Genomic DNA, 104,745 nt, shown 5'->3' on the forward strand with positions numbered 1-104,745 from the left:
CTCGGCATCAATACGGATGCAGTCTGTACCATCATGCGTCCAGACGGAACTATCCTGGGGAGAAAGTTTATTAACTTTCCCAGTGACAAAGACCGGATGTACCGTGTGCTGGGACGGATCCGAAGATTTCAGAGAGAGCATGGATCCCGCCAGGTGCAGGGAAGATGGGCATATGCAAAACGTCTGAATACAGAACTTGGTAAAAAGATTGCCAGGGAAATCGTTTTCTATGCATCAGAAAATAGGGCAGATGTGATTGTTTTCGAATATCTGGAGATGAAAGGAAAACTTTCCGGGAAGAAAAAGCAGAAACTGCAGATGTGGAGAAAACGGGATATCCAGAAACGATGCGGACAGCAGGCACATAGAAAAGGAATACGGATTTCCCGAATCTGTGCATGGAATACGAGCAGGCTTGCGTTTGACGGATCTGGAAAAATTGACCGTGATATACAGGATCACCGTCTGTGTACCTTTCAGAATGGAAAGAGATATAATTGTGATTTATCTGCATCGTACAATATTGGAGCAAGATATTTTATCCGTGAAATTTTAAAACCCTTACCGGCAACGGAAAGGTCTTTGCTGGAGGCAAAAGTTCCTGCAGTAAAGCGTAGAACCTCATGTGTTTATGCGGATTTGAGAGACTTAATTTCAGAAATGGAACTGCGAAAAGCAGCATAAACACAGGCAGATATACCGTGGACTACCTGTTATGTGGAGACCTGCCGTATCCGGCATGGAAGAAGCGCGTATCCGCGCAAGATCTAAGAAACAGGCGTATCCGCCGATATTTTGTCTGCCGCCTAAAGCGGCCGGAAGCACGTGACTTTAGTCATGTGAGGTTCACTAGCGGTAGAGAATTTCTATAAGGGATGTTGTTGCTTTTTCTTTGATTTAAATCGAATGCATAAGAAAAATGTAAGAAAATTTTCACCAAACGTCATAGATTTTCAGAAGAATATATGGTAGTATAGGGCTAACAAAAAAAGTATGTGAAAAAAATAACAAAGCGGAAAGGAGATGCAGGTGTATGAATAAAAAATTAGCAGGTATTTTTGCAATGTGTGCTCTGTTGCTGACTGGATGTCAGGGAGCGAAAGAGAGCAGCAAGGAAATTACGCCGCCGGATACCGGATGGGGAAAAACAGTGGATGAAGTGCTTGCCGACTGGAATTTAGATCGGGATCAGGTGGAAATTTTCTCTGAGACCGAAAGTGCAGCCGCGATCGCAGTAGATACAGAAGCCACTGTTTTCGGCGAGCAAACTTCCAGAGTCATGTTTCAGTTTATCAACCTCGATCAGACCGGAGCGACGGGAAAACCGGTATTGTGCGAAGTAGACATCACCTACCCGGATGATGCCGATATGGATACCGTGAAAAAAGAGATGGAAAAATCCTACGGAAGTTCCAAAGACTCCATTACCCGCTACGAGCTGTACCAGTCGCTGGGCGACGATCAGCTCCCGGAATACACTTACAAAAAAGCAGATCAGCTTTCCGTCTGGTCCGGCGAGAGCCTGAAAGATGCGATTCCTTCCGATAAGAGCACCGAATACGAAACCGCCTGGGAAGCATACCAGCCTGGCCTTACCACCGACAACTGGGAGAACTACACCGAACAAGCAAGCATGGCAACCGCCGTATGCGCATCCGGCGCAGAAGCATTTCCAATGTTTGAAAAAAACGGTGTCAGCCTCGAAGCTTATCCGGGACTGGTATATGAGCAGGTGAAAAAGTAATATGAAATGTAACTATTCAGAGCCATGCGAAATGGAAGAAAATCGTGAATCATGCTTGCATGAATGAACGGTTTTCTGGAATTTCATATGGCGAGAAGCAACATCGAGATGCAGCGCAAGCGGAATCGAGATGGGGTTCTGAATAGTTACTATGAAATAAGAAAGTCATAAACTCCCGGCAGTGCCGGGAGTTTTTCCGTGCATAGGGAGAAGGAAAAGAGTGTGTCCCGGAAAAATTTATGATATACTGAAAAGAGAAAATTCAACTTTTGGAAGGTTCCCGGAATGTCTGTTTTGGAAGAGAGGTGATTCGCCCGTGTATTTTAAACCTGAAAGAGGAGAATCAGGAAAAACTGAAAAGCGGAGAGGCAACACAAAGAAGGGTTGCGATTCCATAGAAAAATAGAGAAAAGCGTGCCTGGAGAACAGACACGCTTTTTAACGTCATGCAGAATGAAAAAGTCTGATGAATATTTGGAAGTACGATTTTAATTTGCACAATTCCGCTCACACAGGAACGCCAGCCCTTTCAGCAGAAGGTTCGGGTCATAGATATGAGGATGTAAAACGAGCGGTTCGACGAAGCGTGCCGCGCCGCCGGTGAGGATGAGGGTGGCGGGGGAGCCGAGTTCGGCTTCGATGCGCTGGACCATTCCGTCGAGCATCGCGGCCATGCCGACGATGGTGCCGGAGAGAATGCATTCTTCGGTGTTTCTGCCAATGATGCGTTTCGGGATCTGGAGGTCGAGCCGCGGGAGCTGGGCGGTCCGCTCGGAGAGGGCGCCAAGTCCCATATCGAGTCCCGGTGCGATGGCGCCGCCGCAGAAGACGCTGTTTTCCCGGATGACATTGAAGGTCGTCGCTGTTCCAAGATCCACGGTGATGACCGGCAGCGGATAATGTGCGGCGGCCCAGGCTGCATCAACGAGGCGGTCGCGGCCTACTTTTTCCGGTTCCGGGATGGAAAATGTCATGCCGAGATCACTTTCGGATGTGACGAGCAGCGGTTCTGTGCCGAACAGATTACGGACACATTCCTGCAGAAGCGTCAGAACCGACGGAACAACGCTGGAAATGATGACGCCCCGAAAGTCGGACGGGGAAAGATTCTTGTCTTCAAAAAGCTGCTCGATCGCAGATTCATACTGGCTGGCAGACCAGGTGTGGTTGATGTCAATCCGGGCTGTGAATTCGAGGGAATACGCTTGCTGCGGTGCGGTCCGGACGCCGCCGAGCGTAACGGTTGTGTTCCCGATATCAATGGCTAAAATCATAAAAATACCTCGCGATTATTTTAAAAGTAGAGCTCTTTTGTCCTTTTATTATAAAGCCTTTTTGCATCAATGGCAAACAGGATTGGTTGTAATCTGTTTTTCTGTCTGCTATACTTAAAACTATCATAGGAAAAAAGTTGCTTCGAGGCAGCAGAACGGAGTTACAATGGAAAATCTTGACGGAAAATGTGTTGTACTTGGTGTGACAGGCGGAATTGCCGCCTATAAAATGGCAAATGTGGCGAGCGGTCTTCGGAAAGCCGGAGCAGACGTGCATGTCATCATGACCGAAAACGCGACGCAGTTCATCACCCCGCTGACGTTCGAGACGCTGACCAACAACCGCTGCGTGGTCGATACGTTTGCGCGTGATTTTAAATATGAGGTGGCGCATATTTCACTGGCAAAAGCAGCAGATCTGATTCTGATTGCTCCGGCTACCGCCAATGTGATTGCAAAAATGGCACACGGCATTGCAGATGATATGCTGACAACGGTGGTGCTCGCAGCGAAGTGCAAAAAGCTGGTCTCTCCGGCGATGAATACGGCAATGCTGGAAAATCCGATTACGCAGGATAATCTGGCGACGCTGAAAAAATACGGTTTCGGCATCATCGAGCCGACCGTGGGAATGCTGGCGTGCAAGGACGTCGGAAAAGGAAAACTGCCGGACCCGGAGGTGCTGCTCGATTATATCGCGATGGAGCTTGCCCGCGAAAAGACGCTCGCTGGTGTGCGTGTCACCGTGACTGCAGGCCCGACGCAGGAATCCCTCGATCCGGTGCGGTATCTGACGAACCACAGCAGCGGCCGCATGGGATACGCGATAGCGCGGGAGGCGATGCTCCGCGGCGCGCAGGTGACGCTGATTTCCGGCCCGGTTTCATTAGCCCCGGTTCCAGGCGTTGCGATGCGACCGGTGACGACGGCGAAGGACATGCTGGAGGCGGTGCGGGAGACATTGCCGGAGACGGATATTCTGATTAAGGCGGCCGCGGTTGCTGATTACCGGCCTGTGACGGTGGCGGATCAGAAGATCAAAAAGCAAGACGGCGACATGAGTATTCCGCTGGAGCGCACCGATGATATTCTGGGATGGGTGGAAAAGAACCGTCATCCGGGTCTGTTTGTGTGCGGATTTTCGATGGAAACGGAGAATATGGTGGAAAACTCGCGCGCGAAGCTGGAGAAGAAGCATCTCGACATGATCGCGGCGAACAATCTGAAGACAGAGGGTGCCGGCTTCGGTGTGGCGACGAATGTGGTGACGCTGATCACAAAGGACGGCATCAGGGAGCTTCCGCTGATGGGGAAAGACGAAGTGGCGGGCTGCCTGTTGGATGAGATTGCGGCGCGGCGGTGATCATGTTGAAGAGTGACTTTTTTTCGTTTCCTGGTTGACGCGGGAAAAATGAATGCGTTATAATAAGCACAGGCGCAGCGGCGCACTTTACTTTTACGAAAACAACGAACGATAGGATGGATAAACGTGGAAACGGAAACAGGGGAAGGCTATGCAGAGCTTTCTTCCGTTTCTGTTTCGTTTTTTTAAGGAGAAATTCGGATATGATATTTGAAACACATGCACATTATGACGATGAGAAATTTGATGAAGACCGCGCAGAGCTGCTTTCCTCGATGCAGGAAAACGGAATCGGGCGTATCATCAATGTCTCGGCAAATCTGGAATCACTGGAAAATACAAGAAAACTGATGGAAGCGTATCCGTTCATCTACGGCGCGTTCGGCCTTCACCCGGATGAGGTGGGCGATCTGAACGAGGACGTGATGGCGCGGATGCGGGAACTCTGCCGCATGGAAAAGGCGGTCGCGGTCGGTGAGATTGGCCTTGACTATTACTGGGACAAGGAGAATCACGAGAAGCAGGAATACTGGTTCCGCCGTCAGATTGCGCTTGCTCGGGAAGAAAAACTTCCGATGATTATTCACAGCAGGGAGGCGGCGGCCGATACGCTCCGCGTCATGAAAGAAGAAAAATCGGAGGAGATCGGCGGCGTCATTCATTGTTTTTCCTACTCTGTGGAGATGGCAGAGGAATACCTGAAAATGGGATTTTATCTTGGCATTGGCGGCGTGGTGACGTTCAAAAATGCAAAGAAGATCAAAGAAGTGGTTCAGATGGCTCCGATGGAGCGCATTCTGCTGGAAACAGACAGTCCGTATCTGGCACCGGTTCCGTACCGGGGAAAACGAAATTCATCTCTGTATCTGCCGTACGTTGTGCAGGAGATCGCAGAACTCAAGGGAATTTCGGAAGAAGAAGTCATTGAGACGACAGAAAAAAATGCGGTCAGACTGTTTCGAGCAGAGGAATAGGAAGCGATACCAGAGGTGTTTCTTCTGTTTTATTTGTTCGGATCAATTCCGTCTGGCCGGACAAATTGAATAGGAGAAAGCGAAAATGGTTGATAAAACAATGATGGGCGACAAATGCGCCGAGCTGGTGCGCGCCGCGATGATCGGTGCGCTCGCAGTGACACTGGGAAACCCGACAGCCGTTTATGCAGCAGAAGAGGAAACGGCCGATCCGGGACAGATTGGAATTGAGATTGCAGGGGAAGCAGCCGTTGGGGCTGCTTCTTTTTGCGTGGAGGAAGATGCGGCGGAGGAGGCACCTGCGGAAGCGGAAGAGGTGACAGAACCGGAAGGTACGCAGAATGATGAGATGGAAGAGGAAAGTGGATCCGAGGGAAAAGAAGATGAGACAGTCCCGGAGGAACCGGAACCGCAGGAGCCTGACGGCGGAGAGAATGCAGGAATGACGGAACCGGGAAAAACGGGCGAGACAGAGCCAGAGGGGCCGGAAAATGCAGAACCGGGAGAGGCAGGCGAGACAGAGCCAGAGGAGCCGGAAAATCCAGAACCGGGAGATCAGGGAGACATGACGGAAACACCGGGAAACAGTGAAATGGATGGATCGTGGCCGGGCGAAGGGGAAGATATTTCCAACGATCCATGGCCGGGGCAGGAAGAAATCGGCGGCGGAGATGGGGAGCAGATGGAACCGCCGGAGGAAGAAAACGGATCTGCAGGAAGTGATGATGCAACTGGTGGGGACAAGACGGCAGAAGTCTCTTCGGATTCTGATTTATCACAGTCTGCGGAACCGCCAGCCGCCGAGGCTGAACCCGTCTTTTCGGCAGAGCAGGAAGCTGAGCGCACGCGGGAAAGCTACAGTGAGTGGCAGGCGGCAGAAGCTGAAAAAGTCACGATTTCCCGTATGCCGTGGCTGTTTCATACGGTTGAAAAAACATATGCTATCGCCGATGTGAATTCCTGGCTTCACGTCCGCGAAGGAAAAGGCACAAATCAGAAAATCGTCGGAATCCTGCCGAAGGGAAGCCTCTGTTATATTTTAGCGGATACGGATTCTGACTGGGTTTATGTGGAATCCGGCGATGTCCGTGGATTTGTCTGCGCGCGGTATCTCCTGCGCGGAGAAGAGGCTGAAAAAGAGGTAAACCGTTGGCAGGAGGAAAGTTTTCCCATGGCGGAAATGTGGGTGAAGCCATGGAATAATAAGGCGTACACCTATACATATGCAACGACGAGAACACTTCTTTCTTCTGACGAAGCGCGCGGCGAGATCCTGCAGTACGCGAAAAAATTCCTGGGAAATCCGTACGTCTGGGGCGGGACGAGTCTTACAAACGGCTGCGACTGTTCCGGCTTTGCCCAGCAGATTTTTGCTAATTTCGGGTATACCCTTCCGAGAACCTCACGCCAGCAGGCGAAAGCTGGAACACGCATTCCGGTGCAGGAGGCAAAGCCTGGTGATCTGCTGTTTTACCAGCGGGAGAGCGGGTTTATTTACCATGTCATGATTTATCTCGGTGATGGAAAAGTAATCCACGCTGGAAGCGAGGCGACGGGGATTCTGATTTCAGATTTTAACTATGAGAAATCGACAGAATTTGCTGTGCGGGTGATTTCGAAGGAAATGCGTGAGAGCAAAATAGAAACGGGAGATGTGGATAATGGGAGAAAAGAAGGAAACTCTGTGGATAACCAGACAACAGAAAACGGGAATGGTGGAAAACAGAAGGCGGGAGCAGAAAATGTGCAGAATACAAGTGCAGAAAACAGTACCGCAGGTGATCGGTTGGAAAGCGCTTCGGGAAAATATCTCGGCAATTTTAAACTGACCGCTTACTGCAACTGCGCCGTCTGCTGTGGCCGCTGGGCGGGCGGCCCGACCGCATCCGGAAAAATGCCGGTGCAGGGCCGGACCATTGCAACCGGCGTTCTGCCGTTTGGAACGAAGCTGAATATCGGCGGAAAAATTTACACGGTCGAGGACCGCGGCACGCCGTACGGCCACATTGATATCTATATGGAACGCCATGCAGACGCAGAGGAGTTCGGCGTGCGCTACGCGGATGTATATCAGTCAGAAGAAATCTGATAAAATTTGCCGATCACGGCGGCATGTGCATCCGTGCCGTGGCCGATATACGGAGTCCTTGCAATCGGGAGATCCGGTCCGGCCGCCTGGCGGACAAGCTGCGGCATATCCGGCGTCAGCTGGTCGCGTTCCATCTGGGAAAATGTTCCGAGGAGAATACCATTGATCTGTTCAAAGGCATGCATCATTTTCAGCTGGGACAGAAACGTAACCATCTGCGGAACGCCGCCGCCCATGGCTTCGAGGAGCAGGATTTTTCCGCGGAAATCCGGCTGAAAATCCGTTCCGGCGAGCTTCAGAAAACAGCGGATATTTCCGCCGATCATCACACCTTCCATGTGATCGCCCTGCAGAAATGTGCAAGGGAGGTCGAAGAGGCTGGGAGACTGCCCGGAAAAAGCGTTTTGGAACAGAGTGATCTGTTCGGCGCTGTGGTCGTACAGCAGATTTCGAACCTGATACAGCATCGACTCATTTCCAGTCGCAGTCGTGACAGCATTGACAATCGTCGTGAGATCACTGTATCCCCAGAAGCGCTTGCTGGAGGCGGCGATGACAGAAAAATCCAGATACGGCAGAACTTCATTCGCCATATCGCCGCCGGAAACATCAAAAATATCCGTGATTTCTGGGTCACAGTAAAGGTTCATAAACGCATCCGCCCGCTCCGCGCCCGTGCCGGAAAAGCCGGAACCGTTGTCGTAGAGGCAGGGGCTTAAAACAGGATCGAAGCCCAGCTCCCGCAGAATCTGACAGAGACGCGCCAGATCGACGGAAAAGGAAGGATGCATGGGGTTGGAGCAGGCGGTAATACCAATTTTATGAGACATAAAGATTCCTTTCTCGGAGTAAAACAAGGCAAAATCTGCATTTTCGTGGCACACCGGTACAGCTTTTTCTTTGAATTTGCAAAGCAGATTTAGAGATCGCCGGTGTTTGCAGAATGCCGTTTTGGACAAAAATTATAAAGCTTTGAGGTCATCAATCAGTGTCTGCACTTCCTCTTCCGTCGTTGCCCAGCTGGTGCAGAACCGCGCAATATTTCCGCCGTCCGCGGATTTCCCCATTGGCTCGAAAATATAGCGTTTTTCCAGAGTTTCCTTCTGCGCATCGGTGAGAATCACAAACTGCTGATTCGTAAAACTCTCCACCCAGAATGGAATCCCCTGCGCCGCAAATGCTTTGCGGAGTTTCATGGCAAGTTCATCGGCGCGGCGTGTCGCAGTAAAATAAAGATCATGCCCCAGCAGGCAGTGGAACTGCAGTCCGAGCAGCCATCCCTTTGCGAGGACAGCGCCGTTCTGTTTCATGTAGGCTTTGAACCGCTTTTTCAGCGAGTCAGCTGTAAGCACAACGGCCTCACCAAACAGCGCACCGCATTTCGTTCCGCCGAAATAGAAAACATCTGTGAGAGCAGCGAGATCCTCGAGAGAAACATCATTCTTCTCTGATCCAAGCCCGTATCCAAGCCGTGCCCCGTCCACAAACAGATACATATCATACTTCCGGCAGACCTCGTGAATCTTCGTCAGCTCCTGCAGCGAATACAGCGTTCCCTGCTCAGTCGGAAATGAAAGATATACCATCTTCGGCTCCGTCAGATACTCCGGCTCACCGCCTTCATAATAAGCCGCCGCACACGCCGCAATCTGTTCCGCCGAAATTTTACCATCCGTATTCGGCAGCTCCAGAATCTTATGCCCGGTATTTTCAATCGAAGCCGCCTCATGGCAGTTAATATGTCCGGTATCCGCCGCAATCACACTCTGCACCGGCGAAAGCGCTGCCGCCGTCACAATAAAATTCGCCTGCGTCGCCCCCGGAAAAAAATGAACCGCCGCATCCGCACAATGAATCTTCTCCCGAATCAGCTCCGCAGCCTTCTCACACCATTCATCCTCCCCATATCCACCATAACTGTTCCCATTAATAGCCCCCAGCGCCTCCAGAATCTCCGGGTGCGCACCGTGATTGTAGTCATTATTAAATCGTATCATCAGTTTATGTTCTCCTTAATTTGAATTTGAAAAATGCTGTTTCCATTATACGGCATCTGAAGGAAAACAGCAATTGGAGAACAAAAAGAGAAAATGCAAAAAAATGCAGAAGGAGGATTATGTCCGATATGGCGAGGACATAACGGCGGCCCCCAGTCTGAGAACTTGGCGAGGTTGATGATAAGTATGTTATCGGAACAGCTGAGATCCTGTCATTTCCTGAAAAAAAGGTATGGAAACCAAAACAAAGAAATGCGTCAGGAATCCAAATGAATGGCAGGAAGTCCGACACAGTCGTAGTATCTGAGAAGTCTGTGAAAGCAGATGGAGAAAAGGACTGTGCACTTTATAGCTTCAAGGACGAAAGAACTATGCAGACGAAAGAGAGCTGATGGACATGGTGAATGAGTTACTTGGAAAACAATATAATATCGCGAAAGCAAACAGAACTGACAGAAAGGTTCAGAATCTTGCAGGGAAGAAGCGCGTATCCGCGCAAGATCTAAGAAACAGGCGTATCCGCTGATATTTTGTCTGCCGCCTAAAGCGGTCTGAAGCACGTGACTTTAGTCATGTGAGGTTCAGTTCGTATAAAAACAGTATCGGAAAATAAGAAAAGAACCGACAGAAAAATCTGAGAACTAAACTAAAGATTTCCCCGCCGGTTCTTTTTCTATGCATCTATTTTCATCCATTATATATTTCGCATTGACTTTTTATATACCGATTGGTATAATGATAACAGAAACACACATAAGAAACCTGCAAAATCCAACAAAATTCGTCAAAATTGCCAAAAACTCACGCAATTCGACCATCACACACAAAAGCAGACTTCTTAAATACAAAATCAACAAAAGCATTTTAAACCAAAACAAATGCCAACTCACACGTAACAAACAACCACCCAAACACACCGCGGCCAGGCGAACTCCAGAGAGCGTCCCTTCCGCAACAAAGAGGATTCAAAATGGACAATCGTCAGCTAATCATGAACTCAGCTCTGACCCTCTTCTACGAAAGCGGGTACGACGCCGTCGGTGTTCAGCAGATCGTAGACTCCGCCGGAGTATCCAAACCAACCCTGTACTATTACTTCGGCAGCAAACAAGGCCTCCTCGAAGCCCTGCTAAACGAGCACTTTCAGCCCATGGAACAAAAACTCATCGAAGCCTCCGAAACCGGGAAAAACATCCCCGAAAAACTGTACCGCATCGCGCGTGCCTTCTTCAACGGAGCCTCCGAAGACCCGAAATTTCATATGCTGATGATGGCACTGTTCTATTCCGGAAGAAAAAGCGAAGGCTTCCGCACCGTATACCCCATGATTGACCGGTTCTATCACCTGTGCGTCGACGTCTTCGACAACGCCAGCGCCGAACTCGGCAACATGAACGGCCGTCAGGAACAATTCGCCGTAGGCTTCTCCGGAATCCTGATGCACTACCTGATGATGACAGCAGGAGATCAATCCGATCTTTCCAACCTCGTCGTCCGGGACGAAGAAGTCTACCGTCTGGTACACCAGTTCATGTATGGAATTTACTCATAACCCAAAAACAAGGAGGACAAACAAAATGGCACCATGGTATGAAGAGGCAGAATTTTATCACATCTATCCGATCGGACTGACCGGTGCGCCGAGGAAAAATGAATCGGAAGAAACCGTACACCGCTTTTCCACACTGGAACAGTGGCTTCCGCACATCGCAGATCTCGGTTGTACCGCAATCTATATCGGCCCCTTGTTTGAATCAACCACACATGGATACGACACAAAAGATTACAAACAGGTAGACCGCCGCTTAGGCGACAACGCGGACTTTGCCGCATACGTAAAAAAAGCCCACGAACTCGGCATCAAAGTCGTCGTAGACGGTGTCTTCAACCACACCGGCCGCGAATTCTTTGCCTTCCGCGACATTCAGGAAAAAAGAGAACAGTCCCCGTACTGCGGATGGTACAAAGGAATCTGGTTCGGCGGAAACACCTGCTATAACGACGGATTCTCCTACGAAGCATGGAGAAACTGCTTCGAACTCGTCAACCTGAATCTCCAGAACCAGCAGGTCCGCGACTATCTCCTTGATGTCATCGACTTCTGGATCGACGAATTCGACATCGACGGCATCCGTCTCGACTGCGCCGACTGCCTGGATTTCGGCTTCATGGAGCAGATGCGCGCACGCACATCCGCCAAAAAACAGGATTTCTGGCTGATGGGCGAAGTCATCCACGGCGACTATGCGCGCTACATCGGAGACGGCCAGCATCTGCTGCACAGTGTCACAAACTACGAGCTTCACAAAGGACTTTATTCGGGACATAACGATCATAACTACTTCGAAATTGCACATACGATCCGCCGCGAATTTGACGAAAACGGCGGCATTTACAAAGGAAAGAAACTGTACAGCTTCGTTGACAACCACGACGTAGACCGTCTGGCCAGCAAGCTGAACGTAAAAGAAAACATGATTCCAATTTATGCGCTGCTGTACTTCCTGCCGGGCATCCCGTCCATCTATTACGGATCGGAATTCGGCATCGAGGGAAGAAAAGAAGGCGGAAACGACGATCCGCTGCGTCCGGCGCTGAATCTGGAAGAACTGGAGAAAAATCCGCCGGCAGAAAAACTTCCGGCATGGATCAAAACATTATCAGACGTCAGAAAAAAACATCCTGCAGCACGAACGGGAAGATACCGCGAACTCATGCTGACCAACCGCCAGTATGCCTTTGCACGCCTGGATGAGACAGACGCTCTGATCACAGCAGTAAATAATGATGAAAACCAGAGTGCGGGAGTCTGGATTCCTGCATCTTGCGACGGAACATGGAAAAACGCGGTAACCGGAGAAGCCATTTCTCCGGAAAATGGAAAACTTTTTGTTGAAGTACCTCCGTGCGGCTGTGTTCTGATTGAAAAAGAATCATAAAGGGGATTTTTTCTATGAAGGAAACTGCAAAAACAACAGCAAAAACCAGAAAAGCGCCAAAAAAACCGGCGGGCTATCAGCCAAGATTTTCTGAACTGGATCAGTATTTGTTTGGTCAGGCAACCCATTACGATATTTTCCGGAAAATGGGTGCGCACCTGGACAAAAAAGACGGCAAAGTAGGAGCCTGGTTCACCGTATGGGCTCCGCATGCGGCGGAAGTATCTGTCATCGGCGAATTCAACGGCTGGGATGCCCATGCCAATGTGATGCGGAAAGTCGGCGAGGACGGCGTTTATGAAGTGTTCATTCCGGGCGTGACCGAGGGAATGATGTATAAATATTACATCCGCACACCGGACGGAAGAGAACTGTACAAAGCAGATCCATACGCATTTGCATCCGAAAAACGGCCGGGTACCGCGTCAAAAGTAGCGGAAATCGAAGGCTACCGCTGGGGTGACAGCGAATGGCTGACGAACCGCAAAAAATTTGACGTTCAGAAATCCGCGCTCTCCATCTACGAAGTGCACCCGGGCTCCTGGATGAAACATCCGTGGTCCGAATCCAACCCGGACGGATTTTACAATTACGTTCAGTTCGCACATTCGCTTGCCGATTACGTAAAAAAAATGGGCTATACCCACGTAGAGCTGATGGGAATTGCAGAGCATCCGTTTGACGGTTCCTGGGGCTATCAGGTAACGGGCTATTACGCACCGACCTCCCGCTACGGAACACCGAAAGAGTTTAAATATCTTGTTGATTATCTGCATAAAAATAAAATCGGTGTTATTCTGGACTGGGTACCGGCACACTTCCCGAAAGATGCGCACGGCCTTGCTGATTTTGATGGCCAGCCGCTGTATGAGTACGCCGACCCGAGAAAGGGCGAGCACCCGGAGTGGGGAACGAAGATCTTTGATTACGGCAAAAATGAAGTGAAAAACTTTATGCTGGCAAATGCGCTTTACTGGGTAGAAGAGTACCACGTAGACGGTCTCCGTGTCGATGCTGTTGCTTCGATGCTGTATCTCGACTACGGAAAAGAGCCGGGCCAGTGGGTGCCGAACAAGAACGGCGGAAATGAAAATCTTGAAGCCGTCGAGTTCTTCAAACACCTGAATACCCTGGTGCGCGGACGAAACAAAGGTGTCATCATGATTGCCGAGGAGTCCACAACGTGGCCGAAGGTAACGGGAAGCGTAGAGGACGGCGGCCTGCATTTCTCCTACAAATGGAACATGGGATGGATGCATGACTTCCTCGATTACATGAAGCTCGATCCATACTTCCGCAAATACAACCATAACAAGATGACCTTCGGCATGACCTATGCATTTTCCGAGAACTACATTCTGGTGCTCTCGCACGATGAGGTTGTCCACTTGAAATGCTCGATGATCAACAAAATGCCGGGCGATCTGAAGGAAAAATTCCAGAACCTGATGGTAGGCTATGCTTTCATGTTCGGGCACCCGGGCAAAAAACTTCTGTTCATGGGACAGGATTTCGGACAGCTCCGCGAGTGGAGCGAGGAACGCGAGATCGACTGGTTCCTGCTGGCAGATGAGGGGCATCAGCATCTGCAGACCTTCTTCAGTGACCTGCTGAAAATGTACCGCAAGTACCCGGCACTCTACGCGAACGACTGCGGCTACGAAGGCTTCCAGTGGATCAATGCCAACGACGGCGACCGCAGCATTTACAGCTTCGTCCGCTGGTCACCGACAGGAAAAAACAACCTGTTGTTCGTCTGCAATTTCACACCGGTCGAGCGTCCGGATTATATGTGTGGCGTACCGCGCAAAAAACAGTACCGCCTGATACTCGACAGCTCCGATATGAAATACGGCGGCCCGACCGAAAAACGCCAGGTAGCCTACCGTGCCAAAGAGGGAGAATGCGATGGCCAGCCATATCGGATTGCATATGCACTTCCGGCGTATGGTGTGGCGGTGTTCAGCTTCTAAAATAAGATAGCTACTAATTTTCATTAATATCATGACCGGCAGAGAACGAAAGAGATTTCTTAAATCTGTCGGTCATTGTGTTTTGTGTTCGAAGGAAAAGAGGTGTTGATTTGATGAAAGAAGAAAGAAAAGAGCCGATACAGATTCCGCACATCCAGACAATCAACGATCACATTTCCTATCTTACACCGACAGAACATCCACTTTCGGCAAATGTTGTGATCATCGAGGGTGATGCATTTTTCTGGGTATATGACGTGGGAAATCATCCTGCGGTTTCAGAAATTCTGCAGGAAAAGTCAGAACAGACAGGAAAAAAAATTCGGGTGATTTTATCCCATTTTCATCCCGACCATATTGGGAATCTGTCGGAGATTTCGTGCGAAGCGGTTTACCAGGGGAAAAATACGTTTCGTTATACAAAAACAGGAACTGTGATAGAAGAAGATACGTGGTTTCAGGACGGTGACGTGCGGTTACATTTATTTCCGATTCCATCGAGTCATGCCAAAGGATCGCTTGCATTGGAAGTGGATGAGACGTGGTGCTTTCTCGGGGATGCGGCATATGCGACGCAGAAAAACGGACAGACCGTTTATAATGCCGAGCGCCTGCTGGCAGAAATCCGAGTTCTGAAAAACGTGCGTGCGCCGTATTTTCTCCTGAGCCACAGCGAACCGTTTCAGCAGAACAAAGAGGATGTGCTGGAATGGATGGAAGCGATTTATGAGAAACGGAAACGAGATGAATCATATATAAAAACACCCCAGCGCGTATGACAGGGAGTCCTTCGAGGCTGAATCAGTTATGCCACTTCGGCAATTCACTTTCTTTCACCGAAACTGATTCAAGATCCATATTCGACCAATATGAGCCGATATCTGAACTTGTGAAGTATTCAAAATTGCCCGTGGAAGATTTCAGCTTTCCATTCTTGACTCCATTGCAGACATAAACCAGTTCGTAGTTTGTCCCATCCGAAAGGTTAAATCGAAAACTGGTCACATCTGCGCCTGTGATTTCCTCGACTTGTTTGTCTGTCAATGATAAGTTTTCAAACATATGATACAAGTCTGTTATATCAGTTTTTGCAACGACCATTTTCTTTTCTGCTGATACCGGTGCTCCCGCATAGTGGTACATTTCGACATTTTCAACATCTCCAACTTCAAAAGGAAAGTCGATATGGACCGTTTCTTTGCTACAGCCGACCAGTACCATCATTAAAATCAGAAAGGATATCAAATTTGTCGCTTTTTTCATATCATTGCACTCCTCGTCATGTTTTTGACAGGTCAAGAGTTCAAAAATCCTCTTGCAAGCGAGCTTGCATTAGCTTTTTGAGCCTGGTATCATGATGATTTGAGTATATCATAGTTTAACCGAATCAAACAAGTCCCCTGCTTCCATTGCGAAAAGTAATAAGCAGTGGGTGGGGACTTGCTTGTATCAGGAGTGGTACAAGCCACTTCTGATAAGCTGCGAAGCAGCTATTCGGTTATGAGCAAGTAGCGAAGCGGATTGCGAATATCCGCTTTGACCCGAATCAAGCAAGTCACCTGCTTCCATTGCGCGAAGCAATAAGCAGGGGGTTGGAACTTACTTGATTCGGTTAAAAAAACAAGGGAGATGAAAAAATGAATGAAATTATAGCTTTACAGAAATATGAAAACGAAGCACAACTTGCAAAAGAGCTGATTCGAGGCTTTTGGCTGGCTCATGGTGATTATGTTATAACCGACGAAGAGGCCGCGGAGAATCTTGCTGCCTGGACAGACAAAGGGCATGTGTTTTATTTTATCTTAAAAGAAGAGATCCCCATTGGATTTGTGCATCTCGGAAGCCGCGGGGCGGAAGTTGACTGGATCGAAGATCTTTTCGTACTTCCGGAATACCAGGGAAACGGATACGGAAGTCATGCGATTGCGCTGGTCGAAGCCGAGATAAAAAAGTATTCTGAATCTGTCTATCTTGAGGTAGCTGCGCGAAATTTTGGAGCGATGAAACTCTATCATAGATTGGGATATCATTGCCTGAACACTGTGACGTTACGCAAAGATTTTCAACCGGAGAATTTTGAAGTGATTCGCAGCGAAGAGCTTTTGGGGTATCCGTTGGAAGTTAAGAAGTATATTAAGTAGAATCTCACGTCGATTTGCGCAGCAAATCCAGACCTCCCCACCGCCCGCCTCAATGTCAGCCCGGAAGTGCGTCTGTGTCGTCTGGGACTGTGCCCCAGGGCACAGTCCCAGGCGGCGCAGGTGCACTTCCGGGTGTCCGTTTTTTAAACAACCGCAACCCCCGCCATCCCCAGTACCGCCGCAATCGCAAACAGCACCAGCAGATGCACCGGATAAAACGCATAAAACGGATACTTCAGATTCAATCCTCGTTTTCCGTTATAAAAATGCACCGGGATCATCGCCAGAAAACAGGTGATTTCATTCAGGCTCAGCAGCGTAAGTACGGCGCAGCCAATTCCAATACAATACATCTTATTGTTACGCAGGTTATACATCAGAACAATCGTCAGAATTCCCATCGCACTGTAATCGGTTTTCAGCAGTGTAGCAACAGTGCATGCCGCTACGATCACCAGCAGTTTTCCAATGGAAACTTTCCAGTTGGCTCCCCGCCAGTTTGTACCGTCCTGATGCGTTTTTTCATCAATCTTCTGCAGGAAAATCATCATCACAAGGCCGATAAACAGAGTGAAAAATACATTCTGATAATTCAGATAAAACGGTTTTCCCGCAAATGCAAGGTCAAACGGAACTTCTGAAACCAGTGCGAAAATACCAAGATTCAGAGCATACTTTTTCACATCATGTGTATGTAGAAATCCCTCAATTAACAGAAAACAGAAAATTGGAAAACTGATTCGTCCGATGGCACGCATAATCATGTCCGCGTAATAAATCACAGCTGTGTTTCCTGTGGAGAGAAATGATGCGCCTCCGTCCGAAGCGTTCACCGCATCCAGAAGACCACGGGAAATCAGGATTCGGTCGAAAAGTACAGCTGCAGTGTGGTCGATCAGCATACAGACCATCGCAATGATTTTCAAGGTACTGCCGGGAATTTTACCGGCGCTTTTTACGGGTTTCGCAGTAGTAGCTGCCATATAAAACATCCTTTCTGGAACGCAAACGAAAGGCAGACTGTGCAAGCCGTCTGCGGATCAGGTTCCTGTAACGACAAACAGCAGAAAATCCTGCTGTTTTGCCAGAGTTGTAATACTATGATTATACGTTCTGAGGAGGTTAATGTCAAAGAAAAAACAGTTTGAAATAACGCAGAGTATGGAAGAATCTGCCAGTCGGGTAAATGAAAATAGAAAGCGTCTCCGGGCTCATCCCAAAACGAACGGGGCAGCGTACCAATTCGTAAACCAGAATTGGTACGCTGCCCCGTATTTTAAAATACATCCAGGTCTTTTCCGTTCACGACATATCCGTCATACCCTGCATCCCGGATTTCATCCAGAATCGCGGCATCGCGCCATGCCATCTCGGCGGCAAGGTTTTTGTGGTTATCCTGTACATTCATATGGTAAATCCGGTGATACGTAACGAGCAGTTTCGGATTTGCCTTTTTTGCAACACCGGCAAGATCCGTGCTTAACGTATGCACTTCCCGGTGGTATTTCTGCCATTTTGGTTCGCGGCAGGAGATTCCGGCGGCGTATTCCACTTCGTGCAGCAGGATATCACAGCCTTTCGATTTTTCTGCCACGAGATCCAGCGGAGCGGTATCGCCGGTGATGACGATTGTGCGGTCCGGTGTGGTGAATTTATAGCCGTAGCATTCCAGTGTTCCGTGGCTGACCGGAAAAGCCTCCACCGTAACCAGGTCATCCCGGTAGACAATGCCGGATTCAATTTCTGTTACCTCAACGCGGTAGCCGGATTCGTTTGCTTTTTCGAAACCGTGAATTCGGAAATCAATGTCGGTTTCATAGGCCTGTAAGATATGATCGGTCATGTGCTGTAAGCCCTTTGGCCCGAAAACTTTCAATGGAACCGGGCGCTCCAGCACCCACGGAGTAAAAATCAGATCCGGGTACCCTGCGGTATGGTCTGTGTGAAGGTGCGTACAGAAGGCAACGGTCAGAAGATCCGGCCGCAGGGCATCCACGCCGTTAAAATAGGCGGCTGAGGCCTGGCGGACAACGCCAGGGCCAAAATCTACCAGATAAGCACGGTCACCGACCACGACAGCGGAGGAAGGTCCGTTGGCATTCGGACACGCATTTGGTGTGCCGGTTCCGAGAAGAACAAGTTTTGTCTGCATTCTTTCTCTTTTCCTTTTCTTTTTTTGTTTCTGTTTCTGTTTATGATTTTCTGTTACGATTTCTGCTTTTGCCTTATTTCTCTTCTTTTGATTCATTGTTTTTGGTTTCCGGAAGATGCTTAATGGAAATTCCGGTAAATCCATAGAAAATACTGAAAACCGGGGTCAGGTAAAGCAGGAATAAGTACGGGAAAAATGCCGACCATGCAACACCAAGTGTGCCGGCCATGTATACGCCGTAGCCATGCCATGGAATCATAGGACCAGCCATAGTTCCGGAGTCTTCGAGGCAGCGGGAAAGAATTTCCGGTGCAACCTTGCGCTCTTGAAAGACAGGTGCCATCAGACGGCCGGTCAGAACGTGTGCCATCGGCTGGGAGCAGCTGATGAGGCTGGTCACGTAACCGACAATCATCGTTGCCAGGATCATACTTCCATCGCTGTTGATTCTCTTTACAATCGCCTGAAGAATGTGATCCAGTACACCGAGTTTTTCCAGCATGCCGCCCATGCCGACAGCAAAGCAGATAATGGCTACGTACTGGAGCATGCTTCCCATGCCGCCGCGGTTTAAGATGGATTGTAATACCGGTTCTTCGATTGTGGTTGTGTAACCGTTGTAAGCTGTGCGGATGATGCCCTGCAGAGTATCGTGCTGCACAAAATAGGAAACAAATCCGGCAGCGAAGCTGGAAAGACCAAGTGCAGAGATTGCATTTACTTTGCAGAGGAGCAATACAATAATCAGGATGGCAGGGATCATGGTAATCCATCCGAGCTGGAATTCACCGTTTAAAGCATCGATGTAAACGGTAATGCTTCCCTCGGTATAGCTTCCGCTGGTCTGCTGGAAACCGAGAATAGTAAAAAGAATTAAGGTAATCACATACGTTGGAAGGGTGGTCCAGAGCATCGAGCGGATATGATCGCCAAGTTTGGCATCTGCAACGGCCGGAGCAAGGTTTGTGGTATCGGAAAGAGGACTTAATTTGTCACCGAACATGGCACCGCAGATGACAGCACCGGCTACCATGCCAGGATGGATACCCATGGCGTTTCCGATCGCCATCATGGCAACACCTGCGCTTCCGGCGGAACCATAGGAAGTACCGGTTACAATACTCAAAATGGAGCAGAACAGCAGCGTCAGAGGCAGCAGCCAGGACGGGTTAATCATTTTTAAGCCCCAGGAAATGATGGTGGCAATGGTGCCACTCTGCAGCCAGGTGCCGATCATGACACCGATGGCCATCAGAAGGCAGAGCGTCGGGACGACCATACGGATGGCATCGTATGCGCCGGCAACAATTTTGGCGTAAGAAATACCGAAAATTTTACAAAACAGATAGATAAAAATCCAGCTTGCAAACAGGCCGATCATAGGACCGCCGGTTTTCAGGCGGATACAGACTGCGACGGATACGATGATCAGCAGCAGCAAAAGCAGTGACTGTGGCAGATTGAGTTTTTTTTCTTTCGTTCCACTCATAAAAAAATCCCCCATTCATAGGTAAAATGATTTGCCCATTCAACGCGTTAAAGTAGAAAAGACATGTAATATATTATAATGGTGAAATGCAGAAAAAGCAAGGGAAATTCTCTTGATTTTTTGTTCTATGGTTGCTATAATAAGCGTGAGTGTGGGGCGGAGGATAAACTTCGGCCCTTTTGCAGATAACTATAAACGGAATCAACAAGATAAAGAGGTTAAATCAATGACAAGAATAGACATTATTTCAGGTTTCCTGGGCGCAGGAAAAACAACCCTGATCAAAAAACTCCTCGGAGACGCACTGAAAGGCCAGCAGGTTGTCCTGATCGAGAACGAATTCGGTGAAATCGGAATCGACGGAGGCTTCTTAAAAGATGCCGGTATCGAAATCCGTGAAATGAACTCCGGCTGCATCTGCTGCTCTCTTGTGGGAGACTTCGGCGCAGCATTAAAAGACGTTATCACCAAATATCACCCGGACCGCATCATCATCGAGCCGTCCGGCGTAGGTAAACTCTCCGACGTCATCAAAGCGGTAGACGGCGTAGAAAAAGAAGCAGGCGTAGCCCTGAATTCCGCAACAACCGTAGTCGACGTTATGAAATGCAAAATGTATCTCAGAAACTTCGGCGAATTCTTCGAGAATCAGGTAAAGAGCGCAGGAACCATCATCCTGAGCCGTACCGATAAAGCCGATACGGAAAAAGTAGAGGCAGCAGTAAAGATGCTCCGCGAACTGAATCTGGAAGCACACATTATTACCACACCGGTTGAAGTACTGGGTGGTAAGAAAGTACTCGATACGATGGAAGGTGCCATCATCAACCTTGCGCAGGTAGAAGAGGAAGAACATCATCACCATCATCATGACCACGACGAGTGCTGTTGCGGCCATGACCACGATGAGGAGCATGAGCACCATCATCACGATCATGATGAGGACGAACATGAACATCATCATCACGACCATGACGGCGAGTGCTGCTGCGGCCACGATCACGACGAGGAGCATGAGCATCATCACCACGACCATGATGACGAGTGCTGCTGCGGCCATGATCACGACCATGAGCATCATCATCACCACGATGACGAGTGCGGATGCGGTCATGATCATCATCACCATCATCACGCAGACGAAGTTTTCACAAGCTGGGGTCAGGAGACTGTGAAGACCTTTACCAAAGAGCAGATCGAAGGCATCTTAAAGAAACTTTCCGAGGATACCGCTTATGGTATGGTTCTTCGTGCCAAAGGTATGGTAGCAGGCGCCGATGGACAGTGGATCTATTTCGATATGGTTCCGGAAGAGTACGAAGTACGTGACGGAGCACCGGAATTCACCGGAAGAATCTGTGTCATCGGTTCCAAATTAGCAGAAGATAAGCTGGCAGAGCTGTTCGGACTGTAAAAATACAAAGTAGCTGCGAAAATTACGGTCCGCAGGGTACCTGTGAACTGTAGTGAAGCTGCCGCATCAGAAACAAAATCCGATGTGGCAGCTTTTTTCTTGATTTAGAGACAAAGCAAAAGGCACGCCCGGAATCTCAGCCGCAAAAGCAAGTGCAGAAAGATTCCGGGAGTACGTCAAAGACAACGGAGGTACAAAATGTACGAAGAAGACGAAGTAGAAATTCCGATTTATCTCATAACAGGATTTCTGGAGAGTGGAAAAACCTCTTTTATCAATTTTACCGTAGCACAGGACTATTTCCAGATCGACGGACCAACCCTTCTGATCACAACCGAAGAAGGTGAAGTAGAGTACGACGAAAAAGAACTGCTCAAACACAACACCGTCCTGGAAATCGTAGAAGGACCAGAGCAGTTTACCCTGGATTACCTGAAAAAACTGAACCGCAAATACCGCCCGGAGCGAATCATTCTCGAATACAACCCGCTCTGGAGCGTAAAAAAACTCGAAGAAATGGAACTGCCGCGCGGTTGGGGCATCGTACAGGAGATCGTGACCGTCGACGCAAGCTGCTTCCAGATCTATATGCAGAACATGAAATCCGTCTTCATGGAGATGGCAAAAAATGCCGATATGGTCATGTTCAACCGCTGCCGTCCGGAAGATCCGCTTCCGGCATTCCGCCGCAGCATCAAAGTAGTCAATCAGGCATGCGACGTTCTGTTTGAGAATGAAGAAGGCGAAATTGACAACATTTTTGAGGATCAGATGCCGTTTGATACCGATGCCGATGTGATCGAGATTGATGACGCCGATTACGGGATCTGGTATGTCGATATGGGCGACAACCCGGAGCGTTACGAGGGCAAGACTGTTCATTTCCGCGGTATGGTATTAAAGAGCAAGGATGTCGGAGCCGATTTCTTTGTTCCGGGTCGTATGGCAATGACCTGCTGTGCAGATGATACTTCTTTTATCGGCTATGTCTGCAAATGCGCAAGCGCCAAATCTCTCGTAATGGGTTCCTGGGTTGACGTGACTGCAACGGTAAAATGGGGCTATATGAAGGTTTACGATGGCGAAGGCCCGGTTCTGTATGCAAAAGAAATCAAACCGGCCAAGAAACCGGAGAGCGAACTGGTATACTTTAACTAAACATTGCCGAAGCATTTCAGCGAATAAAAGAGCAGGAAAAAGGCTGCTCTTTTGTTCGTGTTCTTTCTTTATGACAGATGGAAAAACAATATATCATTTTTCGGTGCGGCGAAGCAGCTATTCGGTTATGCGCAAGTAGCGAAGTGGATGGAGAATATCCGTTTTGACCGTGACGTGAACAAAAACTGCGCCGGAAAATGGTCTGATGACAGGAGAATTTATGTATATTATAGTAGGTCTGGGAAATCCAACGCGCCAGTACGAAGGGACGAAGCACAATGTCGGATTTGATACCATCGATTATCTGATCGATGAATATCAGATCCCTTCCTCCGGTACAGGCCACAAGGCTCTGTTCGGAAAAGGCATGATCGCAGGTCAGAAGGTTATCGTTGCAAAGCCGATGACGTATATGAATCTGAGCGGTGAGTCTGTGCGGGAGCTGGTGAACTATTACAAAGTGGATCCGGAGAGCGAGCTGATCGTGGTTTACGATGATATCAGCCTGGCGCCGGGACAGATCCGTATCCGCAAAAAAGGAAGCGCGGGCGGCCACAATGGCATCAAAAACATCATCGCCAATCTTGGCACCGACCATTTTATGCGTGTGAAGGTCGGCGTCGGTGAGAAACCGAAAAACTGGGATCTGGCGGACTACGTGTTAAGTCCGTTTACGAAAGACGAACGTCCCCTTGTAAATCTGGCGATCGAGCATGCGGCAAAAGCAATCGAGCAGATGCTGAACGGGGATGTGGACGCAGCTATGAATGAGTATAACCGCAAATCTGCAAACCCGGCAGAGTAAGGAAAATGAAAGCGTTATTAGAACCGATCAAAGAAATTGCCCGTTTTGACGAGCTGTTCCGTGATCTGAAAAAAGGAACCGCAGGTGTGACGGTGATCTCGGGCTGTCTGGAAAGCCAGAAAGCCCACATGATTGCAGGTCTCTCCGAGGATGCCCCGGTGCGGCTTCTGATCGCGGAAAATGAATTAAAAGCAAAAGAATTATATGAGGATTACCGGCTGTACGATGCGGAGACGCTGTATTATCCGGCGAAGGACCTGATTTTCTATCAGGCAGACATTCACGGAAATCTGCTGATCCGGCAGCGGCTTCAGGTGATCCAGGCACTTCTTGAGCGGAAGGAAGTTACCATCATCACCAGTGTAGGGGGATGTATGGACTTTCTTCTGCCTCTTGGCGTGTTCGAAAAACATTGCATCCATCTGCGCAATGACAGCGAACTCGATCTGGATAAAATAAGAAAAGAGCTGGTGCGGCTCGGCTATGAGAGTACCTTTCAGGTGGAGTCGACCGGCCAGTTTTCCGTCCGCGGCGGCATTCTCGATATTTATCCGCTGACGGAACAGAACCCGATCCGGATTGAGCTCTGGGGCGATGAGATAGATTCCATCCGAAGCTTCGATGCGGAGAGCCAGCGGTCGATTGAAAACCTCGAGGAAATCACAATCTATCCGGCATCGGAGCTGATTTTAACAGAGAATACGATTGCGCGCGGTGTGAAAGCGATTAAAAAAGAGGCAAAAGCGCAAAGCACAAAGTTCCGCGACAAGATGATGACGGAGGAAGCGGCGCGTATCCGCCATGCGGCAGAGGAAATCTGCGATCAGATCGGCGAGGGCGAAATTCTGCAGGGAGCGGAGCAGTATCTTCATTATTTTTATCCGGAGACCGTCTCGTTTCTTGAGTATCTGCCGGAGAACAGCCGCATTTTCCTCGATGAGCCGAACCGCATCATCGAGTGTGCCGATGCGCTGGAAGCAGAATTTCAGGAGAGCGTGAGCCACCGTCTCGAAAAGGGATACCTCCTGCCGGGACAGGCGAAGCTGATGTGCAGTACGGCGGAGCTTGTGGCAAAACTGAACCGCCGCGGCTGTGTTGCCGTATCGCTGATGGAGCCGCAGAAGGGCGAGTGGAATATCCGTGACGAATTCAGTGTGACGGTGAAATCGGTCAATTCGTATAACAATCAGTTCCCGCTTCTGGTAAAAGATCTGAAATCCTGGAAAAAAGCGGGTTACCGTATTGTACTGGCGAGTCCGTCGCGGACGAGGGCGCAGCATCTGGCAGAGGACCTGCAGAATGAGGAGATTCCGGCCTTCTACAGCGAGAATGAGGAGCGTGTTCTGAAACCGGGCGAGGTCATGCTGATCCACGGCGCGGCCCGCAGAGGCTTTGAATATCCGATGCAGAAATTTGTGCTGATTACAGAGACGGATATTTTTGGAAAAGAGAAGAAGAAAAACCGGAAGAAATCGGAGTATTCCGGTCAGAAAATCCAAAATTTTGCGGATCTTTCGATCGGTGACTATGTCGTGCACGAGAGCCACGGTCTTGGTATTTACCGCGGTATCGAAAAAATTGAGATGGACCGCGTAACGCGTGATTACATGAAAATCGAGTATGCGGGCGGATCGAACCTCTATGTGCTGGCCACCCAGCTTGATACGCTGCAGAAGTATGCGTCCGGCGAAGCTGCAAAGGTGCCGAAGCTGAATAAAATCGGCGGTCAGGAATGGAATAAGACGAAAACACGGGTTCGCCATGCGGTAAAAAATATTGCACAGGATCTCGTGAAGCTGTATGCCGAGCGGCAGGCGTCATCCGGCTATCAGTTCGGAAAGGATACGATCTGGCAGAAGGAATTTGAGGAACTGTTTCCGTTTGAGGAGACGGACGATCAGCTTGCGGCGATCGAGGCGACAAAGGCGGACATGGAGAGCAAAAAGATCATGGACCGCCTGATCTGCGGCGATGTCGGATACGGCAAAACCGAGGTTGCAATCCGTGCAGCGTTCAAGGCAGTACAGGAGAGCAAACAGGTCGTCTACCTCGTTCCGACCACCATTCTGGCACAGCAGCATTACAATACGTTCGTTGAGCGCATGAAGGACTTTCCGGTGCGCGTTGATCTTCTGTGCCGGTTCCGCACGTCGGCAGAGCAGAAAAAAACGCTGGAGGATCTGAAAAAAGGACTCGTGGATATTGTCATTGGAACACACCGCGTTCTTTCAAAGGATGTGAAGTTCAAAGATCTTGGCCTTCTGATTGTCGATGAGGAGCAGCGGTTCGGCGTGACGCATAAAGAAAAAATCAAACAGCTGCAAAAAAATGTGGATGTTCTGACACTGACGGCGACACCGATTCCGCGTACCATGCATATGAGCCTGATTGGCATCCGGGATATGAGTGTGCTCGAGGAAGCACCGCAGGATCGACAGCCGATCCAGACCTTTGTCTGTGAATACAATGAAGAAATGGTCCGCGAGGCGATTAACCGTGAACTGGCGCGGGGCGGGCAGGTTTACTATGTCTATAACCGTGTCCAGTCGATTGCGGATATGGCGAACACGATCCAGAAGCTCGTGCCGGATGCAAATGTAGGCTTTGCGCACGGACAGATGAAAGAGCGTGAGCTGGAAAAGATCATGTACGGCTTTATCAACGGAGAGATCGATGTGCTCGTGTCAACAACGATCATTGAGACAGGACTCGATATTTCGAATGTCAACACGATGATTATCCACGATTCCGACCAGATGGGACTGTCACAGCTCTATCAGCTCCGTGGCCGTGTCGGTAGGTCGAACCGGACGTCGTATGCGTTTCTGATGTACCGCAGAAACAAGATGCTAAAAGAAGTAGCGGAGAAACGTCTCCATGCGATCCGTGAATTTACGGAGATGGGAAGCGGCTTTAAAATTGCGATGCGTGACCTTGAGATCCGCGGTGCCGGAAATCTGCTGGGCGCGGAGCAGTCTGGGCATATGGAATCGGTTGGATACGATCTCTATTGTAAAATGCTCGCAGAGGCGGTTAAAGAGGCGAAGGGCATCGCACCGGCAGAAGCGTTCGAGACAACGATTGATCTGAATGTCAGTGCCTATATTCCGGACAGCTACATCAGCAACGAGTCTCTGAAGCTTGACACCTATAAGCGAATTGCGGCGATTGAAAATAAGGAAGAGTATGAGGACATGACGGAGGAGCTGACCGACCGCTTCGGGGAACCGCCGAAAAATGTACAGAATCTTCTGTCTGTCGCGGAACTGAAAGCACTGGCGCACTGTGCGTATGTGACGGAGCTGAAACAGATGGGCGATTCGGTACGCGTCACCTTACAGCAGCATGCAAAAATCGATGTGGCGCGGATTCCGGAGCTGCTGCAGAAATACCGCGACGAACTGAAATTCCAGATGGAGTCGCTGGCGTTTGTCTACACGCCGCGGCGGAGAAATTCAAAGGAAAAGATCGATCTGCTGGAGAAGAGCCATGCACTGGTGGAAGATCTGCTGCAGATCACGCAGGAGTGAAATGCTCGCATAACCACAAAATCGTGTGAAAAAGGCGTGAACAGGGAAGAAAAAAGTTGCCCTGTATCAACAAAAAGGGTATAATAGGAAAAGCGTTTATAAAAATCGATGCAGGACCGGAAATTCGAACGTGTAAAAAGAAAAACTCTTTTTGAGCATACATTTCGCCCTGCATGAGGAGGAAGTAATGAAAAATTTAAAAGCAAAAGCAGTCTGCGTTATGCTGAGTGCTTCGATGGCAGCGATGGGACTGACCGGCTGCGGTTCCGACAATGTGGACGGAACAAAAACGGCAGTTACTGTAAATGACGAGTCGATTACACTCGGACAGGCAAATTTCATGCTGAGATATCAGCAGGCAACCATGTACAATTATTATTCCAAGATGTACTCTATGTACGGAATGCAGATGCCGTCTGAGATGTACGACAAGGAAGGCGACGATGGAAAGACTACCGGGGAAACGTTCAAGGAGCAGTCTCTTGATACGATCGAAAAAGAGCTTCTGATGCGGCAGCACGCAGAGGAATACGGAATTTCCCTGACAGACGAGGAAAAACAGCAGGCGAAAGAGGCTGCACAGGCATTCGCAGATAAGAACGGTGACGATGTGATGAAAAAGCTGCACGCAACCGTTGAGGACATCCAGGATGCACTGGAGCTGTATGTTATTCAGACCAGAATTTATGATCCGATCATCGCAGATGTAGATACCGAGGTATCCGATGAAGAGGCAAAGCAGACCTCCATCAGCTACATCACGGTATCCACAGCAGGAACCGAGAAGGATGACGATGGAAAAACGATTGATTTGACGGATGAGGAAAAAGCGGCAAAGAAAGAAATCGCACAGAGATTCCTGGATCTCTTAAAAGAGTCTGAGGATCCGGCAACCGCATCGTTTACCGATCTGCGCAAGGAGCTGAACGATCAGTTAAATGCGGAGAATACCGCAGATTCCACCGATTCTGCAGATGGCTCCGATGAGAGCAGCTCTTCTTCCGATGCTTCCGACACAAGCGCATCCGACGCTTCAAGCGCGAGCACATCGAGCAGTTCCGACAGCGATTCCTCCTCTGAGGTTTCTTATCTGACCTCTTCCGAGACATCCTTTGGAACCGGATCGGAGAAAGACGATGACGATACCTGTTCTCTTGGAGATAAAGTAGCGGAAGAAGCAGCAAAGCTGAAGGATGGCGAGTATTATGACGGTGTCATCGAAGGCGACGATGCATATTATGTGATCCGTGTAGATAAAGCATTCGACGAGGACAAAACCGAGTCCAGAAGACAGACTATCATTTCCAACCGCAAATCGGATAAGTACAACGATACATTGGATGGATGGGTAAAGGAGAGCGATATCAAGGTCGCATCCAACTGGAAAAAACTTGAAGTAACGGACGCAGATCTGTATACGATGACAGTTGACAGCGCTTCTACAGATTCCACAGATGGAACCACAACCGACAGTACAACAACGGACAGTACCGCAACGGACAGTACAACGTCTGACAGCACGACATCAGGCAGTACCGAAACGACATCGACAAGCAGCACAGGCACTGCTTCAACGTCTTCAAGCACTGCAGAATAAAAGCATACGATACGGGACAAACGGCAGCCGGATCCGGGAGAGGGATCCGGCTGCTGTTTGTGTCTGAAAATATTTTGGAACAAAAAAAAGAAAATAATAGGGAATTTGTAGAGTAAATTGACAATAGTAAGAAGTTCATTTAAAATGAAATTACAACCAGAGTGTATCTCACAAATTGCGGAAATAATTTTTCAGACACGCTCTAATGTTCAGGCGAAAACGATGTACCAGGAAAGAAGGTGGAGAAATGAAGAAGGCAGTAATTTCCGTACTTGTCGGTACAGCAGTATTGGCTTTCGTTGCGTGTGGAAAAAATGCTGCAACGGAAAACAGTTCCGATTCGGGTGTTTCAACGGTATCGGCATCCTCGCAGGTGGAAAATGGACAGAAAGCAACCCGTGTGAACCAGGGAACAAATTTGTCTCCGGGGTCACCGAAGAATATCCCGTCCGGTGGGGGGAACAGCTCGGGCAGGACACATCATTCGGAGACGCATCATTCGGAGACACATCATTCAGACGCGCATCATGATTGAGAATGTCGTGGTTTGCTGAACATTCGGGAACAGAAACAGACGAAGGGGTATCCAAAACGGATACCTCTTTTTTTACTTGTCGGGAAAACAATACAATGCTATACTGAACATGAATTTGACGCGAAAAGTGCGGCAGGTTCAGAAAAAACAGCCGGGATTTGTCAGTATACGCGGACATGTGCTGCAGGTAACTCGGGCAGAATGGAGAAAAGAAAATGACAAGAGAAGAATTTGAACAGCTTGCCGGAGCAGGTGTCATTTTATTGGATGGCGCAACCGGATCAAATCTGACAAAAGCGGGAATGCCAAAAGGAGTCAGTACAGAGCTTTGGGTTCTGGAGCACCCTGATATTCTGGCAAATTTACAGAAGGCTTACGTGGAGGCGGGAAGCCAGATTGTCTATGCGCCGACCTTTGGTGCAAACAGATTGAAATTAGCGGATTATGGAAGAGAAAACGAGGTGGAGGAGCTGAATGCACGCCTGGTGGACATCTCGAAAAAAGCGCTTGCCGGAACAGGTGCGCTGATCGCGGGAGATTTTTCCACACCAGGAAAAATGCTGCAGCCAAAAGGCGATCTCTCTTATGAAGAGCTGCTGGAATCCTACACAGAGCAGGTAACAGCGGTAGCAAATGCAGGCGTTGATCTTCTGGTAGCGGAGACGATGCTGAGCGTAGACGAAACGTGTGTCTTTATGGATGCTGCACTTTCTGTCTGCGATCTGCCGATTATGTGTTCTCTGACGCTGGAAGCAGACGGTTCTGCCCTGTTCGGCGGAAACGCTGTGGAAGCAGTTGAGACACTGCAGGAAATGGGAGCATCCGCCGTAGGACTGAACTGCTCGGTCGGACCGGATCAGCTTGAGGCAGTCGTAAATTCCATGAAAAAAGTGGCAAGAGTACCGGTTATTGTAAAACCGAATGCCGGCCTGCCGAAAATCACGCCGACCGGTGAGGCAATCTACAGCATGGATGCGCCGACGTTTGCAAGATATATGAACATTCTGGTAGACGCGGGTGCAGGCATTGTCGGCGGCTGCTGCGGAACAACACCGGAGTATATTCGTCTGGTGAAAGAAATGCTGGATGCGAGAAAGTAAATCAAAGATTACAATTCGCAGGAAACTGTGAGATGTAATGAATTCCCCTGTTGCGGACAAAATCTGTACAGGGGAATTTTTTTTGCGTTACCAGAAACTTCGTTGAATTTTCCGATAAAGTAAAAAGCCCTCCGGGCAGGATTCTTTCTTACAGAGAGCAAGACAAAACAGGTTTCAACGATCTGGTCTGATGGACAGCCCGGGTAGAGAAAAAAGATAGGAAGTCTGGAAAAAAGACATGGAATTGTGGAGAAAAGTCTGGTAGAATACGTGTCGTGTGGAAAACTTTCCGTAAGAAAGGATGATGAAGGATGTATCAGAATTATATTTTTGATTTATATGGAACTCTGGTAGATATACATACGAATGAAAAGAAAGCGTATCTCTGGAAAAAAATGAGCCTGTTCTTCGGCATGAAAGGGGCCGCCTATGAGCCGAAAGAACTCCGGATGGCGTATGAGACAAAAATCAAAGAGCAGGAAGCTGCGCTTAAAATGGAATGCCGCGGCAGCCATGTACCGGAAATCGACATTGCGGATGTGTTCCGGCAGCTGTTTGAGGATCAAGCTGTTTCGGTAACGGAAAAAGAAATTGCAGATTTGGCGAAAATGTTCCGTGCGATTTCGATAGAAGAACTGAAACTGTTCCCCGGCGTGCCGGAAATGCTGCAGCGTTTAAAAGACGCAGGAAAGAAGGTTTTTCTGCTGTCCAACGCACAGGCGCTTTTCACCGCGCCGGAAATTTCCTTGCTCGACCTGACAAGATATTTTGACGGAATCCTGCTCTCATCGGATGCCGGTGTGAAAAAGCCGGATCCGGCGTTTTATGAGATGCTGCTGAAGCAGTATCACCTCGATCCGGCAGAATGCCTGATGACAGGAAATGACGACATCGCTGACTGCCACGGTGCAGCCTCTGCCGGAATCGCAAGCTGTTACGTGGCAACGCGCCAGTCACCGAAAATCAATGGTCCGCTGCCGGAAAACTGTGAGAAGATCGCGGCGATTGCAGAGTTGTTCTGATTAAAGAGCATTCAGCAGCACTCCTGAAAAAATAATGCGAAAAAAGGGGCTGTCGCACTACGTTCATTTTCTTAGTGCAACAGTCCCTTTTGCTTATGTCCGGAAAGGAATCCTTCAGTTTTTCCGCATTCCTTTATCCCATCGGAATTTCCGATAGCAGGCATAAATCAGAACACTGCATACCAGCCATCCCGCCGGATAACCAAGTGCAATCGGAATGATGGAATCAAATATATGAGACATCACAAACAGGTAAATCTGGCGGAACACGACGAAGCTTCCGAGCATTACGATCATTGGTGTTCTGGTGTCTCCTGCGCCACGCAGGACGTTAGAATAAACCTGGTTGACGCAGCAGAGAATGTAGAACGGGGAGAGGAGATACAGGAACAGGGTTCCGTAACGAATCACAGCTGCCTCCTGGTTAAACAGATAGACCATTTGCGGAGCGAAAATCAGCAGAGGAATCATCATCACAATGGTTACAAGCTCAGCAAGCAGGAATGCGGTTGTAGCACCCTTCTTTGCACGGTCAATGTAGCTGGCACCGACGTTCTGTCCGGTGAAGGTGGTCGAAGCAAGACCAACACTCATCATCGGCAGCATCATAAACTGGTCGATTTTCATGCAGGCACTCCAGCCTGCCATAACATCCGAGCCGAATACATTGATATAGGACTGCACGAAAACGTTGGAAACGGAAGTCACCATCTGCTGGATCGCTGCCGGCAGTCCGACGCAGACGATGCGGTACAGCAAAGACCAGTCCATGCAGAGCTTTTTCCAACAGATGCGGTATGGGCCGTCTGTTGTGGTCAGCACATACAGCGTCAGAACCGCCGAAAGGCACTGTGCAATAACGGTTGCAAGCGCCACACCCTCGATTCCCATGCCGAAGGAAACGACAAACAAAAGATCGAGCACGGTATTGACAACAGCGGAAAAAATCAGGAAATACAGCGGATGGCGGGAATCGCCGACAGCGCGGAGAACGCCGGAGCCCATGTTGTAGAACATCAGACCGGCAACACCGCCAAAGTAAATTTTAAGATACGTTGCTGACTCGCGGATGACGTCGTTCGGCGTACTCATCATGCGGAGCATGTACGGTGTAATGAAGATGCCGAGAATAGTAAAGACAATAGAGAGAAAAAATGTCATCACCAGTGTCGTGCTGACGGTGCGGCTGACCTTTTCATCCGCCTTTGCGCCATAATACTGAGAGATAATGACACCGGCACCGGTGGAAAGTCCCATGAAAAAGCCGATCAGAGAATTGATGATCGGACCGACGGAGCCGACGGCGGCGAGTGCTTCCTTGCCGACAAAGTTGCCGACAACGATGCTGTCAACGGTGTTGTAAAGCTGCTGGAAGAGATTTCCGGCCATCAGCGGAAGCGAGAAGAGAAGAAGCTGTTTCCAGATAGAGCCCTGGGTCATATCGCGGGCTTTGCTCTTTTGTACTGTTTTCGTCATAGTAGTCCCCTTTTTTACGTTGATTTTACCTTCTTTTTTATTGTAGCACTTTGAAGTTGTGATGGAAATATCCATTTTTGACGCGATTTTCGGACTTTATTGATATAAACAGCCGAAAATAAAAGTGAAAAGAATTGTTTCTGAAAAAATTGTCTGGTATAATAAGGAGCAGATGCGTAAATGCAAAAACAACAGATGCTTCAAAGACCGGTGCAAAAACGGAAAGATCAGGGGGATTTTGCGGTGGTTTTTTGGAAACTGCGCGTCACAGAACAGGATAGAAAGAAGGTAACTGAAATATGGGAGATTATTTTGTATGCAGTAAAACAGATCCGGTAGTAGAGACAAAGGCGGGAAAGGTACGCGGCTTCCGCCTGAATACGACATACGCGTTTCATGGAATCCATTACGCTGAGGCGGACCGTTTCCAGATGCCACAGCCGGTGAAACCATGGAAAGGAATCAAAAATGCGCTGGCGTACGGCTATGTATGTCCGCTTTTAAAGCAGGATGAGCCGAACATGGAGGTGCTGGTACCGCATCGTTACTGGCCGCAGGACGAGCATTGCCAGAACCTGAATGTCTGGACACAGAGTCTTGATCCGGGTGCGAAAAAGCCGGTCATGGTATGGCTCCACGGCGGCGGCTTCAGCGCCGGTTCTGCGATTGAGCATGTGGCATATGAGGGGGATCACTTAAGCGAGTTCGGTGATGTCGTTGTTGTTTCCGTGAACCATCGGCTGAATATCCTCGGTTATCTCGATCTTTCGCCGTTTGGCGAAAAATACAAAAATTCTGCGAATGCAGGAAACGCAGATATGGTAGCTGCATTGCAGTGGGTACATGACAATATCGCGGCATTCGGCGGAGACCCGGAGAATGTTACGATTTTCGGTCAGTCCGGCGGCGGTATGAAGGTGGCAACGCTGATGAATACGCCGGCAGCAGACGGCCTGTTCCAGAAGGGTATCATCGAGAGCGGTGTTTATGAGGCAAAGGTTTATCAGAAAGAGGACGGAGACGGCACCGCGATTGTGAAGGCTCTGTTAAAAGAACTGAATCTGGACGAATCCGAGGTGGAGAAGCTTGAGACGATCCCGTATTATGAGCTGTCAAATGCGTACAATAAAGTTGAGGCAGAGGTTGCTGCGAAAGGCTGCTATATCGGACAGGGACCGATGGAGAACGGCTGGTTCCGCGGAAATCCGATCAAATGCGGATTTACGGATCACGCCAAAACGATTCCGGTGCTGGCAGGAACCAACATCGGTGAGTTTGATTTTGGACCGGTTGTGCCGGGAAAACATGAGATGAACCGTGAGGAACAGATTGCGTTTCTGACAAGAAAATATGGTGATGCAACGCCGGAGCTGATTTCTCTTTTTGAAAAAGCATACCCGGACAAAACAATTGCCGACCTGTGGTCTGTGGATACGTTCTTCCGTCCGGCAACGATCGAATTCATTCGTCAGAAATCGGAGTTTACAGAAGCGCCGACTTATTCCTATCAGTTTACCTATGAATTCCCGATCGATGGCGGAAAAGCCGCATGGCATTGTGCCGAGATTCCGTTCGTATTCCATAACATCGACCGCATTGCCGTATGCAATGTCCCGGGCGAAACAGACCGTCTGCAGGAGCGTATGGCCACCGCCTGGATCAACTTTGCCCGCTACGGAAGCCCGGAAACCCCATCCCTCCCGAACTGGCCGGCATGCACCCCAGGGGATGAAGCAACCATGATTTTCGACAGAACCTGTGAAATCCGCCGCAACTTCGATCACGAGCTGGTGAAAAAATTGGTGGAAACCGAGTATAACCCGATGATGCCGGTTGTGGAAGACGAGGAAGAGGACGCGTTCTTTATTCATTAATTAATTGACTCATAGCAATCCCAGAAAAAACAGCCAGAATGTTTTGCCTCAGTTAAAAACATTCTGGCATTTTTCAACTTATGCTAGATTGAACTTAAGGCAAGAATATCGTATGATAGAGGTAGAAAGAGAAAGGCGCAGGTGGAATATGGGAGTTTATCTGAATCCGGGAAATGAAAAATTTGCAAAAGCGGTTCAGTCCGAAATTTATGTGGATAAAACAGGGCTGATCGAGTATACCGATCAGGTGATTAATACTGTGCAGAGATATGTCTGTGTCAGCCGTCCGCGGCGCTTTGGAAAATCTATGACGGCGGATATGCTGACGGCTTATTATGGGAAGGAATGCGATTCCAGAGAACTTTTTTCTGGATTGAAAATTTCTCAAAATGCTGTATTTGTACAGCACTTAAATCAATATCCTACGATTTTTTTGAATATGCAGGAATTTCTGAGCCGGAGCAAGGAAATTGGCCAGGTGATTGACCGTGTTCGAAGAATGCTGCTGCGGGAACTGAAAAACAGTTATCCGGACGTGGACTACTTTGACGATACGGATCTGGTAGAATCGATGCAGGATATTTATGCGGCAACAAAACAGTCGTTTGTCATTATCATTGATGAATGGGACTGTGTTTTCCGGGAATATCAGCAGGATAAAAAAGCACAGGAAGAGTATCTTGATTTCCTGCGGGATTTTCTGAAAGATAAGGTTTACGTAGCACTTGCCTATCTGACGGGTATTCTGCCGATCAAAAAATATGGAACCCATTCTGCACTGAATATGTTTGATGAATTTACAATGCTTGATCCAGGGCCGCTCGCAGAATATGTAGGATTTACGGAGCAGGAAGTAGAAGAACTCTGCGGCCGGTATCAGATGGATCTGGCAGAAATTAAAAACTGGTATGACGGCTATTCGTTCCCGGGAGAAAGTTCGGTTTACAGCCCGCGTTCGGTTGTCAATGCCATGCGATTCCGGAAAATCGGCAATTACTGGAATCAGACAGAAACATTTGAAGCACTACAGTGGTATATTGATCTGAATTTTGACGGCCTGCGGGATGACGTACTGCAGATGATGGCAGGGAAAAAGATTCCGGTGAACACGGGCAGTTTTACGAATGATATGACAACTTTCCGGACAGAGGATGATGTGCTGACACTGCTGATTCATCTTGGATATCTTGGTTATGAGGAACAGAATAAATATGTTTTTATTCCGAATGCCGAGGTACAGTCAGAATATGCCAGTGCGGTAACCGTTTCCCAATGGGGAGATATTTCAAAGGCACTGAAAAATTCCGCAGATCTTCTGCAGGCTGTGTGGGAAAAACAGGAAACACAGGTAGCAGAGGGAATTCGGCTGGCACATTTTGAAACGTCACAGCTTCAGTACAATGATGAAAATGCGTTGAGCTATACGATTTCACTGGCACTGTATGCAGCACGGAATTTTTACACGGTTTACCGTGAACTGCCAGGGGGAAAAGGGTTTGCGGATCTTGTTTTCGTACCAAGAAAAAGATACCAGGACAAACCGGCGCTGGTTGTAGAACTGAAATGGGACAAAACAGCAGAGGGTGCGCTTGCGCAGATTAAGGACAAAGAATATTGCAGAAGTCTGGAAGAATATCAGGGAAACTTGCTTCTGGTAGGAATTAATTATAATAAAAAGACAAAAGAACATGTTTGCAGAATTGAGGAATATCAGAAGTAAAAGGGAGAGGACGAAGGCCTGATTCGGGACAGGATGAGTGGTGTCCTGAAATCATGTAATAGAAAAACCAGAGTCGGATGAGAATGTTTTCACCGGCTCTGGTTTTGCGTTTCCGGTAACGGTTTTGAGCGGTAAACGCTATGCAATTCTGCCGCGGGAATGGTATAATAAAACCAGTATGCGCCGCTTTAGGCAGGCTGCTTAGAAAGAGGATCGATGCATGTACACATATCTGATTGTAGATGATGAAATGATAGAGCGAAAGGGCATTCGGATGCTGCTTTCGCGGATGAATATCCGGGAGAATATTCTGGAGGCCTCCAATGGAGAGGAAGCGCTGGAGGTGTTTGAAAAAGAGAAAATTGACGTACTGCTGACCGACATCAATATGCCGTTCATGGATGGAATTGAGCTTCTTTCCCGGATTCATGAGGCGTATCCGGGGACGGAAACGGTGATTTTCAGCGGGTATGATGAGTTTTCCTACGCGAAAAAGGCGATTTCTTACGGTGTTTTCGCCTATATTTTAAAACCGGTCAACCCGGAAGAATTTGAAAAGGTGGTTGGTGAAATCAACGAAAAGCTTGCAAAGAGTGAGCGTGAGGAAAAACGGAAGGACGAAAGTATGGAGTTTCTGCGGGAACATTTGCTGTATCTGATGGTCAATGGGCAGAGCCGCAGCGCAATGCAGGAGAAAACACAGATGCTTCTCGATATGAGCTTTGTCCGGGATTTCTGCCGTATGGTACTGCTGGAGTGTGCCAACAACTATTTTGAACAGGTAAACAGCGAACAGATTGAAAAGATGCAGAGCGATTTGCAGATGCCCTTTCACTATCTGAACCTGAACCCACAGCAGTCCATTCTTTTTTTCAGCGAGGAGCCGGATGGCGGCTGGGAAGCCTTCGGACGGAAGCTGTACCGGTATATCCGCGAAATGTGGGATCAGGAATGCTTTCTGGCCGTGTCGGGTGAGATCACGCCGGACTGTGAGCTTTACGATGCATTTGCGCAGACGGAGCAGCTCATGGAGCGTCGCTTTTATCACACGGGAAACCACGTTTTCCTTCCCTTTCAGGAGGAGCAGTCTGAGGTGCTGGTGCAGATTGATGCTGAAATCCTGATCCGCCAGATCCAGCAGGACATTCGCATGAAGGATCTGGAGAGTCTGCGGGAACACTTTGATCAGTTCTGCGAGAAGTATGAACATCAGACGATTTTCTCCCAGATTTACATTAAGTTTATGTTTTCCAATCTGCTGAAAGAGATTTACGACAATCTCGAGAGAAAAGATGAGCGGGAGCTGGACCGTGAGATTGACGCCCTGTATCACAGCAGCAACATGGCCGGTGTGATTCAGGCAGTCCGTATGGGTATTGAACGGCTTGAAACGGTCTTCCGCGCGGACGGTGGTGTTGCGAAACGCAGAGAAGTCGAGCAGATCAAACAGTATATCCGCGAGAACTATTCTGACAGCGGCATGGGCGTCGACCAGCTTGCGCGCGAGGTCGGCATGACACCGAATTACCTGAGCAGCATTTTCAAGAAAAATACAGGAGAAAACCTGAGCCGTTATTTAAAAAGCTTCCGCATGGAGCGTGCGCGGGAGATGCTTGAAAATACGAATGAGAAAATCGGTATAATCTGCGAAAAATGCGGTTTTGTGAATGTGTCCTATTTCTGTCAGAGCTTCCGCGAATTTTTTGGAATCAGCCCGCAGAAATACCGGGATCAGGGGGAGTAAGATGACATCATTTGCCGGCAGAATAAAAAAAGCATTTTCAGATATGAAGGTACACCGGAAGCTTATCGTGGCTTATGTTCTCACAGGCCTTTTCCCAATGTGCCTGATGTTCACACTGTTTTACACCCAGATGCGCCGTGTACTTGTCGAGCGTGAGATCAAAAATCTGCAGACCACCTTTGATCAGGCAGTGGACGATGTGAATACGGAGCTTGCGCTGCACCAGAGTATGTCGGACTATCTGGCATTCGACCAGACGATTGTTCAGATTATAAAGGCAGAAGACAAAAACAGCTTCGAAGCATACGAGCGCATGGTGAAAGAGTTTGATCCGATGATGGATTCCTTAAGTTATTTTTACCCGGAAATCCGACAATCTACGGTCTATGTGCGTGATTTCGTCATTCCGCACGGCACGTATCTGCGTCCGGCGCGGGAAATGGAAAATGATGAATGGACAGCACCGGCAGACAATGATGTTCACTGGTATGCCGATATGGACCAGGGAACGGTGACGCTGGTGCGGTCTATGCCGCTGATTGATGACGGAAAAGGCGGTTTTTTATACATTTCCATGGACTACAGTAAGATTTTTGGCTCCATGGAGCTTGCAGTCAATGAGGATTACGGTGTTTTCGTCTACAATGAGGGCAAAGAAGTGCTGTATGAAAATCAGAAGATGACCAGGAATGCAAAATACCAGATGGAATTTTCAGACTTTCAGAAGATACAAAAAAAAGAGAAGCAGAATACAGCGAACTACATTCTCCTGGAAAAGGAGATTGAGCAGAATGGATGGCATGCCGCGTGCTATCTGCCGAAAAAAGGCATCATCAGTCCGATGCAGCCGATTCTTCTGATGGTTCTTTTGATGTGGGCAGGCTGCGTTATTTTCTCTGCGGTCGTGATTATGAAATTCTCCGGAAACATGGCGCACCGCCTTGAAAAGATAAAAATGACAATGTCCGAGGTAGAAGAAGGAAATCTGGAAGTAGAGCTGGTTTCTACGGAAAGAGATGAGATCGGTGATCTGACGCGCGGCTTTAACCAGATGCTGTCGCGTATCCGTCAGCTGATTCAGGAAGTCTATGAGAGCCGCATCCGCCAGAAGCAGTATGAAATGACGGCGCTCCGTGCGCAGATTAACCCGCATTTTCTGTATAATTCGTTGTCGCTGATCAACTGGAAAGCATTGGAAATCGGTTCGGATGATATCAGCAAGGCTACGCTGGCGCTTTCGCGGTACTACCGGACTTCTCTGAACAAAGGCAAAAATACGATGTCCATCCGCGAGGAGATTGATAATGTGCGTTCGTATCTGCAGATTCAGGAAATGTTTCACGACTACAGTTTTACGGTCAAAATGGATGTGGCGGAGGATATTCTGGATTACCGTACACTGAACCTGATTCTGCAGCCGCTTGCCGAAAATGCGATTGCACATGGAATTGACCGGCGGCGCGGCAGTGAGCCAGGCGTGATCACAATCAGCGGACGGCGCGACGGAGACTGTGTGGTGCTTTCCGTGGCGGATAATGGCGTTGGCATGGAACAGGAAAAAGCACAGACCATTCTGACGGAGAAGAGCAGCGGCTACGGTGTGCGGAATGTCAATTCCAGGATTCAGCTCGAATACGGAGAAGCGTATGGTCTTTCGATTGAGAGTGAGCCGGGAAAGGGAACGAAAGTGACGGTACGGATTCCGGGTGTGGAAAAGGAGGTACAGGCATGATGCAAAAAAAAATTGCGGCAGGCCTCGCTGTATTGCTGGCAGCGGGAACGATTCTGGGTGGCTGCGGAGAAAGTGGCGTAGCAGGAAATGATTCTGTTTCCGATGCTGCCGGGAACGAGGCTGCGGCTGTTATGGAAGCGAAAACAACGCCGTACGGACGTTACCCGGAGACTATCACGTACACGCTGGCAAAAATGACGGGCGTGAATAATTCCAATCTCCCGGAGGGAGAAACCTATGAGGACAATGCCTATACACGCCTGATCCGCGAAATCATTAATGTACAGAACGAGGATGTTTATGAAAACTACGGTGATACCTATAACGTTGGCATTTCTACCATGATTGCAACAAGAAACATTGCCGATATCATGGTTGTGGATCAGAAAACGATGAATGCCATGCAGAAAAACGATCAGCTTGCCGATCTTACAGAGGTTTATGCAAATTGTGCCAGCGACCGTATCAAGGATATTTATGCAAGCTACGGTGAGGAGATTCTGCAGGGCTGTACCTTTGACGGAAAGCTGATGGCATTCCCGGAAACCAACATTTCGGACGGTCCGAATCTTCTCTGGGTGCGGAAGGACTGGATGGAAAAACTGGGACTTTCCGTACCGGAAACGATCGATGATGTGAAACATATTGCGTTGACGTTTGCAGAGGAGAATCCGGCAAACCAGGAGATGGGTAACATCGGTCTTGCAGTCAGCACAACTCTGTACGGCGGCACGGGCATTTCTTCGGAATACGGCATGAATCTTATTTTTGCCTCATTTGGTGCATATCCGGGAAGATGGCTGACGGATGCGGAAGGAATGCCGGTTTATGGTTCCGTTCAGCCCAATGTAAAAGACGCACTTGGCATGCTGGCCGACTGGTACCAGGAGGGCGTCCTTGACCGGGACTTTTTGATCCGCACACAGGATGACATTGCCGATCTCATTGCCCAGGGACGCTGCGGCATTTTCTTCGCACCGTGGTGGGCACCGAACAACCCGCTCTGGCGCTGTCATGAGACGGATCCGGAGGCCGACTGGCAGCCGTTTCTGATTCGGACCGGGAAGGATGGAAGTGTGCGGTACTGCAACGAAAAGCTGACCGGAAATTATGTGGTAGTGCGAAAAGGGTATGAATATCCGGAGATTGTGCCGAAGATCCTGTCGGTGATGTTTGATTATATGCGCTATTCCTACGATGATCCAAGGGGAGAATTTCAGCAATATTATACGGGAAATATCGATCCGACGGCACGCCCCTTAGCAATCAATCTCGACTATAATCAGGCACTGACGATCTGTTACGAAAATCTGCAGGCGGCACTGAACGGGGAAAAATCGGAGGATGAGCTGGAGATTCTGGAAAGATCGTTCGAAAAGGTATGCCGCGCCTATCTGGAGAACCCGAAAACAGCGAGTGCGGAGGAGTGGAGCGCGTATTTATCCCGTATCACAGCCTGCTCGCTTTTAAGCGACGAAAAGATTCAAAGAGTGAATACGATTTATCCGACCCGGACGAAGACCACAGAAGCATATCGTTACACCTTAAAAGAACTGGAATCGGAGACCTTTTTAAAAATTATCCGGGGCGAGTCTGAGCTTTCTTCTTTTGATGATTTTGTAAAAGAGTGGCAGGAGGAAGGCGGAGATGAAATCATTCAGGAGATGATTCAGGAAAGGAAAAGCCTGAGTTCACAGGAAGATCAGAAGGCGGAAGAAAAAACAGAAGAAAAAACAGAATAAAAAACAGAAGAGGAGGCAGGACGCACCGGAAAAACGGTGCGCTGCCTCTTTTTCTGCTGCGGAAAAGAATTCTGCAGATTGCGGAAATGATTTTCCGGATACGCTCCGGTGTAGAAATGTAACGTAGAAATCCAACATAGATCATAGATTCTTGATATTTCAGAAAAATCCGCCAACTGCTATAATAAAATCAACAAGAACGAGAGATACCAAGCAGCAAATGCGATATGACAGCAGACGTTCCAGAAAGAAAAATCATATAAGGAGGATTTTCAATATGAAAAAGAAAGTAGTATCTATTATGATGACCGCAGCACTTGCAGTTGGCATGCTGGCAGGATGCGGAAACAGCGACAGCGGTTCTTCAAATGCCGCTTCCGGAAACGATTCCAAGAGCACATCCGAGGCAGGAAGCACAAGCGCATCTGCTTCCAATGCAGCAGAGGAAGAGGAAATTACCACAACCCTTACCGTATGGTCTCCATCAGAGGATCAGGCAAGCGACAGCGGTGAGTGGCTGCAGACCATGTGCAATCAGTTTGCAGAGGAGCATCCATCCTGGCACATTACCTTTGATTACGGTGTATGCGCAGAGAGCGATGCAAAAGATACCGTAACACAGGACGTTGAAGGAGCAGCAGATGTTTACATGTTTGCAAACGACAACCTGACATCCCTGATCGCTGCAAACGGAATTTCAAAACTCGGCGGACAGACAGTTGAGGAGGTAAAAGAGAACAACTCTCAGGCAATTGTAGATTCCGTATCCGTTGACGGCGATATCTACGGTGTACCATTCACCACAAACACCTGGTTTATGTACTATGATAAATCTGCATTCACTGAGGATGAAGTGAAAAACCTGGATACCATGATCGCAAAAGACAAGATTTCCTTCCCGATTACAAACTCCTGGTACATTGCTTCCTTCTACGTAGCAAACGGCTGTACGCTGTTCGGTGAGGACGGAACAGACGAGGCAGCAGGCGTTGACTTCGAAGGCGATAAAGCAAAAGCAGTAACCGATTACCTGGTTGACCTGGTAAACAATCCGAACTTCGTATCTGATGCAGACGGATCCGGTCTTTCCGGTCTGCGTGACGGTTCTGTAAAAGCAATGTTCTCCGGTTCCTGGGATGCATCCGCAGTTAAAGAGGCACTCGGCGACAACTACGGTGTTGTACAGCTTCCTACTATCACCATCAACGGTGAGGAGAAACAGATGAAATCCTTCTCCGGTTCTAAAGCAATCGGTGTGAATCCGAACTGTGAATATCCGCAGGTTGCGGTTGCTCTTGCAAGATATCTCGGAAGCGCAGATGCTCAGAAAGCACACTATGAACTGAGAAACGTAGTTCCGTGTAACGAAGAGCTGCTTTCCCAGATCACAGACGATGCACTGGTAACTGCTCAGAACGATACCTTCAACAATACTTCTATCATCCAGCCGTTCGTTAAGAATATGAGCAACTACTGGACTCCGGCAGAGAATTTTGGTAAATCTCTGGTCAACGGTGAAGTTACCCATGATAACGCTGCAGAAATGACAGAGAAACTGAACACAAGCATGAATACTTCTGCAGTCGAGTAAGTAAAACCGGCTCTGAAGCGTTCGAAAATCAACAGGATTGAAACCGCAGGCATTGTCAGACACCAGGATTGACAATGCCTGTCTTTCGGAAAGGATAGATTATGGCATCATTGAAAAAACGCGCCAAAGAGTTTGAGACTCCCTATCCGGTGACAAAAGCCATCACAAAGGGCGATGCGGTCACGAAACTTTCCATGCTTGTCATGGGACTGGGAAATCTGGCTCATAAACAGATTGTAAAGGGTATTTTGTTTCTGGCAGTAGAAATTGCGTATATTCTGTTTATGATCGAAGGCGGTATCAACAATCTCTATCATCTCATCACCCTGGGCGGCCGTGCGCAGGAAGAGGTGTGGAACGAGGCCAAGGGTATTTATGAATATACCGGCGGCGATATGACAATTCTGTTCCTGCTCTACGGAGTAGCAACGATTTTTATTACGGTTCTCTTCTTTATGATCTGGCGTGTCAATATGAAGAGCGCTTATGAGGTAGAGTGTCGTGCAAAGGAAGGGAAACATATCAACACCATCAAAGAGGATCTGGAAGCACTCGTTGACAAGAGACTGCACTGGACCCTGCTGACACTTCCGATTCTTGGTATTGTGATTTTCACAATCCTTCCACTGGTCTTTATGATCTGTATGGCTTTCACCAGCTACAGTAAAGTCGGCGACCATCTGACGATTTTCCACTGGGTTGGACTGAAAAACTTCAGTACGGTTCTTGGCATGGGCAACTCGATCGGCAAGACATTCTGGTCTGTTCTTGGATGGACCCTGATCTGGGCTGTGCTCGCTACCTTCTTGAACTATATTCTTGGTATGATTCTTGCGATTGTCATCAATCGTAAAACAACCCGCATCAAGGGATTCTGGAGATTCTGTTTTATGCTCTCCGCTGCAATTCCGCAGTTCGTTTCTCTTCTTCTGATGCGTACGATGTTAAAGGACAACGGCCTGATCAACAACCTCTTGGTTCAGGCCGGTCTGATCAGCAGTCCGCTTCCGTTCCTGACAAATGCGACCTGGGCGAGAGCGACGGTTGTTATCATCAACCTCTGGGTTGGTATTCCGTTTACCATGATGCAGGTTACCGGTATCTTACAGAACATTCCGGGTGAGCTTTACGAGGCAGCCCGTGTGGACGGCGCAGGCCCTGTGACAATTTTCTTTAAAATTACGCTGCCGTATATGCTGTTTGTCACGACTCCGTATCTGATTACAACGTTTACGGGTAATATCAACAACTTCAACGTTATCTATCTGCTGACTGCAGGAGCACCGGTTCCGGTCGGAGCAACCGCCGGAAAGACGGACCTTCTGGTTACCTGGCTGTACAAGCTGACGGTTGACTTACAGTACTTTAACGTTGGTGCGGTTGTCGGTATTCTTACCTTTGTCATTCTGGCGGTAGTTTCACTGATCACGTACCGGAATACTGGTTCTTACAAGAACGAGGAGGGATTCCAATAATGAATAACAAAGAGAAAAAAACACACTCCATGAAAGCGCGCGGAATGATTTCCGATGTGGTTGTACATGTGGTTCTGGCACTGCTTGCGATTGTATGGGTGATTCCGGTTCTGTGGATTGCACTCTTAAGCTTCAGCACACAGAAGGGATCTTATGTTACCAGCTTTTTCCCAAAGGGATATACGCTTCATAATTATGTGCGTCTGTTTACAGATACGCAGGTGTTAGACTTTCCGCAGATGTTTAAGAACACATTTATCATTGCGGTGTTCAGTTGTCTGATTTCTACAATATTTGTGCTTTCGGTTTCTTACTGCATGTCGAGAATGCGGTTTAAAATCCGTAAGACTTACATGAACATCGCGATGATCTTAGGTCTGTTCCCGGCATTTATGTCGATGGTTGCTGTCTACTATATCTTAAAGGCAGTTGGTCTTTCGGAGGGATCAATGATCCGTGTGGCATTGATTCTGGTGTACTCGGGCGGTTCCGGAGCGGGATTCCTGCTTGCAAAGGGATTTTTTGATACGGTTCCGAAGGCACTGGATGAGGCGGCTTATCTGGATGGAGCAACGAGATTCCAGGTATTTACGAAGGTGACAATTCCACTGAGTAAGCCGATTATTGTGTACACGACTTTGAGTGCATTTCTGGGACCGTGGCTGGACTTTATTTTCGCAAAGGTTATCTGCAGGGCGAATGCGAAGTATTATACGGTTGCACTGGGTCTGTGGAAGATGCTGGAGAAGGAGTATATCGACAGCTGGTATACTTGCTTTGCGGCGGGAGCGGTTTGCATTTCGGTGCCGATTGCGATTTTGTTTGTTGTAATGCAGAGATATTATACAGATGGGCTTTCAGGAGCCGTCAAAGGATGATTTGTGGAGCAGCCGATGAGGGGTCGGCTGCTCTATTTGTGTGGGGGGGAGGGACGGATCTGGCTCCGGCGCCGTGGCACCTGCCGCACAGACGGGCGCGGTGGCATCGGCGGGCGGATGATGACGTGTGGGAGGCGGTGGATTGAGGAACCGAGGCTATTCGACAGGAAATCTGATGATTTCCCGTCTCAGAGCCTCTTGACTTCCGGCCTGGATGGCCGTCCGTCATCCTCACTCCACTGCCTCCCACGCGTGCATCATCCGCATGCCGCCGATGCCAATGCGCCTGTCTGCGCGGCAGGTGCCACGACGCCGGAGCCAGATCCTGGGGTTGGAGGACGGGAGGAGTGGTCTGGATCCGCCCGGAGGGCAGATCGGCGTGAGATTGTTGTGTGTGGAAGGGGAGAGTGTGTTGGAGGACGGGGAGAGGGGCTGGATTCGCCTGGAGGGCGAATCGGCGTGAGTTTGTTGACTGGTGCAAAGTTTGGAGATAGAATGAAAAAAATATTTTCGGAGTTTTTTGTGCTTGATTTTATGAGAACAGAAAAGTTTCGGGAAGATATTGTGTGAAATTTGGAGGTTTTTGGGTATGGATAGGATTCGACTGAATGCTTCGGAGTGGATGGATTTCCGGAGTGGAGAAAAGAAGTGTTTTTTGCTGACAAACGGACTGGGAGGTTATTGTTCGCTGACGGTGATGGGGAATGCGGCGAGGAATGATCAGGCGCTGTTAATGGGAGCATTGAAGGCGCCTACGGTGCGGGAGCATCTGATTTCGAATGTCTGGGAGACGTTGGAGGTGGATGGTGAGGAGACGGAGCTGTTTTCACAGGAGTTTGTGAATCGGACGCAGAATGTGGAGGGGTTTCGGTTTCTGGAAGGATTTGAGATGGGGAGTCTGCCGGTATGGTTTTACCGGGTGAAGGGGATTGAAATTGAGAAGACGATTGGGATGGTTCAGGGGGAGAATACGGTTCTTGTCCGGTATCGGGTGAGAAGTGGGAAGAAGGGGAGTTTTTCGGTTCGGCCGGTGATGCGGTTTGCGGCGAAGGGAGAGCAGCTGCAGGAGGGGCAGAATTTTGCGGTGGACCGGAAGTGCATTGCGAGTAATGGTGTGATTCTTTCTTATGGAACGAATGGGGAGCTTCAGATGGAGAAGGAGAGGATCTGGAGGGATTTGTTTTTTGAGCAGGATGCACGGGATGGAAGAGATGGTATCGGAAGTGCTGTCGTGAATCATCGGATTCGGTTTGAGATGACGGGAGACGGCAGGGAGCAGGTCTTTTTTGTTGTGTATAGTCTCGCGGATGATGTGGATAAGTGGGATGAGGAAAGGATTGCGCTGTGGATAGAAGAGGAAGAGAAGCGGCAGGAGATGATTGCGGAAAAGTCCGGGATTTCTGATCTGGTGGGAAAGCGGCTGGCGGTGAGTGCGAGTCAGTATATTACGGAACGTGCATCGACAGGTGGGAAGAGTATTATGGCTGGTTTTCCTTATTTTGCGGACTGGGGGCGGGATACGATGATTTCGCTGCCGGGGTGCACGTTGGCAATTGGGGAGTATGAGGAGTGTAAGAGCATTCTTCGGACTTTTATGGCATATACAAAAGAAGGACTGATGCCGAACCTGTTTCCGGAGGGGGATGCGCTTCCGATGTATAATACGGTGGATGCGGCACTTTTGTTTCTGGATGTGGTGTATGAGTATTACCTTGAGACAGGAGATGTGGAGTTTGTACGTGAGGCGTTTCCGGTGATGGAGGATATTGTGTTCTGGTATCAGAAGGGAACGGATTTCCATATTAAAATGGACAGTGACGGGCTGATTATGGCCGGGGGCGGTCTGGAGCAGGTGACGTGGATGGATGTGCGGATTGACAAGGAGCTGCCGACACCGCGTCACGGGAAGCCGGTGGAGATTAATGCGTACTGGTATAATGGTCTGAGGATTCTGGAAGAGCTGGCGCCATTTGTCGGAAAGGATGGATCGGCGTATGGGAAGCTTGCGGAGCAGGTGAAGAAGAGTTTCCTCGAAAAGTTCTGGATGGAAGAGGAAGGATATCTGAAGGATGTGCTGAACGGCACGTATGAAGAGAAGCAGTTTCGATGCAATCAGGTCTTTGTGCTGGCGCTTCCGTTTCAGATGGTGAGTCAGAAGCAGGGGCAGCGGATCTTACAGGAGGTCAAAGAAAAGCTGTATACGACAGCAGGACTGCGGTCATTGGAGATGGAGGATCCGGCGTTTCATCCATGGATCGGCGGAAGTCAGCCGGAGCGTGACAGGGCATATCATCAGGGGACAGTCTGGGGATTTCCACTTGGGGCGTATTTCCGCGCGGTGCTGAACTATTTCCCGAAGGAGGGAAAACAGGAAGTGCATCGCGGACTGGAGCGTCTTGCGAGCTGGATGCAGGAAGGATGCCTGTTTCATCTGGCGGAGATTTATGATGGTGCGGCGCCGGTGATGTCGAAGGGCTGCTATGCGCAGGCGTGGAGTGTCGGAGAGATTCTGCGAGTTTACAAAGAAATAGAGGGAAAGAAGATGAATGCGGTGGTGAAAAGAACGCCGGCGGAGTGGAAAAGCTTTTTTGAATCGGAAGAATTTGTGGAAAACTTTACGTATGAAGGGGATGACCTCGGTGTCTCGGTGAAGAAGAGCAGGGAATGTGATGGAAACTGGCAGATGCCGAAAAAGGATGAACAGTTTGTGACAGAATGGAAGCTCTGGGCGCCGACAGCAATGGAGGTTTCGCTGGAACTGTTTTCCTGCGGCAGCAGCCGTGAGCGCGGGGACCGAAAAATAGCCTCGATTGCGATGACGCGCGGCGAAAAGGGTGTCTGGAGCTGTGCAGTGCAGGGAGCGCGGTATGGAACGTATTATACGTATCATATCCTGCACTCGGATGGTGTCTTTGATACGACAGATCCGTACGGCGTGGCTTCCGGTATTGATTCGGAGCGGAGCATGGTGGTGAATCTTGCAGAGACGGACCCGGCAGGCTGGGAGCAGGATGAAAGACCGGAAATCCGGCCGGAGGATCGTTGTGTGTATGAGCTTCATGTGAAAGATTTTTCGAGTGATCCGCATTCCGGTATTTCGGATAAACACCGTGGAAAGTTTCTGGCGTTTACGGAAGAAGGCACGACGCTGAACGGCGACGGGATTCATGCGACGGGGTTCGATTACCTGAAATCGCTTGGCATTTCTCATGTGCATCTGCTTCCTGTTTTCGATTTTGGCAGTGTGCCGGAAGATGATGCGGAAGCGTTCAACTGGGGATATGACCCGGTGCAGTACAATGTGCCGGAGGGATCCTATGCAACCGATCCGTTCCACGGGGAGGTACGTATCCGGGAAATGAAGGAAATGGTTCAGGCGCTGCATAAGGCCGGCATCGGTGTGATTATGGATGTGGTATACAATCATACGTACAATCTCGATTCGCCGCTTCAGAAAACAGTTCCTTATTATTATTACCGTGAATGGGAGGATGGCACGATTTCCAATGGCTCCGACTGTGGAAACGAGACGGCAAGTGAAAGGGAGATGTTCCGCCGCTTTATGGTTCACTCGGTTTGTTACTGGGCGAAGGAATATCATATCGACGGTTTCCGCTTCGATCTGATGGCACTGCATGACACGGAGACCATGAATGCGATCCGCACAGCTCTGAACCGGATGCCGCGCGGCGAGGAGATTCTGGTTTACGGTGAACCGTGGAAAGCAGCGGCAAGCGCAATGCAGGAGGGATATTTCCCTTCGGATAAACAGAATATCGGAAAGCTGATGGATGGCATTTCCATGTTCTGTGACGATACGAGAGATTCCATCAAGGGAAGTGTTTTCATTGCCGCAGAGGGAGGCTATGTCAATGGAAAAGAGCGTCTTTCAGCAGGAATACTTTCCGCGACAGACGGCTGGCTGGACGGAAAAGGAGCCTATGAGCCGCGCAATGCGAGCCAGCTGATTCCGTATGTGTCGGCACATGATAATTATACACTGTGGGATAAATTAAAACTGTCCGATCCGAAGCGGAAGGAGGATGCGGAGCCGGATTTTGACAAGATGGATGAGCGGACGCTTTCGATGAACCGTCTGGCGGCGGGCATTGTGATGACCTGCAAGGGAATGCCGTTTTTCCAGGCGGGTGAGGAATTTGCGCGCACGAAGCATGGCGAAGGAAACAGCTTCAAATCGTCGTGGCAGCTCAACAAAATTGACTGGACACGCGCCTTAGAGCAGGAAGAGCTGGTGGACTATTACCGTGGTCTTCTCGCTCTGCGCCGAAAATTTCAGGCATACGGAACGTGCGAGCCGGACTGTAAAAAGACATTTTTCCGTGAAAACCAGATCGCAGGTTACGAACTGGAATACCCGAATGGCCGCGCAGTCTGCGTCTTCTACAATCCATGGGAAAAAGAAGCTTTGCAGAAACTCCCGGAAGGAAACTGGAAACTGCTCTGCGATGGAAAACGCTGTGCAGAGGATGGAGCAGAGATGAAAGAAAGCATGATGCTTCCGGCAAAATCGATGGTTCTGCTGGCGCGGGAGTAAAATTGTAAATTTTGTCCCTTTTTGTCGGAATGCTGTCTGCGGAAACGGGCATCGATCATTCTGCCAGGCGGCGAGCGGGAATCAATTGTTTTTCGTTTAACAGAAAAATGCACTGTGGAATTGTCCGACGACGTTCCACAGTGCATTTTTATGTTTATGTGAGCAATGAGTCAGGATCTGTGCTTACATGAGATCCTGGCGGTATCTAAGAGTTCGGATCATTATTCGTCCACAACTTCCAGTACATCCATCGGGCAGGCTTTCGCGCAGATACCGCAGGCGATACATTTGGAAGCCGGATTTCCCTCGGTTTTTACGATCAGGCCAAATGGACAGGCCTTCGCACAGGCTCCGCATCCCGTACATTTTTTCTTGTTGATCATGTAAACGCCCTTCGGGTTCTGGGTGATGGCGCCTTCCGGACAGGCCTCGGCACATTTACCGCACTGCGGACAGGCGATCGGGCGAACAGCCTTTTTCTCTACGATCTGCAGACATGCCTTGTCCGGATCAAATACCTTATAAAATGCCTCAGAACATGCTCCCACACAGGCAAGACAAGCCATACAGGTGCTGCCTTTTTTTACTTTCAGTTTTTTCATTTTGTTTTATCCTCCGCTTAAAGATGTTGTTTTTCCTATTTTACCATTTTTGAACTTTTTTCTCAATGATATTTCCGGAATTTGCCATCTTTTTCCTGCTTGCGGTTTTGCTTCCGTTTCGCATGGCTTTGCACAGATACAAAAAATCTTAAGAAAGCAGACGGAAAAAAAGCAGTTTTTCTTCGGAAAATATACAAAAAGAAAAATCGGAAATTTGTTATGATGAAAAGGAAGAATGTACTCTCAATCAGCTCACAAAATCAGGCACAGAAAGATTTTGGGAGTACACCATAAGATCGGGAGGGGGATTTTTCATGATCCGTGAAGACAATACACTGGAATGGCAAGAGACAGCAGAACAAAAAAGAATGACACAAAGAAGGATAATACAAAGAAGAGAAAGAGCACGGAGACGAAAAAGAAAGGTATGGCGGATCCGCGGACTGCTATTGCTGTTCGGCTGTCTTCTGTTTTTGGGCGGTGTGCGGCGCTTCCGGCAGAATCCGATCCAACGGTATGCGAAAGCAAACGGCATTTCAATGGATCAGTACCCGGAGGAGCTGTTGTCGCTTTACGAGAGAAACAATGAGACGGAGACGTTCGTCGAAGAATATCCGTTGAAAAAAGAGGAGGAGCCGGAGATTGACCTGAGCGACCTGTCATCCGCATCGGAGGTTCCGCTTCTCTTGCAGTGGGATCAGAGATGGGGCTATCACCGATATGCCGGTGAAGTGATGGGATTAAGCGGCTGCGGACCGACAGCACTTTCCATGGTTGCCATTTTCATGACCGGCGATATCACAAAAAATCCGCGCTGGGTCGCCGATTTCGCCTCACAGAACGGCTATGCCGTAGACGGCAGCGGAACCGCCTGGTCTCTGATGCTGGAAGGAGCCCGGCAGATCGGCCTTTCCAGCAAAGAAATCCCTGTGGAACGGGAACGGGTGGAAAACAACCTGCAGGCCGGAAACCCCATCATTGCCCTGATGGGACCCGGGGAGTTTACCAGCAACGGTCATTTTATCGTTCTTACCGGATTACAGAATGGCAGACTGAAAATCAACGACCCAAACAGCAGAAAAAATTCCGAAAAAACCTGGGATATCGATCAGGTGCTGGAACAGACGAAAGCGGTATGGGTGTATTATAAATGAAATACAAGACATACCTGTCATAGCCTCCGAATACACTGTAAAAACAGCGTCTTCGGAGGTTTTTTGTGAGGGACTATATCGAAGAGCGTGCTGTGGAGACAGCAATTTACATGATTGAGACGAAAGCGACCGTACGGCAGACGGCGAAAAAATTCGGAGTGAGCAAAAGTACCGTGCATAAGGATCTGACATCACGTCTGGTACAGGTGAATCCGGGTCTGGCGGCAGAGGCGAGGAAAATTCTGGATGTGAACAAGTCTGAACGCCACATTCGCGGCGGCATGGCAACGAGAGAAAAATATCTGCATCAGAAGCAGAAGTGAACGAAAGTGAAACAAAGAAGCTCTTTCCTAATTGCCTCAAATAGGGTATGATAGAGAAAGAAAATTACGAAAACAGAGGGAATTTTATGAACGATTATATCCTGGAAGTCTGTGTGGACTCGGCGGAGTCGGCGCTTGCGGCGGCAAAAGGCGGGGCAAGCCGGCTGGAGCTGTGTCAGAATCTGGTGATCGGCGGAACAACGCCGAGTCCGAAGCTGTTTGAGGTGATCCGCAGACAGACAACCATTCCGATTCATGCATTGATCCGCCCGCGGTTCGGGGATTTCTGCTACACCCCATATGAATTAGAAGAAATCCGCGAGGAAGTCGCGATGTACCGCGAACTTGGTGCAGAGGGCGTTGTGGTCGGTGTGCTGAAAGAGGATGGAACGATGAATATGGCGGCAATGGAACAGCTGATGGAGGCAGCCGACGGCATGTCCGTGACGCTGCACCGCGCGTTTGATGTCTGCCGCGATCCCAAAGAAGCGCTTGAGCAGGCGGTATCGCTTGGTATGAACACCATTCTCACCTCCGGTCAGCAGAACAGTGCGGTAAAAGGAGCAGAGCTTCTCGCCGAACTGCAGCGCCAGGCGGCGGGACGCATCCGTATTCAGGCGGGCGGCGGTATCTGCGCGGATGCGATCCGCGAGCTGTATCCGAAAACCGGCGTGACCGCCTACCACATGTCCGGAAAAATCGAACTGGCGAGCCCGATGCAGTATCGGAAAGAAAATGTGAACATGGGACTTCCATCCTTAAGCGAATACACCCTCTACCGCACGGACGTCAAAGCCGTGCGCAGCGCGAGAGCGGTACTGGAAGAACTTTAAGAAAATAAAAAAAGAAAAGAAAAGGACATAACATTATTATGAAAGCAAATACCATCAGCGGCCAGCGGCAGTATGCGTTCGTCAGCCAGTTTAACTACATCCGCGAAGCCGGAACGGAAGGCGAAGAAAAAGCAGCCTGCCGGATCGAAAAAGAACTTTCTGAAATCGCAGAAAAATGGGGGCAGGGCGAATTGCAGATCCGCCGCGAGCCGTTCGAGATTGAGACATGGCAGGTTGACGAAGCTGTCTTTACGGTCACAGAGCCATATGAGAAAACATACACCGTCCGCGGCTGCTTCGCGGCAGCCAATACCGCTCCGGAAGGCGTGGAGGCGCCATTCCTCTACGTAGAAAACGGCGACCCGGTCAGCCTTTCCCATGCAGAAGGGAAAATCGTCCTGATCAACGGCGGTGCCAATGCAGAAAACTATGAAAAACTGGAAAAAGCAGGAGCCGTCGGATTTCTGATCCTGACCGGAACGCCGCTGGACAAAGACGAGGACCGCCTGCCGGACTACCGCACCCTGCGCGGCGTAAAAAATCCGAAACTGCCGTGCGCCGTCATTCATTATCTTGATGCGATGGAACTGGTAGAACGGGGAGCGAGCCGTGCACGCCTCGTTTTACAGCAGAAAAAAATCAGGAGAACGTCGAAAAATATCATCCTGCGCATCCCGGGAACCGAGCAGCCAGAGGAAATCCTGACGCTGACGGCTCATTACGATTCCGTTCCGCAGGGACCTGGTGCATACGACAACATGGCGGGCGCAGCGATCATCATGGAGCTGGCACACTACTTCGCCGAAAACCGCCCGAAACGGACACTGGAATGCATCTGGTTCGGCGCGGAGGAGCTGGGTCTCTGCGGAAGCCGGGCGTATGTGAAAGCGCATGAAGCCGAGCTGACGCAGCACCGCTTCAACATGAACGTCGACCTCGCCGGACAGGCCATCGGCGGAACCGTGCTTGGCGTGGCAGCAACGAAAGAGGCATGCGACGCGATCATGGAGCACTTAAAACAGGCGGACAAAGGCGTATCGCTCATCAACAACATCTGGAGCAGCGATTCCAACACCTTCGCATGGAAGGGCATCCCGGCGATGACGCTGAACCGCGATGGTTTCGGCATGCACACCTGCCACGATACGATCGACTGGATCTCCGCCTGGTCACTGAACCGGAGCGCCGGTGTCCTGGGCGAAATTGCCGAGTATCTGGCGGATGCAGAACCATTTCCATTTGAAAGAGAAATCCCGGCAGACTTTGCGGAGAGATTAAAAGCTTATTTTGGAGAATAAAAAGGAGAGAACATCATGAGCAAAAAACCAGTATTAGTCATCATGGCAGCAGGAATGGGAAGCCGTTACGGCGGATTAAAACAGATTGATCCGGTTGACCCGTACGGAAATATGATTATCGACTTTTCCATTTATGATGCAAAACAGGCAGGCTTTGAGAAAGTCATCTTTATCATCAAAAAAGCCATCGACGAGGCATTCCGCGAGGGCATCGGCAAGCGAATTGAGAAATACATGGATGTAGAGTATGTTTACCAGGAACTCAACGTTCTCCCGAAAGGCTACGAAGTGCCGGAAGGCCGCGTCAAACCGTGGGGAACCGGTCATGCGATTCTCTGTGCGGCAGAAGCCATCGACGGCGCACCGTTCGCCGTCATCAATTCCGATGATTATTATGGAAGAACGGCATTCGAGGAGATCTACCGCCAGCTGACAACCGAGCAGGACGGCGCGACCTATCAGTACGCGATGGTTGCCTACGACCTGTACAAAACCCTGACCGACAATGGCCACGTAGCCCGCGGCATCTGCACCGCAGACGACCAGAACCACCTTGTCGGCATTCATGAGCGCACAAGAATCGAAAACCACGGCGGACAGGCCGAATACACCGAGGATGACGGCGCAACCTGGACCGGACTGCCGCAGGGAACCATCGTTTCCATGAACCTCTGGGGCTTCACACCGAGCATTCTGATCGAGCTGAAACGCCGCTTCCTGCCGTTCCTCGAGAATGTATACAAAACCAACCCGTTAAAAGGCGAATACTTCCTGCCGTTCGTTGTCGATGAACTGCTGCAGGAGAAAAAAGCGGAAGTCACCGTACTCCGCTCCTATGATAACTGGTACGGCGTAACGTACAAAGAAGACAAAGAAAATGTCATGGCAGCACTGCAGAAATTAAAAGACGAGGGCCGTTATCCGCAGAAACTGTGGGAAGAATAACAAACGAACGGTACTGGGAAATTTTCTCCATGAGCGCATCTTTCGCAATGAAAAGAAATCCTGTATAATGGATGGAAGGAAATGCAAGGAGAATACCAATGGATACCTTATATATTGTAATACCAGCCTATAATGAGTCGGAAAATATCAAAAGAACGATCGAGGAATGGTGTCCCGTCGTGGAGAAGCATAACGGCGGCGGTGCGTCCCGTCTTGTGATCATCAACGATGGAAGCCGCGACGATACGTATGAAATTGCTTCAGCAGAGTGCGAAACCCACCCGTTGCTCACCGTGCTGACGAAGCCAAACGGCGGCCACGGTTCCACCGTTCTGTACGGTTACCGCTATGCACTTGAAAACGGTGCGGACTATATCTTCCAGACCGATTCCGACGGTCAGACCGATCCGGCGGAGTTCGAAAAGTTCTGGCAGATCCGCGAGGGCTACGACGCCATTTTCGGAAACCGCACAAGCCGCGGCGACGGCTTTTCCCGCGCTGTCGTGGAAAAAGTGCTGTGCGCGGTGCTCTGGACCTATTTCCACGTATCCGTGCCGGATGCAAATGCCCCGTTCCGTCTGATGAAAGCAGACTACGTGGCCGAGTATCTGCCGCTGATGCCGGAAAACTACAATCTGCCGAACGCACTGATGACTGCCTTCGGAGCGTATTTTCACCGGAAAATCCGTTTCATCCCGATCAGCTTCAAGCCGCGTCAGGGCGGAACAAATTCCATCAACATCCGTAAAATCGTAAAAATCGGCCGTCAGGCGCTGCACGATTTCTGTGAGATTCAGAAAGCGGCTGCGAAAAAAAGAGGATAAAAAATAATATAAGAGAAGGAACGTATCCCATGTTTCATGAGATACGTTCCTTCTTTTTGTATGCTTATTTTTTATTATGGACCTTATTTTTAATAGAAGCGATGCGATCTTTTCTGATTCATGGAATCCTTTAGTGCCAGAAGTGATTCGATCAGGATCAGAAGCAGGATCACAGCGATCATGACTGCGAGGATCTGATTTGTTCGCTGATGGAACCAGGAGCCGATTCCTGTGTGTGCAGTCTGTGTATTCTCGGCCTGTGCGGCATTTTCAAGAGCTGCAGTTTCCGAAGTAATAATCTGTGCATCCGGGTCTGTTGTTCTGGCAGATGGTACAATCTGCGTTGCGGCTGGAAGCTGGCTGGAAGAAGTAACAGCGGATGCGGTAACTTCCGGGTGGATGGTGGAAAGATCAACTTCTTCGTCTTCTGTAACAACTACGCTGGCAATCGGTTCTGCTGCGATCGGTTCGGATGCAGGAACCTGTTCCGGTGCGGTTTTGGATGCAGGAGCTGCGGTTTCCGGAAGAATATTTTCCTGTGCCGGCTGTTCCGAAGCAGATGGCTGTACCACGGTCGGGGTTTCTGCCGGTGCGGATGGCTGTTCCGGAACGGATGGTTCTGGAGCGGCCGGTTCTTCCGGAACTTCCGGTGCAGATGGCTCTTCTGGAAGAGATGGCTCCGGGTCAGTTGCCGGTGTTTCCGGGATTGCGGTACAGTAAACAAGAGAAGTCATCGCCGCCGAAGAATCCGTAATCACAACGGAACCACCATTGGAAACGGCCTGTCCATTAACATAGAAGGAAATCTGATCCATATCCAGTGTGTAGCCAGGTTCCGTAACCATCGATACGGAGAACGTTCCGTTTACTTCCTCGACCGGTTCGCTGTTCTGATACAGGACATAGGAACCATCATCGGAAAGATATGACATGGTGACCGGCGCATCCATTGTGGAATCCTGAAATGTCAGGGCAGCATCGGTAAAAGCAAGAGCCGCCTGATCGGTGTTCAGATAGAATTCCAGGTCCTGTGCATCGTAATGGGTGAAGTGAATGGTAATTTCACCGGCGTCTGTATTTTCTGCACTTGGAACTGTCTCGGCTGCTGCCGAATACGGAGCGGAAAAAAATAATCCGGCCGCCAGGAGGCCTGCCATTCCGAATCTCAGAATCAAATTTCCTGTGTGTTTTTTCGTTGTCTGTGTGCTGTGTAACATATGACATCCTCCTTTCACCTGATCGGTTTCTAATGTCGGTCTGTTTTATTTTCCTGCGGTAAGTTTCACGTATAAATTGAAAGAAAAATAATTGATAAAATATAAATTTTCTTTCTTTTTAAAGATTATACCATATGTAGAAAGAAATATCATGTAAAAATAAAAAGTTAAAAGAAAATTTGAAAATGCGTCAAAAGTGGAAAAGGTTTGTAATGCATGTCGAAAAATAGAAAAAGAACTGTCACAATTTCTTAAAAAATATTTGCGGAAAAAGAGGGCATAAAGGGCAGAATGTGAAACAAAAGCAAAATAAAAAGAAGGAAATAAGACACGGAAAAGTATTCCAGACAGGCCGCATGCAGAAGAAAAAGTGGGAATAAAAACCGATCCAATTCGTCAAAAAAGCGGAAAAGTGGTGAAAAATTGTGGGTTCTATGAAAAAAACGATGGAAAAAGACAGGAATGTTGTCGAAATGTTCCAGTTGACAAAAAGATGTAACACTGGTAGAATCGGTTTGTAACAAGATGTAACAAAAACGTAATAATTGTTCAGGAGGTAAGTATGACATTCAAAAAAAGTTATGTGCCGGGCATCCTGGGGAGCGTGCTCACACTGACTGTCATCATGGCTGCACCCGTAAAAGCAGAGACAAAGGAAGAAACCATTTTAAATAAAACAGACTGGAGCACAATGGCTGCAGCAAACGTAGAAGGATATGTCAACATCCGCAGCGAGGCAAACGCAGATTCCGAGATCGTCGGAGTTCTGATGCCGGGCTATGCGGTTACTGTAACAGAAAAAGGAGATGAGTGGAGCAAGATCTCTTCCAATGGTGTAGAAGGCTACATAAAGAATGAATATCTGGTATTTGGGGAAGAGGCAAAAGCACATTACCGCAATATGTGCGGTATCACCGGAGTTGTTCAGGCGGACAGCCTTCGTGTCCGTGAGGCAGCATCCACAGATTCCGCGCAGGTTGGAACACTGACACAGAATGGTGAAGTCAGCATATTCGGCGAAGAGGCTGACTGGTATCAGATCCAGTACAGCGGAAGCAGCGCATACGTTCATGGAGACTATGTGACACTTTCAGAGGAGTTAAAAGGTGCTGTTTCCATGGAGGAATACCAGGCATCACAGGCCTGTGCGGCAAGCAGCGCAGCAGCAGCCTCCACAGCAGGCAGTGCATCGGTAATTTCCGCAGACAGCAATGATGTGGCAATGCTTGCAGCACTGATCGAGTGCGAGGCAGGCGGCGAGAGCTACACAGGAATGGTGGCAGTCGGAGCGGTTGTAGTAAACCGTGTCAACAGCGGTTCCTTCCCGAACAGCATTTCCGGCGTTATTTATCAGGGTGGACAGTTTACACCGGTTGCGACCGGAACATTCCAGAGCGTGCTTTCCCGCGGAGCAAGAAGTGACTGTTATGCAGCTGCACAGGCAGCACTTTCCGGCGAGAGCCCGGTTGGCGGATGCCTGTATTTCAACAGCGGCTACGGCAGCGGAATTCAGATCGGATATCAGCATTTTTATTAAAAACAGGCGTGGAACCTTCGCAAGGGGATAGGCGGAGAGAGCATGCATTTCCATAGATTGTGATCGGTTCAAAGTCATGAAAAATGAGATGGAATCGACGGTATAGAAAAAAGAGTAAGTGAACAAGGGGAGACGTTCACTTACTCTTTTTTTACTCTGAAACAAATACTACCGGATAGTCAAAAAGTGCAGACTATCCTTATGGAGTTTTACGGGAAATGTTGTTGGATTTCCAGTTACGGGACATCGTTATTTTCAAAAATTTTCAACAGCTTGGTTTTCTGGTTATCGGCGCGGAAGTCTGCTAATGTCTGACGCAGTGTTGTATGGCGGACGCGGTAGGTATTGGAGAGAAAACAGAAAAAAGTGATTCCCCAAAATACCGGCCAGAGCAACACACATTTATGAAGCTTGGAAAATCGAAGCTTCATCTGAACATGCCCTTCGTGGAACCAGGCACGGACACCGGCGTGCCGGTAAGAGCCGCGGCTTACGATTTTCCGCTCCGTGTCAATGCCAAAGTCGCCGTCTGCGAGAATTTGTTCCAGAAAGGCAGCACAGTCAGCGGCAGAAGAACGGATCTGCGGGTCAATCGAAGCGGAAAGACCGAAATAAAGATGGCAGGATCCGAGAATCAGCTCATAAAGATGAAAAATTTTTGATTCCCGGCACCAGGAGTGGATTTTCTCAAAATCAATCTCAGATGCATACTGCTTCAGATACAAGGTAAAATCGCAGAGCAGACGGCTGCCGAAACCACTGTAGAGATAGTGTTTGAGCATATGGTGCAGCATATAAAATACATTTTCCGTGGGCGGAAGAACAGGATAGGTCTGACCGTAAAGTTCCACGAAAGACGGCTTCAGATGATCCGGGGAGAAGATCTCATCTATCAGCTCGTTGGCACGGGCAAACTGATAGATGCCAACGATACGGTAATGGAGTTCCAGGGTAAAGGAACGGCCGGTTTCCGGAAAGGTAAAGCGGTAGGTAACATGATGATCACTGTCTTCCGGCTGCTCTGTGTATCCATTCGTCTCGAGAATACGACAGGCACGGGAAAAAGCCTCTTTTTCGGGAATATAAAGGTCCAGATCTCCCAATTTTCGGTATTCGGGAACAGGATAATTGGCGGCGAGGCTCATACCCTTTAAGAGAAAACAGGGAATCTTCTCTGCAAGGAGGAGCGAAAAAGTAAGGCGTGTGAAATGTTCCAGCTGATAATAGGAGAGCAGCATCTGTTTTGTCTGCTGTTTTATCCCGGAAAACGATGGCTGCTGTTCAAAATAAGGCAGAAGAAAAGGAAGTGAACAATGTTTTTCTGCCAGACGGTACAAAGCAGCGGTATCCACCCCATCGAGTGGGATCGGTTCAGACGAATCGGTGCATAAATTTTTCAGAATCTGTAGATAAACGGTATCAAGCGGCTGCATGAGAGACTCCTTTGAAGATTTTTTGTGAAAAGAGAGATATGGTTCAGTATACCACAAAAATGCCGAAATTTGAGCGATAAAATAAAAAAATATTACAGATAACGATAAAAAATAAAATAAAGTTTACAATGAAATAAGTTGAGGCTATAATAAATCTGTCAGTACAGCATTTCATAAACAGCTGTATCAAACACTCAGACAAGTGTAGGGTATAGTCATTTTGAAATGTTCTGGAATGATGGCCTTTCCCACCATCGGGAAGAAAAACGTAAGCGAATGGAGAGAAAGATGACCAGAAAAGGTGAGTTTGTACTCAGACAACTCGCAGATGAATATATTCTGATTCCTTATGGGACAACGACAGAAAAAATGAATCGGGTACTTACCCTAAGTGAAACTGCGGCTTTTATTTATGAACAGACAGGTGATGCCGTATCTGAGGAGGAGATTGCCAGACGGCTTGGAGAAGCTTATGATGTGCCGGCGGAGGACGTGCAGGAGGATGTAAACGCCGTGCTGCAGACATTGCAAAATTGTGGGGTTCTGGAGTGTGCCTGAAAAACGAAAAATCATTTTCGTAATCTGCAAATATGAAGAGGACAGTGTATGATAGTATTTTTAGTCGGTGGCGAGAGCAGACTGATGGATGATCTGATTACCAAGATGGAAAAAGAAGGACATAAGACGTATCTGTTAACGGGAAAACGGGACAGAAGAGGAAAATACAGCCGTGTCTTTGAACGCTACGATTTTCCTTATGACAGTGAGAGTGTGCAGGAAATATTCTCGAATGTCAATCCGGATCTCGTGCTTTTTCTCGGCGCCTATGATACAAATTATGACTGGAGTGATGCGAGAAAAGAGTCTGTCCGCTATACGGCGGATCTGACCAATATTCTGTCGGCGTATGCATTTAAGCAGGATGGCCGGTTTATTTATTTGTCGTCCGAAGCAGTTTATGGCCGTTCCTACAGCAGTGATATCCACGAAACAGAACCGGCATCCGCGAAAAGCTTTCAGGCAATGGCGCTTCTGCAGGGAGAAAACATCTGCAGAAGCTACCGTGATACCAGAGGGATGGACACGCGGATTCTTCGTTTTGACCATATGTACGGCATTCCGCGAAAAGGAAAAACAGACAGAAATCCGTGTTTTTGGATGACACTGGAAATGCTGAAGACGAATCAGATCGCAGCCAACAGCAGAACTGTTTTTTCCATGATTTACCAGGATGATGCCGTTGCGTTTGCCTATCGCGCAATGATGGAGGAGAGTCCCAAATATCCACTGTACCATATCACATCCGGTGAAGCGATCACACAGATGGATCTGGCGGAGCTGATCCGGCAGAATGCAGACGGCGTGGAGATCCGTGACGATACGGTCGGCGAGGGTTTCCGTCTGGTGCTGGATGGCAGCCGGTATCAGGAAGAGTTTGACGGAAAGATTTTTGTCCCATATGAGAAGGGCGTGAAAGCCGTTGTCACATATATGCAAAAACACAGCAGCTCGTTTCTGCAGCGTGATGATGCGGGGGCGGGTTGGGGAAACCGGGTATGGCGTCTGTTGTGCCGGATTTTCCGTATGCTGGTTCCGTACATCGAAAATCTGATCTGTTTTATCCCGTTTTTTATGATCAACAACCGTGTAGTCGGCAGCCAGTATTTTTCAAAGCTGGATGCGTACCTTCTCTATGTGTTGCTGTTTGCCATCGTATATGGTCAGCAGCAGGCGATTTTCTCGGCCCTGCTGGCGACTGTGGGCTACTGTTTCCGTCAGATGTATCATCAGAGCGGACTGGAAGTGCTGATGGACTACAGCACCTACATCTGGATGGCACAGCTTTTTATCCTGGGAATGGTTGTCGGTTATATGCGGGATCAGATTCTCCAGATTAAAAAGGATGATGAAGAGGAGATCGGGTATCTGCGCGGACAGCTTGGCGATATGACGGAGATCAATGACAGCAACGTGCGCATGAAACAGCTTTTTGAGCTGCAGCTTGTCAACCAGAAGGACAGTCTTGGAAAAATCTATGAAATCACATCGTCGCTGGAACGCTACGGCGCCTATGAGGTGCTTTTCTATGCGGCGCAGACGATTTCGAAGCTGATGAATACAGAGGATGTGGCAATTTATACCGTCGCCAACCGCGTCTATGCGCGTCTCTTTTCGTTCACATCACCGACAGCGCGAAAAATGGGAAATTCCATCCGCTATCCTGAGATGGAGGCAATGTATGAGGACCTCAAAGAACACCGCGTTTACATTAACAAAACGATGGATGAGCGCTATCCGCTGATGGCACAGGCTATTTATGCAGAGGACAAGATGCAGATCATCCTGATGCTGTGGGGACTTCCGTGGGAACGCATGAATCTTGCGGAATCCAACCGTCTGACGGTCGTCAGCTATCTGATCCAGAATGCAGTGGTGCGGGCAAACCGCTATCTGGAAGCGCTGCACGAACACAGGTATCTGGAAAACAGCAAAATTCTCGAAAAAGATGCCTTTACGCAGCTGGTAGCGGCATTTTTCGAGGCGAAGCGAAACGGTCTGACAGAATGCTCACTGGTTCGGATTGTGTGCAGCAGCGAAGATTATAAAAAAGCAGGTGAGATTCTGGAACAGAAGCTGCGTCAGACGGATTATATCGGGATCCTGGATGAAGGGCTGCATGTATTGCTTTCCAATACCGATGAAGAAAATGCGAAAGGTGTGATCTTGCGTTTCGGGGAAGAGGGTCTGAAAAGTATCCTTGTGAACAGGGAGGTGGCAGCGTGATGAGCCATGAAACCCTGACTTTTGTGGTTCTGTGGATCGTCAATGCCCTGATCGCCCTGATCTATCTGCTGATCGGAGCTCTGGTTTATGTTCCGGCGTGTGATTTGAAACAAGAGCAGGGAGAAGAGGTGCAATACGATAACCAGAGAGCCTTTTTGATCCGTTTTATCGTCATGGTGCTCTGCCCAGTCGTCGGTCCGGCGTTTTTTCTGTGCAGTTATCTTCTTTTCAAAACCGTATTCCGTCAGACAGTCGATCTGGAGGATGTTGTGTTTGGCAAGGAACGTGTGCGGACACATCTGAAGGCGGATGAGGAGCGGGAGCGCAACATAGCACCGCTCGAGGAAGCGCTTGCCGTCAGCGATAAACGGAATCTGCGTATGCTGATGCTGAATGTGATCCGCGGCGATCTGCAAAAATCGCTGGAATCGATTACCATGGCACTGAACAGCGAAGATTCCGAGACATCGCATTACGCCGCATCTGTGCTCTGCGATGAACTGAACAAGTTCCGCTCACAGGTACAGAAAATGTATACCGGGATGCAGCAGGAAGGCGAAGAAGAGACGGATTACGAGGAGATGATGCTCGACTATATGAACAGCGTTTTAAGCCAGAAAGTCTTTACAACTCTGGAGCAGACAAAGTACGTCAAGATGCTGGAGGAGGCCACAGAATCGCTGTATCGGAAAAACAGAGAGCGGATCTTCGTAAAACAGTATGAGGGGCTCTGCCTCAGACTTCTGGAACTGAAAAAATTTCCGGAAACTGAAAAATGGTGCCGGCGTCTGGTACAGCAGCATGGAAATACACTGGAGGCGTATACGTGCCAGTTAAAGCTGTATTTTACCATGGGAGAAAGAGAAAAATTCTTTCAGGTGATGCAGGAGCTGAAACAATCGGACGTCATTATCGATAATGAAACGCTGGAGCTGATCCGCACTTTCAGTTAGAGCATGTTTGAAAAATGATTTCCGCGAAAGGAGGGAAAAAGAAATGTCCATGAGATGGCTGACAATTTTACAATTTCTGGAAATTTTTGCCGCCTATGGCATCGTAACTCTGTTTCTCCCCTGGCGGATCCTTCGGAAAAGGTTTCGTTGCTTTTCCGTTGCAGAACAACTGATCGCTTATTTCTTCGCAGGGAATTTTTATATCATTTATCTCGTTTATCTGCTTCAGTTTCTTCGGATCAGCAGTCGTGTGACGTTGCTCCTCGGAACTGCAGGGCCATTCCTTTTTATCTGGATCCGAAAAAGAAAAAAACAGATCCCGGGAGCAATTGAGAGCCTGCTGGTGCGGATCGAACGATTGCTTGATGGAGAGCGGGGCAAAAAGACATCGCTGGCGCAGCTTCGGAGAACCGTTTACGAGCGGTGTTTTCGGGGAAAACGAAAGCAATGGCTGCATGCGCTGCCGGAAATAGCAGTGCTGCTGGCGGCAATTGCAGCGATCACGTATGTGTACGGACCGAATATGGTGGAAACATTCGGCTACAAAGCAAGTGATATTCCGGTGCACAATTACTGGATCAATGAGCTTGAGCGGAATAATATCTGGGTTGCGGGCGTGTATCCGTATGGATTCCATATTGTGATTTATTATCTTCATATGGTGTTTGGAATTCCTACCTATGTGCTGCTGCGGATTTTCGGCGTGGTGCAGACATACTTTGTATATCTGGCACTGGTCGCGGCGCTGAAAATGGTGTGCAGGGGAAGGTTTACGCCGTATTTGGGGATACTGTTTTATGTGATGGATATCTTCAACCGGAGTACGTACGCCCGTTTTGAAAGTGCACTGCCGCAGGAGTTCAGTATGATTTTTGTCCTGACCTCTGTCTGTATGGCGATCCGTTTTTTTCAGGAATTTGCAAAAGAACGGAACGGAAACTGCCGCTGGTATCTGGTACAGTTTGCGATTGGATTTTCGCTGACGCTGACCGTTCATTTTTACGGTACGATGGCTGCAGGCCTGTTTTGTATTGGCGTTGCTGTTGGCTTCTGCTTTCGTTTTTTCCGGTGGAACTATTTCAGAAGAATCCTGCTTACGGGAATATTAAGCGTCCTTCTATCTGTCCTGCCGATGGCGGCGGGCGTTGCGATGGGAAAGGGGCTGCAGGGATCGCTGTACTGGGGAATGAACGTCATTACCGGTGATAAAAAGCAGGGGGATGCGGACACAGCAGGTACTTTATCACAGGACGGTGTATCCGACAGTCTGACGGCCGGCGAAGGCAGCGGCAATACAACAGAAAGCAGCGGCAACGCAACCAAGAATGGTGAAACCGGTTCTGTGCTCAGCCAGTCCCGGATAGAAGAGCTGCGAAAAGAGGCAGAAGAAAGAATACAAAAGCAGCAGAAACCGCTGTCGGAGAGGCTCAAAGAAAAAGGATCTGCAGTGCGGGAGAGTATCCGTATCAATGTCATGAATGTAAAACCCCATATGGCAGAAATTACGCTGGGAAGTATTGCAATTTTGCTGCTTCTGGGCATCCTCCTGGCAGTGCTGCGGGAGAATAATTTTGCGGGAGCTGTTTTGTCTGCGGCTGTTTATCTGCTATGCATGTGTTCTTTGCAGTGTGCAGCGCTGCTGCATCTTCCGGCGCTGATGGATGCCAACCGCTGCGGCATTTTCCTGTGCTATGCGATCTGCTTTGCCTGGGCGCTTGGCGTAGATGCAGTGGTGTATCTGGCGATACGCCGGTGGAAACGAAAATGGCTTGGCGAGATGGCTTCCCTCCTGACACTTGTGATGGCTGTAGCAGCCGTTTTATCGCAGGGTCTTATAAGAGAGCCGGTAAAGGTCGGAGCACTGGAAGATAACGGAGCCATGGTATGCGTTACCAATATCTTGCGGGAAAATAAAGATTTTACATGGACAATCTGTTCAGCGAATGATGAGCTTCGCATGACAGAATTTTATGGATATCACTATGAGACCATTACCTTATTAAATCAATTGAAAGATCTGGGGCAGAATCCGGAGATTATAATACCAACGAAATGCGTGTATTTTTTTATTGAAAAGATACCAGTTGATTATGGGGAAAGTACGAAACACGAAGAAGTCACAGCCAAGGGAGCGGAAACGCCACTTCCGTTTACCGGTGGACTTCATCCCTACACAGGAGAGAATCGCTGGATCACGATGAGCCATATGTATGAGTGGGCACAGAGGTTCCAAGAGCTTTACCCGAATGAAATGGAAGTTTACTATGAATCCGACAGCTTTATCTGCTATCGCCTTCAGCAGAATGTTAACAGTCCATACAACCTTGCGATTGATTATGGCTACAACAACCCAATGCCAAAATAGAGAAGACGGGAAAAAACAAAGAGACAGACAGGGCTGAAAAAACTGAAATTTCAACAAAAAAGACTTGATGACAGAAGGAGGAAGAAAAAATGGTTTCCCGCAGAACTTTTGCAGCGATCACAATGCTTATGGCAATCATCCTCTTTTTGTTTCAGGGTCTGAATCTGGCAAAGGAAAAACTGAACCACTATGAAAAAAATGCGTATGCGGCAGAGAAAGAAGATCTGGAATATGGCAGCGGCGCATTTGGAACAGAAGACGCATCCGGCGAGAAAAACATAACAGGAAGCCGGGGAACGATCGTCTATATCGGAGAAGCCGAGGAGCATTCTGTGGGGGCGGTTGTCTGTGAATGGTGCCGGTATATGAAGTACGAAGCAGCAGTTTATCCATCCATGCGCAAATATGAACAGGCAATGGAGAAGAAAGGTGCAAAGCAGCCGGAGATGATTGTAGTGAATTCAGAAAGCATCGACTGGACCGCCTTAAAGGATGTCATAGATTTGCAGGACAGTGTGGATGAGGGGATCCATGTTGTGTTTGCAAATCTCCCGGAGGTGTCTGTGATCCGGAAAAATCAGAAGCTGCGGGAGCTGCTTGGAATTGCAGAAGTAAAAGAGGATTCTACAACCGTAACGGGTTTGGATCTGTATGACAATCTGATGCTCGGCGGAGAAAATATTTACCGGGCCGAAAATAAGGAAGAAGAAAACAGGCAGGATCTTAAGCTTACGTTTCCATGGTTTAAGCTTGGAGATGGAACCAAAACTTATATGAAAGGCTTTCCGGAGGATCAGACGCTGAAAACCCAGGATTATCCGGTTGTGATCTGGCGGAAAAATTTCGGGACAGCCAGTGTATTTGCCGTAAATGGAGATTATATGGAGGATGAAACCGGGCTGGGACTGCTGACGGGAATGGTGTATGAAACCAAAAATTATCTGATTTATCCGGTTGTAAATGCGCAGAATCTTGTTGTGCAGAACTTTCCGTCACTTGCAGAGGAAAATACGGACAAAATGCAGGAGATTTACGGAAACGGAACAAAAGGTGTTAACCGCGATATTGTCTGGCCGTCGATTGCAGCAATCTATAGAAAAAATCATTTCGGTCTTACCTGTATGGTGGCACTAAAACTGGATTATGATGCTCCGGCAGAAGCAGATGGCGAGCTGCTGCATTATTATGCGAAGCTGCTCAACGAAGAAAAAGGCGAGATGGGACTTTCCGGTTTTACAGAATCCGAAACATCCGTAAAGGAAAAATTAGACGAAGATCAGAGCTTCATGCAGAAAAATCTTTCGGATTTTTACTTTTCCTCCTTTTTCAGTGGAAACCTGAGTGAACAGGAGATGGAAACAGCTTTACAGCAGTCTGCTCTTGGGAGTGTCCGCACCGTAGTTAAGAGCAAAGATACGGCTGGCGATCTGGTCAGCTACCTGGATGCACAGACGACACAGCAGAAAATTGTCACGGAAGATACCGGACGTTTTACCTATCGTTCCTGGATGAAAATGAAGAGTATTGAAAGTGCGCTCGGCTATGCCAGTGTAGAGCTGGATTTAAGCAGAGTGATTTATCCGAAAACAGAGGAGGACCGCTGGGAAAAAATCGTCAAAGAATTTGCCTCCAACCTCGGAACCTACTGGCAGCCATTTTCCGGATTTGACGGTACCACGGTTTCCACCTGCGATTCCAGAATCCGCACCTTCCTGAACTTACGCTACGAGGACGAAAGAGAGGGCGACACCATCACCTTAAAGACCACGGGAACAGAGAAAACTGCGTACTATGTGATTCGGACACACAATGAAAGCGTTGAAAAGGTCACGGGCGGAACGGCAGAAAAGCTGGAGGATTCTGCATGGCTGATCCGCGCGGAAAAGAGTGAAGTAACGATTACACTTCGTGCATCCGACCGGCGGTATTACTATGAAGAGGGGGTGAAAAACGAATGAAAGTCTGTATGGTAGCGGAGGGCTGCTATCCCTTTGTGGTAGGCGGTGTTTCCAGCTGGGTACACAGTCTGATCCAGCTTTTCCCAAAAACAGAATTTATCATCCTCGCCATTGCGGCAAACCGTTCCCAGCGCGGAAAGTATGCGTATGAGCTGCCCCAAAATGTCTCCGCCGTCTATGAACTCTATCTGGACGATGTGGACTGGGGCGGAAGTAAAAAACGACATAAACATCGGCTGAAGAAAGAGCAGTATCAGGCACTTCGAAGTCTGCTTCTTGATCAGGATATCGAGTGGAATGTCCTGTTTGATCTGTTCCGGAAAGAAGATGTTTCCCTGAATGCGCTCCTGATGGGAGAGGATTTTCTGAATGCCGTGAAAGAGTGCTACAACCTGAAATACAGCCAGATCGTTTTCTCTGACTTTTTATGGACTATGCGCTCCATCTATCTGCCGCTGTTTCTCACAATGCAGACCGAGCTCCCGAAGGCGGATCTTTATCACTGCGTTGCAACCGGCTATGCCGGCGTGCTTGGCGCCATGGCAAAGCATTTCTATGGAAGCCGTCTCCTGATTTCGGAACACGGTATTTACACCCGGGAACGCGAGGAGGAGCTGATTAAAGCGAAGTGGGTTGCGGGAATCTACAAAAATATCTGGATTGACCAGTTCCGGAAAATGTCAAAGCTGGCGTACAACGAGGGAACTCTGATTACCTCCCTGTTTGAGCACGCGCGGGAGCTGCAGGTTGAGCTTGGCTGTCCGGTGGAAAAGACGATGGTCACACCGAATGGAATCCGTGTGGAAAATCTTCAGAATATCCCGGGAAAGACCAAAGAGGATGCGGGAATGGTGAACATCGGTGCAGTTCTTCGTGTCACACCCATCAAGGATGTGAAAACGATGATCCAGGCATTTGCCTTTGCGAAAGAGCGCGACAGAAGACTGAAGCTCTGGATCATGGGACCATGGGAGGAGGACCGGGAGTATGCCGAGGAATGCTTCCAGCTTGTATCGGATCTGGAAGTTCCGGACGTGGTATTTACCGGAAGAATCAATATCCGGGATTATCTGGGAAGAATGGATGTGACGATTTTGACCAGCATCAGCGAAGGCCAGCCGCTGACGATTCTGGAGAGCTATGCGGCACACAAGCCGGTTATTGCGACAGATGTCGGAAACTGCTATGGTCTGATCTACGGTGAGAGCGATGATTTCGGCGCAGCCGGAATAGTTACGCATATCATGAATATAGAAGAAATCGCACAGGCAATGCTGGACATGGCGGCCGATGAGAAAAAACGCCTCGAAATGGGAGAAACCGGATACCGCCGTGTTATGCAGAAATACCGTGTGGAATATATGCAGAAAACATACTGGGAGATTTACCGCGATTTTGCGGAGCAGATGGGCCAGAAATGGCAGCAGGAACCGGTAAAGCTGCCGGAAAGACAGAAATAAAATAAACACCGCAAGGTGGAAAGGGGATAGATGGCATGGCAGGAATCGGCGTTCGCCTGAATCGGATTTTTGAAAAAAATACCATTACGACAAATTTGATTGGATTCTCCTACAGTACCGTTGTAACGATTGCGCCGATGATGGTCGTCATTCTCAATCTGATCTTAATGGAGGAGCTGCTCGAATTTTCCAGTGTCGGATATGCTACGCGTGAGCTGTTTTCCTGTACGATTCTCTATATCTTTATTTTTGCGTTACTGACGGCATCACCGTTTAATGCGGTGCTGTCCCGTTATATGTCCGATGTGATCTACGAGGAACGGTATCAGGACATCCTGCCGTGCTATCAGATCGGAATGCTTCTGAATATCGGATTGAGCTGTCTGGTTGGCATTCCGTTCTGTCTGTGGGAGCATTTTGTCGGGAAGGTGTCAACAGCGTATGTATTTTGCAGTTTCTGTGGCTATATCAGCCTGGTGCTGGTTTTCTATTCCATGATTTATCTTTCCATCTGTAAGGATTATCAGAGGATTTCACAGTATTTCTTCTTTGGAATGCTGGTTGCATTTGTCCTGGCACTGATTCTGCATTTCCTCATGAAATGGGAGACGACGCGCAGCATGCTATTTTCCCTGACGGCTGGATTTTTTGTGACGGCAACACTGGAAAACGCCCTGATCCGGCGGTATTTTGTCAAAAACAGTAACCGCTACCGGCCGGTGCTGCAGTATTTCAGAAAATATTGGAAACTGATTTTTTCGAATTTTCTGTATATTCTGGGGCTGTATATCCATAACTTTGTGTTCTGGACAACCGATATGCGGATGGAGCTGGTAAAGAGCTTTGTCTGCAATCAGCCATATGACATGGCTTCCTGCCTTGCCATGTTTACCAATCTCTCGGCATCGATTATTTTCATTGCACGCGTCGAAATGCGTTTCCATGAGAAATACAAGCTGTATTCCGAGGCGGTGATTGGCGGAAAGGGAGCCGATATTGAAAATGCAAAAAAGCGGATGTTCCGCCAGCTTTCCAGTGAGTTGATGACGCTTGCACGCCTTCAGTTTATGATTTCCGTTGTGATATATCTGATTTGCGTGATTTTCCTGCCGCAAGAAGGCTTTTCCGGCATGACCATGAAAATTTATCCGTCCCTTGCAGTTGGATATTTTATTCTGTTCCTTATGTATGCGGAAATCATTTTTCTGTATTATTTCGATGACCTGACCGGCGCAATCCTGACGGCGATTGTGTTCTGTCTTGTCACCTGGATCGGCAGCCTGATTGCTACCCATCTGCCGGCCGTCTGGTATGGGGCTGGGGTCATAGCAGGATCGTTTGCAGGATGGAGCGTGGCGTTTGTGAGACTGCGATGGGTGGAAAAAAATATGGATGCGCACGTTTTCTGCCGCGGAAATCTGATCAGGCACGGGAAAGGAAAGCGCCCGTCCGGTCTGGTATTTCAGAGGGCAGAAGAGCAGAAACAGAAGGAAGAGATGAAACGATGAGTACAGCGACAATTATAAAGGTTTGTGTGATCCTGGCAGGGCTTGGGATTATGGCAGTGACGTTTGTGCTGCATGCGAAAAAGAAACTGACGATAAATCTGGCGGTTACCTGGGAGCTGCTTGGCCTTGCGGCAATCTTAAGCGGTGCGGTTCCGAAGTTCTCCGGCTGGAGCAGCCGCTTAAGTCTGGGAAGTCTGGCGGTGCTGCTGCTTACCGGGTTCCTTGTCGTGTGGGGCATGTATCAGATGACAATACAGATTTCTTCTCTGCTGATGAAAAATCAGGAACTGGCAATGCAGGTTTCTCTGCTGAACCAGGAGAATGAGAGAATCATAAAAGAGCTGGAACGTCTGACAGGAAAGCAGGCAAGAGACTTATGAAAAAAATACTGTTTGTAATCAATACGCTTGGCCGTGCAGGAGCAGAAACGGCTTTGCTGGAGCTTCTGAATCATCTGGATACAGAGAAATATGAAATTTCGCTGTATGTACTGCTGGGACAGGGGGAAATGATTTCAAGGGTGCCGCCGGAAGTTCATATAAAAAACAAAAGGATCTGTGAGGATTCCGTACTCTCCGGTGCAGGACGGCGAAAACTGCTGCAGACATCGGTGATGGCATTGTTCCGGCACGGACACACCATGGAAAAAATCAGGTATCTGATGAAGAATCTGCGCGTGATGAAGAAGGCGGGGAAAATTCAGCCGGATAAACTGCTCTGGAGAGTCCTTTCGGACGGGGCAGACCGGCTGGATGAAACCTTTGATCTGGCGGTTGCTTATCTGGAAGGCGGCTCTGCTTATTACGTTGTGGATCACGTGAATGCAAAGAAAAAAGCTGCATTTGTCCATATTGCTTACGGCGATTCCGGATATACACGGGAAATGGACCGCGACTGCTACGAGAAAATGGATGTTATCTATACGGTTTCCGGGGAGACACGCCGCCATTTCCTGGAGTTTTACCCGGAGTATGAAGAAAAAGTGCAGGTTTTTCACAATATCATAGACAGAGAGCGGATCGAGAGAGAGGCTAAAAAGCCGGGTGGCTTTTCGGATTCTTATGACGGTGTCCGTATTTTAACGGTTGGAAGGCTGGCACACCAGAAAGCATATGATATCGCCATTCTGGCAATGAAACAGATCAGAGATGCCGGATACAAGGCGCGGTGGTATGTTGTGGGCGAAGGTCCAGAACGGAAGGCTCTTGAAAAACAGATTGCAGAGCTCAGACTGCAGAAGGACTTTATTCTGCTTGGCATAAAGGAAAATCCGTTTCCCTACTATGCACAGTGTGATCTCTATGTACATGCGACACGGTTTGAGGGGAAAAGCATTGCCATTCAGGAGGCCCAGGCGCTTGGCTGTGCCGTGATTGCGTCAGACTGTGCAGGAAACCGTGAGCAGATAGAGGATGGAGTCGATGGTCTGCTCTGCTTGCTGACCCCGGAGGGCATTGCCCGGAAAATAGAAGAACTGATCGATGATACCGAAAAAAAAGAGCGGATTGTGGCGGCAGCAAAACAGAAAGGGAACGGACAGACAGAGGAAATTCAGCGGATGCTGGATCTGATGAAGTGAGGCGGGAATTATGGAGCAGAAAGAAGTATTACTGATTATTCCGGCATACAACGAAGAAAAAAACATAGGAAAAGTGATGGATCAGCTGGCACAGCCGGAGATCGCGGAGCTGGTAGATGTACTGGTTATGAACGATGCGTCCTCCGATAACACAAACTGGATGGTAAAACAGCGCGGCTATGCGGTAGTAACGCATGTTTTCAATCTCGGTTACGGAAGCGGTCTGCAGCTTGGCTATAAATATGCGATCCGCAGGGGCTACCGGTACGTGATCCAGATGGATGCGGACGGTCAGCATGATGTATGCAACATTCGAAAAATTTATGAAAAACTGAAAGAAAAAGATACAGACGGAAGAACACCGGATATTGTGCTGGGATCCCGTTTTATGGATGGAAGCGCAGAGTTTTCGGTAGGCTTTGCAAAAAAGCTGGCATTCCGCCTGTTCCGGCGTATGCTGCACATCGCGACGGGAAGATGGATTGCAGATCCGACGACAGGACTGCAGGGGCTCAGCCGCAAGGCAGTGCTTTATTATTCAAAATACAATCATTTTGATGACAAATATCCGGATACCAACATGATCACACAGATGATGCTGCTTGATTTTAAAGTGGTTGAAATTCCGGCAGTCATGCATATCCGGACCTCGGGAACAAGCATGCATTCCGGGCTGAAACCCATCTGGTATATGACGCGGATGTTCTACAGCGTACTGGCCGTGATTTTCCGGTGTAAGGTTTTAAAGATGGATGCGGGAGCAGGGCGAAAAGATGTGGAAAGAAAAATGGAACCGTTTTCTGAAAAAGCAGAAAACAGCACAGAGCGAACCGGCGAGTGATCCCGCGTTCTCTCGGGCAGATTTTGCAGAGTGTAAAGGTGCGGTACAGAATCCGGGCTGCGGCTGGTACCATTTGTATACGTTTGATGCGGCAAAAACAGACGAACCCCTGTATCTTGCCTGTAAGGAAGAAGAGCTTGTACTTCTGCGGATTGGGATCGGAGCATTTCGAACCGGCAGGATCCCACAGGAGTCGATGGCGTGGGTGCGGAAAATTCTTGCATTTTTCCGGGATCAAAAGAAGGGAATGATCCTTCGGTTTGCCTATGATCTGGAAGGAAAAGGATTGGAACGCGAGCCGGGCAGCATCAAAACCGTACAGGAACATATGCGGCAGCTTGGCGCGGCAATCCGGGAATTTTCGGAAGATATCTATGTTGTGCAGGGAATCCTGATCGGAAACTGGGGAGAAATGCATGGATCCCGGTATCTGACACCGGACGGGTTCCGGACGCTGGTTCGGACTATGCAAGATGCGCTGGAAGGCGCCTGTCCGCTTGCGGTGCGCAGACCCTCCCAGTGGCGGGAGCTGGCAAGAAACTTTACAGAAGAAGAGAAAAAATATCTGACTCTGTATAACGATGGGATGTTCGGATCGGAAACCGATCTTGGTACATACGGTACTCTGGCGATGGAAACACCGGAGCAGGAGCCGCAGAGCCGTGGGGCGGAACTTGACTGGCAGAGAACGGCAATGCGCGGCCGTTTTTGCGGCGGCGAGGCAGTACAGCGTGCAGCCGGAGAAGAGAATGTTTCGGCAGAGGAAGCAATCAGGGATCTGGAAAAGATGCACATTTCCTATCTGAACAGTACGTATGACCTGCAGCTGCTGGAACAATGGAAAAAAGAAACCATAAACGGTGTATCCGGCTTCGAAGCTGTGGGAAAACGTCTTGGTTACCGGTTTGTAGTGGAAAATGTGGAAATTCTTTCAAAAAAAGAGAATCGCATGTGGAAAATGGGGGAAGATTCTTCCGGTCAGATGAGCTTGATGCGGATTACCCTGGAAAACCACGGATTTGCCGGGCTGACGGAAGAAGCCGACTGCTTCCTGGAGATAGAAGAGGAGAACAAAAAGAAGGAAACATATCGGATCCATACCGATGCCAGAACCTGGAACAGTGGAGAAACCACCGTGCTTTGCCAACAAATCAAACTGCCTGCGGTGGCAGAACCAAAAAAAATGTTTCTGGCATTATACCGCAGGCGGGATGGGCGTCCGCTCCTGTTTGCCAATCAGAATGCGGAAAGCGGGCGTGTGTTTCTGGGCACGTATCAGAGCAGCTTTTCCAGCGTCAGTGTTCCGAGCCGGAATCCGTAAGAATCATGGGAAAACGTGTTGGCAGGCTGGATTTCCCGCCAAAGTGACGGATCGGTCATCCGAAAATATACCGTATAGGTTCCCTTTTCCAGTTCACGGAACGGAAGTGAAACCGAAAGCTCTGAGGTATTTTTGGGGAGCCAGAATCTGGAATCCCCGGAAAGTGGGAAGGAGAAAAGCTTTCCTTCATCGGAAACCAGGGTGATTTCCAGATCCAGTCTGCGGTAGCTGACGGAAAAACCGACATTTTCGAGTTCGATATTCAGCCGGGACTGATGCAGGGCAGTGTTGCGAACCACATAGCGGTAACCCATGTGGCGTGCAATGTAGTCGTAGCCGGAGATACCGTCAAAAACCGAAGCTTCATCGTGGTAAACCGAATTTTTCCACTTATCCAGAACTGCCGGATCATGCTCCGAATTCAAATAAGAAACATGCATCCGGGAGAGATCTGAAAGGGCATGGGCAAGGTCATTGAAGGGATTGTCGAGAATCACCTCGCCGCCGTTTGGGACGAAATTGCAGAGCCTGTTCTGAAAGTCCAGCTCATCCTCGCGCACCCAGGCAGAGCGGTAAGCATCCGCAGAGGCAGGCGTATCTCCGTATGTGCCGGTGTCGTTTGCTGTTCCGAGCATTCCGTCATTGAAAAGCCCGAGGCGGGAGGAAAGCGAGCCGTCAAAAGCAGTTTCTGCGGAAGGCAGTTCTGCCGAGTTCAGAATCTTCCGTCGCTGTACCGGTGTGCGGACGGACAGAAAAATCGAAGGATTGATCACGTCTGCCAGATGCTGCATCAGAATGGAACAGTCTTCATCGGACAGATGGTCGGAGCCATTCATCTCTCCGCAGTTACCGACAAAAATGCCCTGGATCAGAAAAACACTGTCCGTGTAGCGGTTTACGATTGCAGCAGTCTGATCCATGTGGCGCAGAATCTGGTTGAGGCTTTGCGGTTCCGATTCTTTCGCTTTGCCGTCCCAGTCGTACAGAAAGCGCAGAATCATCGAATTTCCGTGCTTTTGCCAGGAGGACAAAATCGTGTCAAGCTGTGCAAGTGCCGGATCGGAAAGATCCTGATCGGCAAACCGGCGCAGATTCAGTTCCAGCATCACAAGTCCGGGTGTCTCTTCGGGATTGGAATCCGGGTCGGGAAGATTGGAGAGTGTATCGTTTCCGAGAACATAGCCGTACATCGAATAGAATCCGATATACGGATTGGACAATTCATCTGCGGATTCCGTACACGCTTCCGGTGTATAACTGACATGATAAAAAGCGCAGATGCAAAGAAAAGCAAACAGGATGAGAAACAACAGGAGCAGAAGCGAGAATAAAATACGGGAAAAAGCTCTTTTTTTCATAAAAATCCTTTCTGATCAGGCAGATATAAACCAGAGCGCGTCTGAAAAATCATTTCCGCAATCTGCAAACTTTTTTCAGACACACTCTAATGGCAAAAACATTTTTGATCGCCTGGTTTTCTGTAAAAACGGTGCCGTATCATTCCATCATACCATTTCGAAACAGTAAAAACCAGAAAAACAGCAGAAAAAAGTAATGAGAGTACATAACAAAGAAAAGGAGGACATCATGCGGATTAAAAATCTATTTCGAAACAGCTTTTTCAGTATGTTTTCGCAGTTTGCACTCCTGATTCTTGGATTTTTCAGCCAGCGGGCGATGAATCTGTATATGGGTGCGGAACTTGTCGGCATGAACGGAGTCATTTCCAATGTTATCAACATCCTGTCCGTGACAGAGCTCGGCATTTCGACAGCCATTGTTTATCATCTGTACGGAGCACTTGCAAGGAAGGATGAGCATGAGATTGCATCGCTGATGAACCTGTACCGGAAGGCGTACCGTATTTTTGCGGTGATTGTATTCACGGCAGGAATGCTGCTGCTTCCGCTGATTCATCTGTTTATGAAAAACAACAGCTACTCCCTGACGTATATTCGGATCTTGTACGCTATGTGGCTGATTCGCACGGTACTTTCCTATCTGCTCACCGATCGAAAATCGCTCTTAATTGCGGATCAGAAGGAATACATTGCGAGTATCGCCGGCCTGATTTTAAATGTTGTAAGCTATCTGGCGATTATTCTTCTTGTGACATATCAGCAGAATTATCTTCTGGCACTTGGCATTGGGATTGTGACAGAGGTGATGCTGAACATCTGGATTAACTGGTATGTGGAACGGAAATATCCGTTCCTTCATCAGCTGCGGAAAGAAAAAGGTTCCGCTTTCTTTAAGGAGCTGATCTTAAAGGATCTGAAAAACGTGTTTATCTCCAGGGTTTCGGACAAAATGCTGAACTGTACCGATAACCTGATTATCTCCGGGTTCATCGGCGTCGGCACAGTAGGACGGTATGCGAACTACAGCATGATTACGCAGGCGATTATCAATATTCTTACGATTCTGGCCAACACGATTCAGCCGACCATCGGGGATTACTTTACCGAAAAGAATTATCGGCGGAACTATGAAATTCTGCGGCAGCTGACCTTTGTGTTCTTCTGTATTTCTTCCGTCGTGGCAGCCGGACTTTTTTCACTGATTACTCCGTTTATCTGCGATATCTGGCTGAGTCCCGCGTATGAGCTTGGATGGGGAACAGCAGTGCTTTGTATTGTGGTGCTGCTGATCAAAATCATGGGACTGCCGCTCAGTCTTATGATGGGGGTAACAGGACTGTTTGAAAAAGAAAAAAATGCAGGCGCATCAAGTGCGGTTCTGAATCTGGTCGTATCGCTTGCTCTTGTAAGACCATATGGCATGACAGGAGTCCTTCTTGGAACCTTACTTTCCTATCTGCTGCAGATCTGCTATCGATACGTTATTTTTTTTCGGGATTTTCTGGAAATGAAAGAGGAAGCGATACGTTATGCGAGGGATCTGGGCGAATACACCGCGGTGATGATCCTGGAAGTTGCAGTGACGCGAAGGATCATACCGCTGATCTATGGAAACGGTGGAATGACGCCATTTATCTTCTGTTTTGTCCTCTGTATTCTGGTGCCGCTGGCACTAAATGGTGTGTTCTTTGAAAGAGGCTGGAGACTCCAGAGTATTGTGAAAATGGTGCGGGGAATGAAAAGAAGCGGAAGCAGATGATTTTTTGCGGCAGCCTGTCATTTGCAGGCTTACCGCTCGGAAGAAATTTTGCGAAAAAGTGCCATGATACGCCAGAAAAACGGGCGGATGGGGCGCAGGAACAGCCAGAGAGAGGAAAGCATGCGGTAGACCGGATGAGAGACAGAAAACGATTTCCCGTTGCGCACAACACCTGTCAGCTTCCCACGGATCTGATCCGGGCGGAGCGGCCCTTCGATTTCGGTCTGATTGTCCCCGACCAGATAAAAGCCATCCGAAGTAATGCGGCAGATCCGGTGAAGCACAAGAATGCTCTGTTCACGGCGGTAAAGAATGACATCGCCGCGGCGGAGAAGATGAATCGGATACGCCTCAATGACGGCCTCATCCCGTCCGGGATGAAAAAGCGGATACATGCTGTAGCCCTGCGGCTTCAGCCGGATCGCGGAGCCGTCTTTTAAGAGCTGTTCAATGTCGTAGGTATACATATGGAAACTCCGTTCTGAAAAAAAGATAGATTTATTATAGCATCTCTTTTCCGGAGCGAAAAGACAGAAAGGAACAAAAAATGAGAATCAGAAGACAGGAAGGATATCTGCTGCAGAAAATCGGAAAAACCGTTTATCTTTTGCCCTATGGACAGAAAATTGCAGACCAGAAGCGTGGAATGGAACTGAATGAAACGGCTCTGAGGTTATGGGAGATGCTGGAACAGCCGCAGACGGTGGAAGCACTGACAGACAAGATGGCCGCATATTATGAGATCCCAAAAGAGGAGCAGGGAGAACTGGCGAAGGATATAGAGGCATTTGTACAGGAACTGCTTGTATTTGGCGCTGTGCGCCGGGAACTGGGCTGTCCGAAGGGAAGCTGTGAGGGGCGGCTGCATATTGCGGGAATAAAAATCGAAGTCTATGGAGAAAAAGGATGCATTCCGAAGCAGTTTGATGCATTTCGCATGACAGATGGTGGAAATCCGGAGAAAGCAATCCCGGATCTTATCCTAGAACTGGCAGAACGTCTGCCAGGGAGCCGTCAGAACGGAACCATTCTGATCCGCAACAGGGATCTGACGGTTGCCATCTGGGAGGAGGGCTATGTTTTCCGGTTCGATACACTGAAGAATATTTACGAAATCTGGATGAAAGAAGACGGCAGTTATGCGCGGATTTATTATCGCTGCCCTATCAACGAGGAAGAGCAGGATTCCCTTTTCCTTGCAATCCGCCCGGTATTTCTGTTTCTGGCGCAGCGAAGGGGAATGTTTGCACTGCATTCGGCATCCCTTTTGTATCTTGAAAAAGCCTGGCTGTTTTCCGGTCCGTCGGGGATGGGAAAATCAACCCACACGGCACTCTGGAAAAAATTGTTTGCGACACCGTTTCTGAACGGGGATCTGAACCTGATCGGAAAAGAGGGAGAGAAATTCGTTGTCTATGGCATCCCGTGGTGCGGAACATCAAAAATCTTTACGACGGAGAAAAAAGAGCTGGGTGGAATTGTACTGTTGGAAAAGGCGCCGTCGGAAGAACTGGTTTCTCTGACAGAAGAACAGAAAACGCTCCGCGTGATGCAGCGCATGATTTCCCCACCCTGGACCGCAGAGCTGATGGTAAAAAATTTAAAATTCGCAGAAGCGGTTGCAAAGGAAAAGCCAGTTTACTTCCTGCGATGCACAAAGAATGACACAGCGGCGGAAACGATACGGCGGCAGATCGAGGAGGATGAAAAAAGGCAGAAAGCAGGATCGGACGATTGTATGAAAAATATGAAAAAAAGGATTCCAAAGGAACAGGCGCAGGAGGATGAATCATGAAGGAGCTTCGGCAGAAGATAGGGAAATACCTTCAGGCAGAAATGCTGCAGAAGATGTGGAAGGAATTTCGCTGGATTTTTCAGTACGCCAGAAGGTACTGGAAAGCCATGCTTTTTTATACGGCGCTTGGCATTTTCGGAACCGGTGTTTCACTGGCATCGAGTGTGATCTCAAAGGATCTTGTCGATATCATCACAGGCCACCAGACAGGAAAGCTGATTCAGACCTTTGCGCTGATGATAGGATTTTCCTTTGGAAATACCCTGATTTCCCAGGCGACCAGTTATGCCTCGACGATGATTAACCTGAAAGTAGACCGGGAAATCCAGAATGACATTTTTGAAAAAATTCTGGTGACGGACTGGGAATCCTTAACCACTTATCACACGGGCGATCTGGTTACACGCTGGAGCTCGGACGCATCGAACATTTCCGGAGGTATTCTGAACTGGCTGCCGAATCTTGTGATTTACACGGTAAAATTTATCAGTGCACTGGCAGTTGTTGTTCATTACGATCCGACATTTGCAGTCTTTGCACTGCTCGGAATCCCGTTCAGTGCCCTGCTGTCGCGCCCGCTGCTGCGGCGTATGACAAACAATAATCAGCGGAGCGCACAGATGAGCGCGAAGCTGTACGGCTTCAACCAGGAGGCATTTTCCAATATTCAGACGATTAAGGCATTCGATATGATTCGATTTTATGTAAATCGTCTGAAAAATTTGCAGCAGGACTACATCAAAATGCGGCTCGATTTCCAGAAAATGTCCATTGCAACATCACTTCTGATGACGCTGATCAGCTACGTTGTTTCCTACAGCTGCTATGGCTGGGGAATTTACCGTGTCTGGAGCGGAGCAATTTCCTATGGAACGATGACCATGTTTCTGTCCCTTTCCGGTACGCTGACCGGTGCGGTCAACTCTTTGGTAAGCCTTGTGCCGTCGGCGATATCGCTCGGCATTTCAGCCGGCCGTCTGATGGATATCGTAGAGATGCCGCAGGAGGATTACAGTGCGGATGGCGAAGTAGAATGGTTTGCGGAGAAATATCAGTCGGGAGGCATCGGACTTAAGATGCAGGATCTTTGCTATACGTATCACACAGGGACGGAAGTGTTTTCGAATGCTTCGATGGAAGCGTGGCCGCATGAGATTATTGCACTGGTTGGCCCGTCGGGAGGGGGGAAAACAACCATGCTCCGCCTGATTTTGTCCCTGCTGCGTGCGCAGGAGGGGGAAGCCTGGATCGGTGCAGGAGAGGAACCATCGCAGAGGCTTGCCCTGTCGCCGTCTACGCGAAAGCTGTTTTCCTACGTGCCGCAGGGAAACACGATGTTTTCGGGAACAATAGCGGAAAATATGCGGAATGTGAAGCCGGAAGCAACGGAGGAAGAGATTATGGAGGCATTAAAGCTGGCATGTGCCTGGGATTTTGTGGAAAAACTGCCAGACGGTATTGAGAGTATGGTGAAAGAACGCGGTGGCGGATTTTCAGAAGGGCAGGCACAGCGGCTTTCGATTGCGCGCGCACTGCTTCGGAAATCACCGATTCTGCTGCTGGATGAAGCAACCTCAGCACTTGATGTGGCGACAGAGCGGAAGGTGCTGAACAATATTATGACGGATACGTATCCGCGAACCTGCATTGTAACGACACATCGGCCTACGGTACTCGGGATCTGTACGAGAGTGTATGCGATTCGGGATAAGAAGTGCGAAGTGGTGGGTGAAACGGAGATCGCGGAGATGGAGAAGGATTTTTAAAGATAAAAAAAGAAAAAGCAATGGGGACGCACCTCATTGCTTTTTCTTTTGATAACTTGCTGAAGATGAATCGGTAATTTTAGCACTAACAACCGCAAGACCTGGCTCTGAACAGTTATCAAAGTTTTTAGAGCAGGTTTGCTTTTTAGCTTACCGAGTAGGTGAAGCCGGTCATCTTCAGATCGTCGATGCTGGTTCCGTGATTTAAATGGATACCAATCGTCAGCGGATTTGATGCTGTGCTGGCAAAGGTAAACGTAGCAGTCTTTCCGGAGCAGGATGCCTGTACAGATGCATCATCCGTTTCCGCCTGATCAACCGTGTCGTTGAACGTAATGTTCAATGTGATCGTTCCGTTAATACCTGACCAGTCTGCCATTGCAAGACCTTTACCGCCATTTGTGCCCCAGCGATCCCACACGCCGTGGTAAGTAACATTCAGAGTTCCTTGGCCGCTTGCCGCATAAACGCCTTCTGCCATTCCGGTGTCGATAGAGACAACAGGTTTTTTATAAGTTTTAGTCATAGGTCAGTAATTTCCTTTCTTGTGAAAATTCTTTTTATTACAAAATTATTATAGAAATAAAATCACACACATGTCAATAGATCTGAGGTAAAAAATTACAATTTTAATTAAAATACATGTTGCTTTATAATCTGTCACGTGAACGAACAGAAAAACAGTTTTTTATTTCTCAAACTGTGATTTTTCCGGAAACAGGATAGAAAATGCATGGTTTAATTCCTGTTTTACTTTTTCATATGGGATTTCAAAGTTGCTGTCGTTGATACAAATACATTTTGACTTCTGCTTCGTAATCGTCTTTACCAGCTCCGGGTTTTCCGGCTGCAGATTAAAGTATCGGCAGAATTTATGAATATTCTTTGGAACAAAATTTCCGCTCAGCTTCTGATATTCCCGCAGAACATACTGGCTGATATCTTCTTTATGACGGAAAGGATGGCAACAGACATGATGCAAAAGCTCTTCTTCGTTTTTCCAGAAGAAACGGTAGGACTCTTTTTTTAGCGGGGATGGTCCGTGTACGGTATAAAATCCGGTAAACCGCGGAAATGCCATTTCCAGAAGATTATATCCGAAATACATCAACGGATAGCCGGGATGAAAATATGCGCCCGGCTGTTTCTTCATATTTTCCCGTTTATCGAAATATTTGGCGAGAACCATCGCATTGTTCAGATAGACATACGGCATAATCTGGTCATCTGCATTTGCAACATCTGGCTGAAGCGCAAGCATGTCAACAGGTCTTTCGTCTCTAAAAAAATCTTCCGGAGAAACTTTTTTTATGAGAAACATATCATCATTGAAATAAACAAAATTTTCTGTCAGCCATTCAATGCGATGAAAATTCCACTCAATCGGATGGGAACTAAAGGTAGGAAGAAATTCCGCAGGAATAAAATCCTCGTGCCGCACAATATGCAGTTTGGGATGCTCTTCCTTTAACCATTTCGGCAGATGCCCATAGGTTATAAAATGAATTTGGTTGACCCATGGTGCAAATGTTTCAACACCACGGAACCAGTATTTCAAAATATCCCAGTCGCGATATCTTGCGGTACTGTTATCCAGAGATTCATCCACAAAGATTCCCTGCTTTCTTAAGGTTTCCTGCCGCTGCATGTCCCAGACAGGATCTGACCCGTCTACCCATGTAATCACAAAATCAATTTTAGGAGTTTTCATTTGCTGTGATCCTTTCGTACAGTGTTATGTGTGGCTTGTTTGTATTATATTAAAAAAATTACAAAAACTGATATTTGTATAATTTTATCACAACATGTACTGGCGTACAATGAAAGAGTGGTGAAAGAAGGTTGACGTTCTGTATATTATGGCGACCTGATGCTGTTTCACCTGGTGATTGGTGCAATGTATCTGGCGAAGGAAGAGATGACATATGAAGGAAAAAATGTTTCTGTGGTCAGAAAGCTGCTGAAACAGTATGGGTCAGATCTGTTTGTTCGAAAAACCCTGACGATACGGAATTGCCCGAATTACGGAGTTCAAATCAAATCGGTATTCTGGAAACTATTAAGCTTCACCCTCGTATTATTTTTACGTATTCACGCATATGGTTTTTTGTCAGCTATCCTCGTTTTCATGTCCCGGCTTGGAATTGACAGTCTGTAGACGATTCCTGACAAATCTTTCTTTTTTCTGAATGTTTTTAACTTTGCTTGTTATTTTTTCATCATTATAGTATGATGAATACAACAGCCAATTTTTTCAGAAAGGGGGAAAAACGCATGGGTATTACAGCTTACCTGCCGGTTTACTGGCTGATCGCACTCGTCGTTTTTTTAGTGATTGAGGCAGCAACACTTGGTCTTGCGACGATCTGGTTTGCAGGTGGGGCGCTTGTTGCTTTGATCGCTGCCATGTGTGGAGCCGGGATTGTAATTCAAATTGTACTGTTTCTTGTTGTATCGCTGGTACTTCTGTTTTTTACACGTCCGCTCGCCGTTCGCTTTCTGAATAAGGATACACTGAAGACGAACGTGGACCGTGTGGTTGGCATGGAAGGAGTTGTGACGGAGGAAATCTCCAATCTTGCGGGAACCGGAAGGGTTTCGCTTGAAGGAAACATGTGGACTGCGCGTACAGAGAACGAAGGAGGTACGATTCCCGTGGATGCAGTCGTTACGGTGCTCCGTGTGGAAGGCGTCAAGCTGATTGTAAAGGTCAAAGAAAAAGAAGGAGGAAATGAAACATGAGTGGTGGAGGAGTTGCAGGAATTTTATTGATTTTGCTTCTTGTGGTTGCATTGTTTATCGCAGCATCGTGTGTGAAAATTGTACCGCAGGCTAGTGCTTACGTGGTAGAGAGCCTTGGAAAATACAAGGACACCTGGGCAACCGGTCTTCATTTTAAGGTTCCGTTTATCGAGCGTGTAGCGATTCGCGTAAACCTGAAAGAGCAGGTGGTGGATTTCCCGCCGCAGCCGGTTATCACAAAAGATAATGTTACGATGCAGATTGATACCGTTGTATTCTTTCAGATTACCGATCCGAAGCTGTTTGCATACGGTGTTGTCAATCCGCTGATGGCAATTGAAAACCTGACGGCAACAACGCTTCGAAATATCATTGGAGATCTGGAGCTCGATGAAACGCTGACATCCCGTGAGATCATCAACACGAAGATGCAGGCTGCGCTTGATATCGCGACCGATCCGTGGGGAATTAAAGTAAACCGTGTCGAGCTGAAAAACATTATGCCTCCGGCAGCCATCCAGGAAGCGATGGAGAAACAGATGAAGGCAGAGCGTGAACGCCGTGAAGCAATCCTGATTGCAGAAGGAGAAAAAAAATCGACCATCCTTGTTGCCGAAGGTAAAAAACAGTCGGCCATCCTCGATGCAGAGGCTGAAAAACAGGCGGCTATTCTTCGTGCAGAGGCAGAAAAAGAGAAACGAATCCGTGAGGCAGAAGGCCAGGCAGAGGCAATCCTCAAAGTACAGCAGGCAAATGCCGATGGTATCCGTGCGATCAAAGAAGCCGGTGCGGACGATGCCGTTCTTACCTTAAAGAGCCTTGAGGCACTCGGTGTTCTGGCAAACGGAAAGGCAACAAAGATTGTTGTTCCGTCCGATCTGCAGGGACTGGCAAGTCTGGCCACCACATTCAAAGGTATTGTGGAGGAACAAAAAGTGCCGGCAGGAAAAGAAGTGCAGAAGTAAAATAGAGATAAATCGATAAGAAAAAGAGAATTCTCCCACAGAAAGCGTGATGCCGGATGTGGGAGATTTTTCATGGACAGCGAACAAAAGTCCGCAGTTACAAGAGCCCCCGGTGACAGCCGTGATAACGGGAAAAATGGAAAGAGAGTGTTTTTAAAGTGCATAAAAATGCATATTATATGAATAATATAAAGAAAATACGTAAAAATATACATTCTCCTCTTGACAGACGAACAGGTCTGTTTCATAATAGAGACTATTCAAGGAAACCAAGGGGCAAAAAACCTTTTGACCCAACATCACAGTATAGGAAATAATAAAATACACCATATGCAGATATAAGGAGGAACAAGCCATGGATTTAAAAGGACGCGATTTTCTGACATTGAAAGATTTTACACCGGAAGAGATTGCCTATCTGCTGGACCTGTCCGCAGAGCTGAAGGAGAAGAAAAAGAAAGGCATTCCGGTGGATACCCTGCGTGGTAAAAACGTTGCACTGATCTTCGAGAAAACCAGCACCAGAACCCGCTGTTCCTTCGAGGTAGCTGCACACGATCTCGGTATGGGAACAACGTATCTGGATCCGACCGGTTCCCAGATCGGCAAAAAAGAGAGCATTAAAGATACAGCCCGCGTTCTTGCCGGTATGTATGAGGGAATTGAATACCGTGGATTTGGTCAGGAGATTGTAGAAGAACTGGCAAAATATTCGAAAGTTCCGGTATGGAACGGACTGACGAATGAGTATCATCCGACACAGATGCTTGCCGACATGCTGACGATCCAGGAAGAATTCGGCCACTTAAAAGGCATCAAACTCGTTTACATGGGCGACGCCCGCTACAATATGGGAAATTCCCTGATGATTGCATCTGCCAAGATGGGAATGGATTTTGTGGCCTGTGCACCGAAGAAATACTTCCCGAACGCAGAGCTTGTGGCTCAGTGTGAGGAGTATGCAAAGGAGAGCGGTGCAACCATCACCCTCACCGAGGACGTAAAAGAGGGAACAAAAGATGCCGATGTTATCTACACCGATGTCTGGGTATCTATGGGTGAGCCGGACAGCGTATGGGAGGAGAGAATCCACGATCTGACTCCGTACCGTGTCACAAAAGAAGCAATGGCAAATGCAAAAGATACCGCCGTATTCCTGCACTGCCTGCCGTCCTTCCACGATCTGAAAACAAAGATCGGAAAAGAGATCCACGACCGCTACGGCCTGAACGAGATGGAAGTAACCGATGAGGTGTTTGAATCTGCGCAGTCGAGAGTATTCGAAGAAGCAGAGAACCGTATGCATACGATCAAAGCAGTTATGGCAGCGACCCTCGGAGCATAAAGTTTTGGGTGGAAAAACCGGAATAGACTGTGTATAATAGAATAACGAAGAAACACGCACAGCAGCGCTGCGGAAAACTCTTCCGCAGCGCTGCTGTTGATTTTACGAAACGAAGAAAGCGTGCTTCTTATGTGAGAAAGCGACACGAGGAGTGTGAAGATACGATATGCTGGAAAATAAGAGAGCCGAGACGCTGCGTCTTCTGCGGGAATCCGGAAAAAATGTTTCCGGACAGGAGCTGTGTGAACATTTTGGGATTTCCCGCACCGCAGTATGGAAGATGATGAATCAGTTGAAAGAAGAAGGATACGAAATTGAGGCTGTTCAGAATAAGGGATACCGTCTGTTAAATGAGCCGGATCTCGTAACGAAGGATGAGCTGGAAAGCCGCACGCATACGAAATATGTCGGACAGACGGTTTATTACAGCCGCGAGGTGGATTCGACAAACACGTGGGCGAAGCGGCTGGCGGAAGAGGGTGCGCCGAACGGCACCCTGACAACAGCCGAGACGCAGACTGCCGGAAGAGGCCGCCGCGGCAGAGTCTGGAAATCACCGGAGGGAACCTCTGTTTCGATGTCGATTCTGCTGTACCCGGATCTTGAGCCGGCCAAAGCACCGATGCTGACGATTGTAATGGGACTTGCCGTAGTGCAAGGTGTGCAAAAAGCGCTCGGTGTCGATACGAAAATCAAATGGCCGAACGACGCGGTGCTGAATGGGAAAAAGCTCTGTGGGATCCTGACAGAGATGAGTGCACAGATCGATTACATCAATTATGTTGTCATCGGAACCGGAATCAATGTCAATCAGATGGAATTCCCGGAAGAAATTGCGGAGATTGCGACCTCACTGGCGATAGAAATGGGTCATTCCGTCAACCGGGCGAAAGTGGTCGCAGCAGTGCTGGAGGCATTTGAGGAGGACTATGAAAAATTCCTGGAAGCAGGGGATCTCTCCGGGCTGAAGGAAGCATATGAGGCTGTGCTTGCAAACAAAGACCAGCCGGTGCGTGTACTCGATCCGAAGGAACCGTTCGAGGGCGTTGCACTTGGCATCACGCCGACCGGTGAGCTGCGCGTGCAAAAAGAGGACGGAACGATCACTGAGGTGCATTCCGGCGAGGTTTCGGTGCGAGGCTTATACAGCTACGTATAGAGAGACCGGAAAAAGGAAGAGAAAGGAAAAATCATGTATTCAGATAATGAAAAAGTAGTGCTTTGCGGAGCAAGTGCATATGAACAGAAATATTATTTTAACCAGGATTTTGCATCCCTGCCACAGTCTGTGCAGGATGAGCTTCATGTCATGTGTGTTATGTTTACGGTGGAAATCGGCGGTATTTTTACCATGTGGTTCGACAGCGACGGAAGTCTGCAGTTTGAAACAGAGGCCGTAGACGCAGATGCGATGTACGACGAGATCGGCGGCGCGCTTCGGATTAAGCAGTATCAGGAAGAAAAAAAGGAGCTGCTGGAATCCCTGGAGCTGTATTACCGTGTCTTCTTCCTCGGTGAGGAGGTGCCGGAGGAGGCGCTGATGGAAGAGGACGGAGAGAAGCCGAATGGAAAATAAGAAACGTACACTGCAAAAGATGCCGCCACTGAAAATCGGAAACGTGGAGATGCCAAACCCACTCGTGCTTGCACCGATGGCGGGGGTGACGGATCTGCCGTTTCGTGTTCTGTGCAAGGAGCAGGGCGCGGGCCTGATCTGTATGGAAATGGTGAGCGCGAAGGCAATTTTATATAAGAATAAAAATACCGAGGATCTGATGACGATCGATCCGGGTGAGCATCCGGTGTCCCTGCAGCTTTTCGGCAGTGATCCGGAGATTTTGGGGCAGATTGCCGCTCAGATCGAAGAAAGGCCGTTTGATATTCTGGATTTTAACATGGGCTGTCCGGTGCCAAAGGTTGTCAATAACGGCGAAGGCTCGGCCCTTATGAAGGATCCGCATCTGGTGAGGGAAATCGTGACAAGCATGGTAAAGGCAGTGAAAAAGCCTGTAACCGTAAAGATTCGAAAGGGCTTTAACGAAGAATCGGCGAATGCTGTGGAAATTGCGAAGATCCTCGAGGACTGCGGAGTGGCCGCAATTGCGGTTCATGGAAGAACGAGAGCGCAGTTTTATTCCGGAAAAGCAGACTGGGATATTATCCGCCGGGTAAAAGAGGCAGTATCGATTCCGGTTATCGGAAACGGCGATGTGACAGATGCGGCAAGTGCCGAGGCACTGGTGGAGCAGACCGGCTGTGACGGAATCATGATCGGACGCGGCGCGGAAGGAAATCCGTGGATTTTTAAACAGATTCTTCATTATATGGAAACAGGCGAAACGCTTGCAAGGCCGACCCAGCATGAGGTAAAAGAAATGATGCTCCGCCATGCACGGATGCAGGTGGAATACAAAGGCGGCGCGATCGGCATCCGCGAGATGCGCAAGCATGTTGCATGGTATACGGCAGGCTTTCCGCATTCGGCAAAGCTGCGCGCGGCGATCAATCAGGTGGAGAGCCTGCAGGCGCTGGAACAGATGCTGAATGAGTGGGAACGAGGATAAAAACAAGTCAAAAAGGTACCTATGATATGCCAATATTGATATATCATGGGTGCTTTTTTTATGCTATACTGATAAACAGAGGTATTGGGACAAAAAATACAAAAGAGGGAGTGTAGTGTATGACTATGAAGGAACTTTTCGCACCGTCCGACATGACGGTGGGAAAGCCGTGGGAAAAGATTGTAGCTTTTACAATCCCTATGCTGATCGGCAACATTGCCCAGCAGCTCTACAACACGGTTGACAGTATTGTAATCGGAAAATATGTCGGGGACAACGCGCTTGCGGCAGTTGGAAGCGCCAGCCCGATCTTAAACCTGCTTCTGGTTCTGTTCGTCGGAATTTCCGTCGGCGCCGGCGTCATGGTGTCGCAGTATTTTGGAGCAAAACAAAGAAAAGAGCTTTCGATGACGATCGGAAACTGCGTCACGCTGACGGCAATTTCCTCCATTATTATTATGATTCTGGGAGCCGTCCTCTCAAGACCGCTGCTGGAAATGCTGAAAACACCGGATTCCATCATCGACTGGTGTACCTCGTATCTGGTGATCCTGATGGTGGGCTGTGCCGGCAGTGCGTACTATAACATTCTATGTGGTATCCTTCGCGGACTCGGCGATTCGATTTCGGCGCTGATTTATCTGCTGGTGGCAACGGTCATCAACATTGTATTAGATATTGTATTCGTTTCCCAGTTCCACATGGGCGTTGCCGGAGTTGCATACGCGACCGTGATTGCGCAGGCAATTTCTGCAGTACTCTGCATGTGGCGTCTGATGCGTATGACCGACATTTTTGATTTCAGGCCCAAATACCTGAAAATGAAAAAACAGTATTCGATGGAAATTATCCGCCTTGGTCTGCCGTCCGGTATTACCCAGGCGATCTTCTCCATGGCGATGGTTATCGTACAGTCGCTGACCAACAGCTTCGGTGAAATGGTTATCGCCGCGAATGTTATCATCATGCGTGTCGATGGCTTTGCAATGATGCCGAACTTTTCGTTTGGTACCGCGATGACAACGTATGCCGGTCAGAATGTCGGCGCACGCCGTATGGACCGCGTAGAGCAGGGCGCAAAACAGGGAACACTGATTGCAGTCGGAACCTCAACGACCATTACCCTTTTAATTGTTATTTTCGGCCATCATCTGATGGGAATCTTTACGAATACCACAGAGCTCGTAACATTAAGTGCCAATATGATGAAGATCCTTGCGGTCGGCTATATTGCCATGGCAATAACACAGTCGCTTTCCGGCGTCATGCGTGGAGCAGGCGATACGATGACCCCGATGTGGATTTCGATGGTTGTTACCGTTGTAATCCGTGTGCCGCTGGCATACGGTCTGGCCTTTCTGACCAGAACGCCGGAGCTGCCAAACGGACGATATCAGGTACTCTGGATTTCCATGCTGGTAAGCTGGTGCATGGGTGCGCTTCTGACGCTGATTTTCTATAAAAAAGGAAATTGGAAAAAGAAAGCACTGACAGGAAGCTCATCCGAAAAATAAAGGAAAAATAAGAGAAAGATGCAGGAAGGATTTGTGAAAAAGAAAATCTTTCCTGCGTTTCTTTTTTTCTTGACATTCCGTGGGCAATCCTTTATACTACTTTAATTGTTAGGATAGGCGGAGTCTATCCTTATTTCAACCGGGAATACTGAAAATACAGCGCATTTCCGGAGAGTTTACAGAATAAAATCAGATATGACTGGATACAGAAACGATAGAAAGGGTGTATAAAATGGAACAGAAAAAAACGATTCTTACCTATGCCGGCCTGAAAAAACTGGAGGACGAGCTTCATGATCTCAAAGTAAACAAACGTAGAGAAATTGCCGGTAAAATCAAAGAAGCAAGAGAGCAGGGAGACCTTTCCGAGAACGCCGAGTACGATGCAGCAAAAGATGAGCAGCGTGATATCGAGGCAAGAATTGAAGAGATCGAAAAAATCCTGAAAAACGCAGAGGTTGTTGTTGAGGACGAAGTAGATTCCGATAAGATCAATATCGGATGTAAAGTAGACGTACTGGATCTGGAGTATGACGAAGAAATTGAGTTCCAGATCGTTGGTTCCACCGAGGCAAACAGCCTGGAAGGAAAAATTTCCAATGAGTCTCCGGTGGGAAAAGCTCTGATCGGCGCGCACAAGGATGATATTGTCGATGTAGAAACACCGGCCGGAATTATGCAGTACAAAGTACTTTCTATCCAGAGAAATATCTAATAAAATACAAAGAAAAGGGAGTGAAGAGATTGGCACAGCAGACACAGGAACAGGACATTAACCACTTACTGAAGGTTCGCCGCGAGAAACTTGCAGAGCTGCAGCAGAACGGAAGAGACCCGTTCCAGATTACAAAGTTCGATCAGACACATCATTCGCTTGAGGTGAAAGGTCTTTACGAGGCACATGAGACTGAGCTGTTAAAAGATCGCCAGGAGCCGAACGTAGAGGGAATGGATGAGGAGCAGGCGAAAGAAGCTCTTAAAAAGGATTACGAAGAGAGAAGAAATATCATGGACGCAAGCCCGATCCATGTGGCAATTGCAGGACGTATGATGTTTAAGCGAGTCATGGGCAAGGCATCTTTCTGCAATATTCAGGATTTACAGGGAAACATCCAGGTATACGTTGCAAGAGATGCGATCGGAACAGAGTCTTACGCTGATTTTAAAAAATCTGATATCGGTGATATCTTCGGAGTGGAAGGATTTGCTTTCAGAACAAGAACAGGTGAGATTTCTATCCATGCAGAGAAGGTGACACTCCTCTCCAAGAGCTTACAGATCCTCCCGGAGAAGTTCCACGGTCTGACAGATGTAGATACCCGTTACCGTCAGAGATATGTAGACCTGATCATGAACACAGAGTCTAAAGATACCTTTATCAAGCGTTCCAAGATTCTCAGTGCGATCCGCAAGTACTTAAGCGGAGAAGGATTCATGGAAGTTGAGACTCCAATGCTTGTACAGAACGCAGGTGGAGCAGCAGCAAGACCGTTCGAGACACATTTCAATGCCTTGAACGAAGATCTGAAGCTTCGTATTTCCCTGGAGCTGTACCTGAAGAGACTGATCGTCGGAGGACTCGAGAAGGTATATGAGATCGGACGTGTATTCCGTAATGAGGGTCTTGATACAAGACATAACCCGGAGTTCACTCTGATGGAGCTTTACCAGGCATTTACAGATTACCACGGCATGATGGATCTGACAGAGAACCTGTATCGTTTTGTCGCACAGGAAGTGCTCGGAACGACACAGATCGTATACAAAGGAATCCCGATGGATCTCGGTAAGCCGTTCGAGCGTATCACAATGGTTGACGCAGTGAAGAAGTACGCAGGCGTTGACTGGAATGAAGTTGAGACTCTGGAGCAGGCAAGAGAACTTGCAAAAGAGCATAATATTGAGTTTGAAGAGAGACATAAAAAAGGTGATATCCTGAATCTCTTCTTTGAGGAGTTTGTAGAGGAGCATCTGCTTCAGCCGACGTTCGTTATGGACCACCCGGTTGAGATCTCGCCGCTGACGAAGAAAAAGCCAGAGAATCCGGAATATGTAGAGCGCTTCGAGTTCTTCATGAATGGATGGGAGATGGCAAATGCTTACTCTGAGCTGAATGACCCGATCGACCAGAGAGAACGTTTTAAAGCCCAGGAAGAACTGCTTGCCCAGGGCGATGATGAAGCCAATACAACAGATGAAGACTTCATGAACGCATTGGAGATCGGTATGCCGCCGACCGGTGGTATTGGATTCGGCATTGACCGTATGTGTATGCTTCTGACAGGAGCGGAGGCAATCAGAGACGTGCTGCTCTTCCCGACAATGAAATCACAGGGCGCTGCTAAGAACGAAGCAAACAACGCAGCTCAGTCTGGTGCAGCAGCTCCGGCAGAGACAAAAGTAGCTGAGAAGGTTGATTTCTCCAATGTGAAGATTGAACCAATCTTTGAAGAGATGGTAGATTTCGATACATTTGCAAAATCTGATTTCCGTGCAGTTAAGATTCTGGCTTGTGAAGCAGTTCCGAAATCCAAAAAGCTTCTGAAGTTTGTACTGGATGATGGAGAACGCAAGGATCGCGTGATCTTAAGCGGTATTCATGAGTATTACGAGCCGGAAGAACTGGTTGGTAAGACAGCAATCGCTATCGTGAACCTGCCACCGAGAAAGATGATGGGAATTGATTCTGAGGGTATGCTGATTTCAGCAGTACACGAGGAAGATGGTCACGAGGGACTGAACCTTCTGATGGTAAATGACAGAATCCCAGCAGGTGCTAAGCTCTATTAAGATGATGTAAAGATGTACCGTTTTACCAAATAGACGGGACGTACTTCATTTGATAAAAAACTAAAAAAACAGCGATTTACATTAAACTTACATCAATTGATGCAGAAATCGGTGCAAGCAAGAAAAAATCGCATAATTAGTGCAATGAGTGGGCAATTCCAATCGGAGTTGCCCATTTTCTAAAATGAATGGAAATGCAAATCGGTATTTAATGCTTAACGAGGAGGAATAAACATGGCGAAGAAAGAAGAAAGATTTGAAGTTATATTTAGAGATGGAAGTTCGCTTAAAGATGAAGGGATTCGACAAATTCTTGTAGATAAGGAGACTGGAGTTAATTATCTTTGTTGGAAATCTGGATACGGGGCTGGTATTACACCTCTTCTGGATTCTGAAGGAAAAGTCATAGTTACTAAGTAAAATTAAAGTTTGTAGAATTAAGAAAATCGGAATTTATTAAGGAGGATATGGATGAAACTGTTTTTATGTTCGCACTTTTCAAGTGTAGGAAGTTTGATAAAAGAAGAAATTGATAACAAGAAAGTCGCATTTATTCCCACAGCTTCGCTGCGTGAAGGCTATACCGGTTATGTCGGCTCGGCTCGAAAGCTATTCAATAAACTGGGAGCAACCGTAACGGAAATTGATATTTCAACGGAGGCTTATTTAACGATACAGTCCGTTTTTGAAGATGCGGATGTGATCTATTTTACTGGTGGAAATTCTTTCTTCCTTATGGATCAGCTCCGTAAAACGAGAACGGATGAGCTATTGAAGAAGGAATTGGCAAAGGGAAAACTGATGATTGGTGAATCGGCGGGTGCGATTATATGCGCTCCAACTATCCAATATATTGAACAAATGGATGAAAAGCCGGAGGACTACTCACAAGAAGATGATGCAGGGCTTGATTTGATTGATTTCTATGTTCTTCCGCATTATCTTACAGCACCATTTAAGAAAGTTACTGAGAAAATAATGACTGAATTTTCGGATTTGAATCTATGCCCAATTAACAACCGTCAGGGAATTGTAATCGATGGTGAAGGTTCAAAGGTTATTTGCAAAGACTAATTTGAAAATTCCAGTTTTTGAAACTGAGAAATCGGAATTTGGGGAGGTAAAGAGAATGATTACAAAGCATGTTGTTGTGCTACCTTATGATGAACACTGGACACGGGATTTTTGTGAAATCAAGAGTGAAATCCAGGAAGCTCTTGATCAACTGGCTCTTGTGATAGAACATGTTGGCAGCACTTCAGTGCATGGTTTATCAGCGAAACCGATTATTGATATTGATGTCGTCATTAAAGATTACTCCATGCTTGACGCTGTAATCTCTGCCTTAGAAAGAATCGACTATCACCATGAAGGAAACCTTGGTATTGCCGGACGGGAAGCATTTAAATATGAAGGCAAAACCCATTTGCGGAAGCATCATCTATATGTATGCCCGCGAGATTCTGAGGAACTGAAAAGGCATATTGCTTTCCGTGAATATTTGCGTTCTCATCCGGAAGCTGTGCGTGAATACAGTAGAATTAAAGAAGAAGGCGCTGCACTCTATCCATTTGATATTGAGAAGTATATCGAGCATAAGTCACCGTTTGTCGAAAAAATCTACTCAGAAATAGGGATATGACAAATTCCAATTTATTGGGAAGTCGTAGAGAACGAAAAATCGGAATTTGAAGCGGAGGTATGTATTATGAATATAGGATTTTGGTCGTGTATAATTTTGGTAATACCATTTCTGATTATAGGTGTGTTATTTGCGATTTTTAAGGAAAAAGCAACAAAATTTGTTTCGGGATTTAATTCATTTTCTAAAGAAGAACAGGCATTGTATGATAAAGCTTATATCTCTCGTGATATAAGAAATCAGTGCTTTATGTGGGCTATTATAATGTTGGCAGGAGCATTATTATCCTGCTTTTTAACCCCATATATAGCTATACCAACCTATATTATTTGGTTAGTTCTGTTTTTTAGAGAAGTCCACTTTGATAATCATAAAGCGTTTGAAAAATATTTATTAAAGTAAATTCCAATTTGTAGGGCAGATAAGCTGTTTATTTGAGTAGAAAAAAGAATTACAATTAATAACGCCGGTGCGGGATTTTGATATCCAGTACCGGCGTTATTGATTCTACAGGGGCTTGGGGGTGTAGCCACCAAATATACTATTCGTTTTCTGCTTCGGCAAGTTTGTTAAGGATCCACTCCCGATTGATAACAATGTCCTCATCATCGCGGAGATCCTTGAAATCATTGCAGTGTGAAGAAGCAAATTCATACATATTGTCAATGTCAACTGCACCAGTGATCTTACCCTTATTAATGATGGTTTATTCCATACGAGAATAAAAATAGAGTAGACGAATTATTTAGCAATCTTCATCAAATCTTTATTTTTTTCTGTTAGGTTATATTTCAGTAAGAAATGAAATATGGAAGGAAGGATAGTAAAGATGGAAATGATGTTGCAGACACAAAATTTGTGTAAATATTTTAGAAAGCAGAAAGCGGTAAATAATGTTTCACTTAATATAGAAAAGAAACAGATTTATGGACTGCTTGGACCGAATGGTGCGGGAAAATCTACCACATTGAAAATGTTGACCGGTATGATGAAACCCACTGCAGGAAAGATTTACTTTGATGGAAAACTTTGGGATAGGAAAGATTTATCAAAAATAGGAGCGCTAATTGAGAATCCGCCTATTTATGAAAATCTTTCCGCCAGAGAGAATTTGAAGGTAAGACAATTATTGCTTGGTACAGATGAAAACAGAATTGATGAGGTCTTGCAGATTGTATCACTTACAAACACCGGAAAGAAGAAAGCAGGACAGTTTTCTTTGGGAATGAAGCAAAGACTAGGCATTGCAATGGCATTGCTTGGAGAACCGGAACTTTTGATATTGGATGAACCTACGAATGGATTAGATCCAATAGGCATCGAGGAATTACGAGAGCTGATCCGGTCTTTTCCGGAACAGGGAATCACTGTAATTCTCTCCAGTCATATTCTCTCAGAGGTACAGTTACTTGCAGATAAAGTCGGGATTATTTCAGGTGGAATCTTAGGATACGAAGGAGCATTAAAGCAGGGAGATAATCTTGAAGATTTGTTTATGAATGTGGTAAGAAAAAACCAGAAAGCAGGTGAAATCCATGGTTAATATTATAAAAGCAGAACATCAAAAAGCCAAAAGAACCATGCGAAAAAAGTTTATCTGGGGATTTCCTCTTCTTACATTTGTCATGGCATTTATATTTACTCTTGGGATGACAAATGCTTATGCAGAAAGTGTTTGGAACTGGTGGTATACACTTTTGCTGCCGGGGATGATTGCTCTATTTTGTTATCTTTCTGTGGCGCAGGAGAAAAAGATAAAATACTATCATTTAATGACTATTCCCACAGATAGAAGAAAATTGTTGCTGGGGAAAATTATTTATATTGGGTACATGATTTTGTTTTCTAATGTGATTGTGTTTGCAGGAGCAACGCTTGGAGGCTTTCTTCTAACGACACATGTTCCAGTTGGAGGAGCGTTGATGGCAGTATTGTTTCTGACGGTTTCTGAGTTATGGGAGATTCCGGTAGCTTTATTTTTAAGTGAACGATTTGGAATGATTGTAAACCTGTTCGTCTGCCTGTTTATTACCGTCAGCGGTGTGGTAATATCACAAACCAGAATCTGGTATGTACTTGTTTCTGCAATCCCTATGCGAATGATGTGCCCGTTGCTTCATGTTTTACCAAATGGACTTGCCGCAGAAGCAGGGAATCCTCTTTTGGATACGGGAGTCATTGTTCCGGGAATGTGTCTCTCAATCATCTGGTTTGTTTTTGTAACGGTTCTGTTTTTGAAATGGTTTGAGAGAAGAGAGGTGAAATAAGATGATTGGAAGATCTCTTAATGCAGACTTGCGAAAGATAAAAGGAACATCTGTGATTCTGGCACACTTACTGATTCCGATTATAACCAGCGTTATATTTTTAATATATTACTTTTTTTCACCATGGAATGAAAATATGAAAGTGATTGCATTTTATCAGGCAATAGGAGCAGGACTTCCGGTACTTATTGGAATTTTTACAGCAAGTGTGATGGAACAAGAACAAAATGCAGGTAATTTTCAAAACCTGTTGTCTTTACCGGATAAACCTGCAGCATTTTTATCGAAACTGTTGATGCTACTGGTTTTGTGTCTGTGCTCTATCCTATTGACAGCAATCATATTCGGAATTGGATTTGGAAGAATCGCATCAAGCGATATCGAAATCATGAAAGGATGTATATTTGCAGCATTGCTGCTGTGGGGAAGCAGTGTTCCACTTTATCTGTGGCAGCTGATTCTGGCTTTTCAGTTTGGAAAAGGGGTATCCATTGGAGCAGGGATTATATCAGGACTAATTAGTGCATTGATGCTTACCGGACTTGGAGATTATGTGTGGAAATATGTATTTGTCTGCTGGACGGGTAGAGTACCATATACTTATCTGCAATCTGTATTGGGAGAAACTAGTGTAGGTGAATGGTTGTCATTCATACCAGGTTGCTTAATATTTACAGGGATTAGTATGGTATACTATTTTTGGTGGGTAAACCACTGGGAAGGAAACAGAATATCGGAATAGAATCGAGGGAAACTATGGCAAAAATACTGGCAGTTGATGATGAACCGGCAATTTTGGAAATGATAGAAAGCATTTTGAATAAGGATGGACATCTGGTTACCAAAGTAAGTAATCCACTAAAAATTAATATGGAAGAATTACATCGTTATGACCTGATTTTACTGGACATTATGATGCCTGGAATTGATGGCTTCGAATTATGCAAAAGAATTAGGATACTTGTGGATTGTCCGATTTTGTTTCTTACGGCAAAAACGGAGGAAAACAGTCTGGTAAACGGACTCTCTTTAGGAGCAGATGATTATATTTCAAAGCCATTTGGAGTGATGGAACTTCGGGCAAGGATCAATGCACATCTTAGAAGAGAGCACAGGGAACATTCTGTCCGGATGGTTTTAGGGAGAGTCTGCATTCAGATGTCTCAAAAGAAACTGTTGATGGATGATAAAGAACTTCCGTTTACGAAAGCAGAGTACGAAATCTGTGAATTTCTGGCTAAAAACAGAGGACAGGTTTTCTCGAAGGAACAGATATTGGAAGCGGTCTTTGGCTTTGACAATGAGAGTAATGACAGTACTATAATCACGCATATCAAAAATATAAGAGCAAAATTTGCGGATTATGATTATATGCCGATAAAAACAGTCTGGGGGATTGGATATAAATGGGAAGAGTAAAGAGAAGCAATGCACTCAGCAGGATTTTTATGAGATATGTACTGGTCATGCTTGGATCATTAGTTGGTTTGGTGATTGTTGCTTATCTGCTGCTGTGCCTTTTGATTAGTGTGGGCTGTATTTATCCGGCAAATTATGCAGAGCAAAAGATTAATGAAGCATATGATACGATTCTACGTGCGGATAAAGTGACTGCTGAGATGATTCCCGCACTTTGCGATTATGTAATCTTTTCAGAGAATGGAGAGAAAATAGGTGGAGATCTGTCAGAACAATACGAACAGATAGCATGGAATGTTGCAAAGTACGGAAACGCATCCGGGAAATATTTTTATAAAGTAATTGTAAGGGAAAATGAATATGTTGTATTGCAATATCGCCTGACACCTCAATATCATTCAGCTTTTTTGAGGGAGCATTTTATAGGACCACAGAATGTGATGAGTATTATGTCAGTGATTGGAGCGGTAGCGATTATCATCATTCCGTCCATACGTTTTGGAAAAAGAATCAAAAAGCAGATGCAGCCTGTATTAGACGCAATCAGACAAATAAAGGATCAAAATCTGGAATATGAGACATCCTGTTCCGGTATCAAAGAGTTTGATGACTGTTTATCGGCAATCGATGATATGCGAGATGCATTGCGAGGATCTTTAGAAAAGCAGTGGAAAACAGAGCAGGAAAAGAAACAGCAGATGTCTGCTTTGGCGCATGATATTAAAACACCTCTTACGATTGTACGGGGAAATGCAGAACTACTTTCAGAGACTGAACTGACCACAGAACAGAAGAAAAATATCACTTATGTTTTAAACGGCACAATACAGATACAAAGTTATGTAAAACAGTTGATAGATGTCACAAAATCATGGAATTGCAGTGATGTTACCTATACAACGGTGAGGTTAGAAGATTTTTTCGCAGATATAAAGGAACAGGCACTCGGACTGGTAGAAATCTATCACCAGAAGATAGATTGGAAGGCGGAACAAAGTGACAAAAAGGTAACGATTGCTTATGAGCCAATGTTCCGAGCCGTAATGAATGTGATTCAGAATGCAGTGGAGCATACAAAAGAAAATGGAATCATTTATATTGACGCAAAGGAGCAGGATGACCGGCTGACATTCATTGTGGAGGATAGCGGATCAGGATTTACAAAAGAAGCATTATTGCATGGCACAGAGCAGTTTTTTATGGATGACACAAGTAGAAATGGCGAAGCCCATTATGGGATGGGACTATTTTTTGCAAAAACTGTGGCTGAAAAATATGGTGGAGGTATTAAACTTTCAAATTCTGAAAATACAGGTGGGGCGCGGGTAGAAATATTTTTCCTGAGTAGTCAAGAAACAAGCTAAATGAAAAGTCTAATCCCCCAGCATAGCTGGGGGATTAGACTTTTCATTTATACGGATATTCGCAAACTACAAGATAAAGCCAAAACTTCATATACTCTAACAGTTAGCAAAAGATGCCAGAGCAGTATACCATGTCAAAAGAATCGTGTTAGTTAATTTGGATCTTATTGATGAATATCTGGAAGCATTCCGTGATGAAGAATTTTGATGAAAGAACAGGAGGAACAACTATTCCTCGAAAATTGAGAATTACATATGTTCAATTCTTTGTATTAGGTATATATTTTGAAAAGTTATCCGGTTATACTGACAATATCAAAAGGCAGAACTGTTAGAATGAGGTGAGCAGATGGATACAGCACAGAGAATAAGGATAATTCGGATGATTGAAAAAATAGAGAAGAACCCAGAATTCAGTAGTAAAATCGGTGTGAGAAATACATCTGAGTTTATATCAAGTAAACAATCAAAAAAATGAATGATTCAAATCATAACAGGAGTCAGAAGGAGTAGAATATGTTATCGTTATTATTTGCTATATGCATGATTTGGTTTATTGGAAAATTTTTTATATTTGGTGTAAAAGCATCCTGGGGAATCTTAAAGCTGCTCTGTACAGTTGTATTTTTCCCGGTGATTTTGATAGGAATGGTTGTTGGCGGACTGATTTATATTGCACTTCCATTGTTGATCATCGGCGGAATCATTGCACTTATATCATCTAACTCATAAAAATACGAGGAGGGAAGAAATTATGGGATATGATATAGAAAAAGAGAAACGAGAAGCGATTGAAGCAGGACAACGTGCGTTAAGTAGTCTTCGGACAGCAAAAGAGAACCTGAACAGTGCAAAGAATTGGGGCTTGGTGGATATGTTTGGCGGTGGATTCTTTTCTACGATGTTGAAACACTCCAAGATGGATCAGGCCAGACAAAATATGGAACAGGCGAAATATGATCTTCGTAATTTCAGTAGGGAATTAAATGATGTGAACATGGCTTGTAATTTAAACATCAATACTGGAGACTTCTTATCCTTTGCAGATTATTTTTTTGATGGATTTGTTGTGGATTGGATGGTGCAGGATCGAATCAATAATGCCAGACATCAGGTGGAAGAAGCTATCAGCAGAACGGAATACATCATAAACCAGTTACAGCATATGTAAAGGAAAGAGGCAGTGAACCATAAATAGGTTCGCTGCCTTGTTTTTTCATACTTATTTCTGTTTCTTTTTTTCTTCTCTGAGCAATTCGATGTTTAGTCCCTGCTCTCCGGCTGTTTTATCAACCCAGAGATTCAGAGAATCTATTGCCAGAGAAATTTCATCCAGTTTGTTGCTGATAAAAGCAAAATCCTTGATCTCATCATCACTGATCTTACCGTCACGGGCAATCTGGATCAGACGTGTGGTAAGAGGATTAATCTCATTCAGACTGGCAATGGTTTCCAGGATTATATTGGACAAGTCAGAAACTTCGACTTCCGGGACATAACGGTGACCGATTTCGCATTTATGAGAGCAGTAATAATTGCAGAGATCTGGTCGCCCGTAAGCGTCTGCCATCTGGATAATATCATAAGGTGTAGGTTCCTGCATTTCATATTCAAATTTTTCAATTTTAGAATCAGAAACAGCAGTCATTTTTTCGCTGGCTTCTAATCTGGTAAGACCGGCTTCTTCCCGGCAAATCTGATAAATTGTTTTATTTTCTCTTGTAGATTGTTTCCCCATGAGAATAACCTCCCCGTATATCGCCGAACATGAGAATTATCAGGTGTTAAGTCCACATGCTGTGCGTGTATTTTCTTTATAGATTTTATTATACTTGAAGCATCAGTAAACAACAAGTGCATTGTTGATACGGAATTATGAAAGGAAGAAAAAACATGAGGAAAACTAGAAGTGATTGTAGAGTAGGAACATTTGAAAAGAAGCATGGTCTTCCACCGGGGACTATTAGAAACAAAAATGGAAGAGATACCAGAAGTGACAAAAAAATTGGCACCATTCGCAAAGAAGCAAAGTAGGAACATAATCATGGAAAAGAAAATAAGAAAAAGATATCATTCAGAAGAAGCTGTAAAAAAAGCGTTAAAAATTGAATCATTTCGAAATTTAACAAAGGATAAAGTGATGGAGTTTACATCTATGATTCCATATATGGAAAAGGAAGTGGCGCTTGAAATAATAAAGCAGTTCCCAGTATATGTAGAGTTTGTGGAATCAGCAATAGAAAATTATACACAGTTATGCAAAACAATTTTAGAAACAAATAAAGAAGAATATGAACAAGCAGTTCATGCACATCAGTATGTTCTTGAGACCTTCGCAAATCAGCTGGAACAAGAAAACTTAACAGAGGAGGAAAGAAGGGACTTTTCTGAAAAAATGATGGAAGAAGCTGATAAAATAACGGAATTATATTTACAGCAGCAGAAATTTCATGAGCGAGTGTTCAAGACGATTGGGGGAGTTGTAACATTAGCTTTGGGAGTGACGGTAACAATGTTAGGTTTAAAAGCAATTGGTAGCGATGAAGATTTACCTCAACTAGATGATGAGAATCAGAATGTTGCATAATAGCTTTATCTATAATTGAAAACAACAGGATGGAAAGGCTCAGGAAAAAGTATTCTGGGCCTTTTGTCTTAGAAGGATAGCAGTATAAAAGAGCAGGGATTTTTATACCCCACCTATTGATATACACTGTAACCATCAAAGAAGATTAAATCATAAAATTCAAAGAAATGGAGGAGTTGGCAATGAAAGGTTTTAACACTGGTGATGGTTACATGGGATTGGAGACTGTGAGAAAAAGTCTGTAACACTTTTTCTATGCGAACCCTACAAAAATATTAGAAGAATAACGTATGCAAAACTTCCTGTTTGCCAACTTGCCCTTTGAGAGAGGAAAAATCCTTTTCTCAAAGGGCTTTTTTGTTTATACGGATATTCGCAAACTTACAAGATAAAGCTAAAATTTCATATACTCTAAGCACAAGGAGGTTGAGGTTTATGAGCCAAACAGCACAGTGTCTAAGGCATATAAGCCACGAACCTGGTATACATTCTGCCAAATGGGAACAATGACGCAGGGTATCTGTAAATTAAAAAATAATGAAAAGAAGAATAAAAAAATACAACACGAAAGGATGCGTCAAGGTAATGCAAGAATTATCGTGATACATCCTTTTGTATTTGGATTGAGTATTTTTCTTTCCCTGCTTGTCAAAAGTAATGGATGGAATGTATAATATTGTTAATGATCCAGAGATATTTATTTTGGAAACAGCTTAATCAATTTGGAGGTATAAAATGAAAGCACATAAGTATTGGTCAATCGGAGCGTTAATTACTATGATTGGAACTTTTTATACTGGATATAAAGGATCCAAATCAGGTCATAGGTATTTTGCGTGTAGCACTCTTATATGTATGATCATGTCTATGTATACGGGACATAAAATGATTTCAGGTAATAAAAGAACAAGAAAACAGGTGGAAAATACAAAAGCGGAGGAATAGTAAATGTTAGAGTTAGGAAAAAAAGCACCGGACTTTGAATTGCCGGATCAGAATGGAGAAATGCATAAATTAAGCGATTATGCAGGAAAAAAAGTGATCTTATATTTTTATCCAAAGGATAATACACCAGGATGTACGAAGCAGGCATGTGGCTTTTCTGAGCGTTATCCACAGTTTACTGAGAAGGGAGCTGTTATTCTCGGAGTAAGCAAGGACTCTGTAGCGTCTCACAAGAGATTTGAAGAAAAATACGGACTGGCATTTACGCTATTAGCAGATCCGGAGCGTAAAGTTATTGAAGCATATGATGTCTGGAAAGAAAAGAAAAATTATGGAAAAGTATCTATGGGTGTAGTAAGAACTACATATCTTATTGATGAGCAGGGAATCATTATAAAGGCAAATGATAAAGTCAAGGCGGCAGATGATCCTGAAAATATGCTTAAGGAATTGGCATAATGAAGATTATTTTATCACCTGCAAAAAAGATGATTGTAGATACCGATAACTTAGCACCGGTTGAACTGCCTGTCTATATTGATAAGACAGCAGAAGTATTAAACTGGATGAAAAGCAAATCAAAAGAAGAACTGAAAGCTATCTGGAAATGTAATGACAAGATTGCAGAGCAGAACTTTAACAGATTGGAAAATATGGATCTTTATAACAGGCTTACTCCGGCTGTTTTAGCATATGAAGGGATTGCATTTCAATATATGGCACCATCTGTGTTTGAAATCCAGCAGTTTGAGTATTTGCAAAATCATTTAAGAATCTTGTCTGCGTTTTATGGCATTTTAAAACCAATGGATGGTGTGACTCCTTATCGTCTTGAAATGCAGGCAAAGGTTGGAATTGGAGATGCAAAAAATCTGTATGAGTACTGGGGAGAATTGTTATAC

The 104,745-nt window shown here is 47.3% G+C and carries 87 protein-coding genes and 2 pseudogenes; 73 read left to right on the top strand and 16 right to left on the bottom strand.

Annotated elements, in window-relative coordinates; all coding sequences use genetic code 11:
* Nucleotides 1-684, top strand: a pseudogene (locus DWX32_RS20215) (IS200/IS605 family accessory protein TnpB-related protein); the annotation flags it as partial.
* Nucleotides 685-1,033: 349 nt separating this feature from the next.
* On the top strand, nucleotides 1,034-1,744 hold the full coding sequence (locus tag DWX32_RS13995; protein WP_118660335.1) for a hypothetical protein: 711 nt from the start codon (nucleotides 1,034-1,036) through the stop codon (nucleotides 1,742-1,744).
* Between the two features lie 488 nt (nucleotides 1,745-2,232).
* Here the strand turns inward: DWX32_RS13995 and DWX32_RS14000 are convergent, their stop codons facing one another.
* Nucleotides 2,233-3,018 (bottom strand): type III pantothenate kinase, encoded by a 786-nt coding sequence (locus DWX32_RS14000; RefSeq protein ID WP_055220943.1) that lies wholly within the window; start codon nucleotides 3,016-3,018, stop codon nucleotides 2,233-2,235.
* A gap of 166 nt (nucleotides 3,019-3,184) precedes the next feature.
* Here DWX32_RS14000 and coaBC point away from each other — a divergent pair, with 166 nt between their 5' ends.
* The 3 genes from coaBC (at nucleotide 3,185) to DWX32_RS14015 (ending at nucleotide 7,444) form a co-directional block, all read left to right on the top strand.
* Complete coding sequence (gene coaBC, locus DWX32_RS14005; RefSeq protein WP_118660337.1) at nucleotides 3,185-4,381, top strand: bifunctional phosphopantothenoylcysteine decarboxylase/phosphopantothenate--cysteine ligase CoaBC; 1,197 nt, start codon at nucleotides 3,185-3,187, stop codon at nucleotides 4,379-4,381.
* A 203-nt stretch (nucleotides 4,382-4,584) separates the two neighbouring features.
* On the top strand, nucleotides 4,585-5,355 hold the full coding sequence (locus DWX32_RS14010) for a TatD family hydrolase (RefSeq protein WP_022461123.1): 771 nt from the start codon (nucleotides 4,585-4,587) through the stop codon (nucleotides 5,353-5,355).
* Between the two features lie 85 nt (nucleotides 5,356-5,440).
* Nucleotides 5,441-7,444: an NlpC/P60 family protein gene (locus DWX32_RS14015; RefSeq protein WP_118660339.1), complete on the top strand. Its 2,004-nt coding sequence runs from the start codon at nucleotides 5,441-5,443 to the stop codon at nucleotides 7,442-7,444.
* On the opposite strand, the gene DWX32_RS14020 is transcribed toward DWX32_RS14015, so the two are convergent.
* Nucleotides 7,426-8,274, bottom strand: a complete 849-nt coding sequence (locus tag DWX32_RS14020) for an LD-carboxypeptidase (RefSeq protein WP_118660341.1) — start codon at nucleotides 8,272-8,274, stop codon at nucleotides 7,426-7,428. The two genes, DWX32_RS14015 and DWX32_RS14020, sit on opposite strands and share 19 nt — an antisense overlap.
* 132 nt (nucleotides 8,275-8,406) lie before the next feature.
* Nucleotides 8,407-9,441 carry a threonine aldolase family protein gene (locus DWX32_RS14025; RefSeq protein ID WP_055225768.1) on the bottom strand — a complete coding sequence of 345 codons (1,035 nt, stop codon included), beginning with the start codon at nucleotides 9,439-9,441 and terminating at the stop codon, nucleotides 8,407-8,409.
* 991 nt (nucleotides 9,442-10,432) lie between these two features.
* On the opposite strand from DWX32_RS14025, the gene DWX32_RS14040 reads away from it, so the two are divergent.
* The 4 genes from DWX32_RS14040 to DWX32_RS14055 all read left to right on the top strand — a co-directional run bounded on the left by DWX32_RS14040 (nucleotide 10,433) and on the right by DWX32_RS14055 (nucleotide 15,132).
* Entirely contained in the window at nucleotides 10,433-10,993 is a 561-nt protein-coding gene (locus DWX32_RS14040; protein ID WP_226906355.1) for a TetR/AcrR family transcriptional regulator, read from the top strand.
* A 25-nt stretch (nucleotides 10,994-11,018) separates the two neighbouring features.
* A complete protein-coding gene (locus DWX32_RS14045; protein ID WP_117510881.1) occupies nucleotides 11,019-12,380 on the top strand; it encodes an alpha-amylase family glycosyl hydrolase in 1,362 nt (453 codons plus the stop codon).
* Between the two features lie 14 nt (nucleotides 12,381-12,394).
* Entirely contained in the window at nucleotides 12,395-14,353 is a 1,959-nt protein-coding gene (gene glgB / locus DWX32_RS14050; protein WP_118660343.1) for a 1,4-alpha-glucan branching protein GlgB, read from the top strand.
* A gap of 113 nt (nucleotides 14,354-14,466) precedes the next feature.
* On the top strand, nucleotides 14,467-15,132 hold the full coding sequence (locus DWX32_RS14055; RefSeq protein ID WP_243037600.1) for an MBL fold metallo-hydrolase: 666 nt from the start codon (nucleotides 14,467-14,469) through the stop codon (nucleotides 15,130-15,132).
* Nucleotides 15,133-15,154: 22 nt separating this feature from the next.
* On the opposite strand, the gene DWX32_RS14060 is transcribed toward DWX32_RS14055, so the two are convergent.
* Nucleotides 15,155-15,616 (bottom strand): hypothetical protein, encoded by a 462-nt coding sequence (locus tag DWX32_RS14060; protein WP_118660345.1) that lies wholly within the window; start codon nucleotides 15,614-15,616, stop codon nucleotides 15,155-15,157.
* Between the two features lie 374 nt (nucleotides 15,617-15,990).
* On the opposite strand from DWX32_RS14060, the gene DWX32_RS14065 reads away from it, so the two are divergent.
* Entirely contained in the window at nucleotides 15,991-16,494 is a 504-nt protein-coding gene (locus DWX32_RS14065) for a GNAT family N-acetyltransferase (RefSeq protein ID WP_117761329.1), read from the top strand.
* Nucleotides 16,495-16,637: 143 nt separating this feature from the next.
* Here DWX32_RS14065 and DWX32_RS14070 read toward each other — a convergent pair whose 3' ends face one another.
* The 3 genes from DWX32_RS14070 to nhaC form a co-directional block, all read right to left on the bottom strand.
* A complete protein-coding gene (locus DWX32_RS14070; RefSeq protein WP_022462626.1) occupies nucleotides 16,638-17,477 on the bottom strand; it encodes a TraX family protein in 840 nt (279 codons plus the stop codon).
* 293 nt (nucleotides 17,478-17,770) lie between these two features.
* Nucleotides 17,771-18,646, bottom strand: a complete 876-nt coding sequence (locus DWX32_RS14075; protein ID WP_117510903.1) for an MBL fold metallo-hydrolase — start codon at nucleotides 18,644-18,646, stop codon at nucleotides 17,771-17,773.
* A 73-nt stretch (nucleotides 18,647-18,719) separates the two neighbouring features.
* Nucleotides 18,720-20,135 carry a Na+/H+ antiporter NhaC gene (gene nhaC / locus DWX32_RS14080; RefSeq protein ID WP_118660347.1) on the bottom strand — a complete coding sequence of 472 codons (1,416 nt, stop codon included), beginning with the start codon at nucleotides 20,133-20,135 and terminating at the stop codon, nucleotides 18,720-18,722.
* 226 nt (nucleotides 20,136-20,361) lie between these two features.
* On the opposite strand from nhaC, the gene DWX32_RS14085 reads away from it, so the two are divergent.
* The 8 genes from DWX32_RS14085 to DWX32_RS14120 all read left to right on the top strand — a co-directional run bounded on the left by DWX32_RS14085 (nucleotide 20,362) and on the right by DWX32_RS14120 (nucleotide 31,296).
* Complete coding sequence (locus DWX32_RS14085) at nucleotides 20,362-21,549, top strand: CobW family GTP-binding protein (protein WP_118660349.1); 1,188 nt, start codon at nucleotides 20,362-20,364, stop codon at nucleotides 21,547-21,549.
* A 198-nt stretch (nucleotides 21,550-21,747) separates the two neighbouring features.
* Nucleotides 21,748-22,707 carry a TIGR03943 family putative permease subunit gene (locus DWX32_RS14090; RefSeq protein ID WP_055225753.1) on the top strand — a complete coding sequence of 320 codons (960 nt, stop codon included), beginning with the start codon at nucleotides 21,748-21,750 and terminating at the stop codon, nucleotides 22,705-22,707.
* 220 nt (nucleotides 22,708-22,927) lie between these two features.
* Nucleotides 22,928-23,512, top strand: a complete 585-nt coding sequence (gene pth / locus DWX32_RS14095) for an aminoacyl-tRNA hydrolase (protein WP_022462621.1) — start codon at nucleotides 22,928-22,930, stop codon at nucleotides 23,510-23,512.
* 5 nt (nucleotides 23,513-23,517) lie between these two features.
* The gene (mfd, locus tag DWX32_RS14100) at nucleotides 23,518-27,042 is read left to right on the top strand and encodes a transcription-repair coupling factor (protein WP_118660351.1); all 3,525 of its coding nucleotides are present in this window, start codon (nucleotides 23,518-23,520) and stop codon (nucleotides 27,040-27,042) included.
* Nucleotides 27,043-27,229: 187 nt separating this feature from the next.
* The gene (locus DWX32_RS14105) at nucleotides 27,230-28,639 is read left to right on the top strand and encodes a SurA N-terminal domain-containing protein (RefSeq protein ID WP_118660353.1); all 1,410 of its coding nucleotides are present in this window, start codon (nucleotides 27,230-27,232) and stop codon (nucleotides 28,637-28,639) included.
* A gap of 247 nt (nucleotides 28,640-28,886) precedes the next feature.
* Entirely contained in the window at nucleotides 28,887-29,174 is a 288-nt protein-coding gene (locus tag DWX32_RS14110; protein WP_055220917.1) for a hypothetical protein, read from the top strand.
* Between the two features lie 215 nt (nucleotides 29,175-29,389).
* Nucleotides 29,390-30,274, top strand: coding sequence for a homocysteine S-methyltransferase family protein (locus DWX32_RS14115; RefSeq protein ID WP_117510893.1), 885 nt, complete (start codon nucleotides 29,390-29,392; stop codon nucleotides 30,272-30,274).
* Nucleotides 30,275-30,585: 311 nt separating this feature from the next.
* Nucleotides 30,586-31,296, top strand: a complete 711-nt coding sequence (locus tag DWX32_RS14120) for an HAD family hydrolase (RefSeq protein WP_118660355.1) — start codon at nucleotides 30,586-30,588, stop codon at nucleotides 31,294-31,296.
* Nucleotides 31,297-31,410: 114 nt separating this feature from the next.
* On the opposite strand, the gene DWX32_RS14125 is transcribed toward DWX32_RS14120, so the two are convergent.
* Entirely contained in the window at nucleotides 31,411-32,772 is a 1,362-nt protein-coding gene (locus DWX32_RS14125) for an MATE family efflux transporter (RefSeq protein ID WP_117805277.1), read from the bottom strand.
* A gap of 299 nt (nucleotides 32,773-33,071) precedes the next feature.
* On the opposite strand from DWX32_RS14125, the gene DWX32_RS14130 reads away from it, so the two are divergent.
* The 9 genes from DWX32_RS14130 to pulA all read left to right on the top strand — a co-directional run bounded on the left by DWX32_RS14130 (nucleotide 33,072) and on the right by pulA (nucleotide 50,083).
* Nucleotides 33,072-34,646: a carboxylesterase/lipase family protein gene (locus tag DWX32_RS14130; RefSeq protein WP_118660357.1), complete on the top strand. Its 1,575-nt coding sequence runs from the start codon at nucleotides 33,072-33,074 to the stop codon at nucleotides 34,644-34,646.
* 148 nt (nucleotides 34,647-34,794) lie between these two features.
* Nucleotides 34,795-36,366: an AAA family ATPase gene (locus DWX32_RS14135; protein ID WP_118660359.1), complete on the top strand. Its 1,572-nt coding sequence runs from the start codon at nucleotides 34,795-34,797 to the stop codon at nucleotides 36,364-36,366.
* A 220-nt stretch (nucleotides 36,367-36,586) separates the two neighbouring features.
* Nucleotides 36,587-38,110: a response regulator gene (locus DWX32_RS20480; protein ID WP_118660361.1), complete on the top strand. Its 1,524-nt coding sequence runs from the start codon at nucleotides 36,587-36,589 to the stop codon at nucleotides 38,108-38,110.
* A 1-nt stretch (nucleotide 38,111) separates the two neighbouring features.
* On the top strand, nucleotides 38,112-39,842 hold the full coding sequence (locus DWX32_RS14145) for a sensor histidine kinase (protein WP_158579595.1): 1,731 nt from the start codon (nucleotides 38,112-38,114) through the stop codon (nucleotides 39,840-39,842).
* Nucleotides 39,839-41,584, top strand: a complete 1,746-nt coding sequence (locus DWX32_RS14150) for an extracellular solute-binding protein (protein WP_118660365.1) — start codon at nucleotides 39,839-39,841, stop codon at nucleotides 41,582-41,584. The genes DWX32_RS14145 and DWX32_RS14150 overlap by 4 nt, the downstream gene beginning before the upstream one ends.
* 277 nt (nucleotides 41,585-41,861) lie before the next feature.
* Entirely contained in the window at nucleotides 41,862-43,175 is a 1,314-nt protein-coding gene (locus tag DWX32_RS14155) for an extracellular solute-binding protein (RefSeq protein WP_118660367.1), read from the top strand.
* A 101-nt stretch (nucleotides 43,176-43,276) separates the two neighbouring features.
* On the top strand, nucleotides 43,277-44,650 hold the full coding sequence (locus DWX32_RS14160; RefSeq protein ID WP_118660369.1) for a carbohydrate ABC transporter permease: 1,374 nt from the start codon (nucleotides 43,277-43,279) through the stop codon (nucleotides 44,648-44,650).
* Entirely contained in the window at nucleotides 44,650-45,528 is an 879-nt protein-coding gene (locus DWX32_RS14165) for a sugar ABC transporter permease (protein ID WP_226906336.1), read from the top strand. The genes DWX32_RS14160 and DWX32_RS14165 overlap by 1 nt, the downstream gene beginning before the upstream one ends.
* A 589-nt stretch (nucleotides 45,529-46,117) precedes the next feature.
* Nucleotides 46,118-50,083: a type I pullulanase gene (gene pulA, locus DWX32_RS19705; protein WP_158579596.1), complete on the top strand. Its 3,966-nt coding sequence runs from the start codon at nucleotides 46,118-46,120 to the stop codon at nucleotides 50,081-50,083.
* Between the two features lie 221 nt (nucleotides 50,084-50,304).
* Here the strand turns inward: pulA and DWX32_RS14180 are convergent, their stop codons facing one another.
* Nucleotides 50,305-50,685 carry a 4Fe-4S binding protein gene (locus tag DWX32_RS14180; RefSeq protein ID WP_022463049.1) on the bottom strand — a complete coding sequence of 127 codons (381 nt, stop codon included), beginning with the start codon at nucleotides 50,683-50,685 and terminating at the stop codon, nucleotides 50,305-50,307.
* Nucleotides 50,686-50,999: 314 nt separating this feature from the next.
* Here DWX32_RS14180 and DWX32_RS14190 point away from each other — a divergent pair, with 314 nt between their 5' ends.
* From DWX32_RS14190 to DWX32_RS14215, 6 genes are all read left to right on the top strand, one after another.
* Nucleotides 51,000-51,839, top strand: a complete 840-nt coding sequence (locus DWX32_RS14190) for a C39 family peptidase (protein WP_117801633.1) — start codon at nucleotides 51,000-51,002, stop codon at nucleotides 51,837-51,839.
* Nucleotides 51,840-51,904: 65 nt separating this feature from the next.
* On the top strand, nucleotides 51,905-52,162 hold the full coding sequence (gene spoIIID / locus DWX32_RS14195) for a sporulation transcriptional regulator SpoIIID (RefSeq protein ID WP_055220903.1): 258 nt from the start codon (nucleotides 51,905-51,907) through the stop codon (nucleotides 52,160-52,162).
* Between the two features lie 86 nt (nucleotides 52,163-52,248).
* A complete protein-coding gene (locus DWX32_RS14200; RefSeq protein WP_118660421.1) occupies nucleotides 52,249-52,995 on the top strand; it encodes a copper homeostasis protein CutC in 747 nt (248 codons plus the stop codon).
* Between the two features lie 38 nt (nucleotides 52,996-53,033).
* Nucleotides 53,034-54,293 carry a M20/M25/M40 family metallo-hydrolase gene (locus DWX32_RS14205; RefSeq protein ID WP_117510157.1) on the top strand — a complete coding sequence of 420 codons (1,260 nt, stop codon included), beginning with the start codon at nucleotides 53,034-53,036 and terminating at the stop codon, nucleotides 54,291-54,293.
* A 15-nt stretch (nucleotides 54,294-54,308) separates the two neighbouring features.
* A complete protein-coding gene (locus DWX32_RS14210; RefSeq protein WP_117510156.1) occupies nucleotides 54,309-55,238 on the top strand; it encodes a nucleotidyltransferase family protein in 930 nt (309 codons plus the stop codon).
* Between the two features lie 98 nt (nucleotides 55,239-55,336).
* The gene (locus DWX32_RS14215; protein WP_117510155.1) at nucleotides 55,337-56,062 is read left to right on the top strand and encodes a glycosyltransferase family 2 protein; all 726 of its coding nucleotides are present in this window, start codon (nucleotides 55,337-55,339) and stop codon (nucleotides 56,060-56,062) included.
* Between the two features lie 89 nt (nucleotides 56,063-56,151).
* Here the strand turns inward: DWX32_RS14215 and DWX32_RS14220 are convergent, their stop codons facing one another.
* Entirely contained in the window at nucleotides 56,152-57,279 is a 1,128-nt protein-coding gene (locus DWX32_RS14220) for a hypothetical protein (RefSeq protein ID WP_118660373.1), read from the bottom strand.
* Nucleotides 57,280-57,841: 562 nt separating this feature from the next.
* Here DWX32_RS14220 and DWX32_RS14225 point away from each other — a divergent pair.
* Nucleotides 57,842-58,816, top strand: coding sequence for a cell wall hydrolase (locus DWX32_RS14225; RefSeq protein WP_117510153.1), 975 nt, complete (start codon nucleotides 57,842-57,844; stop codon nucleotides 58,814-58,816).
* Nucleotides 58,817-59,052: 236 nt separating this feature from the next.
* Here DWX32_RS14225 and DWX32_RS14230 read toward each other — a convergent pair whose 3' ends face one another.
* Nucleotides 59,053-60,249: a nucleotidyltransferase domain-containing protein gene (locus DWX32_RS14230; RefSeq protein ID WP_118660375.1), complete on the bottom strand. Its 1,197-nt coding sequence runs from the start codon at nucleotides 60,247-60,249 to the stop codon at nucleotides 59,053-59,055.
* Between the two features lie 288 nt (nucleotides 60,250-60,537).
* On the opposite strand from DWX32_RS14230, the gene DWX32_RS14235 reads away from it, so the two are divergent.
* The 11 genes from DWX32_RS14235 (at nucleotide 60,538) to DWX32_RS14285 (ending at nucleotide 75,018) form a co-directional block, all read left to right on the top strand.
* Entirely contained in the window at nucleotides 60,538-60,807 is a 270-nt protein-coding gene (locus DWX32_RS14235; protein WP_158579597.1) for a PqqD family protein, read from the top strand.
* 48 nt (nucleotides 60,808-60,855) lie between these two features.
* Nucleotides 60,856-63,033: an NAD-dependent epimerase/dehydratase family protein gene (locus tag DWX32_RS14240; RefSeq protein ID WP_118660379.1), complete on the top strand. Its 2,178-nt coding sequence runs from the start codon at nucleotides 60,856-60,858 to the stop codon at nucleotides 63,031-63,033.
* A complete protein-coding gene (locus DWX32_RS14245) occupies nucleotides 63,033-63,986 on the top strand; it encodes a hypothetical protein (protein WP_118660381.1) in 954 nt (317 codons plus the stop codon). The genes DWX32_RS14240 and DWX32_RS14245 overlap by 1 nt, the downstream gene beginning before the upstream one ends.
* Nucleotides 63,987-64,029: 43 nt before the next feature.
* Nucleotides 64,030-66,351, top strand: a complete 2,322-nt coding sequence (locus DWX32_RS14250; protein WP_118660383.1) for a hypothetical protein — start codon at nucleotides 64,030-64,032, stop codon at nucleotides 66,349-66,351.
* 89 nt (nucleotides 66,352-66,440) lie between these two features.
* Nucleotides 66,441-68,309, top strand: a complete 1,869-nt coding sequence (locus DWX32_RS14255; RefSeq protein WP_118660385.1) for a DUF2194 domain-containing protein — start codon at nucleotides 66,441-66,443, stop codon at nucleotides 68,307-68,309.
* Nucleotides 68,306-69,769: a GT4 family glycosyltransferase PelF gene (pelF, locus tag DWX32_RS14260; RefSeq protein ID WP_118660387.1), complete on the top strand. Its 1,464-nt coding sequence runs from the start codon at nucleotides 68,306-68,308 to the stop codon at nucleotides 69,767-69,769. The genes DWX32_RS14255 and pelF overlap by 4 nt, the downstream gene beginning before the upstream one ends.
* A gap of 35 nt (nucleotides 69,770-69,804) precedes the next feature.
* Nucleotides 69,805-71,277, top strand: a complete 1,473-nt coding sequence (gene pelG / locus DWX32_RS14265; protein ID WP_118660389.1) for an exopolysaccharide Pel transporter PelG — start codon at nucleotides 69,805-69,807, stop codon at nucleotides 71,275-71,277.
* Nucleotides 71,274-71,657: a DUF2304 domain-containing protein gene (locus tag DWX32_RS14270; protein WP_117510144.1), complete on the top strand. Its 384-nt coding sequence runs from the start codon at nucleotides 71,274-71,276 to the stop codon at nucleotides 71,655-71,657. The genes pelG and DWX32_RS14270 overlap by 4 nt, the downstream gene beginning before the upstream one ends.
* On the top strand, nucleotides 71,654-72,856 hold the full coding sequence (locus DWX32_RS14275) for a glycosyltransferase (protein WP_118660391.1): 1,203 nt from the start codon (nucleotides 71,654-71,656) through the stop codon (nucleotides 72,854-72,856). The genes DWX32_RS14270 and DWX32_RS14275 overlap by 4 nt, the downstream gene beginning before the upstream one ends.
* A gap of 10 nt (nucleotides 72,857-72,866) precedes the next feature.
* Nucleotides 72,867-73,697, top strand: coding sequence for a glycosyltransferase family 2 protein (locus DWX32_RS14280; protein ID WP_118660393.1), 831 nt, complete (start codon nucleotides 72,867-72,869; stop codon nucleotides 73,695-73,697).
* Nucleotides 73,630-75,018, top strand: a complete 1,389-nt coding sequence (locus DWX32_RS14285; RefSeq protein WP_158579598.1) for a DUF4832 domain-containing protein — start codon at nucleotides 73,630-73,632, stop codon at nucleotides 75,016-75,018. The genes DWX32_RS14280 and DWX32_RS14285 overlap by 68 nt, the downstream gene beginning before the upstream one ends.
* Here DWX32_RS14285 and DWX32_RS14290 read toward each other — a convergent pair.
* The gene (locus DWX32_RS14290) at nucleotides 74,973-76,376 is read right to left on the bottom strand and encodes a DUF4832 domain-containing protein (protein ID WP_118660397.1); all 1,404 of its coding nucleotides are present in this window, start codon (nucleotides 76,374-76,376) and stop codon (nucleotides 74,973-74,975) included. The two genes, DWX32_RS14285 and DWX32_RS14290, sit on opposite strands and share 46 nt — an antisense overlap.
* 196 nt (nucleotides 76,377-76,572) lie before the next feature.
* Between DWX32_RS14290 and DWX32_RS14295 the strand changes: the two genes are divergently transcribed.
* Nucleotides 76,573-78,138, top strand: a complete 1,566-nt coding sequence (locus DWX32_RS14295) for a lipopolysaccharide biosynthesis protein (protein ID WP_118660399.1) — start codon at nucleotides 76,573-76,575, stop codon at nucleotides 78,136-78,138.
* A gap of 29 nt (nucleotides 78,139-78,167) precedes the next feature.
* Here DWX32_RS14295 and DWX32_RS14300 read toward each other — a convergent pair whose 3' ends face one another.
* Nucleotides 78,168-78,605, bottom strand: coding sequence for a S24/S26 family peptidase (locus DWX32_RS14300; protein WP_118660401.1), 438 nt, complete (start codon nucleotides 78,603-78,605; stop codon nucleotides 78,168-78,170).
* An 80-nt stretch (nucleotides 78,606-78,685) separates the two neighbouring features.
* On the opposite strand from DWX32_RS14300, the gene DWX32_RS14305 reads away from it, so the two are divergent.
* Nucleotides 78,686-79,933: a PqqD family protein gene (locus DWX32_RS14305; RefSeq protein ID WP_117510137.1), complete on the top strand. Its 1,248-nt coding sequence runs from the start codon at nucleotides 78,686-78,688 to the stop codon at nucleotides 79,931-79,933.
* A complete protein-coding gene (locus DWX32_RS14310; RefSeq protein WP_117801616.1) occupies nucleotides 79,930-81,699 on the top strand; it encodes a peptidase domain-containing ABC transporter in 1,770 nt (589 codons plus the stop codon). Before DWX32_RS14305 ends, DWX32_RS14310 begins: the two co-directional genes overlap by 4 nt.
* A 145-nt stretch (nucleotides 81,700-81,844) precedes the next feature.
* Here DWX32_RS14310 and DWX32_RS14315 read toward each other — a convergent pair whose 3' ends face one another.
* Both DWX32_RS14315 and DWX32_RS14320 read right to left on the bottom strand, forming a co-directional pair.
* A complete protein-coding gene (locus tag DWX32_RS14315; protein ID WP_118595567.1) occupies nucleotides 81,845-82,225 on the bottom strand; it encodes a hypothetical protein in 381 nt (126 codons plus the stop codon).
* Between the two features lie 162 nt (nucleotides 82,226-82,387).
* Nucleotides 82,388-83,410: a stealth family protein gene (locus tag DWX32_RS14320; protein WP_117801614.1), complete on the bottom strand. Its 1,023-nt coding sequence runs from the start codon at nucleotides 83,408-83,410 to the stop codon at nucleotides 82,388-82,390.
* 563 nt (nucleotides 83,411-83,973) lie between these two features.
* On the opposite strand from DWX32_RS14320, the gene DWX32_RS14330 reads away from it, so the two are divergent.
* The 21 genes and pseudogenes from DWX32_RS14330 to DWX32_RS14430 all read left to right on the top strand — a co-directional run bounded on the left by DWX32_RS14330 (nucleotide 83,974) and on the right by DWX32_RS14430 (nucleotide 101,482).
* Nucleotides 83,974-84,441: an NfeD family protein gene (locus DWX32_RS14330; RefSeq protein ID WP_118660405.1), complete on the top strand. Its 468-nt coding sequence runs from the start codon at nucleotides 83,974-83,976 to the stop codon at nucleotides 84,439-84,441.
* Nucleotides 84,438-85,406, top strand: coding sequence for an SPFH domain-containing protein (locus DWX32_RS14335; protein WP_117510131.1), 969 nt, complete (start codon nucleotides 84,438-84,440; stop codon nucleotides 85,404-85,406). Before DWX32_RS14330 ends, DWX32_RS14335 begins: the two co-directional genes overlap by 4 nt.
* Nucleotides 85,407-85,761: 355 nt before the next feature.
* Complete coding sequence (gene argF / locus DWX32_RS14340) at nucleotides 85,762-86,751, top strand: ornithine carbamoyltransferase (protein ID WP_118595568.1); 990 nt, start codon at nucleotides 85,762-85,764, stop codon at nucleotides 86,749-86,751.
* 166 nt (nucleotides 86,752-86,917) lie between these two features.
* Complete coding sequence (locus tag DWX32_RS14345) at nucleotides 86,918-87,910, top strand: biotin--[acetyl-CoA-carboxylase] ligase (protein WP_118660407.1); 993 nt, start codon at nucleotides 86,918-86,920, stop codon at nucleotides 87,908-87,910.
* A 33-nt stretch (nucleotides 87,911-87,943) separates the two neighbouring features.
* Complete coding sequence (locus DWX32_RS14350; protein WP_117510128.1) at nucleotides 87,944-88,327, top strand: DUF6145 family protein; 384 nt, start codon at nucleotides 87,944-87,946, stop codon at nucleotides 88,325-88,327.
* Nucleotides 88,317-89,315: a tRNA dihydrouridine synthase DusB gene (gene dusB, locus DWX32_RS14355; protein WP_242991169.1), complete on the top strand. Its 999-nt coding sequence runs from the start codon at nucleotides 88,317-88,319 to the stop codon at nucleotides 89,313-89,315. The genes DWX32_RS14350 and dusB overlap by 11 nt, the downstream gene beginning before the upstream one ends.
* 119 nt (nucleotides 89,316-89,434) lie before the next feature.
* Nucleotides 89,435-90,829 (top strand): MATE family efflux transporter, encoded by a 1,395-nt coding sequence (locus DWX32_RS14360; protein WP_117805257.1) that lies wholly within the window; start codon nucleotides 89,435-89,437, stop codon nucleotides 90,827-90,829.
* A 232-nt stretch (nucleotides 90,830-91,061) separates the two neighbouring features.
* Nucleotides 91,062-91,544 (top strand): transcription elongation factor GreA, encoded by a 483-nt coding sequence (gene greA, locus DWX32_RS14365; protein WP_022461080.1) that lies wholly within the window; start codon nucleotides 91,062-91,064, stop codon nucleotides 91,542-91,544.
* Between the two features lie 29 nt (nucleotides 91,545-91,573).
* A complete protein-coding gene (gene lysS / locus DWX32_RS14370) occupies nucleotides 91,574-93,619 on the top strand; it encodes a lysine--tRNA ligase (protein ID WP_118660409.1) in 2,046 nt (681 codons plus the stop codon).
* 234 nt (nucleotides 93,620-93,853) lie between these two features.
* Nucleotides 93,854-94,039 (top strand): DUF6440 family protein, encoded by a 186-nt coding sequence (locus DWX32_RS14380; RefSeq protein ID WP_055267402.1) that lies wholly within the window; start codon nucleotides 93,854-93,856, stop codon nucleotides 94,037-94,039.
* 51 nt (nucleotides 94,040-94,090) lie between these two features.
* Nucleotides 94,091-94,693 (top strand): Type 1 glutamine amidotransferase-like domain-containing protein, encoded by a 603-nt coding sequence (locus DWX32_RS14385; RefSeq protein WP_055267400.1) that lies wholly within the window; start codon nucleotides 94,091-94,093, stop codon nucleotides 94,691-94,693.
* 55 nt (nucleotides 94,694-94,748) lie between these two features.
* The gene (locus DWX32_RS14390; RefSeq protein WP_117510125.1) at nucleotides 94,749-95,261 is read left to right on the top strand and encodes a GrpB family protein; all 513 of its coding nucleotides are present in this window, start codon (nucleotides 94,749-94,751) and stop codon (nucleotides 95,259-95,261) included.
* A gap of 66 nt (nucleotides 95,262-95,327) precedes the next feature.
* A complete protein-coding gene (locus tag DWX32_RS14395; protein WP_055267398.1) occupies nucleotides 95,328-95,663 on the top strand; it encodes a DUF3784 domain-containing protein in 336 nt (111 codons plus the stop codon).
* Between the two features lie 427 nt (nucleotides 95,664-96,090).
* Nucleotides 96,091-96,804 carry a lantibiotic protection ABC transporter ATP-binding protein gene (locus DWX32_RS14400; protein ID WP_055225704.1) on the top strand — a complete coding sequence of 238 codons (714 nt, stop codon included), beginning with the start codon at nucleotides 96,091-96,093 and terminating at the stop codon, nucleotides 96,802-96,804.
* Nucleotides 96,797-97,528: a lantibiotic immunity ABC transporter MutE/EpiE family permease subunit gene (locus DWX32_RS14405; RefSeq protein ID WP_118660411.1), complete on the top strand. Its 732-nt coding sequence runs from the start codon at nucleotides 96,797-96,799 to the stop codon at nucleotides 97,526-97,528. Before DWX32_RS14400 ends, DWX32_RS14405 begins: the two co-directional genes overlap by 8 nt.
* A 1-nt stretch (nucleotide 97,529) precedes the next feature.
* Nucleotides 97,530-98,270 carry a lantibiotic immunity ABC transporter MutG family permease subunit gene (locus tag DWX32_RS14410; RefSeq protein WP_118660413.1) on the top strand — a complete coding sequence of 247 codons (741 nt, stop codon included), beginning with the start codon at nucleotides 97,530-97,532 and terminating at the stop codon, nucleotides 98,268-98,270.
* Between the two features lie 14 nt (nucleotides 98,271-98,284).
* Entirely contained in the window at nucleotides 98,285-98,947 is a 663-nt protein-coding gene (locus tag DWX32_RS14415; RefSeq protein WP_055195474.1) for a response regulator transcription factor, read from the top strand.
* Nucleotides 98,935-100,311, top strand: a complete 1,377-nt coding sequence (locus DWX32_RS14420; protein ID WP_055221650.1) for a sensor histidine kinase — start codon at nucleotides 98,935-98,937, stop codon at nucleotides 100,309-100,311. The genes DWX32_RS14415 and DWX32_RS14420 overlap by 13 nt, the downstream gene beginning before the upstream one ends.
* Nucleotides 100,312-100,423: 112 nt before the next feature.
* Nucleotides 100,424-100,519, top strand: a pseudogene (locus DWX32_RS20230) (DUF6462 family protein); the annotation flags it as partial.
* A 308-nt stretch (nucleotides 100,520-100,827) separates the two neighbouring features.
* On the top strand, nucleotides 100,828-101,043 hold the full coding sequence (locus DWX32_RS14425; protein WP_055221652.1) for a hypothetical protein: 216 nt from the start codon (nucleotides 100,828-100,830) through the stop codon (nucleotides 101,041-101,043).
* A gap of 22 nt (nucleotides 101,044-101,065) precedes the next feature.
* Entirely contained in the window at nucleotides 101,066-101,482 is a 417-nt protein-coding gene (locus DWX32_RS14430; protein WP_118660415.1) for a hypothetical protein, read from the top strand.
* Nucleotides 101,483-101,533: 51 nt separating this feature from the next.
* Here the strand turns inward: DWX32_RS14430 and DWX32_RS14435 are convergent, their stop codons facing one another.
* A complete protein-coding gene (locus DWX32_RS14435) occupies nucleotides 101,534-102,049 on the bottom strand; it encodes a helix-turn-helix domain-containing protein (protein ID WP_055182202.1) in 516 nt (171 codons plus the stop codon).
* A gap of 192 nt (nucleotides 102,050-102,241) precedes the next feature.
* On the opposite strand from DWX32_RS14435, the gene DWX32_RS14440 reads away from it, so the two are divergent.
* The 4 genes from DWX32_RS14440 to DWX32_RS14460 all read left to right on the top strand — a co-directional run.
* Nucleotides 102,242-102,898: a hypothetical protein gene (locus DWX32_RS14440; protein ID WP_199596441.1), complete on the top strand. Its 657-nt coding sequence runs from the start codon at nucleotides 102,242-102,244 to the stop codon at nucleotides 102,896-102,898.
* 735 nt (nucleotides 102,899-103,633) lie between these two features.
* The gene (locus DWX32_RS20235) at nucleotides 103,634-103,843 is read left to right on the top strand and encodes a DUF6219 family protein (protein WP_021737557.1); all 210 of its coding nucleotides are present in this window, start codon (nucleotides 103,634-103,636) and stop codon (nucleotides 103,841-103,843) included.
* Between the two features lie 3 nt (nucleotides 103,844-103,846).
* A complete protein-coding gene (gene bcp, locus DWX32_RS14455) occupies nucleotides 103,847-104,302 on the top strand; it encodes a thioredoxin-dependent thiol peroxidase (protein WP_021737556.1) in 456 nt (151 codons plus the stop codon).
* Nucleotides 104,302-104,745: YaaA family protein (locus DWX32_RS14460; RefSeq protein WP_147398500.1), on the top strand; the 444-nt coding region annotated here is incomplete at its 3' end. The genes bcp and DWX32_RS14460, both read left to right, overlap by 1 nt.

This window comes from Blautia sp. AF19-13LB, from assembly GCF_003479105.1.
Taxonomy (GTDB): domain Bacteria; phylum Bacillota; class Clostridia; order Lachnospirales; family Lachnospiraceae; genus Fusicatenibacter; species Fusicatenibacter saccharivorans.

Coding starts and splice junctions, on each gene's coding strand:
- DWX32_RS14300 (WP_118660401.1), bottom strand. CDS start 78,605: ATGTATACCTACGACATTGAACAGCTCTTAAAAGACGGCTCCGCGATC.
- DWX32_RS14245 (WP_118660381.1), top strand. CDS start 63,033: ATGAGCCATGAAACCCTGACTTTTGTGGTTCTGTGGATCGTCAATGCC.
- DWX32_RS14405 (WP_118660411.1), top strand. CDS start 96,797: ATGGTTAATATTATAAAAGCAGAACATCAAAAAGCCAAAAGAACCATG.
- greA (WP_022461080.1), top strand. CDS start 91,062: ATGGAACAGAAAAAAACGATTCTTACCTATGCCGGCCTGAAAAAACTG.
- DWX32_RS14430 (WP_118660415.1), top strand. CDS start 101,066: ATGGGATATGATATAGAAAAAGAGAAACGAGAAGCGATTGAAGCAGGA.
- coaBC (WP_118660337.1), top strand. CDS start 3,185: ATGGAAAATCTTGACGGAAAATGTGTTGTACTTGGTGTGACAGGCGGA.
- DWX32_RS14020 (WP_118660341.1), bottom strand. CDS start 8,274: ATGTCTCATAAAATTGGTATTACCGCCTGCTCCAACCCCATGCATCCT.
- DWX32_RS14210 (WP_117510156.1), top strand. CDS start 54,309: ATGAGCAAAAAACCAGTATTAGTCATCATGGCAGCAGGAATGGGAAGC.
- DWX32_RS14420 (WP_055221650.1), top strand. CDS start 98,935: ATGGGAAGAGTAAAGAGAAGCAATGCACTCAGCAGGATTTTTATGAGA.
- DWX32_RS14335 (WP_117510131.1), top strand. CDS start 84,438: ATGAGTGGTGGAGGAGTTGCAGGAATTTTATTGATTTTGCTTCTTGTG.
- DWX32_RS14010 (WP_022461123.1), top strand. CDS start 4,585: ATGATATTTGAAACACATGCACATTATGACGATGAGAAATTTGATGAA.
- DWX32_RS14045 (WP_117510881.1), top strand. CDS start 11,019: ATGGCACCATGGTATGAAGAGGCAGAATTTTATCACATCTATCCGATC.
- DWX32_RS14165 (WP_226906336.1), top strand. CDS start 44,650: ATGAATAACAAAGAGAAAAAAACACACTCCATGAAAGCGCGCGGAATG.
- mfd (WP_118660351.1), top strand. CDS start 23,518: ATGAAAGCGTTATTAGAACCGATCAAAGAAATTGCCCGTTTTGACGAG.
- DWX32_RS14105 (WP_118660353.1), top strand. CDS start 27,230: ATGAAAAATTTAAAAGCAAAAGCAGTCTGCGTTATGCTGAGTGCTTCG.
- DWX32_RS14390 (WP_117510125.1), top strand. CDS start 94,749: ATGATTACAAAGCATGTTGTTGTGCTACCTTATGATGAACACTGGACA.
- DWX32_RS14120 (WP_118660355.1), top strand. CDS start 30,586: ATGTATCAGAATTATATTTTTGATTTATATGGAACTCTGGTAGATATA.
- DWX32_RS14295 (WP_118660399.1), top strand. CDS start 76,573: ATGAGAGTACATAACAAAGAAAAGGAGGACATCATGCGGATTAAAAAT.
- DWX32_RS14115 (WP_117510893.1), top strand. CDS start 29,390: ATGACAAGAGAAGAATTTGAACAGCTTGCCGGAGCAGGTGTCATTTTA.
- DWX32_RS14085 (WP_118660349.1), top strand. CDS start 20,362: ATGACAAGAATAGACATTATTTCAGGTTTCCTGGGCGCAGGAAAAACA.
- DWX32_RS14110 (WP_055220917.1), top strand. CDS start 28,887: ATGAAGAAGGCAGTAATTTCCGTACTTGTCGGTACAGCAGTATTGGCT.
- DWX32_RS14200 (WP_118660421.1), top strand. CDS start 52,249: ATGAACGATTATATCCTGGAAGTCTGTGTGGACTCGGCGGAGTCGGCG.
- DWX32_RS14400 (WP_055225704.1), top strand. CDS start 96,091: ATGGAAATGATGTTGCAGACACAAAATTTGTGTAAATATTTTAGAAAG.
- DWX32_RS14350 (WP_117510128.1), top strand. CDS start 87,944: ATGTATTCAGATAATGAAAAAGTAGTGCTTTGCGGAGCAAGTGCATAT.
- DWX32_RS14285 (WP_158579598.1), top strand. CDS start 73,630: ATGTGGAAAGAAAAATGGAACCGTTTTCTGAAAAAGCAGAAAACAGCA.
- DWX32_RS14180 (WP_022463049.1), bottom strand. CDS start 50,685: ATGAAAAAACTGAAAGTAAAAAAAGGCAGCACCTGTATGGCTTGTCTT.
- DWX32_RS14235 (WP_158579597.1), top strand. CDS start 60,538: ATGACCAGAAAAGGTGAGTTTGTACTCAGACAACTCGCAGATGAATAT.
- DWX32_RS14015 (WP_118660339.1), top strand. CDS start 5,441: ATGGTTGATAAAACAATGATGGGCGACAAATGCGCCGAGCTGGTGCGC.
- pelG (WP_118660389.1), top strand. CDS start 69,805: ATGGCAGGAATCGGCGTTCGCCTGAATCGGATTTTTGAAAAAAATACC.
- DWX32_RS14215 (WP_117510155.1), top strand. CDS start 55,337: ATGGATACCTTATATATTGTAATACCAGCCTATAATGAGTCGGAAAAT.
- DWX32_RS14000 (WP_055220943.1), bottom strand. CDS start 3,018: ATGATTTTAGCCATTGATATCGGGAACACAACCGTTACGCTCGGCGGC.
- DWX32_RS14070 (WP_022462626.1), bottom strand. CDS start 17,477: ATGGCAGCTACTACTGCGAAACCCGTAAAAAGCGCCGGTAAAATTCCC.
- DWX32_RS13995 (WP_118660335.1), top strand. CDS start 1,034: ATGAATAAAAAATTAGCAGGTATTTTTGCAATGTGTGCTCTGTTGCTG.
- DWX32_RS14290 (WP_118660397.1), bottom strand. CDS start 76,376: ATGAAAAAAAGAGCTTTTTCCCGTATTTTATTCTCGCTTCTGCTCCTG.
- DWX32_RS20235 (WP_021737557.1), top strand. CDS start 103,634: ATGAAAGCACATAAGTATTGGTCAATCGGAGCGTTAATTACTATGATT.
- DWX32_RS14040 (WP_226906355.1), top strand. CDS start 10,433: ATGAACTCAGCTCTGACCCTCTTCTACGAAAGCGGGTACGACGCCGTC.
- DWX32_RS14410 (WP_118660413.1), top strand. CDS start 97,530: ATGATTGGAAGATCTCTTAATGCAGACTTGCGAAAGATAAAAGGAACA.
- DWX32_RS14055 (WP_243037600.1), top strand. CDS start 14,467: ATGAAAGAAGAAAGAAAAGAGCCGATACAGATTCCGCACATCCAGACA.
- pelF (WP_118660387.1), top strand. CDS start 68,306: ATGAAAGTCTGTATGGTAGCGGAGGGCTGCTATCCCTTTGTGGTAGGC.
- DWX32_RS14240 (WP_118660379.1), top strand. CDS start 60,856: ATGATAGTATTTTTAGTCGGTGGCGAGAGCAGACTGATGGATGATCTG.
- DWX32_RS14220 (WP_118660373.1), bottom strand. CDS start 57,279: ATGTTACACAGCACACAGACAACGAAAAAACACACAGGAAATTTGATT.
- DWX32_RS14315 (WP_118595567.1), bottom strand. CDS start 82,225: ATGACTAAAACTTATAAAAAACCTGTTGTCTCTATCGACACCGGAATG.
- DWX32_RS14205 (WP_117510157.1), top strand. CDS start 53,034: ATGAAAGCAAATACCATCAGCGGCCAGCGGCAGTATGCGTTCGTCAGC.
- DWX32_RS14150 (WP_118660365.1), top strand. CDS start 39,839: ATGATGCAAAAAAAAATTGCGGCAGGCCTCGCTGTATTGCTGGCAGCG.
- pth (WP_022462621.1), top strand. CDS start 22,928: ATGTATATTATAGTAGGTCTGGGAAATCCAACGCGCCAGTACGAAGGG.
- DWX32_RS14145 (WP_158579595.1), top strand. CDS start 38,112: ATGACATCATTTGCCGGCAGAATAAAAAAAGCATTTTCAGATATGAAG.
- nhaC (WP_118660347.1), bottom strand. CDS start 20,135: ATGAGTGGAACGAAAGAAAAAAAACTCAATCTGCCACAGTCACTGCTT.
- DWX32_RS14025 (WP_055225768.1), bottom strand. CDS start 9,441: ATGATACGATTTAATAATGACTACAATCACGGTGCGCACCCGGAGATT.
- bcp (WP_021737556.1), top strand. CDS start 103,847: ATGTTAGAGTTAGGAAAAAAAGCACCGGACTTTGAATTGCCGGATCAG.
- DWX32_RS14250 (WP_118660383.1), top strand. CDS start 64,030: ATGTCCATGAGATGGCTGACAATTTTACAATTTCTGGAAATTTTTGCC.
- DWX32_RS14425 (WP_055221652.1), top strand. CDS start 100,828: ATGTTATCGTTATTATTTGCTATATGCATGATTTGGTTTATTGGAAAA.
- DWX32_RS14275 (WP_118660391.1), top strand. CDS start 71,654: ATGAAAAAAATACTGTTTGTAATCAATACGCTTGGCCGTGCAGGAGCA.
- DWX32_RS14160 (WP_118660369.1), top strand. CDS start 43,277: ATGGCATCATTGAAAAAACGCGCCAAAGAGTTTGAGACTCCCTATCCG.
- glgB (WP_118660343.1), top strand. CDS start 12,395: ATGAAGGAAACTGCAAAAACAACAGCAAAAACCAGAAAAGCGCCAAAA.
- DWX32_RS14360 (WP_117805257.1), top strand. CDS start 89,435: ATGACTATGAAGGAACTTTTCGCACCGTCCGACATGACGGTGGGAAAG.
- DWX32_RS14345 (WP_118660407.1), top strand. CDS start 86,918: ATGCTGGAAAATAAGAGAGCCGAGACGCTGCGTCTTCTGCGGGAATCC.
- DWX32_RS14385 (WP_055267400.1), top strand. CDS start 94,091: ATGAAACTGTTTTTATGTTCGCACTTTTCAAGTGTAGGAAGTTTGATA.
- pulA (WP_158579596.1), top strand. CDS start 46,118: ATGGATAGGATTCGACTGAATGCTTCGGAGTGGATGGATTTCCGGAGT.
- DWX32_RS14075 (WP_117510903.1), bottom strand. CDS start 18,646: ATGCAGACAAAACTTGTTCTTCTCGGAACCGGCACACCAAATGCGTGT.
- DWX32_RS14305 (WP_117510137.1), top strand. CDS start 78,686: ATGAGAATCAGAAGACAGGAAGGATATCTGCTGCAGAAAATCGGAAAA.
- DWX32_RS14330 (WP_118660405.1), top strand. CDS start 83,974: ATGGGTATTACAGCTTACCTGCCGGTTTACTGGCTGATCGCACTCGTC.
- argF (WP_118595568.1), top strand. CDS start 85,762: ATGGATTTAAAAGGACGCGATTTTCTGACATTGAAAGATTTTACACCG.
- DWX32_RS14130 (WP_118660357.1), top strand. CDS start 33,072: ATGGGAGATTATTTTGTATGCAGTAAAACAGATCCGGTAGTAGAGACA.
- DWX32_RS14230 (WP_118660375.1), bottom strand. CDS start 60,249: ATGCAGCCGCTTGATACCGTTTATCTACAGATTCTGAAAAATTTATGC.
- DWX32_RS14065 (WP_117761329.1), top strand. CDS start 15,991: ATGAATGAAATTATAGCTTTACAGAAATATGAAAACGAAGCACAACTT.
- DWX32_RS14255 (WP_118660385.1), top strand. CDS start 66,441: ATGGTTTCCCGCAGAACTTTTGCAGCGATCACAATGCTTATGGCAATC.
- DWX32_RS14090 (WP_055225753.1), top strand. CDS start 21,748: ATGTACGAAGAAGACGAAGTAGAAATTCCGATTTATCTCATAACAGGA.
- DWX32_RS14395 (WP_055267398.1), top strand. CDS start 95,328: ATGAATATAGGATTTTGGTCGTGTATAATTTTGGTAATACCATTTCTG.
- DWX32_RS14060 (WP_118660345.1), bottom strand. CDS start 15,616: ATGAAAAAAGCGACAAATTTGATATCCTTTCTGATTTTAATGATGGTA.
- DWX32_RS14380 (WP_055267402.1), top strand. CDS start 93,854: ATGGCGAAGAAAGAAGAAAGATTTGAAGTTATATTTAGAGATGGAAGT.
- DWX32_RS14125 (WP_117805277.1), bottom strand. CDS start 32,772: ATGACGAAAACAGTACAAAAGAGCAAAGCCCGCGATATGACCCAGGGC.
- dusB (WP_242991169.1), top strand. CDS start 88,317: ATGGAAAATAAGAAACGTACACTGCAAAAGATGCCGCCACTGAAAATC.
- DWX32_RS14135 (WP_118660359.1), top strand. CDS start 34,795: ATGGGAGTTTATCTGAATCCGGGAAATGAAAAATTTGCAAAAGCGGTT.
- DWX32_RS14320 (WP_117801614.1), bottom strand. CDS start 83,410: ATGAAAACTCCTAAAATTGATTTTGTGATTACATGGGTAGACGGGTCA.
- DWX32_RS14415 (WP_055195474.1), top strand. CDS start 98,285: ATGGCAAAAATACTGGCAGTTGATGATGAACCGGCAATTTTGGAAATG.
- DWX32_RS14280 (WP_118660393.1), top strand. CDS start 72,867: ATGGAGCAGAAAGAAGTATTACTGATTATTCCGGCATACAACGAAGAA.
- DWX32_RS14435 (WP_055182202.1), bottom strand. CDS start 102,049: ATGGGGAAACAATCTACAAGAGAAAATAAAACAATTTATCAGATTTGC.
- DWX32_RS14310 (WP_117801616.1), top strand. CDS start 79,930: ATGAAGGAGCTTCGGCAGAAGATAGGGAAATACCTTCAGGCAGAAATG.
- DWX32_RS20480 (WP_118660361.1), top strand. CDS start 36,587: ATGTACACATATCTGATTGTAGATGATGAAATGATAGAGCGAAAGGGC.
- DWX32_RS14225 (WP_117510153.1), top strand. CDS start 57,842: ATGACATTCAAAAAAAGTTATGTGCCGGGCATCCTGGGGAGCGTGCTC.
- DWX32_RS14270 (WP_117510144.1), top strand. CDS start 71,274: ATGAGTACAGCGACAATTATAAAGGTTTGTGTGATCCTGGCAGGGCTT.
- DWX32_RS14155 (WP_118660367.1), top strand. CDS start 41,862: ATGAAAAAGAAAGTAGTATCTATTATGATGACCGCAGCACTTGCAGTT.
- DWX32_RS14190 (WP_117801633.1), top strand. CDS start 51,000: ATGATCCGTGAAGACAATACACTGGAATGGCAAGAGACAGCAGAACAA.